Annotated in this window: 103 protein-coding genes (2 of these 103 only partly in view); 47 read left to right on the top strand and 56 right to left on the bottom strand. The window is 68.7% G+C overall.

The genetic code is table 11. The features are described from left to right. Positions 1–331, top strand: the 3' portion of a protein-coding gene (locus ACN5KJ_RS01275) for an SIMPL domain-containing protein (RefSeq protein ID WP_418591736.1). Its footprint begins 365 nt before the window's first position; only the last 331 of its 696 coding nucleotides appear in the window; its start codon lies off the left edge, out of view; it ends in the stop codon at positions 329–331. Between the two features lie 105 nt (positions 332–436). Here the strand turns inward: ACN5KJ_RS01275 and ACN5KJ_RS01280 are convergent, their stop codons facing one another. After that, a complete protein-coding gene (locus ACN5KJ_RS01280) occupies positions 437–1,720 on the bottom strand; it encodes an O-acetylhomoserine aminocarboxypropyltransferase/cysteine synthase family protein (protein ID WP_418591737.1) in 1,284 nt (427 codons plus the stop codon). Between the two features lie 191 nt (positions 1,721–1,911). On the opposite strand from ACN5KJ_RS01280, the gene ACN5KJ_RS01285 reads away from it, so the two are divergent. After that, a complete protein-coding gene (locus ACN5KJ_RS01285) occupies positions 1,912–3,315 on the top strand; it encodes a pyridoxal phosphate-dependent decarboxylase family protein (protein ID WP_418591738.1) in 1,404 nt (467 codons plus the stop codon). Positions 3,316–3,384: 69 nt separating this feature from the next. Here the strand turns inward: ACN5KJ_RS01285 and ACN5KJ_RS01290 are convergent, their stop codons facing one another. Then, positions 3,385–3,702 carry a DUF6476 family protein gene (locus ACN5KJ_RS01290; RefSeq protein WP_418591739.1) on the bottom strand — a complete coding sequence of 106 codons (318 nt, stop codon included), beginning with the start codon at positions 3,700–3,702 and terminating at the stop codon, positions 3,385–3,387. 1 nt (position 3,703) lies between these two features. Between ACN5KJ_RS01290 and ACN5KJ_RS01295 the strand changes: the two genes are divergently transcribed. Continuing rightward, positions 3,704–4,732 (top strand): RluA family pseudouridine synthase, encoded by a 1,029-nt coding sequence (locus tag ACN5KJ_RS01295; protein WP_418591740.1) that lies wholly within the window; start codon positions 3,704–3,706, stop codon positions 4,730–4,732. Here ACN5KJ_RS01295 and ACN5KJ_RS01300 read toward each other — a convergent pair. Continuing rightward, positions 4,716–5,369, bottom strand: a complete 654-nt coding sequence (locus ACN5KJ_RS01300; protein ID WP_418591741.1) for a DUF4386 domain-containing protein — start codon at positions 5,367–5,369, stop codon at positions 4,716–4,718. The two genes, ACN5KJ_RS01295 and ACN5KJ_RS01300, sit on opposite strands and share 17 nt — an antisense overlap. Before the next feature lie 264 nt (positions 5,370–5,633). Here ACN5KJ_RS01300 and rpoH point away from each other — a divergent pair, with 264 nt between their 5' ends. Beyond that, positions 5,634–6,530: an RNA polymerase sigma factor RpoH gene (gene rpoH, locus ACN5KJ_RS01305; RefSeq protein ID WP_418591742.1), complete on the top strand. Its 897-nt coding sequence runs from the start codon at positions 5,634–5,636 to the stop codon at positions 6,528–6,530. Between the two features lie 83 nt (positions 6,531–6,613). Here the strand turns inward: rpoH and phhA are convergent, their stop codons facing one another. Further along, a complete protein-coding gene (gene phhA, locus ACN5KJ_RS01310; RefSeq protein ID WP_418591743.1) occupies positions 6,614–7,402 on the bottom strand; it encodes a phenylalanine 4-monooxygenase in 789 nt (262 codons plus the stop codon). 118 nt (positions 7,403–7,520) lie between these two features. Between phhA and ACN5KJ_RS01315 the strand changes: the two genes are divergently transcribed. Both ACN5KJ_RS01315 and ACN5KJ_RS01320 read left to right on the top strand, forming a co-directional pair. After that, positions 7,521–8,000 (top strand): Lrp/AsnC family transcriptional regulator, encoded by a 480-nt coding sequence (locus ACN5KJ_RS01315; protein ID WP_347167242.1) that lies wholly within the window; start codon positions 7,521–7,523, stop codon positions 7,998–8,000. A gap of 64 nt (positions 8,001–8,064) precedes the next feature. Beyond that, complete coding sequence (locus ACN5KJ_RS01320) at positions 8,065–9,033, top strand: Gfo/Idh/MocA family protein (protein ID WP_418591744.1); 969 nt, start codon at positions 8,065–8,067, stop codon at positions 9,031–9,033. An 86-nt stretch (positions 9,034–9,119) separates the two neighbouring features. Here the strand turns inward: ACN5KJ_RS01320 and ACN5KJ_RS01325 are convergent, their stop codons facing one another. Then, a complete protein-coding gene (locus ACN5KJ_RS01325; protein ID WP_418591745.1) occupies positions 9,120–10,088 on the bottom strand; it encodes an NADPH:quinone oxidoreductase family protein in 969 nt (322 codons plus the stop codon). A gap of 287 nt (positions 10,089–10,375) precedes the next feature. Here ACN5KJ_RS01325 and ACN5KJ_RS01330 point away from each other — a divergent pair, with 287 nt between their 5' ends. The 4 genes from ACN5KJ_RS01330 to ACN5KJ_RS01345 all read left to right on the top strand — a co-directional run bounded on the left by ACN5KJ_RS01330 (position 10,376) and on the right by ACN5KJ_RS01345 (position 13,506). Then, on the top strand, positions 10,376–10,747 hold the full coding sequence (locus ACN5KJ_RS01330) for a helix-turn-helix transcriptional regulator (RefSeq protein ID WP_347167245.1): 372 nt from the start codon (positions 10,376–10,378) through the stop codon (positions 10,745–10,747). Between the two features lie 49 nt (positions 10,748–10,796). After that, positions 10,797–11,603, top strand: a complete 807-nt coding sequence (gene hisN / locus ACN5KJ_RS01335) for a histidinol-phosphatase (protein WP_418591746.1) — start codon at positions 10,797–10,799, stop codon at positions 11,601–11,603. Positions 11,604–11,691: 88 nt separating this feature from the next. Further along, a complete protein-coding gene (locus tag ACN5KJ_RS01340; protein ID WP_418591747.1) occupies positions 11,692–13,041 on the top strand; it encodes an 8-oxoguanine deaminase in 1,350 nt (449 codons plus the stop codon). A 48-nt stretch (positions 13,042–13,089) separates the two neighbouring features. Continuing rightward, positions 13,090–13,506: a CAP domain-containing protein gene (locus ACN5KJ_RS01345; protein WP_418591748.1), complete on the top strand. Its 417-nt coding sequence runs from the start codon at positions 13,090–13,092 to the stop codon at positions 13,504–13,506. Positions 13,507–13,673: 167 nt separating this feature from the next. Here the strand turns inward: ACN5KJ_RS01345 and guaD are convergent, their stop codons facing one another. After that, on the bottom strand, positions 13,674–14,975 hold the full coding sequence (gene guaD / locus ACN5KJ_RS01350) for a guanine deaminase (RefSeq protein ID WP_418591749.1): 1,302 nt from the start codon (positions 14,973–14,975) through the stop codon (positions 13,674–13,676). A gap of 127 nt (positions 14,976–15,102) precedes the next feature. On the opposite strand from guaD, the gene mgtE reads away from it, so the two are divergent. Together mgtE and ACN5KJ_RS01360 are read left to right on the top strand one after the other, a co-directional pair. Then, positions 15,103–16,494 carry a magnesium transporter gene (gene mgtE / locus ACN5KJ_RS01355; RefSeq protein WP_418591750.1) on the top strand — a complete coding sequence of 464 codons (1,392 nt, stop codon included), beginning with the start codon at positions 15,103–15,105 and terminating at the stop codon, positions 16,492–16,494. After that, the gene (locus ACN5KJ_RS01360) at positions 16,491–17,054 is read left to right on the top strand and encodes a 5-formyltetrahydrofolate cyclo-ligase (RefSeq protein ID WP_418591751.1); all 564 of its coding nucleotides are present in this window, start codon (positions 16,491–16,493) and stop codon (positions 17,052–17,054) included. The genes mgtE and ACN5KJ_RS01360 overlap by 4 nt, the downstream gene beginning before the upstream one ends. A gap of 294 nt (positions 17,055–17,348) precedes the next feature. On the opposite strand, the gene purD is transcribed toward ACN5KJ_RS01360, so the two are convergent. After that, positions 17,349–18,611, bottom strand: a complete 1,263-nt coding sequence (gene purD, locus ACN5KJ_RS01365; protein ID WP_418591752.1) for a phosphoribosylamine--glycine ligase — start codon at positions 18,609–18,611, stop codon at positions 17,349–17,351. 147 nt (positions 18,612–18,758) lie between these two features. Between purD and xseA the strand changes: the two genes are divergently transcribed. After that, positions 18,759–20,303, top strand: coding sequence for an exodeoxyribonuclease VII large subunit (gene xseA / locus ACN5KJ_RS01370; RefSeq protein ID WP_418591753.1), 1,545 nt, complete (start codon positions 18,759–18,761; stop codon positions 20,301–20,303). Between the two features lie 126 nt (positions 20,304–20,429). After that, on the top strand, positions 20,430–20,966 hold the full coding sequence (gene phaR / locus ACN5KJ_RS01375) for a polyhydroxyalkanoate synthesis repressor PhaR (RefSeq protein ID WP_347167252.1): 537 nt from the start codon (positions 20,430–20,432) through the stop codon (positions 20,964–20,966). A 310-nt stretch (positions 20,967–21,276) separates the two neighbouring features. On the opposite strand, the gene ACN5KJ_RS01380 is transcribed toward phaR, so the two are convergent. The 15 genes from ACN5KJ_RS01380 to ACN5KJ_RS01450 all read right to left on the bottom strand — a co-directional run bounded on the left by ACN5KJ_RS01380 (position 21,277) and on the right by ACN5KJ_RS01450 (position 39,286). Then, the gene (locus ACN5KJ_RS01380) at positions 21,277–22,476 is read right to left on the bottom strand and encodes a DegT/DnrJ/EryC1/StrS family aminotransferase (RefSeq protein ID WP_418591754.1); all 1,200 of its coding nucleotides are present in this window, start codon (positions 22,474–22,476) and stop codon (positions 21,277–21,279) included. Positions 22,477–22,578: 102 nt separating this feature from the next. Continuing rightward, positions 22,579–23,883 (bottom strand): NAD(P)/FAD-dependent oxidoreductase, encoded by a 1,305-nt coding sequence (locus tag ACN5KJ_RS01385; RefSeq protein WP_418591755.1) that lies wholly within the window; start codon positions 23,881–23,883, stop codon positions 22,579–22,581. 147 nt (positions 23,884–24,030) lie between these two features. After that, a complete protein-coding gene (locus ACN5KJ_RS01390) occupies positions 24,031–25,389 on the bottom strand; it encodes a glutamine synthetase family protein (protein ID WP_418591756.1) in 1,359 nt (452 codons plus the stop codon). A gap of 65 nt (positions 25,390–25,454) precedes the next feature. Further along, complete coding sequence (locus ACN5KJ_RS01395; protein WP_418591757.1) at positions 25,455–26,138, bottom strand: type 1 glutamine amidotransferase; 684 nt, start codon at positions 26,136–26,138, stop codon at positions 25,455–25,457. Between the two features lie 73 nt (positions 26,139–26,211). Then, positions 26,212–27,558: a glutamine synthetase family protein gene (locus ACN5KJ_RS01400; protein ID WP_418591758.1), complete on the bottom strand. Its 1,347-nt coding sequence runs from the start codon at positions 27,556–27,558 to the stop codon at positions 26,212–26,214. 106 nt (positions 27,559–27,664) lie between these two features. Next, positions 27,665–28,471: an ABC transporter permease gene (locus ACN5KJ_RS01405; RefSeq protein WP_418591759.1), complete on the bottom strand. Its 807-nt coding sequence runs from the start codon at positions 28,469–28,471 to the stop codon at positions 27,665–27,667. Between the two features lie 91 nt (positions 28,472–28,562). After that, on the bottom strand, positions 28,563–29,444 hold the full coding sequence (locus ACN5KJ_RS01410) for an ABC transporter permease (RefSeq protein ID WP_347167258.1): 882 nt from the start codon (positions 29,442–29,444) through the stop codon (positions 28,563–28,565). A 427-nt stretch (positions 29,445–29,871) separates the two neighbouring features. After that, complete coding sequence (locus ACN5KJ_RS01415) at positions 29,872–30,600, bottom strand: transporter substrate-binding domain-containing protein (RefSeq protein ID WP_418591760.1); 729 nt, start codon at positions 30,598–30,600, stop codon at positions 29,872–29,874. A gap of 62 nt (positions 30,601–30,662) precedes the next feature. Further along, the gene (locus tag ACN5KJ_RS01420) at positions 30,663–31,439 is read right to left on the bottom strand and encodes an ABC transporter ATP-binding protein (protein WP_418591761.1); all 777 of its coding nucleotides are present in this window, start codon (positions 31,437–31,439) and stop codon (positions 30,663–30,665) included. A gap of 377 nt (positions 31,440–31,816) precedes the next feature. Further along, positions 31,817–32,257 (bottom strand): TerB family tellurite resistance protein, encoded by a 441-nt coding sequence (locus ACN5KJ_RS01425; RefSeq protein ID WP_418591762.1) that lies wholly within the window; start codon positions 32,255–32,257, stop codon positions 31,817–31,819. Positions 32,258–32,417: 160 nt separating this feature from the next. Next, the gene (locus tag ACN5KJ_RS01430; RefSeq protein ID WP_418591763.1) at positions 32,418–32,861 is read right to left on the bottom strand and encodes a TerB family tellurite resistance protein; all 444 of its coding nucleotides are present in this window, start codon (positions 32,859–32,861) and stop codon (positions 32,418–32,420) included. Positions 32,862–32,948: 87 nt separating this feature from the next. After that, the gene (locus ACN5KJ_RS01435) at positions 32,949–33,725 is read right to left on the bottom strand and encodes a 23S rRNA (adenine(2030)-N(6))-methyltransferase RlmJ (RefSeq protein WP_418591764.1); all 777 of its coding nucleotides are present in this window, start codon (positions 33,723–33,725) and stop codon (positions 32,949–32,951) included. 544 nt (positions 33,726–34,269) lie between these two features. Beyond that, the gene (locus ACN5KJ_RS01440; RefSeq protein WP_418591765.1) at positions 34,270–35,913 is read right to left on the bottom strand and encodes a CTP synthase; all 1,644 of its coding nucleotides are present in this window, start codon (positions 35,911–35,913) and stop codon (positions 34,270–34,272) included. Positions 35,914–36,105: 192 nt separating this feature from the next. Then, a complete protein-coding gene (secG, locus tag ACN5KJ_RS01445) occupies positions 36,106–36,477 on the bottom strand; it encodes a preprotein translocase subunit SecG (RefSeq protein ID WP_206566601.1) in 372 nt (123 codons plus the stop codon). Positions 36,478–36,712: 235 nt separating this feature from the next. Continuing rightward, complete coding sequence (locus ACN5KJ_RS01450) at positions 36,713–39,286, bottom strand: hypothetical protein (RefSeq protein WP_418591766.1); 2,574 nt, start codon at positions 39,284–39,286, stop codon at positions 36,713–36,715. Between the two features lie 138 nt (positions 39,287–39,424). On the opposite strand from ACN5KJ_RS01450, the gene ACN5KJ_RS01455 reads away from it, so the two are divergent. Then, positions 39,425–40,093: a thiamine diphosphokinase gene (locus ACN5KJ_RS01455; protein ID WP_418591767.1), complete on the top strand. Its 669-nt coding sequence runs from the start codon at positions 39,425–39,427 to the stop codon at positions 40,091–40,093. Between the two features lie 87 nt (positions 40,094–40,180). Here ACN5KJ_RS01455 and ACN5KJ_RS01460 read toward each other — a convergent pair whose 3' ends face one another. The 4 genes from ACN5KJ_RS01460 to ACN5KJ_RS01475 form a co-directional block, all read right to left on the bottom strand. After that, entirely contained in the window at positions 40,181–41,110 is a 930-nt protein-coding gene (locus ACN5KJ_RS01460; protein ID WP_418591768.1) for a DMT family transporter, read from the bottom strand. A gap of 440 nt (positions 41,111–41,550) precedes the next feature. Continuing rightward, positions 41,551–42,486 carry an AEC family transporter gene (locus ACN5KJ_RS01465; RefSeq protein WP_418591769.1) on the bottom strand — a complete coding sequence of 312 codons (936 nt, stop codon included), beginning with the start codon at positions 42,484–42,486 and terminating at the stop codon, positions 41,551–41,553. Positions 42,487–42,750: 264 nt separating this feature from the next. Beyond that, positions 42,751–43,551 (bottom strand): MBL fold metallo-hydrolase, encoded by an 801-nt coding sequence (locus ACN5KJ_RS01470; RefSeq protein WP_206566596.1) that lies wholly within the window; start codon positions 43,549–43,551, stop codon positions 42,751–42,753. A gap of 58 nt (positions 43,552–43,609) precedes the next feature. Further along, the gene (locus tag ACN5KJ_RS01475; RefSeq protein ID WP_418591770.1) at positions 43,610–44,413 is read right to left on the bottom strand and encodes a TatD family hydrolase; all 804 of its coding nucleotides are present in this window, start codon (positions 44,411–44,413) and stop codon (positions 43,610–43,612) included. Positions 44,414–45,322: 909 nt separating this feature from the next. Between ACN5KJ_RS01475 and ACN5KJ_RS01480 the strand changes: the two genes are divergently transcribed. The 7 genes from ACN5KJ_RS01480 to mraY all read left to right on the top strand — a co-directional run bounded on the left by ACN5KJ_RS01480 (position 45,323) and on the right by mraY (position 53,187). Further along, positions 45,323–45,766 (top strand): cell division/cell wall cluster transcriptional repressor MraZ, encoded by a 444-nt coding sequence (locus ACN5KJ_RS01480; RefSeq protein WP_347167270.1) that lies wholly within the window; start codon positions 45,323–45,325, stop codon positions 45,764–45,766. Between the two features lie 2 nt (positions 45,767–45,768). Further along, positions 45,769–46,752 (top strand): 16S rRNA (cytosine(1402)-N(4))-methyltransferase RsmH, encoded by a 984-nt coding sequence (gene rsmH / locus ACN5KJ_RS01485; protein ID WP_418591771.1) that lies wholly within the window; start codon positions 45,769–45,771, stop codon positions 46,750–46,752. 1 nt (position 46,753) lies between these two features. Further along, positions 46,754–47,101, top strand: a complete 348-nt coding sequence (gene ftsL / locus ACN5KJ_RS01490) for a cell division protein FtsL (RefSeq protein WP_347167271.1) — start codon at positions 46,754–46,756, stop codon at positions 47,099–47,101. Beyond that, entirely contained in the window at positions 47,098–48,894 is a 1,797-nt protein-coding gene (locus ACN5KJ_RS01495; RefSeq protein ID WP_418591772.1) for a peptidoglycan D,D-transpeptidase FtsI family protein, read from the top strand. Before ftsL ends, ACN5KJ_RS01495 begins: the two co-directional genes overlap by 4 nt. Before the next feature lie 265 nt (positions 48,895–49,159). After that, a complete protein-coding gene (locus ACN5KJ_RS01500; RefSeq protein ID WP_418591773.1) occupies positions 49,160–50,653 on the top strand; it encodes a UDP-N-acetylmuramoyl-L-alanyl-D-glutamate--2,6-diaminopimelate ligase in 1,494 nt (497 codons plus the stop codon). Then, on the top strand, positions 50,650–52,095 hold the full coding sequence (locus ACN5KJ_RS01505; protein WP_418591774.1) for a UDP-N-acetylmuramoyl-tripeptide--D-alanyl-D-alanine ligase: 1,446 nt from the start codon (positions 50,650–50,652) through the stop codon (positions 52,093–52,095). The genes ACN5KJ_RS01500 and ACN5KJ_RS01505 overlap by 4 nt, the downstream gene beginning before the upstream one ends. Before the next feature lie 9 nt (positions 52,096–52,104). After that, the gene (gene mraY / locus ACN5KJ_RS01510; RefSeq protein ID WP_347167273.1) at positions 52,105–53,187 is read left to right on the top strand and encodes a phospho-N-acetylmuramoyl-pentapeptide-transferase; all 1,083 of its coding nucleotides are present in this window, start codon (positions 52,105–52,107) and stop codon (positions 53,185–53,187) included. 183 nt (positions 53,188–53,370) lie between these two features. Here mraY and ACN5KJ_RS01515 read toward each other — a convergent pair whose 3' ends face one another. Beyond that, positions 53,371–54,351: a YihY/virulence factor BrkB family protein gene (locus ACN5KJ_RS01515; protein WP_418591775.1), complete on the bottom strand. Its 981-nt coding sequence runs from the start codon at positions 54,349–54,351 to the stop codon at positions 53,371–53,373. A 193-nt stretch (positions 54,352–54,544) separates the two neighbouring features. Here ACN5KJ_RS01515 and murD point away from each other — a divergent pair, with 193 nt between their 5' ends. The 4 genes from murD (at position 54,545) to ACN5KJ_RS01535 (ending at position 62,424) form a co-directional block, all read left to right on the top strand. Continuing rightward, a complete protein-coding gene (gene murD, locus ACN5KJ_RS01520; protein WP_418591776.1) occupies positions 54,545–55,945 on the top strand; it encodes a UDP-N-acetylmuramoyl-L-alanine--D-glutamate ligase in 1,401 nt (466 codons plus the stop codon). Positions 55,946–56,299: 354 nt separating this feature from the next. After that, positions 56,300–57,982, top strand: a complete 1,683-nt coding sequence (locus ACN5KJ_RS01525; RefSeq protein WP_418591777.1) for an ABC transporter ATP-binding protein/permease — start codon at positions 56,300–56,302, stop codon at positions 57,980–57,982. A 73-nt stretch (positions 57,983–58,055) separates the two neighbouring features. Next, positions 58,056–59,819, top strand: a complete 1,764-nt coding sequence (locus tag ACN5KJ_RS01530; protein ID WP_418591778.1) for an amino acid ABC transporter ATP-binding/permease protein — start codon at positions 58,056–58,058, stop codon at positions 59,817–59,819. Positions 59,820–60,129: 310 nt separating this feature from the next. After that, the gene (locus ACN5KJ_RS01535) at positions 60,130–62,424 is read left to right on the top strand and encodes an Orn/Lys/Arg decarboxylase N-terminal domain-containing protein (RefSeq protein ID WP_418591779.1); all 2,295 of its coding nucleotides are present in this window, start codon (positions 60,130–60,132) and stop codon (positions 62,422–62,424) included. A gap of 298 nt (positions 62,425–62,722) precedes the next feature. On the opposite strand, the gene ACN5KJ_RS01540 is transcribed toward ACN5KJ_RS01535, so the two are convergent. The 10 genes from ACN5KJ_RS01540 to ACN5KJ_RS01585 all read right to left on the bottom strand — a co-directional run bounded on the left by ACN5KJ_RS01540 (position 62,723) and on the right by ACN5KJ_RS01585 (position 70,026). Beyond that, positions 62,723–63,880: a TonB family protein gene (locus ACN5KJ_RS01540; protein ID WP_418591780.1), complete on the bottom strand. Its 1,158-nt coding sequence runs from the start codon at positions 63,878–63,880 to the stop codon at positions 62,723–62,725. Next, on the bottom strand, positions 63,880–64,263 hold the full coding sequence (locus tag ACN5KJ_RS01545) for a biopolymer transporter ExbD (protein ID WP_206563348.1): 384 nt from the start codon (positions 64,261–64,263) through the stop codon (positions 63,880–63,882). Before ACN5KJ_RS01545 ends, ACN5KJ_RS01540 begins: the two co-directional genes overlap by 1 nt. Beyond that, complete coding sequence (locus ACN5KJ_RS01550; protein ID WP_418591781.1) at positions 64,260–64,646, bottom strand: ExbD/TolR family protein; 387 nt, start codon at positions 64,644–64,646, stop codon at positions 64,260–64,262. The genes ACN5KJ_RS01545 and ACN5KJ_RS01550 overlap by 4 nt, the downstream gene beginning before the upstream one ends. Beyond that, entirely contained in the window at positions 64,639–65,286 is a 648-nt protein-coding gene (locus ACN5KJ_RS01555; RefSeq protein ID WP_418591782.1) for a MotA/TolQ/ExbB proton channel family protein, read from the bottom strand. The genes ACN5KJ_RS01550 and ACN5KJ_RS01555 overlap by 8 nt, the downstream gene beginning before the upstream one ends. Beyond that, positions 65,283–65,726, bottom strand: coding sequence for a hypothetical protein (locus tag ACN5KJ_RS01560; protein ID WP_418591783.1), 444 nt, complete (start codon positions 65,724–65,726; stop codon positions 65,283–65,285). Before ACN5KJ_RS01560 ends, ACN5KJ_RS01555 begins: the two co-directional genes overlap by 4 nt. A 150-nt stretch (positions 65,727–65,876) precedes the next feature. Then, positions 65,877–66,203: an antibiotic biosynthesis monooxygenase gene (locus ACN5KJ_RS01565; protein WP_347167278.1), complete on the bottom strand. Its 327-nt coding sequence runs from the start codon at positions 66,201–66,203 to the stop codon at positions 65,877–65,879. 30 nt (positions 66,204–66,233) lie between these two features. Beyond that, complete coding sequence (locus tag ACN5KJ_RS01570) at positions 66,234–67,019, bottom strand: heme ABC transporter ATP-binding protein (RefSeq protein ID WP_418591784.1); 786 nt, start codon at positions 67,017–67,019, stop codon at positions 66,234–66,236. Further along, positions 67,016–68,086: a FecCD family ABC transporter permease gene (locus ACN5KJ_RS01575; RefSeq protein ID WP_418591785.1), complete on the bottom strand. Its 1,071-nt coding sequence runs from the start codon at positions 68,084–68,086 to the stop codon at positions 67,016–67,018. The genes ACN5KJ_RS01570 and ACN5KJ_RS01575 overlap by 4 nt, the downstream gene beginning before the upstream one ends. A 3-nt stretch (positions 68,087–68,089) precedes the next feature. Beyond that, the gene (locus tag ACN5KJ_RS01580) at positions 68,090–68,974 is read right to left on the bottom strand and encodes a heme/hemin ABC transporter substrate-binding protein (protein ID WP_418591786.1); all 885 of its coding nucleotides are present in this window, start codon (positions 68,972–68,974) and stop codon (positions 68,090–68,092) included. Beyond that, positions 68,971–70,026 carry a hemin-degrading factor gene (locus ACN5KJ_RS01585; RefSeq protein WP_418591787.1) on the bottom strand — a complete coding sequence of 352 codons (1,056 nt, stop codon included), beginning with the start codon at positions 70,024–70,026 and terminating at the stop codon, positions 68,971–68,973. The genes ACN5KJ_RS01580 and ACN5KJ_RS01585 overlap by 4 nt, the downstream gene beginning before the upstream one ends. Before the next feature lie 373 nt (positions 70,027–70,399). Between ACN5KJ_RS01585 and ACN5KJ_RS01590 the strand changes: the two genes are divergently transcribed. From ACN5KJ_RS01590 to msrB, 3 genes are all read left to right on the top strand, one after another. Further along, the gene (locus ACN5KJ_RS01590; protein WP_347167282.1) at positions 70,400–70,960 is read left to right on the top strand and encodes an XRE family transcriptional regulator; all 561 of its coding nucleotides are present in this window, start codon (positions 70,400–70,402) and stop codon (positions 70,958–70,960) included. 153 nt (positions 70,961–71,113) lie between these two features. Continuing rightward, positions 71,114–71,671 carry a fasciclin domain-containing protein gene (locus ACN5KJ_RS01595; RefSeq protein WP_347167283.1) on the top strand — a complete coding sequence of 186 codons (558 nt, stop codon included), beginning with the start codon at positions 71,114–71,116 and terminating at the stop codon, positions 71,669–71,671. A 228-nt stretch (positions 71,672–71,899) separates the two neighbouring features. Next, positions 71,900–72,355, top strand: coding sequence for a peptide-methionine (R)-S-oxide reductase MsrB (gene msrB, locus ACN5KJ_RS01600; RefSeq protein ID WP_347167284.1), 456 nt, complete (start codon positions 71,900–71,902; stop codon positions 72,353–72,355). Between the two features lie 468 nt (positions 72,356–72,823). Here msrB and ACN5KJ_RS01605 read toward each other — a convergent pair whose 3' ends face one another. Beyond that, positions 72,824–73,450: a J domain-containing protein gene (locus ACN5KJ_RS01605; RefSeq protein ID WP_418591788.1), complete on the bottom strand. Its 627-nt coding sequence runs from the start codon at positions 73,448–73,450 to the stop codon at positions 72,824–72,826. A gap of 73 nt (positions 73,451–73,523) precedes the next feature. Between ACN5KJ_RS01605 and ACN5KJ_RS01610 the strand changes: the two genes are divergently transcribed. After that, positions 73,524–73,778 (top strand): BolA family protein, encoded by a 255-nt coding sequence (locus tag ACN5KJ_RS01610; protein ID WP_418591789.1) that lies wholly within the window; start codon positions 73,524–73,526, stop codon positions 73,776–73,778. 466 nt (positions 73,779–74,244) lie between these two features. On the opposite strand, the gene ACN5KJ_RS01615 is transcribed toward ACN5KJ_RS01610, so the two are convergent. The 4 genes from ACN5KJ_RS01615 to ACN5KJ_RS01630 form a co-directional block, all read right to left on the bottom strand. Next, positions 74,245–74,379 carry a hypothetical protein gene (locus tag ACN5KJ_RS01615; protein ID WP_023851894.1) on the bottom strand — a complete coding sequence of 45 codons (135 nt, stop codon included), beginning with the start codon at positions 74,377–74,379 and terminating at the stop codon, positions 74,245–74,247. Continuing rightward, positions 74,376–74,609, bottom strand: a complete 234-nt coding sequence (locus tag ACN5KJ_RS01620; RefSeq protein ID WP_347167285.1) for a hypothetical protein — start codon at positions 74,607–74,609, stop codon at positions 74,376–74,378. The genes ACN5KJ_RS01615 and ACN5KJ_RS01620 overlap by 4 nt, the downstream gene beginning before the upstream one ends. Positions 74,610–74,657: 48 nt before the next feature. Then, positions 74,658–76,175 (bottom strand): Asp-tRNA(Asn)/Glu-tRNA(Gln) amidotransferase subunit GatB, encoded by a 1,518-nt coding sequence (gatB, locus tag ACN5KJ_RS01625; protein ID WP_418591790.1) that lies wholly within the window; start codon positions 76,173–76,175, stop codon positions 74,658–74,660. A 157-nt stretch (positions 76,176–76,332) separates the two neighbouring features. After that, positions 76,333–77,457, bottom strand: coding sequence for a hypothetical protein (locus ACN5KJ_RS01630; protein ID WP_418591791.1), 1,125 nt, complete (start codon positions 77,455–77,457; stop codon positions 76,333–76,335). A gap of 470 nt (positions 77,458–77,927) precedes the next feature. On the opposite strand from ACN5KJ_RS01630, the gene ACN5KJ_RS01635 reads away from it, so the two are divergent. Continuing rightward, positions 77,928–78,608 carry a lytic transglycosylase domain-containing protein gene (locus ACN5KJ_RS01635; protein WP_347167289.1) on the top strand — a complete coding sequence of 227 codons (681 nt, stop codon included), beginning with the start codon at positions 77,928–77,930 and terminating at the stop codon, positions 78,606–78,608. Between the two features lie 171 nt (positions 78,609–78,779). Here ACN5KJ_RS01635 and ACN5KJ_RS01640 read toward each other — a convergent pair whose 3' ends face one another. The 4 genes from ACN5KJ_RS01640 to pepN all read right to left on the bottom strand — a co-directional run bounded on the left by ACN5KJ_RS01640 (position 78,780) and on the right by pepN (position 83,514). Then, on the bottom strand, positions 78,780–79,643 hold the full coding sequence (locus ACN5KJ_RS01640; protein WP_206563365.1) for a lysophospholipid acyltransferase family protein: 864 nt from the start codon (positions 79,641–79,643) through the stop codon (positions 78,780–78,782). Between the two features lie 126 nt (positions 79,644–79,769). Next, a complete protein-coding gene (locus ACN5KJ_RS01645) occupies positions 79,770–80,225 on the bottom strand; it encodes a hypothetical protein (protein ID WP_418591792.1) in 456 nt (151 codons plus the stop codon). Continuing rightward, a complete protein-coding gene (locus ACN5KJ_RS01650; protein ID WP_418591793.1) occupies positions 80,222–80,965 on the bottom strand; it encodes an SDR family oxidoreductase in 744 nt (247 codons plus the stop codon). The genes ACN5KJ_RS01645 and ACN5KJ_RS01650 overlap by 4 nt, the downstream gene beginning before the upstream one ends. Then, positions 80,962–83,514, bottom strand: coding sequence for an aminopeptidase N (pepN, locus tag ACN5KJ_RS01655; protein ID WP_418591794.1), 2,553 nt, complete (start codon positions 83,512–83,514; stop codon positions 80,962–80,964). The genes ACN5KJ_RS01650 and pepN overlap by 4 nt, the downstream gene beginning before the upstream one ends. 100 nt (positions 83,515–83,614) lie before the next feature. On the opposite strand from pepN, the gene ACN5KJ_RS01660 reads away from it, so the two are divergent. Together ACN5KJ_RS01660 and ACN5KJ_RS01665 are read left to right on the top strand one after the other, a co-directional pair. Further along, complete coding sequence (locus ACN5KJ_RS01660) at positions 83,615–83,851, top strand: hypothetical protein (RefSeq protein ID WP_418591795.1); 237 nt, start codon at positions 83,615–83,617, stop codon at positions 83,849–83,851. A gap of 58 nt (positions 83,852–83,909) precedes the next feature. Further along, entirely contained in the window at positions 83,910–84,086 is a 177-nt protein-coding gene (locus tag ACN5KJ_RS01665; protein ID WP_347167294.1) for a DUF2256 domain-containing protein, read from the top strand. 293 nt (positions 84,087–84,379) lie between these two features. Here ACN5KJ_RS01665 and ACN5KJ_RS01670 read toward each other — a convergent pair whose 3' ends face one another. Next, a complete protein-coding gene (locus ACN5KJ_RS01670; RefSeq protein ID WP_418591796.1) occupies positions 84,380–88,252 on the bottom strand; it encodes an efflux RND transporter permease subunit in 3,873 nt (1,290 codons plus the stop codon). Beyond that, positions 88,249–90,279 (bottom strand): efflux RND transporter periplasmic adaptor subunit, encoded by a 2,031-nt coding sequence (locus ACN5KJ_RS01675; RefSeq protein WP_418591797.1) that lies wholly within the window; start codon positions 90,277–90,279, stop codon positions 88,249–88,251. Before ACN5KJ_RS01675 ends, ACN5KJ_RS01670 begins: the two co-directional genes overlap by 4 nt. 324 nt (positions 90,280–90,603) lie before the next feature. On the opposite strand from ACN5KJ_RS01675, the gene ACN5KJ_RS01680 reads away from it, so the two are divergent. The 3 genes from ACN5KJ_RS01680 to der all read left to right on the top strand — a co-directional run bounded on the left by ACN5KJ_RS01680 (position 90,604) and on the right by der (position 94,245). Continuing rightward, positions 90,604–91,260 carry a tetratricopeptide repeat protein gene (locus ACN5KJ_RS01680; RefSeq protein WP_418591798.1) on the top strand — a complete coding sequence of 219 codons (657 nt, stop codon included), beginning with the start codon at positions 90,604–90,606 and terminating at the stop codon, positions 91,258–91,260. A 42-nt stretch (positions 91,261–91,302) separates the two neighbouring features. After that, entirely contained in the window at positions 91,303–92,637 is a 1,335-nt protein-coding gene (locus tag ACN5KJ_RS01685) for a PQQ-binding-like beta-propeller repeat protein (protein WP_418591799.1), read from the top strand. Positions 92,638–92,775: 138 nt separating this feature from the next. Further along, positions 92,776–94,245 (top strand): ribosome biogenesis GTPase Der, encoded by a 1,470-nt coding sequence (der, locus tag ACN5KJ_RS01690; protein WP_418591800.1) that lies wholly within the window; start codon positions 92,776–92,778, stop codon positions 94,243–94,245. Positions 94,246–94,804: 559 nt separating this feature from the next. Here der and ACN5KJ_RS01695 read toward each other — a convergent pair. Both ACN5KJ_RS01695 and serS read right to left on the bottom strand, forming a co-directional pair. Beyond that, a complete protein-coding gene (locus ACN5KJ_RS01695; protein ID WP_347167299.1) occupies positions 94,805–95,518 on the bottom strand; it encodes a hypothetical protein in 714 nt (237 codons plus the stop codon). Further along, positions 95,515–96,804 (bottom strand): serine--tRNA ligase, encoded by a 1,290-nt coding sequence (gene serS, locus ACN5KJ_RS01700; RefSeq protein WP_418591801.1) that lies wholly within the window; start codon positions 96,802–96,804, stop codon positions 95,515–95,517. The genes ACN5KJ_RS01695 and serS overlap by 4 nt, the downstream gene beginning before the upstream one ends. 518 nt (positions 96,805–97,322) lie before the next feature. Here serS and yajC point away from each other — a divergent pair. The 10 genes from yajC (at position 97,323) to ACN5KJ_RS01750 (ending at position 104,351) form a co-directional block, all read left to right on the top strand. Beyond that, positions 97,323–97,610, top strand: coding sequence for a preprotein translocase subunit YajC (yajC, locus tag ACN5KJ_RS01705; RefSeq protein ID WP_206563378.1), 288 nt, complete (start codon positions 97,323–97,325; stop codon positions 97,608–97,610). 58 nt (positions 97,611–97,668) lie between these two features. Next, entirely contained in the window at positions 97,669–99,330 is a 1,662-nt protein-coding gene (gene secD, locus ACN5KJ_RS01710; RefSeq protein WP_418591802.1) for a protein translocase subunit SecD, read from the top strand. 1 nt (position 99,331) lies between these two features. After that, complete coding sequence (gene secF, locus ACN5KJ_RS01715; RefSeq protein WP_418591803.1) at positions 99,332–100,300, top strand: protein translocase subunit SecF; 969 nt, start codon at positions 99,332–99,334, stop codon at positions 100,298–100,300. Next, positions 100,293–101,045 (top strand): TSUP family transporter, encoded by a 753-nt coding sequence (locus tag ACN5KJ_RS01720; protein WP_418591804.1) that lies wholly within the window; start codon positions 100,293–100,295, stop codon positions 101,043–101,045. Before secF ends, ACN5KJ_RS01720 begins: the two co-directional genes overlap by 8 nt. Before the next feature lie 9 nt (positions 101,046–101,054). Beyond that, complete coding sequence (locus ACN5KJ_RS01725; RefSeq protein WP_418591805.1) at positions 101,055–101,408, top strand: Mth938-like domain-containing protein; 354 nt, start codon at positions 101,055–101,057, stop codon at positions 101,406–101,408. A gap of 132 nt (positions 101,409–101,540) precedes the next feature. Beyond that, entirely contained in the window at positions 101,541–102,155 is a 615-nt protein-coding gene (gene ccmA, locus ACN5KJ_RS01730; RefSeq protein ID WP_418591806.1) for a heme ABC exporter ATP-binding protein CcmA, read from the top strand. Continuing rightward, complete coding sequence (gene ccmB, locus ACN5KJ_RS01735; protein ID WP_418591807.1) at positions 102,152–102,808, top strand: heme exporter protein CcmB; 657 nt, start codon at positions 102,152–102,154, stop codon at positions 102,806–102,808. Before ccmA ends, ccmB begins: the two co-directional genes overlap by 4 nt. A 106-nt stretch (positions 102,809–102,914) precedes the next feature. Then, a complete protein-coding gene (gene ccmC / locus ACN5KJ_RS01740; RefSeq protein WP_206563385.1) occupies positions 102,915–103,661 on the top strand; it encodes a heme ABC transporter permease CcmC in 747 nt (248 codons plus the stop codon). Beyond that, positions 103,658–103,813 (top strand): heme exporter protein CcmD, encoded by a 156-nt coding sequence (gene ccmD, locus ACN5KJ_RS01745; RefSeq protein ID WP_418591808.1) that lies wholly within the window; start codon positions 103,658–103,660, stop codon positions 103,811–103,813. Before ccmC ends, ccmD begins: the two co-directional genes overlap by 4 nt. A 13-nt stretch (positions 103,814–103,826) precedes the next feature. Further along, entirely contained in the window at positions 103,827–104,351 is a 525-nt protein-coding gene (locus tag ACN5KJ_RS01750; protein WP_418592222.1) for a DsbE family thiol:disulfide interchange protein, read from the top strand. An 84-nt stretch (positions 104,352–104,435) separates the two neighbouring features. Here ACN5KJ_RS01750 and ACN5KJ_RS01755 read toward each other — a convergent pair whose 3' ends face one another. The 4 genes from ACN5KJ_RS01755 to acnA form a co-directional block, all read right to left on the bottom strand. Then, the gene (locus ACN5KJ_RS01755) at positions 104,436–104,570 is read right to left on the bottom strand and encodes a hypothetical protein (RefSeq protein WP_347167304.1); all 135 of its coding nucleotides are present in this window, start codon (positions 104,568–104,570) and stop codon (positions 104,436–104,438) included. Between the two features lie 374 nt (positions 104,571–104,944). Next, positions 104,945–105,280: a TM2 domain-containing protein gene (locus ACN5KJ_RS01760; protein ID WP_418591809.1), complete on the bottom strand. Its 336-nt coding sequence runs from the start codon at positions 105,278–105,280 to the stop codon at positions 104,945–104,947. 123 nt (positions 105,281–105,403) lie between these two features. After that, positions 105,404–106,792 (bottom strand): vanadium-dependent haloperoxidase, encoded by a 1,389-nt coding sequence (locus tag ACN5KJ_RS01765; protein WP_418591810.1) that lies wholly within the window; start codon positions 106,790–106,792, stop codon positions 105,404–105,406. A 365-nt stretch (positions 106,793–107,157) separates the two neighbouring features. Further along, on the bottom strand, positions 107,158–109,947 hold the full coding sequence (gene acnA / locus ACN5KJ_RS01770) for an aconitate hydratase AcnA (RefSeq protein ID WP_418591811.1): 2,790 nt from the start codon (positions 109,945–109,947) through the stop codon (positions 107,158–107,160). 266 nt (positions 109,948–110,213) lie between these two features. On the opposite strand from acnA, the gene ACN5KJ_RS01775 reads away from it, so the two are divergent. Beyond that, complete coding sequence (locus ACN5KJ_RS01775; RefSeq protein WP_418591812.1) at positions 110,214–110,921, top strand: DUF1223 domain-containing protein; 708 nt, start codon at positions 110,214–110,216, stop codon at positions 110,919–110,921. A 316-nt stretch (positions 110,922–111,237) separates the two neighbouring features. Here the strand turns inward: ACN5KJ_RS01775 and ACN5KJ_RS01780 are convergent, their stop codons facing one another. Together ACN5KJ_RS01780 and ACN5KJ_RS01785 are read right to left on the bottom strand one after the other, a co-directional pair. After that, positions 111,238–112,197, bottom strand: coding sequence for a lysophospholipid acyltransferase family protein (locus tag ACN5KJ_RS01780; protein WP_418591813.1), 960 nt, complete (start codon positions 112,195–112,197; stop codon positions 111,238–111,240). A gap of 97 nt (positions 112,198–112,294) precedes the next feature. Continuing rightward, positions 112,295–112,855 carry the 3' portion of a flagellar motor switch protein FliG gene (locus ACN5KJ_RS01785; RefSeq protein ID WP_418591814.1) on the bottom strand. The gene runs 477 nt beyond the window's last position, so 561 of the gene's 1,038 nt are visible here — the last part of the coding sequence; its start codon lies beyond the right edge, outside the window; the stop codon is at positions 112,295–112,297.

Genomic DNA, 112,855 nt, shown 5'->3' on the forward strand with positions numbered 1-112,855 from the left:
CGATGCGGCGGGCGAGGTGCTTCAGGCGCTGCTTGAAGCGGGCGCGAATGACTTCTCGGGCCTCAGCTTCGGCCTGCAGGACCCGCGGCCCGTCGAGGACGAGGCACGCCGGGCCGCCGTCGCCGATGCCCGCGCCAAGGCGGAACTTTATGCCGAGGCGGCGGGTGTGTCGCTTGGTCCGATCCGCTCGATCACCGAGGGCGGCATGAGCCGCCCGATGCCTATGAGCGCCCCGATGATGTTCGAGGCGCGCGGCAAGATGCCGGTCGCGGCCGGGGAAACGATGGTTCAGTCCAACGTGCAGGTGATCTGGACCCTGGAGTCCGAGTGATCGCGCCGGGGCGGGGGTGATCCCGCCCGGCACGCAGGGGCGCGGGCGGGGTCTCCGCGCGGTAGAAACAGGGGCGGGGGTGATCCCCCGCCCCGATTTTCAGGTTCAGGCCTTCAGGGCCTGGTCCAGATCGGCGATCAGGTCCTCGGCATCCTCGATCCCGATGGAGATGCGCACCACGTTGGGCGCCGCGCCCGCCGCGATCTGCTGTTCCTCTGTCAGCTGCCGGTGCGTGGTCGAGGCAGAGTGGATCACCAGGCTGCGGGTATCGCCGAGGTTGGCGACATGGCTGAAGATCTCCAGCGAATCCACGAACTTGACGCAGGCGTCGTAGCCGCCCTTCAGGGCGATGGTGAAGATACCCCCGGCGCCTTTCGGGCAGATCCGCGCCACCCGGTCGTTGTAGGGCGACGAGGGCAGGCCCGCGTAGGTCACGGCCTCGACCGCGGGGTGGTTTTCCAGCCAGCTGGCCACGCGCATCGCGTTCTCGACATGGCGCGCCATGCGCAGCGACAGCGTCTCGATGCCCATCAGCGTGTAATGCGCCGCCTGCGGGTTCAGCGTCATGCCGAGGTCGCGCAGGCCGATGGCGATGCCGTGAAAGGTGAAGGCCAGCGGGCCGAAGGTCTCGGCGAATTTCAACCCGTGGTAGGCCGGTTCGGGGTCCGACAGCGAGGGGAACTTGCCCGAGGCGGCCCAGTCGAAGGTGCCGGAATCGACCACCACACCGCCGGTGACGGTGCCGTTGCCGGTCAGGTACTTGGTCATCGAATGCACGACCAGCGTGGCGCCATGCTCGATCGGGCGGCAGAGGTAGGGCGTGGCCGAGGTGTTGTCGACGATCAGTGGCAGGCCGGCCTTGTCGGCGATGGCGGCGATGGCGTCGAGGTCGGTGATATAGCCGCCCGGGTTGGCGATGGATTCGCAGAACACCGCGCGGGTGTCGTCGTCAATCGCCGCCGCCACGGCGTCGAGATCGTCGAAATCCACGAATTTCGCCGACCAGCCGAAGCGCGTGATGGTCTGGCTGAACTGGGTGATCGAACCGCCGTAAAGCCGGGTCGAGACGACCACGTTGCAGCCCGGACGCATCAGCGGGAACAGCGCCATGATCTGCGCCGCGTGGCCGGACGAGCAGCAGACCGCGCCGGCGCCGCCCTCCAGCGTCGCGACGCGTTCCTGCAGCGCGGAAACGGTGGGGTTGGTCAGGCGCGAGTAGATATAGCCGACCTCTTGCAGGTTGAAGAGCGCGGCGGCGTGTTCGGCATCGCGGAAGACATAGGCGGTGGTCTGGTAGATCGGCACCTGCCGCGCGCCGGTGGCCGGATCGGGCCGGGCGCCCGCGTGGATCTGAAGCGTGTCGAAGCCGTAGCTGGGGCCGTCGGTCATGATGTCCTCCCTGACCAGTGAATTTCCGCATAGGGGTAAGTCATCACGCAGGGCAGGACAACGGCGTTATGGCCCGGTTGCGCGCGGTGCCCGCCGGTTGCAGGATGACCGCAGGGGCCGGTGTTAACCGGCTGGGAACCTGCAGTCGCATAGGCTGCGCAACAGGGACGGACGAGGGCGGAGCGCAGGCGATGGACTGGGACGAATTCGCGGACTGGGGCCGCAGGCTGGCGGATTACGGCGCCGGATATCACCGCGAGCTGCGCGACCGTCCGGTCCGCCCGGACGTGAAACCCGGCGCGGTGCTGGGGCAATTGCCCAAGGCCCCGCCCGAGGAGGGGTGCAGCATGACCGCGATCCTCGAGGATTTCGACCGCATCGTGATGCCCGGGATCACGCATTGGCAGCACCCCCGCTTCTTCGCCTATTTCCCGGCCAACGCGGCGCCGCCCTCGATGCTGGCAGAGATGCTGGTGGCGCAGATCGCGCAGCAGTGCATGCTGTGGCAGACCTCTCCGGCGGCGACAGAGCTGGAGACGCGGATGATCGACTGGCTGCGGCAGGCGGTCGGGCTGCCGCTCGGTTTTCACGGCGTGATCCAGGACAGCGCCTCTTCGGCGACCCTGACCGCGATGCTGGTCATGCGCGAGAAGGTGCTGGGCTGGAAGGGCAATGCCGAGGGCCTGTCCGAGCAGCGGCGCGTGCGGGTCTATTGTTCGGACCAGGTGCATACGTCGGTGGATCGCGCCGCCTGGGTCTCGGGGATCGGGCAGGACAACCTCGTGAAGATCCCGACGGTCGCGGGCGATCCGCTGAGGCCGATGGATGTCGCGGCGCTGAGGGCGCAGATCCGGTCCGACCGCGCGGATGGTTACCTGCCCGCGGGCATCGTCGGCGCCACGGGCGGCACCAGCATGGGCGCCTGCGACCGCATCTGGGAACTGGCCGAGGTCGCCGAGAACCAGGGGCTCTACCTGCATGTCGATGCCGCATGGGCGGGCGCGGCGATGATCTGCCGGTCCTTCCGCGAGCTGTGGCGCGGCGTCGAGAAGGCGGATTCGGTGGTCTTCAACCCGCACAAGTGGCTGGGCGCGCAGTTCGACTGCTCGGCCCATTTCGTGCGCGACCCCGACGCCCTGCGCCAGACCCTGGCGATCCGGCCCGAGTACCTGCGCAGCCATGCCCATGCCGAGGTGACGGATTATTCCGAGTGGACGATCCCGCTGGGCCGCCGCTTCCGGGCGCTGAAGCTGTGGTTCCTGCTGCGCTACTACGGGCTGGAACACCTGCGCCAGATGGTGCGCAACCACGTCACATGGTCGCGCGCGCTGGCCCGGCGGCTGGAGAGCGAGCCCGACTTCGAGATCGTGACAGAGCCGGTCCTGTCGCTCTTTACCTTTCGCCACAGGGGCGACGACGCGCATAACCTGAAGCTGCTGGAACAGATCAACGCGGATGGGCGCATCTACCTGACGCAGACCCGGGTGGACGGCAGGCTGGCGATCCGCTTCCAGGCGGGGGCCTTCGCCATGACCGGCGAGGATGCGGAAAACGCCTTCTACACGATCACCGGCATGGCCCGCATCATGCGCTGACCTCCGCGAGGGGCCAAATTTCTTCGAAGAAATTTGCAAGAGCCTTGCAAGGCTCTTGGGCGCCCGGCCTCAGGGTTGCGCGATGCCGATGGTCTGGCGCAGGCGGCCCGTGGCGCGGTCGAAGATCAGGATCGCCTCGCCCTCGGGGCCCTGCGTCACCACCGCGTACCAGTCGGTGCCCTGCGTGTAGGCGGTGGCCGTGGCGCCGCCCGGCAGGGAGATCACCTCTGGCAGCGGCGCCTGTGCATTGTTATAGCGCACCCAGATCAGGCCGAGGATTCCGAGGATCCCGGCAATCATCACCGCCGTCAGGACCGTGACCAGCAGCCGCAGGAAACGCAGGCCCGGCGGTTCCGGCAGGGCTTCGGGATCAGGATCAGGGGACACGATGACCATCCTTCGCGTGACAATTGCGGCCGATCCGCCGCCGCGCCTAGATAAGGCGCTTGCGCGCGATGTGCCAGAGCAGGCCGCCCTGTCGCGCACCCGCCTCGCGCGGCTGATCGCCGAGGGCGCCGTGACGGTGAACGGCGCGATGGCCGCGAACCCCAAGGCCCCTGTGGCGGAAGGGGACACCGTGACCATCGCGGTGCCCGAGGCCCGGGACTACGACGTGGTGGCGCAGGACATTCCGCTGGTCATCCTCTTCGAGGACGAGGACCTGCTGGTGATCGACAAGCCCGCCGGGATGGTGGTGCACCCGGCCCCCGGAACGCCGGACGGCACGCTGGTCAATGCGCTGCTGCACCACTTCGGGGGCGACCTCTCTGGCATCGGCGGAGAGAAGCGGCCCGGCATCGTCCACCGCATCGACAAGGACACCAGCGGCCTTCTGGTGGTGGCAAAGTCCGACCGGGCGCACCACGGGCTTGCCCGGCAATTCGAGAAACACACGGCGCGGCGGGCCTATCGTGCCGTCGTGCATGGCGTGCCGGACCTTGCCGACCCGCGCCTGATGGGCATGCGGGGGGTGTCGTCCTCGGGCGCCGGGGTGCTGACGATCACCAGCGGGCTGGCGCGGCACAAGACCGACCGGCAGCGGCAGGCGGTCTATTTCGACGGGCAGGGGCGGCACGCGATCACCCATGCCCGAACGCTGGAACGCTTTGGCACGCCCGCAAGCATGGCGCTGGTGGAGTGCCGGCTGGAGACCGGGCGCACCCACCAGATCCGCGTGCACATGGCCCATGCGGGCCATGCGCTTGTCGGCGACCAGACCTACGGCGGGCGCCGCAGGGTCCCGGAAAAGGCGCTGAGCCCCGCCGGCCATGCGGCGGCCAGCCGGTTTCCCCGGCAGGCCCTGCATGCGGCGGAACTGGGGTTCGAGCATCCCGCCACCGGCGAGGCCCTGCTGTTCGAGGCGCCCCTGCCGGAGGACATGAGCCAGCTGATCGCGGCGCTCAGATCCGCCCCCTGACCAGCAGCCAGAGGCAGAGCGCGCTTTCCGCCAGCATCGGCAGGGCATAGGCGTATTGGAGCACCTCCAGCGCGGCGGGGGCGGCAAGGCGGGCGAGGCCGCCGGTCATGTAGACAAGGCCCGACAGCGCGATGCCGCCGAGGATGACCTTTGGCACCCCGCCAGACATGCACAGCAGCCGCGCCATGATCAGGCTGTTGGCGCCGAACAGGATCAGGCCGACATCGTAGCCGGTCGCATGCAGCTCTGCGAGCAGGGCGGCCAGCGCAATCTCTCCCTGCGCAAGGGCGAAGGGCAGGGCCGACAGCAGCACCAGCGCCGCGCCGATCAGTGTCGCCTGCATCAGCCGCAGCACCATGGCCGCGAGCGCCGCGCCTTCCGAGACGCCGCGCAGAAGGCGCCAGAACTGCAGCGCCAGCGTGATATCGGCGCCCAGCATGACCAGATCCGCCAACAGTGCCATGCGGAAGCGCGGCAGGGCGGCAGAGACGGACGCGGCGATCTGCTCGGGCCCGCCGGCCAGCAGCGGCCCGCGCAGTAGCAGTTCCGCCGAGAGGCCGGTGACGATGATGGCAAGGTACAGCAATCCGGCAAGACGGACGGCACGGGTGGGGGCGGGCAGGGGCTGTGCGGGCATCGGAGGCTTTCATGACGGGCGGTCTGGCTTGACATTAACCGATGCGGATGTGTAGAAAAGTGCCCCGATTTTGAATGAGGGCCGTGCGGATCCGCATGCGGGGCAGATCTTTTGCACAGCCGCGTGAGGGCGCTGTCACAATGGTTACAGCGACGGAAAGCAACCTTAACTGCGTATCAACGTTTGAAAGCGAACACATCTTGTAACCGCGGCCATGGCACACCATGTTGATGTTAAGCCGCGTAACATGAAAGGGACAGGAACGTGAGCAACTATGCCAATCTTCCGGCTCCGTCGCCCGAAGCGGGCCTGAGCCGCTACCTTCAGGAAATCCGCAAGTTCCCTCTTCTGGAACCGGAACAGGAATACATGCTGGCGAAACGCTGGGTCGAGGATGAGGACACCGGCGCGGCGCACCAGCTGGTGACCTCTCACCTGCGGCTCGCCGCCAAGATCGCCATGGGCTATCGCGGCTACGGACTGCCGCAGGCCGAGGTGATTTCCGAGGCCAATGTCGGCCTCATGCAGGCGGTCAAGCGCTTCGACCCGGAAAAGGGCTTTCGCCTTGCGACCTACGCGATGTGGTGGATCCGCGCCTCGATCCAGGAATACATCCTGCGGTCGTGGAGCCTTGTGAAGCTGGGCACGACCTCGGCGCAAAAGAAGCTGTTCTTCAACCTGCGCAAGGCGAAAAGCCGCATCGGCGCGCTGGAGGACGGCGACCTGCGGCCCGAGCACGTGCAGAAGATCGCCCATGACCTCGGCGTGACCGAGACCGAGGTGATCAGCATGAACCGGCGGCTGTCGGGTGGCGATGCCTCGCTGAACGCGACCATCGGCTCCGAGGGCGAAGGCTCGATGCAGTGGCAGGACTGGCTGGAGGACGAAGACGCCGATCAGGCCGGTGACTACGCCGAGCGTGACGAGCTGGAATCGCGGCGCGCGCTTCTGGCAGAGGCCATGGACGTGCTGAACGACCGCGAGCGCGATATCCTCACCCAGCGCCGCCTGAGCGACCAGCCGGTGACGCTGGAGGACCTGTCGGGCGTCTACGATGTCTCTCGGGAACGGATCCGGCAGATCGAGGTGCGGGCCTTCGAGAAGCTGCAGACCCGGATGCGCGAACTGGCCAGGGAACAGGGGATGCTGCCCGCCAGCTGAGGCCGCCCCATCGAACCGACGCCCCCGCCCGGCTGACCCGGACGGGGGCTTTTTCATGTCTCATTCATGTCTCGGCACAAGGGTCAGGCGGCTTTCGGCGGATAGGCGGGCGCATGCAGGCCCAGCCGCTGCGCCTGTGCCACATCCTTCAGCAGGTCCCGCTCTGCGGCGGCAAACAGCGTATCGAGATCCTCGAGGACGAAGTAGATCGGCTGCGGGATGTCGATGCGGTAGGGCGTGCGCAGGATGTCGATGATGTCGAAGGGCCGGTATTGCGGCTGGCCCGAGACGCTCCACTCCAGCTCTTCCGGGGAAGAGGCCAGGCCGGAGCCAAGCGCCTTCACCCCCGTGCCTTCCCGCATCAGGCCGAATTCGATGGTGAACCAGTAGAGGCGGATCAGCCAGGCGTAGTCCTTGGGGTCGGCGTCGCGCCCGGCGGCGCCGATGGCCTGGCTGAAGGCGGCAAAGCGCGGATCGGTCAGAAGCGGCGTATGGCCAAAGAGCTCGTGGAAGATGTCGGGCTCTTCGATGTAGTCGAAATCCTCGCGCGAGCGCATGAAGGAGGCGGCCGGAAAGGTTCTGTCGGCCAGCATGCCGAAGAAGCGCCCGAAGGGAATCAGCGCGGGCACCGGCTCGACCCGCCAGCCGGTCATCTCGCCCAGCCGCTCGGAAATCTCGGGGCATTGCGGCACCCGGTCCTGCGGCAGCGCGATGCGGGCAAGGCCGTCCAGATAGGGCTGCGCGCTGTGCCGGGCGACCTGCGGGGCCTGCATCGCGTAGAGATCGCGCCAGACCGCGTCCTCTTCGGCGGTATAGTCGATGAAGCCATGGGCATCGGGCAATTTGGCGAGATACTTGGTCGATTTGGGCATTGGGTCCTCCGTTTCTGCAAGCATGGACGGGGAGGCGGGGCAAATCTTGTCGAATGCCATGGATAACGCCGGGGCCTGCGCTAGCTCGTTCCCCTGAACCGGCAGAGGAAGGAAGACCGTGCCTCTCAAACTCGATTCCGTGGACAGAAAGCTCCTGGCGCACTTGCAAAAGGACGGCAAGGCAAGCGTACAGGACCTTGCCGAGGCCGCCGGCCTCTCGCCCTCGCCCTGCTGGCGGCGGGTCAAGCGGCTGGAAGAAGCGGGCGCCATCAAGGGCTATGTCGCCCGGCTGGATCCGAAGAAGCTGGGGCTGGACGCGCTGGCCTATGTCTTCGTCAGCCTCGTCGACCATCAGGAGCGGACGATCAACCAGTTCGCGGGGCTGGTGGAGCGCGAGGAACGCATTGTCGAATGCGCCTCTGTCACCGGGGGCAGCGATTTCATCCTGAAGGTCGCGGCGCGCGATCCCGAGGATCTGGAGACCTTCCTGATGCGCGGGATCCTCGGCAGCGGTCTGGTGCGGGCGAGCCAGACGCATTTCGTGCTGCGCCGGACCAAGACGCGAAGCCCCTGGCCGCTTCTGCCATCGGACGAGTGACCCGCCCGCATTGACCCCCTCCGGCGGCACCGTCATGGTGGCGCAAACATCATGGGGGGAAGGCATGGAGACGGTGAACTGGGGCATTCTGGGCGCGGCGAATTTCGCACGGCGGCACATGGGGCCGGCGATCCACGCAGCCGGGCGCGGGCGGCTGGCGGCGCTGGCCACCTCCAGCGCCGGGAAGGCCGCGCCGTTTCAGGCCTTTGCGCCGGACCTGCGGGTGCATGACAGCTACGAGGCGCTGCTGGACGATCCCGGCATCGATGCGGTCTATGTGCCGCTGCCCAACCACCTGCATGTGGACTGGGCGCTGAAGGCGCTGGAGGCGGGCAAGCACGTGCTGGTCGAAAAGCCCCTTGCGATGAAGGCAAGCGACTTCGACGCGGTGATCGCGGCGCGCGACCGCAGCGGGCTTTGTGCCGCCGAGGCCTATATGATCGTGCATCATCCGCAGTGGCAGAAGGCGAAGGCGCTGTTCGAGGCCGGGGCCATCGGCAGGCTGGTGCGGGTCTCGGGGGCGTTTTCCTTCGACAACCGCGATGCGGGCAATATCCGCAACCGCCCCGAGACCGGCGGCGGCGCGGTGCCCGACATCGGCGTCTACATCTACGGCGCGGCCCGCTTCGTCACCGGCGAGGAGCCGTCAGAGATCCTGTCGGCGAAGGTGGAGCGCGAGAACGGGGTCGATGTCTGGACCCATATCACCGCGCAATTCCCGTCCTTCCACTACAGCGGCGTGGTGTCGATGCGCATGGCGCCCTGGCAAGAGATGGTGTTCCACGGCGAGAGCGGCGTGATGCGCCTGACCGCGCCCTTCAACGCCAATGTCTACGGCGAGGCGCGGGTGGTCGTGCAATCCGCCGATCTTGTCGAGACGGTCCACCGCTTCCCGGCGGACAACCATTACGTCCATCAGGTCGAAGCGTTCAACGCCAGCGTTCTGGACGGCGCCGCCTATGCCTGCCCGCTGGAGTTCAGCCGGGGCACGCAGGCGATGATCGACATGGTCTGGGCGAAAGAGGCGGGGTAGCGGCCGCCGCCTTCCGGGCGTCCCGGCCGTGCCTCTGCCGAGGCGCAGCGGGGCGCCACATGGGCCAGGGCCCGGCGGTGTCGTGCTCAGAGATCCTGGATCGTGACCACGACCTTGCCGGTGGACTTCCGGTCGCGCAGCAGGGCCATGCCCTCTTCGGCGCGGTCCAGCGGCAGGACATTGCTGACATGCGGGGTCAGGCGGCCTTCGCCATGCCAGGCGATCAACTGCTGCAGAGAGCGGGTCAGAACCTCGGGGCGGAAGTTCAGGTAGCCGCCCCAGTAGAGGCCCAGCACCGAGAGGTTCTTGACCAGCAGGTGGTTCGCCTTGATCTGCGGGACCTCGCCGCTGGCGAAGCCGATGGTCAGGATCCGCGCCTCGGGACGGCAGGCGCGGAAGGCGGCGGCGAACTGCTCGCCTCCGACAGGATCGTAGACCACATCGGCGCCGCCGAGCGCTTTCATTTCGGCGCGGATATCCTGCGTGGTGGCATCGATCAGCACATCGGCACCGGCGGCCCTGGCGGCCTCCAGCTTGTCGGCGCCGCGGGCGCAGGCGACGACCCGCGCGCCCATCAGGTGGCCGATCTCGACAGCCGTCAGGCCGACCCCGCCCGCCGCGCCCAGCACCAGCAGCGTTTCGCCCGGTTGCAACCGCGCGCGGTGGTCCAGCGCCAGGTGGCTGGTGCCGTAGGCGATCTGGAAGGCCGCGGCTTCGGTCCAGCCCATGCTGTCGGGCAGCTTCACCGCGCGCTCTGCCGGGAAGCAGCCGAGTTCCGCCAGCCCGCCCTGACCGCCGTAGACCGCAACCCGGTCGCCGGGGGCGAAAGCCGTCACCCCGGCACCGACCGCCTCGACGCGGCCCGCGACCTCCATGCCCATGACGAAGGGCAGGGCGGGGGTGTCCTGATAGGTGCCCTTCATCATCAGCAGATCCGCGAAATTCAGACCGCAGGCTGCAATGCGGACCAGGATTTCCCCCTCTGCGGGGGTGGGCTCTGCGACCTCGACAAGAGAGGGGGGAGATTCGTGGGAAGAGAGCAAAAGCGCGCGCATGGGGACTCCGTTCTGTTTAAACTTTGTTAAACGCGTTCCCGAGGCGGGGATAGGGGACGAAGTGACGGGGAAAAAATCAGAAACAGTGACAAAAACGGCAATATTTCAACTTTGTGGTGTTTCTGGAGCCTGTTTGCTATCATCGGGCGCGTGATTTGCTTGATTTTTGATCCTGAAATGATGTAGCACCTTACGCCATACACGTGCAGGATGAGGCATGTTTTGGAGCCGGGATTCGATGGCTTTGCCAAGTCTGAAACGCAACCCGTAGTAATAGGAAGATTTTGATGGCACACCCCGTTGATGTACATGTCGGCAAGCGCATTCGCCACCGCCGCTGGCTTGTGGGCATGACCCAGCAGCAACTGGCCGAACGGGTCGGCATCAAGTTCCAGCAGATTCAGAAGTACGAAACCGGCGCGAACCGGGTCAGCGCCTCTCGGCTGTGGGACATCGCCGACGCTCTGGAAGTGCCGGTCAGCTTCTTCTTCGAGGGTATCGAAAACGAAGGCGCCGAGGTCGATGCCACCGACAGTGTCCCGGCGGACATCCTTGGCGACAAGGAAGCCCTGGATCTCGTGCGTTCCTATTACGCGATGCCCGAGAACCAGCGCCGCCGCCTGTTCGAACTGGCCCGGGTGATGTCCGACGTGGCTTGAGCCCGGCCCGCGCCTGCGCTAGCCCTTCGCCGGCGAAGGGAGAACGCACATGGCGGGACGAAACCGTGATATCGAGAACGAGCTGATTGCCACCGCCCATGCGGTGGCGGATGCCGCGCGAGCGGCCATCCTGCCGTGGTTCCGGCGTGCCGACCTGTCGGCGGCCAACAAGGCGGCAGAAGGCTTCGATCCGGTGACGCAGGCCGACCGCGCCGCCGAAGAGGCGATGCGCACTGTGTTGGCGCGGCGCCGGCCACAGGATGCCATTCTTGGCGAGGAGTTCGGGCGCTCCGACGGGTCCAGCGGGTTGACCTGGGTGCTCGATCCCATCGACGGAACACGCGGCTTCCTGTCCGGAACCCCGACCTGGGGCGTGCTGATCGCGGTCAGCGACGAAAGCGGCCCGTTTCTGGGGGTCATCGACCAGCCCTATACGCAGGAACGCTTTGTCGGCGGCCCCGGGCTGGCCGAATGGACCGGACCGCATGGCGGCGCACCGCTGACGACGCGGACGACGGCGGGGCTGTCCGATGCGGTTCTCTTCACGACATTTCCCGAGGTCGGGACCCCCGAGGAGGGCGCGGCCTTCCGGCGCGTCGCAGAGCAGGTCAAGCTGGTGCGCTACGGGATGGATTGCTACGCCTATGCGCTGCTGGCGGCGGGACAGATCGACCTTGTGATCGAAGCGGGGCTTCAGGCCTATGATATCCAGGCGCCGATCGCGGTGATCGAGGCGGCGGGCGGCGTCGTCACCGACTGGCAGGGTGGCCCGGCGCATGGCGGCGGTCGCGCGCTGGCGGCGGCGAACCCGTCGGTGCATGCGGCGGCGCTGGACCTCCTGCGGTCCACGGTCTAGGCTTGCCGCGCGGCCCCGCGCACTTTCCCTTTTCCGGCGGGCGTCGTTTTCGTCTCTCACCGAAAAGGGCAGATCGTGAGGGGCTGACATGACACAGACCGACATTCTCATTCGCAATGCGCGCACCGTCCTGACCATGGACGATGCCGGGGCAGAGCTTGCAAACACCGACATCCGCATCCGCGACGGGGTGATCGCCGGGATCGGGTCGGGGCTGGATCCGGCGGGGGCCGAGGTGATCGATGCCGCGCGCCATGTCGTGACACCGGGATTGGTGAACACGCACCACCACCTGTACCAGACCCTGACCCGCGCGGTGCCGGGCGGGCAGGACGCGCTGCTGTTCGGCTGGCTCAAGACGCTCTATCCGATCTGGTCCCGGTTCGGCCCCGAAGAGATCTTCGTCTCGGCCCAGATCGGGCTGGCGGAACTGGCGCTGTCGGGCTGCACGCTGTCCTCGGATCACCTGTACCTCTACCCCAACGGCGCCCGGCTGGAGGACACCATCCATGCCGCCGCCGAGGTCGGGCTGCGCTTTCATCCGACGCGCGGCGCCATGAGCATTGGCGAAAGCGCGGGCGGGCTGCCGCCGGATGCGCTGGTGGAGCGCGAGGCGGCGATCCTCGAGGATTGCATCCGGGTGATCGACGCCTTCCACGACCCGCGTGAGGGGGCCATGGTGCGCGTCGGCGTGGCGCCCTGTTCGCCTTTCAGCGTCAGCCGCGAGCTGATGCGCGACGCCGCCCTGCTGGCGCGAGACAAGGGCGTGATGCTGCACACGCATCTGGCCGAGAACGACGAGGACATCGCCTATTCCGAGGCGCAGTTCGGCTGCCGCCCCGGTCAATATGCCGAAGATCTGGGCTGGACCGGCGAGGATGTCTGGCACGCCCATTGCGTGAAGCTGGACGGGGCCGAGATCGACCTCTTTGCCCGGTCGCGCACCGGGGTGGCGCATTGCCCCTGTTCCAATTGCCGGCTGGGGTCGGGGATCGCCCCGGTCCGCGCCATGCGCGACGCCGGGGTAAGGGTCGGTCTTGGGGTCGACGGATCGGCCTCGAACGACGCGGGGTCTCTGGTGGGCGAGGCGCGGCAGGCGATGCTGCTGCAACGGGTGGCGCGCGGCGCCGACGCCATGAGCGCGCGCGAGGCGCTGTGGATCGCGACACGCGGCGGGGCCGAGGTGCTGGGCCGCGCCGATTGCGGTCAGGTCGCGGTGGGCAAGCGCGCCGATCTGGCGCTTTGGGATGTCTCGGGCATCGAGAGCGCCGGAAGCTGGGATCCGGCGGCACTTTTGCTGGCCGGGCCGACCCGCGTGTGCCATCTTTTGGTCGAGGGGCGCGCGGTGGTGCGGGACGGACGGATCGTCAGCTTTGACCTTGAACAGGCGATCCGCAATCAGACCCGTCTGGCCAGGGCCTTGGCCGAGCGCGCCTGAGACCGGTTTCGGAGGGGTGTCATGACGGCTTCGCGGTGGATAGTCCCTTTGCTGATTGGGCTGGCCGCCTGCGGGGCCGGGGTGGACCCGGCAGGCGCCCAACAGGCGCGGCAGATGCTGAACGGGTTTCGGGCCGAGCAGGGGCTTGGGCCGGTCACTGCCTCCGAGGCGCTGGAGGCGGCGGCCATGGCCCATGCGCTGGACATGATGCGGGGCGGGTTCTTCGATCATCGCGGTTCTGACGGCAGCGATGTCATGGCGCGGGTCCGCCGGGCAGGCTACGGCGCCTGCGCGGTGGCCGAGAACATCGCAAGGGGGCAGGGCCGTCTGGCGGAGGTCATGGGCGACTGGGTCGCATCGCCGGGCCATCGCGCCAACCTTGCGATGCCGCAGGTCACGGACTACGGGCTGGTGCGCGCGCAGGGCGACATCTGGGTGCTGGTGCTGGGCCGCGACGGCTGCTGAGGCGCGGCTCCGGTGGGGGCGGCGGTCGGGGTGCGGCGGTCTGGGGGCGGCGGTCGGAACCCGGCCCGGGGAATGACCGCGCGGAGGGGCGCGCAAAGAGGGGGCTCTGCCCCCGCTCCTGCGGAGCCCCCCGGGATATTTTCGGACAGAAGAAGCGCGGGGCGCGTTCAGGATGCGGCGGGGGACGTCCTTTGGCCTGCGACCCATGTCCCCGCGATGGCGCGGTCGTCGCCCATCATGATCGTCGCGAAGAGGGCTTCCCAGATGTCCTCGGCCCGTGCCGCGCGCTGCGCGATGGCCGGTGTCGAGGCGAGGTCCAGCGCGATGAAATCCGCCTCCATCCCCGGGGCGAGATTGCCGATGCGGTCGTCGAGGCGCAGCGCGCGGGCCGAGCCCTGGGTGGCGAGCCAGATCAGTTGGCTGGCATGCAGCGGCGTGCCGCGCAGCTGGCCGATCTCGTAGGCCGCCGCCATGGTGCGCAGCATCGAGAAGGACGAGCCGCCGCCGGTGTCGGTGGCCAGCCCCACGCGCAGGCCGCGCGCGGTCAGTCCGGCCATGTCGAAGAGGCCGGAGCCGATGAAGCTGTTCGAGGTCGGGCAGTGGACGAGGGCGGCGCCGACCTCGGACAGGCGGTCGATCTCGCGGGGGTCCAGGTGGATGGCGTGGCCGTAGAGGCCGTTCGGGCCCAGAAGCCCGTGTGCCTCGTAGGTGTCGAGGTAGTCGCGCGCCTGCGGAAACAGCGACCGGACCCAGGCGATTTCGTCCAGCTGTTCGCTGAGGTGGGTCTGCATCAGGCAGTCCGGGTGTTCGGCCCAGAGCGCGCCGAGCGCCGAGAGTTGTTCGGGGGTCGAGGTGGGCGAGAAGCGCGGCGTGATCACATAGGAGGCGCGCCCGCACCCGTGCCAGCGGTCCAGCAGCGCCTTGCTGTCGTCATAGGCGGATTGCGCCGTGTCGCGCAGGCCCTCGGGCGCGTTGCGGTCCATGCAGGTCTTGCCCGCCAGCACCCGCATGCCGCGCGCCTCTGCCGCCTCGAAAATCGCATCGACCGAGTCGGGGTGGATGGTGGCATAGCTGCAGACCGTCGTCGTGCCCTGTGCCAGCACGAGGTCGAGGTAATCTTCCGCCACGGCGCGCGCATAGGCGGGGTCGGCAAGGCGCATTTCCTCGGGGAAGGTGTAGCTGTTCAGCCAGTCGATCAGCCGCTTGCCCCAGCTGGCGATGATTCGGGTCTGCGGGTAATGCACATGGGCATCGACGAAGCCCGCGGTCAGCAGCGCCTGTCCGTGGTCCACCACCCGGGCCCGCGGATGGGCGGCGCGCAGGCTGGCGGCACTGCCGAGCGCGCGGATCCTGCCGTCCGCGACCAGAATCGCGCCGGCGCTGTCGTGGCGCGCGGCTGACGGGCCGGCGGCGAAGGGATCGGCCTCGAAATGCAGGGTCTGGCCCAGGTGCAGGGTTTCTTCGGCCATGCGCGCTCTCCAATTGGTCGAAAATCAGCCTATGCTGCGCGTGCAGAAAGGTAAATCGTTCGTGCCCCCTGTTGCCGCGCGCGACCTTGCCCTAGGTTTCGGCCAGCAGGAATCCGGAGGGCAGAACATGGCAGAAGACGCAGAGGCCCTGGCGGCGGAGGCGGAGCGCGAGGACGCCTATACGCTGGACCGCAAGGCGGTGGCGCAGATCCTCTACGCGGTCGATGTCGAGGACCGCGCGCAGCTGGTCGCCCTGATGGAGCCGCTGCACGCCGCCGACATCGCCGACCTTCTGGAGCAGATCAACGCCTTCGACCGGATGCGGCTGATCAAGCTCTACGGCAAGGAGTTCGACGGCGAGATCCTGTCGGAACTGGACGAGGCGATCCGCGAGGAAGTCATCGGCATCCTGCACCCGCAGGTGCTGGCCGACGCCGTGCGCGAGCTGGACAGCGACGACGTGGTCGACCTGCTGGAAGACCTCGACGCGCCGCAGCAAGAGGCCATCCTTGGCGCGCTGGAGGCGGGCGACCGCGCCGCCGTGCAACAGTCGCTGACCTACCCCGAGTATTCCGCCGGGCGCCTGATGCAGCGCGAGGTGGTGATGGCGCCGGAATACTGGAACGTCGGCGAGATGATCGACTTCCTGCGCAACTCGGACCACCTGCCCGAACAGTTCTACCACATCGTTCTGGTGGACCCCAAGCTGCGCCCCGTGGGCAATGTCACGCTGGGCAAGCTGATGGCCTCGCGCCGCGAGGTGCTGCTGAAGTCCATCGTCGAGGACACCTTTCACACCATCCCCGTCACCCAGTACGAGGGCGACGTGGCCTATGCCTTCAACCAGTACCACCTGATCTCGGCCCCGGTGGTGGACGAAAACGACCGGCTGGTGGGCCAGATCACCATCGACGACGCCATGGCGGTGCTGGACGAGGAAAACGCCGAGGACATCCTGCGTCTGGCCGGTGTGGACGAGGAATCGAGCCTGTCGGACTCGGTGGTCGAGACCACCAAGCGGCGCTTTCCCTGGCTGGCGGTGAACCTGGTGACGGCGGTGCTGGCCAGCCTTGTGATCGCGCAGTTCGAGGATGCTATCGCGACCGTCGTGGCACTGGCGGTGCTGATGCCCATCGTCGCCTCGATGGGGGGCAATGCGGGCACGCAGTCGCTGACGGTTGCGGTGCGGGCCTTGGCGACCAAAGACCTGACCACCGCGAACATCTGGCGCGTCATCCGGCGCGAGGCAGCGGTGGGTCTGATCAACGGTTGCGCCTTCGCGGTGATCATGGGGATCGTGGGGATCGTCTGGTTCGGCTCTCCGGCACTGGGGGGCGTGATCGCCTCTGCCATGATCATCAACCTCGTGATCGCGGGTCTGGCCGGGATCATGATCCCGGTCCTGCTGGAGAAGGCGGGCGTCGACCCGGCGCTGGCCTCGGGCGCCTTCGTGACGACGGTCACGGATGTGGTCGGGTTCTTCGCCTTCCTCGGCCTTGCCGTTCTGGTGCTGCTGTGACGCCGCTGGAAGAGGCCAAGGCCGCGGCCCGCAAGGCGGCCTTTGCAGCCCGGAAACTTGCGTTTCAGGCCGGGATCCCCGGCGCGGCAGGCCGGTTGAGCGAGGTCCTGGCAGGTTACCGGGGGGTGCCGGTCTCGGGCTTCCTGCCGATCAGGACAGAGATCGACCCGCTGCCCGCCATGGCCGAGGCCGCGGCCCATGGGCCGGTCGGCGTGCCGGTGATCGAGGGCGCCGGGCTGCCGCTGCGCTTCGCGCTGTGGGAACCGGACATGCCGCTGATCGACGGCCCCTTCGGCGCGGCGGTGCCAGAGACGCCCGAGTGGATGGAGCCGGAGCTGCTGATCGTGCCGCTGGTGGCCTTCGACCGCGCCGGTGGGCGGCTGGGCTATGGCGGTGGCTTTTACGACCGCACGTTGGAGAGGCTGCGCGCGAAGCGGTCCACGCTGGCCGTGGGCTTTGCCTTTGCCGCGCAGGAGATGGAGGGCCTGCCGCTGGAGCCGACCGACCAGCCGCTTGACCTGATCGTGACCGAGCGCGAGGTGATCACGCCGGTCGGGTGACGCAGGCCGGGTGACACGGGCCAGGTGACGCGGGCCGGGTGACACGGGCCGGGCTGGCGCTCCATTGCAAAGCCGTTCGGGCGGCCTGCTGCCCAAGGGGGCGGCAGGCCGGAGAAGATCTGCCGGCCTACGGGGCGGGGTGCGCTTGCGGGTTCGTGGCTGCCCCCGCGCCATGTCGTCCGCGCCATGCCGTCACGGCGGCGCGGTTCGCCCCGTGGCAATCGCGTATCGGATTGCAATGGAGCGCCGCCGGATGCGCCGCCCCGCGCGTGACGGGCGGGGCGGGGCGCGGTGTCAGAGCGCGCGCCAGCCGATGTCGCGGCGGCAGAAACCCTCTGGCCAGTCGATGGCATCGACCAGCGCATAGGCGCGGGCCTGTGCCTCTGCCAGCGTGGCGCCGCGCGCGGTTGCGTTCAGGACGCGCCCGCCAGAGGCGGTCACCGCCCCGTCCTTCGTCGTGGTGCCGGCGTGGAAGGTCATGTGAAAGCTGTCCTCGGGCAGGGCATCCAGCCCCTTGATCACGCTGCCCTTTTCATAGGCGCCGGGATAGCCCCGCGCCGCCAGCACGACGGTCATGGCGTGGTCGTCGGCCCATGTCACCTGTGCCTCGGCCAGGCGGCCCTCGGCGGCGGCCTGCATCAGGTCCAGCGCCTGCGCGCCAAGCCGCATCATCAGCACCTGGCACTCGGGGTCGCCGAAGCGGACGTTGTATTCCACCAGCCGGGGCGCGCCCTCCTCGATCATCAGGCCGACGTAGAGCACCCCCTGATAGGGCGTCCCGCGCCGCGCCATTTCCGCCATGGTGGGGCGGACGATCTCGTCCAGCGCGCGCTGCGTGACCTCGGGGGTCATCACCGGCGCCGGAGAATAGGCGCCCATGCCGCCGGTATTGGGGCCGGTGTCGCCCTCGCCGACGCGCTTGTGGTCCTGCGCGGTGCCCACCGGCAGGCAGGTCTCGCCGTCGACCAGCACGAAGAAAGAGGCCTCTTCGCCGGTCATGAATTCCTCGATCACCACCTCGGCGCCCGCCGCGCCGAAGGAGCCGCCGAACATGTCGTCGATGGCGGCGCAGGCCTCGTCCACGCTCTCGGCGATGATCACGCCCTTGCCCGCCGCAAGCCCGTCGGCCTTGACCACGATGGGCGCGCCCTCTGCGCGCACATGGGCCTTGGCGGCCTCGGCATCGGTGAAATGGCCGTAGGCGGCGGTGGGGGCCTGTGCCGCGTCGCAGATTTCCTTGGTGAAGCTTTTCGAGGCCTCCAGCCGGGCCGCCGCGGCAGAGGGGCCGAAGACCGCGAAGCCCGCGTCGCGCAGGCGATCCGCCACCCCGGCGGCCAGCGGCGCCTCTGGCCCGACGATCACAAGGTCGATGGCGTTCTCGCCCGCGAATTCGGCCACCGCGTTGCCGTCCTCGATATCCAGCCGCGCGCATTCGGCGATCAGCGCGATGCCCGCGTTGCCCGGGGCCACGATCAGCTTGTCGCATTTGGGGTTCTGCAGGGTCGCCCAGGCCAGCGCATGTTCACGCCCGCCGCTGCCGAGGATGAGGATGTTCACGGGTCGGTCTCCTTTGCAGCGTGGGACGGGGCTCTGCCCCGCTCGCTGCGCTCGCCCCCCGGGATATTTCAGGACAGAAGAAGGGCAGGTTTCGCTTTGTTGCGCGCCGGTTTAAGGTCGGGCGGCGCGAAGGGCAAGAGAGGCACCATGGACCTGCTGGACGACGAGCCGGGCAATACGCCGGAATTCACCGTTTCGGAACTTTCGGGGGCGGTGAAGCGCACCATCGAGGGCGAGTTCGGCTTTGTCCGGGTGCGCGGCGAGCTGGGACGGGTGATGGTCCCGCGCTCGGGTCATGTCTATCTCGACCTGAAGGACGACCGGTCGGTGATTTCGGGGATTGTCTGGAAGGGCGTGGCCGCGCGGCTTCAGATGCGCCCCGAGGAGGGCATGGAGGTTATCGTCACCGGGCGCATGACCACCTTCCCCGGGCAGTCGAAGTACCAGATCGTTATCGAGGACATGGCGCCCGCCGGTGCCGGGGCGCTGATGGCCATGCTGGAGAAGCGCAAGGCGCAGTTGCAGGCCGAGGGGCTGTTCGATGCCGCCCGCAAGAGGCCCTTGCCCTATCTGCCGGAGGTCATCGGGGTGGTGACCTCGCCCTCTGGCGCGGTGATCCGCGACATCCTGCACCGGCTGCGCGACCGGTTTCCGCGCAAGGTGCTGATCTGGCCGGTCGCGGTTCAGGGCGCGAAATGCGCCGCCGAGGTGGCGCGGGGCATCGAGGGGTTCAACCGCCTGACCCCGGGCGGCGCGCTGCCGCGGCCCGACCTGCTGATCGTGGCGCGGGGCGGCGGGTCGGTCGAGGATCTCTGGGGCTTCAACGAAGAGATCGTGGTGCGCGCCGCGGCGGCCAGTGCGATCCCGCTGATTTCCGCCGTGGGGCACGAGACCGATACGACGCTGATCGACTACGCTTCGGACCGCCGCGCGCCGACCCCATCCGCCGCCGCCGAAATGGCGGTGCCGGTGCGGCTGGAGCTTCTGGCGGCGACGCGGGATTTCGGCGCCCGCATGACGCGGGCCATGGGCCACCGGGTCGAGCAGCGCGGCCAGCGGCTGCGCGATCTGGCCCGCGCGCTGCCCCGGCCGATGGAGCTGCTGGACGGCCCGCGCCAGAGGCTGGATCACCTCGACGAACGGCTGCCGGGCGCGCTGCGCCGTGCCGTCGACCGCAAGCGCCTGATTCTGACCGAGCAGTCGGGCAGCCTGCGCCCGGCCACGCTGCACCGGGCCATCGTGGCAGAGCGCAACCGCGCCGCCGACCGCGCCGCGCGGCTGGGGCCGGCGTTGACGCGGCTGGTGATCGCCCGGCGCGAGGCGCTGGCGCGGCGCGCCGACCGGCTGGACCTGCGGCCGCTGAAGCGCGACATCGCCACCGGTCGCGAGCGGCTGGCCGAGCTGACCCGCCGTCTCGATGGCGCGCAGGGCGCGCGGGTGGCCGATCTGACGGCGCGGGTCGAGGCGCTTGATCGCCTGCGCGAGACGCTGGGCTACCGCGCCACGCTGGCGCGCGGCTATGCGGTGGTGCGCGGCGAGGGCCAGGTCCTGACCAGCAAGGCGCAGGCCGAGGCGGCCACCGCGCTGGAGATCGAGTTCGCGGATGGCAGGCTGAAGCTTGGCGGCGGCCCGGCCCGCCGCGCTGCACCTGCGGCAAAATCCAGGCCGCCGGAGCAGGGAAGCCTTTTCTAGGCCCTCTTCGGCCCGCGAAACCCGCAAAAATCATCACCGAAACAAACGCTTCCTTTTTGTTCTGCGCTCGCATAGGCTTTTCTGCAACGCTGCATGACAGCGGCGAGACACGAGGAAGGGGAGCCCTTGGCCATGACTGAAAAGCCGCTTCTGATCAAGCGATACGCCAGTCGCCGTCTCTACAACACGGAGACCTCGGATTACGTCACGCTCGAGGATATCGCGGGCTTCATCCGAGAGGGCCGCGACGTCCAGATCGTCGACCTGAAATCCGGCGACGACCTGACCCGGCAGTATCTTCTGCAGATTGTTGCAGAGCATGAGAGCAAGGGGGAATCGGTCCTTCCGATCAATGTCCTGACCGATCTGGTGCGATCCTACACCACGCAGGCCACCAGCGCGGTGCCGGCCTTTCTGGCGCATACCTTCGAGATGTTCCGCGACAGCCAGTCCAAGTGGGTCGAGAACATGGGTTCGGTGAACCCCATGGCCGTGAAGGGCTTCGAGGCGATGCAGGCCCAGCAAGAGGCCTTCGTGAAGGCCATGACCGGCGGCATGGCGGCAGGCTCTGGTCCCGCGCGCGAAGAGGGCGCAGAGGATCTGGACGCGATCAAGAAGGAACTCGCCGAGCTTCAGAAGAAGCTGGCCAAACTCGGCAAGTGATCACCGCCGCCCGCGCGGCCTGACGCTGTGGGCCGGGGCGCCGGGTCTTTCGGCGTGCCCATGACCCCTGCTGTCCCCGTCGCAGGGGCCACCTGCGCGGTCACTGGAGTTCTGGCGTATCGCCTGCTTCGACGCTTCATGGGGGAACCGCCCGCCGGGCCATTGCCGCCGTTGACGCCCGCTGATCTCTACGCAAGGGGTCGGATTTGACCGAATTGCCGACCGCGCCGGGTCGCCCCGCCGGGCAGGCAAAGCGGGCACGGATGTCATGCACCGCGCCCGCTTGATTGTCCCGGGTCCCTGCCTGGGGTCAGGTGCCGTATCGCTTGACCTCGCCCATGGCAGCCTCGGCGGCGGCCAGAAGCACGCCCGCCACCGCATCGCAATCGGCCTCTGTCAGCCGGGCGGGCAGGCGGGTGTCGCAGGCGCGCGCCAGCATGGCGCGGGTGCGCGGTAGCTCGGGCATCTCGGGCAGGAACTGCCAGTTCCAGAAGGCCCGGGCATTGTCCTGGCTCTGACCGAAGACCTGCACCTTGACGCCCTCCGCGCCCGCCGCCTCGACAAAGCGGGCGACCTGCGCGTCATCCATGCCGCAGAGGTTGAATTGCAGCGAATCCGGCGCGCGTTCCTCGGGCGGCAGCTTGGCCGGGACCGAGATCCAGGCGCTGCGGTCGATCTGCGCGGCCACGCGGTCGTGGTTGCGCCGCCCGTCGGTGACACGCCGCGCGATATGCGGCATCTGCGGCCGGATCACCGCCGCCGAAAGGTTCGACATGCGCAGATTGTACAGCGGCAGCTGGTTCTGCCAGCGGTCGAAGGCCTCGGCCAGCGCCGGGTCGCTGTCGTCCAGATGCTTCTTCCACATATGCTCGTAGGCGCCCGACAGGATCACCGCCCGCGCCACGAGGTCGGCGTCGTCGGTGACGAGGATGCCGCCTTCGCCCGCGTTCAGCAGCTTGTAGCTCTGGAAGCTGAAGCAGCCGATGCGGCCCAGCGTGCCGATATTGCGGCCATGCCAGGTGGTGCCCAGCGAATGCGCCGCGTCCTCGACGACCGGGATGTCGCGCTGCGCGCAGAGCGCCATGATGGCGTCCATGTCCGAGGTATGCCCGCGCATGTGGCTGACGATGACCGCCTGCACGCCGTCCAGCTTCGCCTCGAAGTCGCGGATGTCGATGCGGTAATCCTCGCCCACCTCGCAGAGCACCGGCAGGCAGTCCGCATGGATGATCGAGGACGGCACGGCGGCAAAGGTAAAGCCCGGGATCAGCACGCGGGCGCCGCGCGGCAGGTCCAGCGCCTTCAGCGACAGGAACAGCGCGGCGGAACAGCTGGAGACGGCCAGCGCGTAACGCGCACCGAGATGGGCGGCGAACTCGCGTTCCAGCAGCGTGACGGGGGCATCCTCGGCGGCGGTGTAGCGGAAGAGGTCGCCGCTTTGCAGAAGGCGGTCGATCTCGGCGCGGGCCTCGGCCGGGATCGGCTCTGCGTCATGCATGTTTGGAAGCATATCTTTCGATTTCCTGAATTCTGTCTTTCAAAATGCTTATATCACGGCGAAGACAGTCTTGTCCCGCCGGAAATGCTCCGTTTGGTTACATCTGTGTGAAATCTACAGCCCCAGCCGGTCGCGCATCGCGAACCAGCTCATCGCCAGCACCAGAAGCGGGGTGCGCAGCGCGGCGCCGCCGGGAAAGGCCGGGGCGGGCAGGGCGGCGAAGCTGTCGAAACCGGCCGATTGCCCGCGTACCGCCTCGGCCATCAGCTTGCCCGCCTGCACGGCATTGCCGACACCATGGCCGGAATAACCCGAGGCGGTCAGCACATTGGGCGCCAGGCGGGCAAGGAAGGGCAGCCGCTTCATGGTGATCGCCAGGGTGCCGCCCCAGGCATGGTCGATCCTGACGTCCTTCAGGGCCGGATAGATCTCCAGCATGGGCTTGCGCACCTTGGCGGCGATGTCGGCGGGAAAGCGGTAGCCATAGCTCTCGCCGCCGCCGAACAAGAGCCGCCCGTCATGCGACAGCCGGAAATAGTTGACGACGAACTTGTCGTCGGCGACCGCGACGTCGCGGGTCAGAACCTCGGCGCTGCGCGCGCCCAGCGGCTCGGTCGCGACGATGAAATTGTTGATCGGCATGACGCGGGCGGCAACCTGACCGTCCAGCCCGCCAAGATAGCCGTTGCAGGCCAGGATCAGATGATCCGCCTCGACGCTGCCACGCTCGGTCCGCACCGTCACCCGCCGTGCCCCGCGCGCGATCCCGGTGACCCAGGATCCCTCGTGGATCCGCGCGCCGGCGCCCTCCGCCGCCCGCGCCAGCCCCAATGCCAGTGCCAGCGGATGCAGATGCGCGGCGCCCATATCAAGGAGACCGCCGCGATAGGCCGGAGAGGGGCAGAGCGCATGGAAGGCCTCGCGCTCCAGTACCTCGATCCCGTAGCCATGGCGCCGCTGCATGTGTTCGGCATAGCCGGCGAAATCGCGGAAATGCCGCTCCGAGGACGCGGCCCAGGCCACCCCGTCCTTCAGGTGGCAGTCGATGCCGTGCCGCGCCACCAGGTCCCGCACCAGGGCCTTGGCGTCCTCGCCCAGATCCCACAGCCGCCGCGCGGCCTCCATGCCGACCATGCTCTCCAGCACCTGCTGGTCCTGCCTCTGGCCCGATCCCAGCTGTCCGCCGTTCCGCCCCGAGGCGCCAAAGCCCGCCCGATGCGCCTCCAGCAGCACCACGTCCAGCCCGGCCTCCGCCAGATGCAGCGCCGCCGACAGCCCGGTATAGCCGCCGCCGACCACGCAGACATCGGCCCGCACCGCGCCTTCCAGCGCGGGCCGCGCCTCGGGCAGATCGACAGAGGCGGCGTACCAGCTTCCGGGGTACTCGCCCCGCCGATCATTGGCAAACAACAGGTCCACGGAGCGTCTCCCGGCTTCTTCTGTCCAAAACTATCCCGGGGTCCGGGGCAGCGCCCCGGCGGGGGTTTGGGGGCAAGGCCCCCAAGAGTGAATGCGCGCCGCAAGGCGCCCATCCGGTGAAAGGGCGGGCCAGGAACCCGCAGCGGATCAGACGTTCAGCAGCAGGTGCTCGCGCTCCCAGGGCGAGATCACCTGCAGGAACTCCTCGTATTCCGCCCGCTTCACCGTGGCATAGACCCGGCAGAACTCCGGCCCCAGCACCTCGTGCAGCGCGCTGGCCTCGTCGAAGACGTCCAGCGCCTGTCCCAGCACCTGCGGGAAGTCGCCGTCGCCCTCGTAGGCATCGCCCCGGAACTGCTTGGTCGGGCGGCGCTCTTCCATCAGCCCCAGATAGCCGCAGGCCAGCGAGGCCGCGATGCCCAGGTAGGGGTTGCAATCCATCCCCGCCAGCCGGTTCTCGACCCTGCGGCCCTGCGGCTCGGACAGCGGGATGCGGATGCCGGTGGTCCGGTTGTCGCGGCCCCATTCCAGGTTGATCGGCGCCGCGTGGTCCTTCACGTAGCGCCGGTAGCTGTTCACATAGGGCGCCATGACCGCGATGGCCGCGGGCAGATGGGTCTGCAACCCGCCGATGAAGTGGTAGAACATGTCCGTCTCGCCGCCCTGCGGGCCGGAGAAAAGGTTCTGTCCCGTCTCGATATCGAGGATCGAGTGGTGGATGTGCATGGCGCTGCCCGGCTCGTCGGCGATGGGCTTGGCCATGAAGGTCGCGAAACAGTCGTGCCGCAGCGCCGCCTCGCGGATCAGCCGCTTGAAGTAGAAGACCTCGTCGGCCAGCTTGACCGGGTGGCCGTGGCGCAGGTTGATTTCCAGCTGCCCGGCCCCGCCTTCCTGGGTGATGCCGTCGATCTCGAAGCCCTGGCTCTCGGCGAAATCGTAGATGTCGTCGATCACCGGCCCGAACTCGTCCACGGCGGTCATGCTATAGGCTTGCCGCGCCGCGGCGGGGCGGCCCGAGCGCCCGGTCATCGGCGCGATATCCTTGGCCGGGTCGAGGTTGCGGGCGATCAGGAAGAACTCCATCTCGGGCGCCACCACCGGCGTCCAGCCCTGCGCCTCGTAGAGCGCCACCACCCGTTTCAGCACGTTGCGCGGCGCGTAGGGGATCGGCGCGCCATGGCGGTCGTAGGCGTCGTGGATCACCTGCAGCGTCCAGTCCCCGGTCCAGGGCGCCGCCGTGGCGGTGCTCATGTCGGGCTTCAGGATCATGTCCTTCTCGATGAAGCCGTCCTCGTCCGCGGCCTCGGACCAGTCGCCGGTGATGGTCTGGAAGAAGATCGAGTCGGGCAGGTGGAAATGCTTCTGCTTGGCGAACTTACTGGCAGGCACCGCCTTGCCGCGCGCGATGCCCGGCAGGTCCGAGATCACGCATTCCACCTCGTCCAGCCGCCGGCCCTCCAGGTAGGCGGTGGCGGACTCGGGCAGGGTGTCGGTCCAGTCGGTCATGGGGGTCTCCTTTGCGGGGCGCGGGGCCCCGGTCTCCGCCGGGGCGGGCGGGGTGTGGCGGGCGGTCACGAGAGCGTCCTGTCGCGGAAGAACCGCGCGAACTGTTGTGCGATATCGGCGCTGTCCAGCGTCCTGTCCACGGTCCGCCGGGCCTCGTCCAGCACGGCATCCGGCACCACGCCCCGGCCCCTCTTCTCGATCAGGCCACGGGTGAAACCGGCGCCAAATTCCGGGTGCGGCTGAACCGTGTAGGCCTTGCCCGGGTAGAGCAGCGCGGCGTGCTGGCAGAAATCGTTCGAGGCCACGGTCACCGCGCCTTCGGGCGCCTGGGTCACCTGGTCCTGGTGCCAGGCCTGGATCACCTTGGGCCCGTCCGGGAATTGGTAGACCCGGGGCCCGACGGCCCAGCCCCCGGGGTATTTCTCGACCCGGCCCCCCAGCGCCTGCGCGATGATCTGGTGGCCGAAACAGACCCCGATCAGCGGCTTGTCGGCGGCGACGATGGCGCGGATCAGCGCCTCCAGCGGCGGAATCCAGGGATGATCCTCGTAAACGCCGTGTTTCGAGCCGGTGATAAGCCAGCCCTCCGCCGCCTCGGGGCCGGGGGGAAAGTCGCCCTCGACCACCGACCAGCTTTCGAAGTCAAAGCCCTCGCGGGCCAGGAGGCGCGCGAACATGTCGGGGTACTGGCCGTATTCGGCTGCCAGTTCGGGCACCACGAGGCCCGTTTGCAGAATGCCGATCTTCATGAGTCACCTGTTGGAGATCGCGGTGACCGTATGCGCGCGGGCGCCGCGCCGCAAGCGGCCCGCGCGCGTCTTCTCAGACCGTGTCGAGGTAGATTTCGACCTGCTCGGTCTCGCTGAGTTCGGCCATGTAGTGCCGCTCCTGCTTCTTGGTCAGCAGGAAGTTGCGGATCAGTTCCGCCGGGAAGATGCGCGGGATCAGCTCCGAAGTTTCGAAAGCCGCGATGGCCGAGCCCCAGTCCGTGGGGATCACCGGCAGGTCCAGCGCATAGGCATTGCCGGTGATCGGCTCGGGCGGCATGACGCCGTCCTCGATGCCGGTCAGCGCCGCGCCCAGGATGGCGGCCAGCGCAAGGTAGGGGTTCACGTCGCCGCCCGAGACCCGGTGTTCGATCCGCCGCGCCACCGGCGCACCCGAGGGCACGCGGATCGCCGCCGTGCGGTTCTCGTAGGCCCAGGCGATGCCGATGGGCGCGTGGGCGTCGGGCACCAGCCGGTCGTAGCTGTTCAGGTGTGGCGCAAAGACCAGCGTGCTGTCCGACATGGCGTTCAGGCAGCCGGCGATGGCATGGCGCAGCACATCCGTGCCGCGCGGGGTGCCGTCGTCGAAGATGTTGCGCCCCTCCTCGTCCAGCACCGAGAAATGCGCATGCATGCCCGAACCCGCGTAGTCCTCGTAGGGCTTGGCCATGAAAGAGGCCGCGAAACCGTGCCGCCGCGCCAGCCCCTTCACCAGCATCTTGAACAGCCAGGCATCGTCCGCCGCCTTCAGCGCGTCGTCGGTATGCACGAGGTTGATCTCGAACTGCCCCAGACCCGCCTCGGAAATGGCGGTGTCGGCGGGGATATCCATGGCCTCGCAGGCCTCGTAAAGGTCGGTGAAGAAGCTGTCGAAGGCATCCAGCGCGCGGATCGACAGGATCTCTGCCGCCTTGCGCCGCTTGTTGGACCGAGGCGAGATCGGCACCTGAAGGTTGCGCCCCGAATCGTCGATCAGGAAGAACTCCAGCTCGACCGCGACCACCGGCGTCAGCCCGCGCGCCTTGAAGCGTTCCATGACGAAGCGCAGGGCGTGGCGCGGGTCGCCGTCATAGGCGCGCCCGTCCTCGCGGTACATCCAGATCGGCACCAGCGCGGTCGGCGCCTCCAGCCATGGCATCGGCACGAAACCGCGCTCGGTCGGAAACAGGGTGCCGTCGCGGTCGCCGGTATCGAAGACCAGCGGGCTGTCGTCGATGTCCTCGCCCCAGATGTCGAGGCTCAGCGCGGACAGCGGAAAGCGCGTGCCCTCCGTCAGCAGCTTGCGCGCCGAGGGGATCGGCATGCGCTTGCCGCGGGCGACGCCGTTCAGGTCGCAGGCGGCGGCGCGGATGGTTCTGACTTGCGGGCGATCGGTGAGCCAGTCGGCACTGGGGGCGGGCATGGGGGCCTCTTGGGGTTGGAATTTGATCAAATTGATAGACCGGGACCGGAGGGCTGGCAAGGGGGGGGCGCCCTGCGCGAAACCGGGCGCCGCGCTGCGGGACTTCTCAGCGGATCAGGTTGGGCCGGATCTTCAGCCGCCGCCCCGTGGCCTGCGGCAGGTGACGGTTCAGCCGCCGGTTCGCCAGGCCGAAGAGGCCGATCACCACCAGCGTCAGGGCGATGAAATAGCCCGCGAGAATGGGGTAGGGCACGAAGGGGTTGAAGGTCTTGTCGGCGAAATAGCTGGCGTAATACAGCGCGTCGCCGCGCTGCTGCCAGGCCGGAAAGCCCGAGAAGAAGACCAGCGTCGTCGCGTGAAAGAGAAAGATCGCCTCGTTTGTATAGGCGGGCCAGGCCAGCCGCAGCATGGTGGGCCAGGTGATCTTGCGGAACTTGGCCCAGCCGGTGAAGCCATAGGCATCCGCCGCCTCCAGATCGCCCTTGGGGATCGACAGAAGCGCGCCGTAGAAGATCTCGCCGGAATAGGCGGCGGTGTTCAGAAACAGCACGATCAGCGCCCCGGCCCAGGCCGCCGTCAGCGGATCGAAGATGGGCGAGACGCTTTTCAGGCTGAGAAAGGCGAAATAGGCAAAGAAGAACTGGATGAACAGCGGCGAGCCCCGGAAGACGAAGATGAACCACTCCGCAGGCTTGCGCAGCCAGGGGTTTGCGGCGGCCTTCCCCAGCGCCACGGCGGTGGCAAGGAAGAAGCCCGAACACAGCGCCAGCACGCCGAAGTAGATGTTCCAGATCATCCCCGAGCCGATCAGCACCATCTGCTGGCACAGGGTGAAATTGTCACGCGGTAACAGCCGCTCGCCGATCCCCAGGGACCGCAGCCCGTAATCGGCAAGGGTCTCCCAGCAACTCATGCGCGCCCCCGGCGTTTCTTCTGTCCCGAAATATCCCGGGGGAGCGCGGCACGCGCGGGGGCAGAGCCCCCTCCGACCTCGGCAAGCAGGCTCATGCGGCCTTCCTCTGCGCTTCGCCCGCCAGCGTCGCCTGCCCGCGGGTCAGCCGCGTCATCAGCCGGTCCAGCACCACCTCGGAGACCCGCGTGAAGGCAAGGTAGAAGACCAGCAGCGCAAGAAAATACCACATCCGCCAGTCGCCATGCGGGTAATCGGTGAAGCGCGGCGTCTTGGCCCCGCCCAGCTCGCGCGCCCAGAAGACGATGTCCTCGACCCCCAGCAGGAACAGCAGCGGCGTCGCCTTGATCAGCACCATCCAGAGGTTCGACAGCCCGGGCAGCGCATAGACCCACATCTGCGGCACCAGGATGCGCCAGAAACACTGGCGCTGGCTCATGCCATAGGCCTCGGCGGTTTCCAGCTGCGCGCGCGGCACCGCGCGCATGGCGCCGAACAGCACGTTGGCGGCAAAGGCGCCGAAGACGATGGCGAAGGTCAGCACCGCCAGCGAGAAGCCGTAGATCTCGTGTACCATCTGCGGCGCGTTGCCCAGCGGCAGCTTGGCCGCCGCGCAGACGACAAAATCGTTGCCCTGCCGGATCGGTTGCTCCCAGTCGGGGCATTTCACCTCGTGCCGGACCCATTCGAAGAACTGGTCCAGCGCAATCACGAAGAACAGGAAGAAGGCGATGTCCGGCACGCCGCGCACCACGGCGATATAGCCCTTGCCCAGCCAGGACAGCGGCGCAAACTGCGACCGTGCCGACATGGCGCCCAGGAAGCCGAAGCCAAGGGCAACCGGCGCGGTGATCGCCAGCAACAGCAGCACCGTTCCGAAAGAGCTGTAGAAGGCCATGTGCTTACCCGTTGTCAGGTAGCACAGGTACCACGACAGGCCTTCGAGGGCGGAGGGATCGGCGCAGTAGGAAAACACGAGGGCGGGCTTTGTCAGTCCTGTCTGGTTTTGCCCAGCCTGCGCGGAAATCCGCGACTCGCGCAAGACTTTCCTTGGTGTTTCGCTGCGTCAGACCGCGCCCTGCGGCCCCGATGCCGCCGATGCCGCGATTGGCAGCAAGCGCCGGGGCGGGCAGGGGCGGACCGGCGGGGCGGCTCCGGCGCGCGCCTGTCTGCAAGGCAGCGGCCCCGGGCAGGAGGTGGCGGCCCCCGCCCAATCGGTGCAGCCCCGGATGCCCTGGCGGCGGACTGCGGGCCGGGATCCCTCCGGGGCGACCGCTTGGGAAGAGGGCAAGGGCCTGTCGCGCCAGGGGCGTCAGGGCTGCCGTTGAGGGGGCAGGGGTGCCGAAACGCGAAAGGCCCCCGGGGGTCCGGGGGCCTTTGCAGGATCTGTCTTTGGCGTTGGATCAGAAGGTCGGGCTGTTGGCGCCCAGATGCTCGAGGATCATCTCGTTCAGCGTGCCGTCGTCCTTCATCGACTGGACCGCGGCGTCGAACTTGTCGCGCAGCTCGGGGTCGGACTGGCGGAAGGCCATGCCGATGCCGCCGCCCAGCGGGATGTCGTCGCCGACGAAGACCAGCGCACCGCCGGATTCCTCGACCGCGGGGATCAGGAAGTCCTTGTCGGCCAGCGTCAGGTCGGCCTCGCCGCCCATGACCGCCGCCACCGTCTCGTCCGGGCTGGGGAATTCGACCAGCGTCGCGCCTTCCATGGTCGAGACATGTGCTGCCTGGATGGTGCCGGTCTGCGCCGCGATCACCGCCGTTGTCGGATCGATGCCATCCGAGGTGCCCACGTAGGACGAGGGCGAGGGCGGGGTGTAGTTCTGGGTGAAGGCCACGACTTCCTCGCGTTCGGGCGTGATCGACATGCCCGCGATGATGGCGTCGTAGTTGCCCGACACCAGGTTCGGGATGATCGAATCCCAGTCGTTGGTCACCCATTCGCAGGTCAGCTCGGCGCGCTTGCACAGCTCGTCGCCAAGGAAGCGCTCGAACCCGGCGACCTCGCCGTTGTCGTCGAGGAAGTTATACGGAGGGTAGGCGCCCTCGGTGCCAAGGCGCACCACGTCCTGCGCCAGCGCGGCGCCCGCGGTCATCGCAAGGACGGCTGTCCCGATCAGAAGGTTTTTCATGGTTTTACTCCCTGTTGTCATGCGGCGGCTGTCCCGCCTGTCATATGCCTTGGGCCGTGGCCTCAGGCGTGAACGGTCGAGCGCAGGAAGCCCTGCAACCGTTCCGATTTCGGCGCCCCGAAGAGCGTATCGGGGGGGCCTTCTTCCTCGATCAGGCCCTGATGCAGGAACACGACGTGATCGCTGACATCGCTGGCCATCTTCATGTCGTGGGTGACGATCATCATGGTGCGCCCTTCGCGGGCGAGGTCCTTGATGACCTTGACGACCTCCTGTTCCAGCTCGGGGTCGAGCGCGCTGGTGGGTTCGTCGAACAGAAGCGCCTCGGGTTCCATGCACAGCCCGCGCGCGATGGCGGCGCGCTGCTGCTGGCCGCCCGAAAGCTGCGCCGGATAGGCATCGCATTTGTCGCCGATGCCGACCTTGTCGAGATAGCCGCGGGCAGAGGCCTCGACCTCGGCCCGGTCGCGGCCCAGCACGGTCAAGGGCGCCTCCATCACGTTTTGCAGGATGGTCATATGGGCCCACAGGTTGAACTGCTGGAAGACCATCGACAGGTTCGTGCGGATGCGCAGCACCTGTTTCGGATCGGCGGGGCGGCGGTTGTGGCCCTCGCCCTTCCAGCGCACCGGCTCGCCCTTGAAGAGGATCTCGCCCTGCTGGCTGTCCTCCAGCAGGTTGCAGCAGCGCAGAAGCGTGGATTTGCCAGAGCCCGAAGAACCGATCAGAGAGACCACATGCCCCTTGGGGGCCGAGATGGACACGCCCTTGATGACTTCGAGCTGCCCGTAGGCCTTGTGCAGATCGCGGATCTCGATAACGGGGTCCTGGCTGGTCACGTCCCACCTTGCTGTCGCTATGCGGGCAGCATGACGCAGGACCTTCGCGGGATGCAATCACGAAAACGCCTGCCCCGGGCGGTTAATGCCCGGGATGACGGAAGGTCACAAGCGCCCAGCCTGGTCAGCGGGCGGGTCGGGCAGGGCGCGACAGGGGCCTTGGGCAGCGGGGGCGACGCCTTTGGCGCGCAGCCCTGTCTCTTGGAGCACAGGGCCGTTCTGGCCCGGCACGAGGTCCGGCGCCTTCCGCACGCCCCGGTGAATGCGGTCGCGGTCCGGGCCTTTGGGGCCGCCAGCCAGCCGGTCGCGGACCCTTTGCCAAAGCGTATCGCTGGCTGCGGTGGTCCCGGGCCGCCCTGTCATCGGCAGGTCGGGGATCAGTTGGCGCTGTCGACCCTTTGCCGGGCCAGCGCCGAGTCGCGATCCGAGACGCCCAGCAGGTTGGACACCAGCCGCAAGAGCGCGTCCTCTTCGGCCTCGCGCTGGCCGTCGGCCAGAACCACCTGCCACAGGGCCTCGATCACGCCGATGCGGTCCTCGTAGGGCACGGCATCCTTGATGGCGCGGGTGAAGCGGACGGTGTCGGGGGCTTCGGCCTCCAGCGCCTCGGCCTTGCCGCGCAGCTTCGAGGCCTCGAAAGGGGACAGTCCGAAGCGGTTGGCGGCGATCCTGTCGATGCGCGCCTGTTCAGAGGCGTCGTAATGCGCATCGGCACGGGCGACGCGCACCAGCAGCGCGGTCAGGGCCAGCCGCGCGTCGGCATCGGCAAGCGGGTCGGGCTGCGGCGCGGTCAGGCGCTTGAGGAAATCGGCAAACATGCGTCTGGATATATGCCGCAGGCCGCAAGGGGGCAATGGCGGAGGTATGCGCGGGGGCTTTGGCCTGTACGGCGGTCCGTGGCGCCGGGACGGCCCTACCGCTGCGCCCCGACGCCGGTCGGAGGGCGGGGACAGCCCGCGCCGGCGCGGTCGGCCCGTGTCAGGGAATGACGGCCTGCATCCGCGCGGCCTCGGAATCCTGCGGCTCTATCCCCAGCGTCGATTCGATCAGTTCGACCAGGGCAGCTTCGCGTTCGTCGGCGATGCCGTCCGCGCGGGCGACGGCCCAGAGCGATTGCACCGTTTCTTGGCGGTGGGTGTAATCGACGCTTTCGCGGATCAGCTCGGCCATGTGCATGTCGTCGTGGATCTCATGCGCCAGCCGCTCGCAGGTGGCGCGCATCTTGGCCGCCTCGACCGGGTTCAGCCCGTTGTCATGGGCGAGGATGCGGTCGATCTGTTCGATCTCCTCGAAGAGATAGGCCTGGTCCGCCCAAGCGGTGCGGACCAGCAGCACACCAAGCGCCAGCTTGGCGTCCGGTTCCGGCAGCGGTTTCGGCGCCGGAGCCTTGCGGTCGAAGAAGGATTTCAGGTGCTCGAACATGGGCTTGCCCCCTTTTTCGGTTGTCCGAATCCTAGCACCGCGCGCCGCCGCGGTCACGGGGAAACACAGGGGCTGTCCCCAGGGGCCTCACAGCGTGGCGAAGCGGTCCGACAGGCGCGCCAGCGCCTCGGCCAGCCCCCAGGGCGGGTTCACCGCGAAGAGGCCAGAGCCGGTCATCCGGTGGCCCTTGCGCGCGGGCGGGAAGGCGACCTCGTGGATCAGCCCCTCGGGGAAGGCCCCGGCCAGCGCGCGGGTCATCGGGCGATGCGTGGCGTCCGAGAGGATCGGATACCACAGGATCAGCACGCCGACGTTCCACTTCGCATGGATCTGCTGAAGGAACTTCGGCACCGAGGCGTAATCCTCCTTCACCTCCCAGCTGGGGTCCACCAGCATCAGGCCCCGGCGCGGCGTCGGCGGGCAAAGGCTTTGCGCCAGGGCAAAGCCGTCCTGGTGGTGCACATGCACGTTCGGCGCCCGCAGCGCGCTGCGCAGGGCGGCGTGTTCCTGCGGATGCAGTTCCGCAAGGTGCAGGCTGTCGGTGGCGCGCAGCAGCGTGCGGGCGATCAGCGGCGAGCCGGGGTAGGCGTCGGGGCCGTGGGTCTCGGCGATCCGGGCGCGGGCGCGGCTATAGGGATGGTCTTCGGGGAACCACGGGGCGGCGCGCAGGATGCCCTGTTCGGCCTCGCCGGTCCGGCTGGCCTCGGGGCTGCGCAGGTCGTAGAGACCCCGGCCCGCGTGGGTCTCTATGTAGCTGAGCGGCTTGTCCTTGCGGGTCAGGTAGTTGCAGACAAGGGCCAGCGCCGCGTGCTTGTGCACGTCAGCGAGGTTTCCGGCGTGATAGGCGTGTTGATAGGACAGCATGGCAGGGGTCTACGCGGTTTCGGCGGGGGGATGAAGGGGCGGCTGCCCGGTCCCGCCTGCGGGGCGGCGCTTTGGTCGGGTCCGGCTGTGGCGGCGAGGTTCTACGGGGTTTTCTGGCGGCCAGCGCCGGACGCGCTCCCCCGCCGGTCGGCGCTGTCCCGGTTCAGAGCGGCGATTCCCTGTGCATTCGAGACTGCGCAATCAGATCGTGATCTGACCCCCTCAGAAATGTGGAATGTTCGGAATGAGCAGCATCGAGACGAGGAGGCACTACAGGTGTGATACTTGTGAGAATTCCACTTTGCGCCCGGCCCTTGGCCTGGTCGAAAGACGTGGGGGCTGTGCATGTGCCACGTTTGCGACACCGGTGGACACACCGAGGGCCTCTCGTTGGATCAGGAAAGCCGCCTGAGAGCTTTCTTCGAGGCGAAAGCCATCCCTTTGCCTTTCAAAGAAAGAAACGCAAAGGGGTCTTACTGCTTCCAAGGGAAATCGTGCGTTTCGGTGTATGGTACGGTCGGGTTTGCGTGACGCGGCGTGCCGCTCACACCAACCGCGACACCTCTTTCGCCGCCCGGACAAAGTCGCGGAAGAGCGGGTGCGGGTCGAAGGGTTTCGATTTCAGCTCGGGGTGGAACTGCACGCCGATGAACCACGGGTGGTCGGGCCATTCCACGATCTCGGGCAGGCGGCCGTCCGGGGACATGCCGGAGAAGCGCAGGCCCGCCTCTTCCAGCTTGGCCTTGTAGGTCACATCGACCTCGTAACGGTGGCGGTGGCGCTCGTCGATGGTGGTGGTGCCGTAGGCCTTCGCCACCTTCGACCCCTCGGCCAGCACCGCGTCGTAGGCGCCAAGGCGCATGGTGCCGCCCTTGGCATCGTCGGGGCGTCGGTTGACCTTCTGGTTGCCCTGCACCCATTCCTTCAGGTGGTAAACCACCGGCTCGAAACGCTTTTCCCCGGCCTCATGGTCGAACTCTTCCGAACCCGCCTTGGCCACGCCCGCGACGTTGCGGGCCGCCTCGATGACCGCCATCTGCATGCCGAGGCAGATGCCCAGATAGGGGATCTTGTGCTCGCGCGCGTATTGCGCGGCCTTGATCTTGCCCTCGGTGCCGCGCTCGCCAAAGCCGCCGGGCACGAGGATCGCGTCGTAGTTTTCCAGATGCGGGGCCGGGTCCTCGCGGTCGAAAAGCTCGGCGTCGACCCACTCGATGTTGACTTTGACGCGGTTGGCCATGCCGCCGTGGGTCAGCGCCTCGGCGATGGATTTGTAGGCGTCTTCCAGCTGCGTGTACTTGCCGACGATGGCAACCGTCACTTCGCCCTCGGGGTTGAAGACGCGGTCGGCCACATCCTCCCACTTGTCGAGGTTGGGCTTGGGCGCGGGGGCGATGCCGAAGGCATCCAGCACCGCCTGGTCCAGCCCCTCGCGGTGGTAGGCGATGGGGGCCTCGTAGATCGATTTCAGATCCTGCGCGGCGATCACGCTTTCGGGGCGGACGTTGCAGAACAGCGCCAGCTTCTCGCGCTCTTTCGCCGGGATCGGCCCTTCAGAGCGGCAGACGAGGATGTCGGGCGCCAGACCGATGGAGCGCAGCTCCTTGACCGAGTGCTGCGTCGGCTTGGTCTTCAGCTCGCCGCTGGCCTTGACAAAGGGCAGCAGCGTCAGATGCATGAAGACGCATTGGCCGCGCGGCTTGTCCTGAGAAAACTGGCGGATCGCTTCGAAGAAGGGCAGGCCCTCGATGTCGCCGACGGTGCCGCCGATCTCGCAGAGCATGAAGTCGACCTCGTCCTCGCCGATCGAGATGAAGTCCTTGATCTCGTTGGTGACGTGCGGGATCACCTGGATCGTCTTGCCAAGATAGTCGCCGCGGCGCTCTTTCTCGAGCACGTTGGTGTAGATGCGCCCCGAGGAAATCGAGTCGGTCTTGCGCGCGGCGACGCCGGTGAAACGCTCGTAATGGCCGAGGTCGAGGTCGGTCTCGGCGCCGTCGTCGGTCACGAAGACCTCGCCGTGCTCGAAGGGCGACATGGTGCCGGGGTCGACGTTCAGGTAGGGGTCGAGCTTGCGCAGCCGGACCGAATAGCCACGCGCCTGCAACAGCGCCCCGAGCGCGGCAGAGGCGAGACCCTTGCCGAGCGAAGAAACCACACCGCCGGTGATGAAGATAAAGCGTGCCATGTGGGCGACCCCGTGAATTCTGACTGTGTTCTGACCCGGTTCCTGTCGGACCATGGGCCAATGTCTTGCCATCCCGCCGGCCCTGAGGACGGCAGCATCACGGGATTTGACGCTTATCGGATTCGGAACGGTTTGTCCAGCCGACCGCAAGATGCTGTTGCGGTCGGATATGTTCAGGCCATGTCTAGTGGATCAGTCGGCGCGCGGTGTCAGGGGCGCGTCGGCATCGCCCTCCTCCGCGGAGGGCGGGGGAAGCTCGAAGTCGAGCGCCGGGGCGTCCGCGTCCTCGGATTGCTCGGCGGCGGGGCCAGAGCCGAGCCGGTCGAGGATCGAAGAACCGGAGGCGTTGCGCGCCGCGAAGATCGTCAGGGTGATCGACGTCACGATGAAGGCGATGGCGAGGATCCAGGTGACCTTGCCGAGCGCCGTGGCCTGGCTGCGGGCGCTCATGGCGCCGCCGCCGCCACCCATGCCAAGGCCGCCGCCCTCGGATCGTTGCAGCAGCACGACCCCGATCAGGCCGAGGGCAAGGAGAAGGTGGATGATCAGGATGACGTTTTCCATGGGGCCCAGTGCATCGGTCGAAGGTATCGGGGGTGATGTATGGGATCGGGCCGCGGGGTGCAAGCGGGCATTGCCCCGGTGGCGGGATGGGCGGCGCGGCGCCGGGCGCTGTGCCGCCGGGCTGGGGTGGCTCTGTTCCGGCTGCGCCGAAAAGCGCCCGCCCGCCGACCCGGTTCACGGGCGGCGGGCGGGGCATGGTGTCACGGGCCGGCCCGGCGGGGCGCGGCGGCGGCGGTCACACCGCTTCGCGGTCGGGGCGAAAGCTGATCCGGTCCGAGGCGGTGAAGCGGCCGGAGGTGGTCTTGCGGATCTTGCCCTCGCGCAGAAGCTGGCCGAAGCTGCGCAGCCTGTCCTCGCGGCTCGATTCCGTGGCCTCGGCCTGGCGGACGGTGGTCATCAGCTGCGGGCGCGAGAACTGGTCGCGTCCCTCGACATAGGACATGTAGGCGGCGGCGGCTTCCAGCAGCTCGGGCAGGGCGTCCGCGCCGACGCTTTCGGCGTATGCGGCGAAGCCGGTCTCTGCCTCTTCGGACCGGGCAAGGTCGCGCGGGGACGGTGCGTCGGCCACCCGGCGCACGCGGCGCGGGCGGATCGGCACGGTCTGCGGCGTGGCGGCGGGCGCGGCCTCTTTCCCGACCCGCTGTTCGGCCACCAGCTTCAGCGGTGCTGCGGGCTGGGCGGGACGCTCGGTCCGTTCGGCGGGCGCCTGCGGGCGGCGCGGGCGCACGACGCTGGCCAGGTCTTCGCGATAGGCCTCTTCCTCGTCCTCGGCCTGCGCCTTACGGCCCAGCAGCCGGTCGGCCTTGGTCGCGGCGACGGCGGCGCGCAGATGCGCGATGGCAGAGCGCCGGCGGTTGCCCTCGGGTTCGTCCATCTCGGAGTTGGTCTGGTCGATCAGCCGCGAGGTGTCCTGATCCGCGACCTCGCGCTCTGTCAGCATGGCGCGGGCGGGGCTGGCCATCTTCACCGCCTTGCGGGCGCTGTCGCGGACCGCTTCGTCGATGGCAGGACGGGGGGTGTCCTCCGCGTCCTCGTCGTCCTCGTCCTGCGCCTGGTCCTGGCCGAAGGCGGCAGAGGCCCGGGCGTCGAGCGCGTCGATATCGGTGCCCCAGTCGCGGTCGGGCCGCGCAATGGGGTTGTCGAGGCGCAGCGGTTCGGTGCCGGTCAGGCGGGCGTCGAAGTCGTCTTCGTCCGCCTCGTCGTCCAGGTCGTCCGCGTCCCAGTCACCGGCAGCGGCATGCGCATCGGCGTCCTTGGCGCTGGCGGTCTCTGTGTCTTCGTCCTCGTCGTCCCAGTCTTCGAAACCGGCGGAAAGCTCCGCCTTCACGGCGGCGAGTTCGCGGGCGAGTTCCTCTTCTTCCTCGGCAGAGAGGCTGCTGCCCGTGGCGGGCGCGGGCCTGTCGTCCTCGATCTCTTCCAGCGTGCCCGAGGCGACGGCCTTTTCGAAGTCTGCGCGCTTGACCTTCACCACGCGGGCGCGGATCGGGTTTGCGGTGCGCTGCGGGGCATCGGGTCGGGGCGCGAGGGCTTCGTCGTCGAAGCCGTCATCCGCGTCATCCCCGTCGTTCTCGGCGTCGACCGTCGCGGCGGGCGCCACCGCGTCCGAGATTTCTGCATCGTCGAAGGATTCGAAAGGCTGGCGGTCATCCTCGCCGTCCCGATCCCATGCGGCCACCGCGGCGGGGGCGTCCGGGCCGTCACCGGCCAGAGTGCCGGTGCCCTCTGCCATGGCCCGTTCTTCGGTCATCAGCCCGGCGAGGCTGTCCGCGAAGCGGCTGTCGTCGTCGTCTTCCGCCGTCTCTTCCGTGGCTTTCAGGGCGGTCTCTTCGACCTCGGTGCCCATGTCCTCGGCTTCCAGCTCGGTCAGCAGGGCCGAGAGCGCGGCATCGTCGACCTCGTCGCCGGGGCCGGAGGCCTCGCCCGCTTCGCGGCTGTCGGTGTCGGATGCCTCCTGGGCCGGGGTCTCGGGCATGAAGGACTGGGCCCCCATCGGGCCCGCGGCGGCGGCCACCGCCGCGACGGGGGCACCGGCGTTCCCGGCCACGACGGCGCGAATCCGGTCGAGCTTGGCGGCGATGCCCCCATGGTCGGAGGGACGCGGAGCAGGCGCGTCCCCCTCCAAGGCCGGTGCCTCGGGGACCATGGTCGGGGTGGCAGCCCCGACCGGGGTTGCGGGGGTTTCCACCATGTCGGCGGGGGGGGCAATGGCATCCGTTGCGCCACTGTCGTCCGCACGCAGCTGCTGTGATGTTTTTGCAAGATCGGCGCTGTCGAAGGCCGGGGTCAGCCCGTCGTCCGGGGCGGTGTCGGTCACCGGGGCCGGGGCTTCGGGATCGGCGCGCAGCCCCTCTGCCGGGGTCGCGTCGAGGCCGGGATCGGGCCGGGGCGCGGCGGTCGGGGCGGTATCCTGCGCCAGCGGTGCGGTCAGGCCGCCGTCGGTCAGCGGCCGTTCCGTCAGGACGGCGGTCGCCTCGATCGTGTCGTCGTCGGGCAGGGCGGGGGCCTCGGCCCGGGCGCGGGCGGGACCGGCCGAGAGCGCGGCGCTCATCGCGCCGGAAGAGGCGGCGCCGGGCCGGCCCAGCGACACGGTGCCCGCGCCATGGGTCGTGCCCAGCTGCTCGCGCATCAGTTCCGTCGCCAGCTCGGGGTCGAATTGCGGGGGCTCGGCGCCAAAGAAGCGATCTTCACCGACGACGCCGCGAAAGAACTGCGTGGTATCCTTGACCACGGCGAGCGGGTCGTCGAACCCTTCGGCGGTGCACGAGAAGGTGCCGTAGGACACCGTCAGGATCTTGCTCGAACTCACCATGTGCTGCTCACTTTCATTCGTTTTGCAACAAAGTGTTTACACCGGTCACCGGGACGAAAGCCGACCGAATCTGTGCCCCGAAGGGTATCATTTCGTGACCTGATTGTGGTCGGTTTCCCAAAGCGCCATTAATTCGCCATGAATGATAAGATTGTAGAAAGTCCGGAGACGGTTGTCCTGGTCGGGGGTGGCGCCTGCCATCTGCCCGCCTTGAAAGCCGCGATGACCGGGCGCGTGGTCGTGGCCGCCGATGGCGGGACAGAGGCGGTTCTGGCGGCGGGCCGGACGCCGGACGCGGTGATCGGGGACATGGATTCGCTGCGCCCGGAGATACGGGCGCGGATTCCGGCGCATGTCCTGTACGAGATATCCGAACAGGACAGCACCGATTTCGACAAGGGGCTGCGTTCCATCGCGGCACCCTTGGTTCTGGGCCACGGCTTTCTCGGCAAGCGGCTGGACCATCAGCTTGCGGCAATGATCGTGCTTGTCCGGCGCGCAGCGCAGCGCTGCGTGTTGGTGGGGGCCGAGGATGTGGTCTGCCTGTGCCCGCCCCGGCTGGCGCTGGATCTTCCGGCGGGAGAGCGGGTCTCGCTCTTTCCCATGGGGCCGGTGCGGGGGCGCTCCGAGGGGCTGCGCTGGCCGATTGACGGCCTCGACTTCGCGCCCGGCGTGCAGGGCGGAACCTCGAACGAGGCGCTTGGACCGGTGACGCTGACGCTGGAGGCGCCGCTGATGCTGCTGATTCTGCCGGTCGATTGCCTCGACGCCCTGCTGGCCGGGCTGGAGGGGGCGCCGGGCTGGTGACCACGGGCCCGGGTCGGCGCTGAGAGCGCGATTCCCTATGGGGGGCGCGTGCGGGACCGGTGCTGGCGGCGCCGCTGGGGCGGCGGCTCAGGCCGGCGGGGTGCCGCTGTGGATCGGCTTGGGCACCGGGCGGGCGCGGGCGTCGCGGTGCTCTCGCAGGATCACGTAGAGGCCCGAGCCCATGGTGACGGCGATGCCCAGCGTGGCGAGCGGCCCGGGCAGATCGTCGAAGAGCAGCAGGCCGATGGCGGTGGCGAAGGGGATCTCGAGGTATTGCATGGGCGCGAGCGTTGCCGTTGGGGCGTAGCGCAGCGACCATGTCATCAGCAGGTGGGCGAAGGTGCCGGCGCAGCCCATGGCGGCAATCAGGCCCCAGCCGCGGGCCGAGGGCGGGGCCCAGCCGAGGCCCGGTGCATCGCTGAACAGAAGCAGCGCGGGGCCGGTCAGCGCCAGCGCCAAGAGCGCCGAGACCGCCTGCATGGCAATCGCATCGGTGCTGGGGGCGATGGCGCGGGTGGTCAGCATGAAGAGCGCAAAGACCAGGGCCACGCCCAGCGGCAGCAGCGCGGGCCAGCCGACCTCGGCGAAGGCGGGCTGCACGACCATCAGCGTGCCCGCGAAACCCACGGCACAGGCGATCAGGCGGCGGGGCCCGACCGTTTCGCCGAAGATCCAGTGCCCCAGCAGAAGCGCGATGAAGGGCATGACATAGGCGATGGCGATGGCATCGGCGAGCGGCAGGTAGAGCAGGGCGGTGAAGACCAGCCCGATGCCGAGGATGTGCAGGATCGTGCGCAGCGCCACGAGGGCGGCGACGCGGCGGGTCATGCGCAGGGGGCGCCGGGTCAGCAGGGCCAGGGGCAGCAGCAGCCCGGCCTGAAAGGCGAAGCGCAGGAAGACCAGTTGCCCCACGGCCATCTCGGGCCCCAGCAGTTTCGCCAGCGCGTCGCCCAGCGGGGCCAGCATGCAGAAGCCCAGCATGAGGGCGATACCGAGAAGGGGACGATCCGTAGCCATGGCGCGGAGCCTAGGGAGGGATCGGAGCGGCGTCCAGCGCGGACGGGGGCGGGCGCTGGTCTCGCTGCGCGCGACCTCGCCCCGCCCACCGTCCCGTGGGGGATGCGGGCGGGGGCTTGTCCCCGGACCCGGCTGTGGGGCGAGGTGAACGGACCCGGGTTCCTTCGTTTGAGGAGAGACCGGTCCGCGGTGTGAGAACACCAGTGGGTCGGTCTGGCCAGCCGACAGCCTGTCAGGTTGTCTCGATGCCAGGGCGGCGGTTCTTCGGGGCGTCCGGGCGGGAAAAGCTGTGTCGGACAGGCGCATTTTCGCGCCGCTTCGCGGATCCGGCGGGGGCGGCGATCGTTTCAGAGCGCCGCGAGACGGGAGGTGCGCTGGCTGTCAGGCTGCGTCGCGGGGCTGTCCCGACCGCTTCGGTGCGCCATGGCGGGGCCGTCCCGCTACGGCAGCAGCGTCAGCCAGAGCCAGGCGGTGGCGACCGACAGTCCGGTGGCCACCAGCACGCTTGTCGCCGCGACACGCTTGGCGGTGCCGTACATGTTGGCGAAGACATAGGCGTTCACGCCCGGTGCCATGGAGGCGGTCAGCACCGCCGAGCGGAAGGCCTCTGTCGAGATGCCGGTCAGCGATCCCATCCCCCATGTGATCGCCGGGTGCATCAGCAGCGATATCACGCAGACCATGGCGATCACCCGCGTGTCGCCCTCGGGCTTGTAGCGGCACAGCACCCCGCCGATGGCGAAAAGCGCCACCGGTAGCGCCGTGCGCACCACCATGTCCAGCGCCTCTGCGACCGGGCCGGGCAGGGACAGGCCCGAGAGATTCGCCAGCGCCCCGAGCAGGATGCCGATCACCAGCGCATTGCGGAAGATCGCGCGGCCGACCTTGGCGGGCAGGTGGCGCAGCGAGGCGCCCGAGGCCTTCGCGCGCACCAGTTCCATCGCCGTGATGCCGATGGCGTAGCACAGCGGGGCGTGGATCGAGACGATCAGGTAATTGGCCTGCAGCGCGTCCGGGCCATAGGCGCGTTCGGTGATGGCCAGCCCCATGAGCAGAGAGTTGGCGAAGAGGCAGCAGAAGCCGATGGCCACCGAATCCTCCCAGGAACGCGTGAAGGCATAGCGCGCCCCCAGCAGCCCGGCGGCGAAGGCGGCGACGGAGCCGCTGTAGAAGCTGATCAGGATCCAGGGATCGAAGGCCTCTTCGAGGTGCAGGTTGGAAATGGCCCGGAACAGCAGGCAGGGAACCGCGAAGCCGGTGGCATAGGCCATGATGCCGTCCACCGCCGCGTCCGAGACGATGCGGCGCCAGACCGCGAAATAGCCCGCCCCGATCACCAGGAAGACCGGGAGGATGACGTCGATCAGCCCCTGCATGGGGGGAGGGCCCTTGGCTGTATGTCCGGGCAGGCCGTGCGCGGTTGGACATCGGGCAAAGAGGTATTTGGGCCAAGAAGAAACATGGGCTGTGCCTTTGCGGGGCCGTCTGCGCCGTACCGGAGGGGGCGGCGGGCGGGGGGCAGGCTTCGGCTGCCTGTGTTTCGGGGGCGGGGCCTTGCGATCTCTGTCCCTTGGCGCGCTGGGAGCGTCCGGTCGGGCCGGGGGGCGCGGCGCCTTGGCGCGCCGGGGGCTGTCAGCAGGTCAGTCCGCATAGCTCAGCACCATGCCGTCATAGGCGGGGGTGACATTGGCGGGGGTCTCGGCCTCCACGGTCGCGTAATCGAGGTCGATGTGCATATTGGTCAGCACGGCACGGCGCGGCGCGGCGCGGGCGATCCACTCCAGCGCGAGGTCGAGGTGCGCGTGGGTGGGGTGCGGCTTGCGGCGCAGGGCGTCGAGGATCCAGCAGTCGAGGTTTTCCAGATGCGGCCAGGCCGCGTCGGACATCTTTGCCACGTCCGGCAGGTAGGCCAGATCGGCGATGCGGAACCCCAGCGCGTCGATGCTGCCGTGGTTCACCTCGAACGGAGTCAGGGTCACCGGCCCGCCCGCGCCCTCGACGGTGAAGGGGCCGTCGATGGTGTGCAGGTTCAGGATCGGCGGATAGGGCGAGCCTTCGGGCTGCACGAAGGCATAGCCGAAGCGCGACAGCAGGCTGGTCTGGGTATCGCCATCCGCCCAGACGTTCAGGCGCTCGCTTGTGTTGAAGACGATCTGGCGCAGATCGTCGAGGCCGTGGACATGGTCGGCATGGGCATGGGTCCAGGCCACCGCATCGAGATGCCCGACCCCGGCGTCCAACAGCTGTGCCCGCATGTCCGGGCCGGTGTCGATCAGCACGCGGGTCGTGCCCGCGCCGGTTTCCCGTTCGACCAGCAGCGCGCAGCGGCGGCGGCGGTTCTTCGGGTTCTCCGGGTCGCAATCGCCCCAATGGCCGCCGAGGCGGGGCACGCCGCCCGAGGATCCGCAGCCGAGGATGGTGAAGCGCAGCGTGGCGGTCATCGGCGGAGCCTTCGGTCTTGGGCGGGGGCGGCGCAATCGGCCAGGCCGGTGCGGCGGATCATGCCGGGACGCTCCATGCGGCGGCCTTGGAGAAGAGGCGTTCGAAGTTCTCCTCGCTCTGTCGGGCGAAGGCCGGGAAGTCGAGCCCCAGCGTCTCTGCCGCCACCCGCGCCGTATGCACCACATAGGCCGGTTCGTTGCGTTTGCCGCGATGGGGCGGGGGCGCGAGATAGGGGCTGTCGGTCTCGACGAGGATGCGGTCGCGCGGCGCCTCGGCAAAGATCGCGCGCAGCTCTTTCGAGCGGGGAAAGGCCCCGATCCCCGACATCGACAGGTAGAACCCCAGGTCGAGCGCCGCGCGCGCCAGCGCCGCGGAGGAGGAAAAGCAGTGCATCACGCAGGTATAGGGCTGCGCGCGGTAGGCTTCCGTCAGGATCGCCGCCATGTCCTCGTCGGCGTCGCGGGCGTGGATGATCAGCGGCAGCCCAGTTTCCTGCGCCGCCGCGATATGCATCTTCAGCGAGACCTTCTGCGCCTCGGCGCTGTCCGAGGTGTAGTGGTAGTCGAGGCCGGTCTCTCCGATGCCGACGAACTTGGGGTGCTGCGACAGGGCAACAAGCTGGTCGACCGTGGCCATGGGCTCTTCGGCGACGCTCATCGGGTGGGTGCCCGCCGCGTAGAAGACCGGCGCATGCGCCTCTGCGATGGCCCGCACCTGCGGTTCCGCGCGCAGGCGCGTGCAGATCGTGACCATGCGGTGGACGCCCGCCGCAAGCGCGCGGTCGATCACCTCGGCGCGTTCTGCGTCGAAGTCCGGGAAGTCGAGGTGGCAGTGGCTGTCGGTGACGGGGCTTTCGGTCATGTCCGCTCCTTCATTGGTCCGGGTATCGGGGATACCCGAAGGAAGTGCAAGCCGGGGCGGTTTGCCCATGTGGCGGATCGCGCGGGGGCGGCGTCCGGTCCGGGCCCCGGCCCGTCACCGGCGCCGGAGGGGCGGGGCGGGACGGGTTGCGCGCGGGACGGCATGGGACGGACAGCCGCGGCGCTGCGGGATTTCATGGGAATGCCCGTCCGGCGAGGCATGGGAATTTATGGTCCGGGGCTGCAGCCGCCCGGTTTTCGGGCCGGCAGATCGGCGCCGATCCGATTCGTTCTCGTCGGATTTGCGTGAATTCCTGTGGATAAGCCGGTAAGCTCCGCTGAAATTTCGCCGTGATCGAGGGGCGCGAGGCCTGATTTCGGACTTGTTTGGGAAATCATGGAACTTTTTTTCGACGAGAGAAGGTATCAACATCTAGGCATCACACGCCCGTTACCGCACATCTTATAGCGCTCCTGTGGATAAATTGGCCGCAAGATGTTGATGTTTGCACCACAGTGAAACAACGGATAGTGGCTTGATGGTAAAGAAAACTGTTGTCACCCATGAATTCCCATGGCATCCCTAGTTCATCGGAAGAGGGACGGACACGGGGACAAGAAAACAAGCCCCGCACCGAACACCAGAATAAAAAAGAGCAGGTTTCATACAGGCATCCGCCTCTCTTTCGATGACAACAAAGGATCCGGCGCGCGGGCGAGCAGACATCCCCCCAGGTGGCGCGCGCAGTCGGAGACACCCGCTTAGCGGGTCACGCGGCGGGTTGATCAATGGCAGCTGATCAACCCGCCGCTTTTACGTTTCAAGGGGGCAACGGAGGCCGGAGGGACAGTGGGCCGCAGGCTGAGGTTCAGGGGCGAAAGTCGGCACAAGGTCGACAGCAAGGGCAGGGTGTCTATCCCGTCCTCGTTTCGCGATGTCCTGCGCGCCGGTGACCCGGAATGCACCGCCGAAAAGGCCCTGCCCAACTTCGTCATGGTCTACGGCATCCCCGATGCCCCGTATATCGAGTGCTTCACGATCGATGAGATCGAAAGCATCGAAGAGCAGATCGAGGCAATGGATTACGGCGACGAGCGCGATCTGCTTGAGGAGATCTATTCGTCGAACGCCTCCGAGGCCAATGTCGACAACACCGGTCGCATCGTGATCCCGGCCAAGCTGCGCGAGCAGTTCGGCATCGGGTCCGAGGCGATGATGGTTGCCTCGCTGAACCGGTTCCGCATCTGGGATGCCGAGGCCTATGATGCCGAAAAGGCCCGCCGCACAGCCCAGATGAAGACGGATGTGCCGCGCAATCCTTTGCAATTGCTTAATAAATCCCGGGAAGAATAGATATGGCGGGCGCTGACGATACCGCACGCGCAGACCACGTCCCCGTCCTGCTGGAGCCGCTGCTTGAAGCCGTGGCGCCGGTGGCGGGCACATGGATCGACGGCACGCTGGGGGCGGGCGGCTACACGCGCGGCCTGCTGCAGGCCGGTGCGGATCGGGTGATCGGCATCGACCGCGACCCGCTGGCACATGAGATGGCCGCCGACTGGGCCCCGGCCTGGGGCGACCGGCTGACGCTTGTGCAGGACAACTTTGCCAATATGGATGCCCATGGGCAGGGCGTCGACGGCGTGGTGCTGGATCTCGGCGTCTCGTCGATGCAACTGGACCGGGCAGAGCGGGGCTTTTCCTTCATGAAGGAGGGGCCGCTCGACATGCGCATGGGGCAGGAGGGGCCGACGGCGGCGGATGTGGTCAACAATGCCGAGGAAGGCGAGCTGGCCGATATCCTCTATATTTTCGGGGAAGAGCGGCAATCCCGGCGGATCGCGCGGCGCATCGTCGAACACCGGCCCTTCACCACCACGCTGGCCCTGGCCGAGGTGATCGAGCGTGCCATCGGGCGCACCAAGCCGGGGCAGGCCCATGCCGCCACACGCTCGTTCCAGGCGCTGCGGATCGCGGTGAACGGCGAGTACGAGGCGCTGTGGCAGGGGCTCATGGCCGCCGAGCGCGCGCTGAAGCCCGGCGGGCGGCTGGCCGTCGTGACCTTCCATTCCATCGAGGACCGGATGGTGAAGCGCTTCTTCCAGGCCCACGGAGAGCGCAAGACCCGCGTCAACCGCTACGCCGACAGCGCCCCGGAAGAGACCGCGCCCTTCCGCATCCTGACCCGCAAGGCCGTCGGCCCGCGCGCGGACGAGCTGGCGCGCAACCCGCGCGCGCGCTCGGCCAAGCTGCGGGTGGCGGAGCGCACCGGCCTGCCGGCCGAAGAGATCGCCTCTGCCGAGATCGACATGCCCAGCCTCGGATTGAAAAGGAGATAACATGCGCAGCGTCCTGTTCATTCTGGCGGCCCTTGCGGTGATCGGGTCGGGCTACTGGGCCTACCACGAGAACTACAGCACGCAGGCAGAGCTGGACCGCGTGGACAGCCTGCGCCGCGAGATCGGCGCGGCGCGCGAACGCGTGGCGATCCTGAAGGCGGAATGGGCCTACCTGAACCGCCCCGACCGGCTGAGCGATCTCGCAGAGCTGAACTTCGACCGTCTGGGCCTGCTGCCGCTGCTTCCCGACCAGTTCGACCTGATCGCCAATGTGCCGGAACCGATCCCGGACGTGATCGACCTGACAGAGCCGATCGACGTCACCAGCGCAGGAGCACAGCAGCCATGACCCGCACACCGCTGCGCCCGCTGGCGCGCATCCTCGAAGCCCGCCAGAGGGGCGAGAACCCCGACGCCATCGAACGCGAGAACCGGCGCATCCGTCACGAGCAGATGCGCGACCGGGCGCGGATGCGGGCAGAGGGGCGCCTGCTGGTGCTGGCGGTGATGTTCTTCGGGGCCTTCGGCGTGGTCGGCGCCCGCATGGGCATGCTCTCGGCCTCCGAACCGTCAGAGCCGCGCGCCGCGACCTCGGGCAACTCGATCATCGCCAGCCGCGCCGACATCGTCGACCGGCAGGGGCGGCTTCTGGCCACCAACATGTCGACGCATTCGCTTTATGCGCATCCGGGCCAGATCTACCAGAAGGCCCGCGCGGTCGAGGAGCTGGTAAAGATCTTCCCCGATCTCGACGGCCCGCGCCTGCTGAAGCGTTTCGAGGATCCGAAGCGCAAGTTCCTGTGGATCCGCAAGAAGATCAGCCCCGAGCAGATGCAGGCGGTGCATGACATCGGCGAGCCGGGGCTGCTGTTCGGCCCGCGCGAGATGCGGCTTTATCCCAACGGCGCCCTGGCCTCGCACATCCTTGGCGGCGCCTCCTTCGGTGAAGAGGGCGTGCATTCCGCCGAGGTGATCGGCACCGCGGGCATCGAGAAATACTTCGACGAGGCGCTGCGCGACCCGGCGCGCGAGGGCCAGCCTCTGGCGCTGTCCATCGACATGACGGTGCAGGCGGCCTCCGAGGAAATCCTCGACGCGGGCATGAACCTGATGAATGCCAAGGGCGCGGCCAGCGTGCTGATGGACGTCGAGACTGGCGAGATCCTCTCGATGGTCTCTCTGCCCGATTTCGACCCGAACGACCGGCCCAACCCGCTGGTTCAGGGCAGCCCCTCGGATAGCCCGCTGTTCAACCGCGCGGTGCAGGGGGTCTACGAGCTGGGCTCGACCTACAAGATCTTCGCCGCCGCACAGGCGATGGAGCTGGGTCTGGTCGGCCCCGATACGCTGATCGACACCAGCCCGCCCCTGAAGGTCGGGGGTCACCGCATCGGCGAGTTCGGCAACAAGAACTACAAGACCCTCACGGTCGAGAAGATCATGGTGAAATCCTCGAACCGGGGGACCGGCAAGCTGGCCCTGGCCATCGGGGCGGCCCGGCAGCAGGAGTTCCTGAAGTCGCTGGGGCTGTTCGCGGCACCGCCGATCGAGATGGTCGAGGCGGCGGGCGGCGCGCCCCTGCTGCCCAAGCGCTGGACCGATCTGTCGACGGTCACGGTGTCCTACGGCCACGGCATGTCGACGACGCCGGTGCATCTGGCGGCGGGCTACGCGGCCATCGCAAACGGGGGGCGCTACGTGAAGCCGACGCTGCTGAAGCAATCCGCCCCGCAGGCGGGCAGCCGCGTCATGCGCGAGGATGTGGCGAACCATGCCCGGCGGATGCTGCGGCTGGTGGTCAGCCACCCCGAGGGCACCGCCAGCTTCGCCCGGGTGCCGGGCTATCACGTCGGCGGCAAGACCGGCACGGCGGACAAGCCCAAGGAGGGCGGCAGCGGCTATTACAAGGACAAGACGATCACCACCTTCGCCTCGCTGTTTCCGGCCCATGACCCGAAATACGTGCTGGTGGTGATGCTGGACGAGCCGGTGGAGACCTCGGGACCCAAGCCGCGCCGCACCGCAGGCTGGACGGCGGTGCCGGTGGCGGCAGAGATGATCAGGCGTGTCGCGCCTCTGCTGGGTGTGCACCCGGACTACAGGGAAACGCCGCTGCTGACCAGCACCTCGGCCTCTGACTGAGCGGGCGCGGCACGGCGGCTTGCGCGGGCCCGCCTTGTGACGATGGGGACGCGGACCGGCGGGGCAATCCCCGATTGAACGGGCGCGCGCGGTGCGCGCCGCGCCGCCGGTCCGGGTTGGCTGATGGCCGGGCGTCGCCGGAACGGACTTGCGCCCGGGGGCCTTAACGGGGCATTGGGGCGCAGTGAATCCGCGCGACCGGGGCGCCTTTGGCCTGTGTCGTGTGAGGTATTTGGACCAAGAAGAAGCCAGGGAGCCTTTCCAGATGGCGCCGGACCGCAAGACCATGACCAAGAGCCTGTCCGAACTGGGCCTGCGCGCGCGTGGCGGGCGAGAGGCGCGGGTGACCGGGCTGACGGTGGACAGCCGCGAGGTGACGGAGGGCGCCCTGTTCGCGGCGCTGCCGGGGGTCAAGGTGCATGGCGCCGCCTTCATCGCCACGGCGCTGGAGGCGGGGGCGGCGGCGGTGCTGACCGATGCGGCGGGCGCGAAGATGGCGGCGGAGGCGCTGGCCGGGTCCGAGGCGGCGCTGGTCATCGCCGAGGACCCGCGGCAGGCCCTGGCCTATACCGCGGCCCTGTGGTTCGGCACCCAGCCCGACACGGTGGTGGCGGTGACCGGCACCAACGGCAAGACCTCGGTCTCGACCTTCGTGCGGCAGATCTGGCAGGAACTGGGCCTGCGCGCGGTGAACCTTGGCACCACCGGGGTCGAGGGCGACTGGCAGGCGCCGCTGCGCCATACCACGCCCGAGCCGATCACCCTGCACCGGATGCTGGCCGGGGCGGCGGAGGCCTCTGTGACCCATGCGGCGATGGAGGCCTCTTCGCACGGGCTGGCGCAGCGGCGGCTGGACGGGGTGACGCTGACGGCGGCGGGCTTCACCAATTTCACGCAGGACCACCTAGATTACCACACCAGCTTCGACGACTACTTCGCCGCCAAGGCGGGGCTGTTCGCGCGGGTGCTGTCCGAGGACGGCACGGCGGTGATCAACATCGACGATGCGCGCGGGGTAGACATGCTGGCCATCGCCAAGGCGCGCGGGCAGGCGGTGCTGACCGTGGGCCGCGAGGCGGCGGACCTCTGCCTTGAGGCGCAGCGCTTCGATGCCACCGGGCAGGAGATCCGGCTGAGCTTCGAGGGCATCGTCCGGCAGGAGCGGCTGGGGCTGATCGGCGGCTTTCAGGCGGAAAACGTGCTGCTGGCGGCGGGTCTGGTGATCGCCTGCGGCGGCGACCCCGAGGATGTCTTCGACGTGCTGCCGCTGCTGGGCACCGTGCGCGGGCGGATGCAGCTGGCCGCAACGCGCGACAACGGCGCGGCGGTCTTCGTCGATTACGCCCATACGCCCGATGCGGTGGCGACCGCCATTCAGGCGCTGCGCCCGCATGTGATGGGGCGGCTGGTGGCCATCGTCGGCGCCGGCGGCGACCGCGATACCGGCAAGCGGCCCCTGATGGGGCAGGCGGCGGCGGATCACGCCGATACGGTGATCGTGACCGACGACAACCCGCGCTCGGAAGACCCGGCCGCCATCCGCGCCGCCGTCATGGCGGGCGCGCCCGAGGCCATAGAGGTGGCGGACCGCGCCGAGGCGATCCTGCGCGGCGTCGATGCGCTGGGGCCGGGCGACGCCCTGCTGATCTGCGGCAAGGGCCACGAGAGCGGGCAGATCGTCGGCGATACGGTCTATCCCTTCGACGATGCGGAACAGGCAAGCGTCGCGGTGGCGGCGCTGGACGGGAAGGGCTCGTGATGCTCTGGACGGCGCAGGAGGCGGCTGCGGCCACCGGTGGCAGGGTTGCCGGCGACTGGCAGGCGCGGGGCGTGTCGATAGACACGCGCACCATCGCAAAGGGCGATCTCTTCGTCGCCCTGAAGGCGGCGCGCGACGGGCATGACTTCGTCGCGCAGGCGCTGGAAAACGGCGCGGCGGCGGCGCTGGTGTCCCGGGTTCCCGAGGGCGTCGACCCCGGAAAATGCCTTGTGGTCAGGGATGTGCAGGCCGGTCTTGAGGCTTTGGGTCAGGCGGCGCGGGCGCGGTTTAAGGGCCGCGTGGTCGCCGTCACCGGCTCGGTCGGCAAGACCTCGACCAAGGAGATGCTGCGCAGGGTTCTGGGCGAACAGGGCCGCGTGCATGCCGCCGAGAAGAGCTATAACAATCACTGGGGTGTGCCGCTGACGCTGGCGCGGATGCCCGCGGACGCGGATTTCGCCGTCATCGAGATCGGCATGAACCACCCCGGAGAGATCGCGCCGCTGGCCCGCATGGCGCGGCCGCATGTGGCCCTGGTGACCATCGTCGCCCCCGCGCATCTGGCGGCCTTCGACAACCTCGAGGGGATCGCGCGCGAGAAGGCGGCGATCTTCGAAGGGCTCGAGCCGGGCGGGACGGCGATCTACAACGCCGATCTCGCCGTCAGCCCGATCCTGCGCGCCGGGGCCAAGGCCCATGCCAAGCGCGGGCTGTCCTTCGGCGAGAAGCCCGGCGCGCATCACCGCGCGCTCGAGGTCTCGGTTCTGGACAGTTGCACGGTGGTGCAGGCGCGGGCCTGGCGCTCGCCGATCCTCTACAAGGTCATGGTGCCGGGGCGGCATTTCGCGGTGAACGGGCTGGGCGTGCTGGCGGTGGCCCATGCGCTGGGGCTGGACCGGGCGCGCGCGGTGGCGGCGCTGGCGCAGTGGCACCCGGGTGCCGGGCGGGGCCTGCGCGAGCGCATCCTGCTGGATCCGGTGGACGTGCGGCAGAGCGTGGAGCTGATCGACGACGCCTATAACGCCAACCCCGCCTCGCTGGGTGCCTCGCTGGAGGTGCTGGCAGCGGCAGAGCCGAAGGACGGGGTGGGGCGCTTTTCCAGGGGGCGGCGGATCGCCTACCTTGGCGACATGAAGGAACTGGGCAGCGACGAGGTCGCCCTGCATCAGGCGGTGGCGGGGCTGCCCGCCATGGGGCACATCGACATCGTGCATTGTGTCGGGCCGCTGATGCGGGCGCTCTGGCTGGCCCTGCCCGAGGGCAAGCGCGGCCACTGGACGGAAACCGCAGAGACGATGGCGGGCCGGGTGGCGCGCGATCTGGATGCGGGGGACGTGGTGCTGGCCAAGGGTTCGCTGTCGATGGGCATCGGGCGCGTGGTCGATGCCATCCGGCGGCTGAGCAAGGCCCCGGCGAGCCCCGAGATCGAACTGGACGTTTAGGAGCGTGGAATGCTGTACTGGTTGGCCGAACTGAGCGACGGCGGCGATGCCTTCAACCTGTTTCGCTACATCACCTTTCGCGCGGGCGGCGCCTTTCTGACGGCGCTGGTCTTCGGCTTCCTCTTCGGGCTGCCGCTGATCAACGTGCTGCGCAAGCGGCAGGGCAAGGGGCAGCCGATCCGCAGCGACGGGCCCGAGGGGCATTTCGTCAAGGCCGGCACGCCGACCATGGGCGGGCTGCTGATCATCGGCGCGCTGGTGACCTCGACGCTGCTCTGGGCGCGGCTGGACAATGCCTTTGTCTGGATGGTGCTCTTCGTGACCATTGCCTATGCGGCCATCGGCTTTGCCGACGATTACGCCAAGGTGTCCAAGCAGAACACCGCCGGGGTCTCCGGCAAGACACGGCTGCTGCTGGGCTTCATCATTGCCGGGATCGCGGGCTTCTGGGCGGCGCAGTACCACCCGGACGAGCTGACCTACCAGCTGGCCTTGCCGATCTTCAAGAACACGCTCATCAACCTGTCGTTCCTGTTCATCCCCTTCGCGATGATCGTGATCGTCGGCGCCGCCAACGCGGTGAACCTGACCGACGGGCTGGACGGGCTGGCGATCATGCCGGTGATGATCGCGACGTCGACGCTGGGGATCATCGCCTATGCGGTGGGCCGCGTCGACTTTACCGAATACCTCGACGTGCACTACGTGCCGGGGACGGGCGAGATCCTGGTCTTCGCGGCGGGCGTGGTCGGCGGCGGGCTGGGGTTCCTGTGGTACAATGCACCACCCGCTGCGGTCTTCATGGGCGATACCGGATCGCTGGCCCTGGGCGGCGCGCTGGGGGCCATTGCGGTGGCGACCAAGCACGAGATCGTGCTGGGCATCGTCGGCGGGCTCTTCGTGGTCGAGGCCCTGTCGGTGATTATCCAGGTGCTCTACTTCAAGCGCACCGGCAAGCGGGTCTTCCTGATGGCGCCGATCCATCATCACTACGAAAAGAAGGGCTGGGCCGAACCGACCATCGTGATCCGCTTCTGGATCATCTCGCTGATCCTGGCGATCATCGGTCTGGCGACGCTGAAGGTCCGCTGAAGAAGCGCCGACGGGGTGGGGGCTTTGCCCCCGCTCGCTGCGCTCGCTCCCCCAGGATATTTCCAGACAGAAGAAGCGGTGTAAGGCCCCTCCTTCTTTGGTCCGAAAATACCTCGGAGAGCGCGAGAGGCAGAGCCTCTCGCAGGCCCGCGCAGCGGGTCTTGTCCTGTCTGACCGACGGGGTCAGCTGTCCGTCGGGATCGCCTCGGGGGATTTCTCGCGCTGTTCAGGCGCATCCGGCGGCAGGTCGGCCTCGCGGTTGACCGCATCCAGCGCGGCGTTGAGTTCCGCGCCGACCAAGAGCACCGTCGCGGAAAGCCAGAGCCAGAGCAGCAGCACCACGACGCCCGTCAGCGTGCCGAAGGTCTGCTGGTAGTTGCCGAAGTTCTCGACGTAGAGCGAGAAGCCCACGCAGCCGATCACCCAGAGGACGGTCGCCAGAACCGCCCCCGGCACCAGCCAGCGCCAGCGGGCGCGGTCGCGGTCCGGGGCGTAGCGGTAGAGGATCATCACGCCGACCACCGACAGGCCCAGCATGGCCCCCCAGCGCAGGGCGTCGATGATGCGCTGTTCGGTGTCGCCCAGGGGGACGAACTTCATCGCCGTGGGGATCACGATGGTCGCGGCGAATCCCATGGCCACGCCCAGCACAAGGACCACCGTCAGCAAGAGCTGCGCAAAGGTCTGGCGGATGAAGCCGCGGCTCTCGCGCTTGTCGAAGGCGACGTTGATGCCCTGCATCAGGCTGCCCACCCCGCGCGAGGCCGACCAGATCGCCAGAGCAAACCCGAGAATCGCGGCAAGGCCCAGCCCCTTTTCGTGGCTGCCCGCCACGCCGCGCGCCTGATCCATCACGATGGTGGCCGCGTTCTCGGGCATCAGCTGGGCGACGCTTTGCAGTTCTTCCGTCACCGCGTTGGGATCGAACAGCAGCCCCGCCACCGCCATCATCGCGGTGATCGCCGGGAACAGCGAGAGCAGCCCGTAGAAGGCCACCCCGGCGGCGATCAGGGTGATGCGATCCTCCGCGACCCGCCCCGGCAGCCGCCAGAAGGCGCGGAGCCAGGCCTTCAGCGGCAGGTTCCGGGGGCCATAGGCGCGGGTCCCGGTCATGTCCCGTGGCGAACGCGTGCGGCGCAGGAAGGGGCGGGTGGATGTGGTCATCGGCTCGGGGGGATCTCCCGTTTCGCGGTCGGCAGGGTTTTGCCGGTCCATATGATGCAAGACGCCGCGGGGTAAAGGCCCCGGGCGAGCAAGGGGCGCGTGCCGGGGCATTTCGGCATCGCCGTCCGCCGGGGCTTTTCAGCATCGCCGTCCCGGGGTAGCTCTGATCGCGAAAGACAGGCGGAGGCATGGCATGATCCCGGTCAGAGGGTTCGACGGCGCGGTGGTGGCGGTCCTAGGGCTGGGGCGGTCCGGCCTGTCGGCGGCGCGGGCATTGCGCGCCGGCGGCGCAAGTGTCCTTGTGTGGGACGACAATCCCGCCGCGCGCGAGGCGGCGGAGGCCGAGGGTTTCGAGGCGCGCAACCTGACCCGCCCCGGCGCCTTCGACGAGGTGGCCTGCCTCGTGACCTCTCCGGGCATTCCGCACCTCTACCCGGCACCGAATCCGGTCATCGCCGCCGCGCTGGAGGCCGGGGTGCCGGTGGACAATGACATCGGCCTGTTCTTCCGGTCGCTGGGCGCGGGCTGGGAGGGCTTCGACCGCCCGCCGCGCGTCGTCGCGATCACCGGGTCGAACGGCAAGTCCACCACCTCGGCGCTGATCCACCACATCCTGACCGCCTCGGGCCGCGAGAGCCAGCTTGCGGGCAATATCGGGCGCGGCGTGCTGGACATCGATCCGCCGGGCGACGGGGGTGTGGTGGTGCTGGAGCTCTCCTCCTACCAGACCGAACTGGCCCGCGCCCTGACGCCGGACGTGGCGGTCTTCACCAACCTCTCGCCGGATCACCTCGACCGGCACGGCGGGCCGGGGGGCTACTTCGCCGCCAAGCGGCGGCTCTTTGCGGAGGGCGGGCCGGACCGCGCGGTGATCGGCGTGGACGAGGTCGAGGGGCGCTTTCTGGCCGGGCAACTCTCGGAGGGGCAGGCCGATGACCGGGTGATCCGGGTGGCCACCGCCAAGCTGTCGGGCCCCGGCTGGATGGTCTTTGCGCGCAAGGGGTTCCTGTCGGAATGGCGCAAGGGGCGGCAGGTGGGCAGCATCGACCTGCGTGCGGTCGCGGGCCTGCCGGGCACGCACAACCACCAGAACGCCTGCGCCGCCTATGCCGCATGCCGCGCGCTGGCGCTGGGGCCGCGCGAGATCGAGACGGCGCTGCACAGCTTCGCCGGTCTGCCGCACCGCAGCCAGCGCATCGCCGAGGTGGGCGGGGTGTCCTACGTGAACGACTCGAAAGCCACCAATGTCGACGCCGCGCTGAAGGCGCTGCTGGCCTTCCCGAAGGTGCGCTGGGTCTGCGGCGGGCTGATGAAGGAGGGCGGGCTGGACGCGCTGGCCCCGGGGCTGGCGCATGTGTCCAAGGCCTATGTGATCGGTCGCGAGGCCGAGGGCTTCGCGCTGGGTCTGCCGGGGATCGAGGCCGAGGTCTGCCGCACCATGGAGGTGGCCGTCGCCCGCGCGGCGGCAGAGGCGCAGCCGGGCGAGGTTGTCCTGCTGGCGCCCGCCGCCGCCAGTTTCGACCAATACGACAACTTCGAGAAACGCGGCGAGGATTTCATCGCGCAGGTGGCGAAGGTGACCGGCGCGGCCTGATGCGGCTGCGCTGCGGGCGCCTCTCGGGCTGCGATGAGCGTGGCGGGGCTCTTGCGCAGCCGGAGAAGGCTACGGAACCGCCAGAGCGCGGCGCGGCGCCCAAGGCGCCGCAAGCGGGGGCGCGAGCCGTCCGGGCGCCGGTTGCCCCCGCGGAAGGACCGCGCCTGCGTTGCCCCGCGCGCCCCGGCCGCCGCAAAGGCCGCGCGCGCGGCCTTCGTGCCCCCTGTGCGCTTTTCACGCGGGCCGGGCGCTCGCGCCCGTGGCCTCGGATGCCTAGGTTCAGACCGGCGGGCGCGGCCTTGTACCCGCCGCGATGTCCGGGCGGTCGACGCCCCGCAGACCCGCCGGAGGATCATGGCAGACCCCAGCCCCCAGACCGCCCCTGCCGACAGCCGCCGCATGGCTGACCGGATCCTGCGCCCGGTGGCGCGCATGCTGCGCGGCGCGGGCTGGCTGTCGGTGCTGGCCGGGGCGCTCTGGCCGGTGCAGGCGGCGGTCCTCGCCTGGGCGGTTTCGGGCTGGGTCCAGGGGCAGGACCCGCTCTCACGGGCCTTGCCCGCCGCGGCGGTCTTCCTTGCCGTGGCTGTCATCCGTGCCGGGCTCGAACACCGCTCTGGCGCGCTGCTGTTCAAGGCCGCCGACCGCACCATGGCCCGCGAACGCGCCGCGCTGATCCGGCGCGAGGCGCGCGAGCCCTCGGGCATCGGCTCCGCCGCCCTGGCCTCTCTGGCGGTGCAGAAGCTGCCGCTGCTGCATCCGTGGATCACGCGCTACCACGTGGCGATGCTGCGGGCGCGGATCCTTCCGGCGCTGCTGCTGGCGCTGGCCTTCTGGCACACGTGGCTCGTCGGGTTGACGCTGCTGGTGGCGGGGCCGCTGATCCCGGTCTTCATGGCGCTGGTCGGCATGGCGGCGGAAGAGGCCTCGCGCCGCCAGATGGCAGAGGTCGGGGACATGAACACCATGCTGATGGAACGGCTTTCGGCGCTGACCGATATCCGGCTGCTGGGCGCCACGGGGCGCGCCACGCAGGATTTCGCGGCGCGGGCCGAGTCGCTCAGGCAGCGCACCATGGCGGTGCTGCGGGTCGCCTTCCTGTCCTCCACGGTGCTCGAGTTCTTCTCGGCGCTGGGGGTGGCGCTGGTGGCGGTCTTCGTGGGCTTCACCCTGCTGGGCGAGATCACCATCGGCACATGGGGCGCCCCCCTGACGGTGGGACAGGGGCTGTTCCTGCTGCTGATCGCGCCGGAGTTCTTCCAGCCACTGCGGGACCTCGCCACGGCATGGCACGACCGCGCGGCGGGTCAGGCGGTGGTGGCGGAGCTGGAGGCGCTGGACGCCGCGCCGCGCGCCGCGATGCTGGGGCAGGGCGAGGCGGCAGAGCCCTTGCCCGGCACGCTGTCGCTGCGCACGGCGGGCGCGGTGGTGGCGCTTGGCGGGGGGCGCGTGGCGCTGCCCGACCTCGCGGTCGAGGCCGGGCAGAGCCTTGCGCTGGTCGGGCCTAGCGGCAGCGGCAAGTCGACGACGCTGGCGGCGCTGGCGGGACTGGTGCCGCTGGCCGGGGGCGCGGTGACGGTCTGCGGCAGGCGGCTGGACGCCGGTGCGGCGGATGGCTGGCGGGCGCGGCTGGCGCTGGTGCCACAGCGCCCGCATATGCCGGATATGCCGCTGGCGGAGTGGCTGGATCCGCGCGGCACCGGTGCCGACCCGCGCGCGGCGCTGCGGCTGGCCGAGGCCGATGCCATCGTCGCGCGCCTGCCAGAGGGCCTTGCGACCCGGCTGGGCGAAAGCGGCGGCGGCGTCTCGGGGGGCGAAATGCGGCGCCTGATGCTGGCGCGCGCGGTCATGGCCGGGGGCGATCTGGTGCTGGCGGACGAGCCGACGGCGGATCTGGACCCCGACACCGCGCGCCGCGTGATTGCGGCGCTGGAACGCATGCGCGCCGGGGGCCGCGCCGTCGTGGTCGCCACGCATGACCCGGCGCTGGCGGCGGCGATGCAGACCCGCGTGACGCTGGGCGGGGAGACCGGGGCATGAGGCGCGCGTTTCATCCGGCCCGCGCGGCCCGCCACCCGGCCCCCGGTCCCGCGCCGCTGTGGGGGGCGGCGTCATGAGGATGCTTCTGGGCATGATCCCGCTGCTGTTGCGGGCGGCGCCCGGCGCCATGGCGCGCGGCGCCGCGCTGGCGGTTGTCGTGCTGGTCATGGGGGCGGCACTGCTGGGCCTCTCGGGATGGTTCATCACCGCCACCGGCATCGCCGGGCTGGCGGGGCTGGGCATTGCCTTCGACGTCTTCCGGCCCTCGGCGGGCGTGCGTTTCCTTGCGCTGGGGCGCACGGCGGCCCGCTACGGAGAACGGCTGCTGACCCATGATGCGGTACTGCGGGCACTGGCGGCGCTGCGGGTCACGGTGCTGCGCCAGCAGGGCAGACTGGGCGGGCATGCCCTTGCGCGGTTGCGCGGCGAGGCGGTGCTGACGCGGGTGGTGTCGGACGTGGACGCGCTGGACGGGCTGCTGCTGCGGGTCGTGTTGCCGGTGGCGGCGGGGATTGTCACGCAGGCACTGGTCTTTGCGGCGCTCTGGTGGCTGGTCGGCCCGCTGGTGGCCCTTGCGGTGCTTGCGGCGCTGCTGCCGGCCTCGGCTCTGGTGCTCTGGCTGCTGGCGCGGGCGACGCTGGCCCCCTCCGAGGCGGCCGAGGCGGGGTCTCAGGCGCTGCGGCGCGGGGTGATCGATGCGATCCGCGACCGCGAGGCGCTGATCCTCTCGGGGCAGCTGCCTGCGCGTGATGCGGCGCTGCTGGATCAGGACGCCCGCGCGCGCGCGGCGACGGCGGCGCTGGACCGGGCAGAGCGCCGGGCGGGGGCGCATTTGTCGGTCATCGCGGCGGGGACGGTGGCGGCGGCGCTGGTCGCGGGTGCGCTGCTGCTGGGGCGCGGGGCCGTGGATGCGCCGCGCGCCGCGATCGGCCTTTTCGTGGCCCTCGCCCTGGCAGAGACGGTGCTGCCCCTGCGCCGCGGCCTTGCAGAGATCGGGCGCATGGCGGGCGCGGCGCGGCGGCTGGGGATACCTGACCGGCAGAGGGGGCATCGGGGGGGCGGCGCCGACAGCGGTGGCGCCGGGGATGCCATCGACCCGGGAGCCCGCCATGGTGCATCGGCCCACAAGGGTCTGAGGGGGCCAGCGGTCGACGGCGCGGCCTCGGGTGACAGGGACCAGAGCGACGACAGACCGACGCGGGTCGGCATCGGCGCGCCGGACATGAACCTGACCGAGGCGCCGCTGCTTCGGGTTGATCGGGCGGAGCTTTCCCTCACGGTGCAGGCCGGAGAGGCGGTGGCGCTGACCGGGCCTTCGGGGCGCGGCAAGAGCACGCTTCTGCTGGGCATCGCCGGTCTGCTGCCGCTGGAAGGGATCCTGCTGAAGGGGCGCGCGCCCTGTGACCGCGACGAGGCGGAGCTGCGCCGGACGGTGGCCATGCTGCCGCAGCGCTCGGCGCTGATGGCGGGCACGCTGCGCGAGGCGCTGTGCCTTGCGGCGGACTTCGACGACGAGGCCCTCTGGGCGGTGCTGCGGGCGGTTGCCCTCGACGAGCTTGTCGCGGCGCGCGGCGGGCTGGAGATGCGGCTGGGCGAGCGCGGCGAGGGGTTGTCGGGCGGGCAGGCGCGGCGGCTGGCGCTGGCGCGCTGCCTGTTGCAGGCGCCCGAGCTGCTCTTGCTGGACGAGCCGACAGAGGGGCTGGACGACGCGACCGCCGCGCATGTGCTCTGGGGTGTCCGCCGCCACCTGCCCGAGGCCGCGCTTCTGGTGGTGATGCACCGGGGCAGCGGTCACGCGATGTTCGACGCGGTCCAGGCGGTGGGGGCGCCGGGCTGAGCAGCCGCAGGCGCGCCGGGGATCACGGCCCGGACGGTTGCGCGGGGCACCTGCGACATGGAGGATACAGAGCTCCGGACGGGCGCTGTCCCGGGGGATCGCGCCCCCCGCCGACGGGCGAAGAGCCCGCCTGCGCGACCGGCGCGGGGGCCGGGGCTGCGGTGCGGGTCGGCCGGGCCGGGCCTTGCCGCCGGGGCAGGGCGACGGGGAGCGATGGCAGGCCGCCACCGGGGCGCGTGGCGGCCCTTGACCTTGTGCGTCGCTGACGAAACAACGGGGCAAACTGCCGTGCCCGTCCGAGGAGAGGCTTATGAAGTTCCGATTCCCCATCGTCATCATCGACGAGGATTTCCGTTCCGAAAACACCTCTGGGCTGGGCATCCGCGCACTCGCCCAGGCCCTTGAAACAGAAGGCTTCGAGGTCCTTGGCGTGACCTCTTACGGCGATCTCAGCCAGTTCGCCCAGCAGCAGAGCCGCGCCAGCGCCTTTGTGCTGTCCATCGACGACGAAGAGTTCGGCCCCGGCCCGGATATCGACCCGGCGGTGATCAAGCTGCGCGCCTTCATCGAAGAGGTGCGCTGGAAGAACGCCGACGTGCCGATCTATGTCTACGGCGAGACCAAGACCAGCCGCCACCTGCCCAACGACATCCTGCGCGAGCTGCACGGCTTCATCCACATGTTCGAGGATACGCCGGAATTCGTCGCCCGCCACATCATCCGCGAGGCGAAAGGCTATCTGGAGGGCATCCAGCCGCCCTTCTTCAAGGCGCTGCTGGATTACGCCGAGGACGGGTCCTATTCCTGGCACTGCCCGGGGCATTCCGGCGGGGTGGCCTTCCTGAAGTCGCCCATCGGCCAGATGTACCACCAGTTCTACGGCGAGAACATGCTGCGCGCCGATGTCTGCAACGCGGTCGAGGAACTGGGGCAGCTGCTGGACCACAATGGGGCCATCGGGGCCAGCGAACGCAATGCCGCGCGGATCTTCAACGCCGACCATTGCTATTTCGTGACCAACGGCACCTCGACCTCGAACAAGATGGTCTGGCACCATACCGTGGCGCCCGGCGACGTGGTGGTGGTCGACCGCAACTGCCACAAGTCGATCCTGCATGCGATCATCATGTGCGGCGCGATCCCGGTCTTCCTGCGGCCCACCCGCAACCATTGGGGCATCATCGGGCCGATCCCGCGATCCGAGTTCGAGCCCGAGGCGATCAAGGCCAAGATCGCCGCCAACCCGCTGCTGGAGGGCTATGACCCCGAGGCGGTGCAGCCGCGCATCCTGACGCTGACGCAATCGACCTATGACGGGGTTCTCTACAACACCGAAGAGATCAAGGGCCTGCTGGACGGCTATGTCGAGAACCTGCATTTCGACGAGGCATGGCTGCCGCACGCGGCCTTCCATTCGTTCTACGGGCAGTATCACGCGATGGGCCGCAAGCGCGGGCGCACGAAGAAATCGGTGACCTACGCCACGCAGTCGGTGCACAAGCTGCTGGCGGGCATCAGCCAGGCCAGCCACGTGCTGGTGCAGGACAGCGAGGAGGTGGCACTGGACCGGCATCTCTTCAACGAGAGCTACCTGATGCACACCTCGACCAGCCCGCAGTATTCGATCATCGCGTCGTGCGATGTGGCGGCGGCGATGATGGAGCCGCCGGGCGGCACCGCGCTGGTCGAGGAAAGCGTCGTCGAGGCGCTGGATTTCCGCCGCGCCATGCTGAAGGTCGATGCCGAGTTCGGCGAGGATGACTGGTGGTTCAAGGTCTGGGGGCCGGACGATTTCCGCTCTGACGGGGACGGCATGGGCCGCACCCGCGACTGGGTGCTGCGCAAGACCGATGCCGAGGGCGTGCAGAGTTCCGGCGAAGATGCCTGGCACGGGTTCGGCGACATGGCGCCCGGGTTCAACATGCTGGACCCGATCAAGGCGACCATCGTGACGCCGGGCCTCGATATCGAGGGCAACTTCGGCGAGACCGGCATCCCGGCCTCGATCGTGTCGAAATACCTGTCCGAACACGGCGTGGTGGTCGAGAAGACCGGGCTGTATTCCTTCTTCATCATGTTCACCATCGGCATCACCAAGGGCCGCTGGAACACGCTTCTGGCGGCGCTGCAGCAGTTCAAGGACGATTACGACCGCAACCAGCCGCTGTGGCGGGTCATGCCCGAATTCAGCGCGCAGCAGCCCCGCTACGAGAAGATGGGCCTGAAGGACCTGTGCCAGCACGTGCACAGCCTTTATGCGCATTACGACGTGGCGCGGCTGTCGACAGAAATCTATCTCAGCGACCACCACCCGGCGATGACGCCTTCGGAGGCGTTCTCCTGCATCGCCCGGCGCAGGACCGAGCGGGTGGCCATCGACGACCTGGAAGGGCGGGTGACGACCTCGCTGGTGACGCCCTATCCGCCGGGCATCCCGCTGCTGATCCCGGGCGAGGTCTTCAACGTGAAGATCGTCGACTACCTGCGTTTCAACCGGGCCTTCGCGCGTGAATGCCCGGGCTTCGAGACCGATATCCACGGGCTGGTGGTCGAAGAGGGCGAGAGTGGCGAAAAGGCCTATTTCGCGGACTGCGTGGCGGAATAGGGCGCGGGTTTCGCCCGGGCCTTGCCCGGGCGACCGGCCGGGGGCTTTGCCCCCGGACCCCCAAGGTATTTGCAGGACCAGAGAAGAGGGCCCGCCCCGGGCAATAGCGGGTTCGCGGCCTGGCCGGTGTGGGGGAGCGGGGATGAGGCCGGTCACGCGGGCTGCCTGTTCGCGGTGCCTGGCGCAGGGGCTTCGGCGCTGGATCGGGCGCGCCCCCGGGCCTGTGGGGCCGGGGGCGCCGCCGTTTTGTTGCACATGACCTGCAGGGTGCGCCCCGCGCCTTTGGGCCGGGGCGCTGCTAGCGGCCCTGGATATTGATCGAGAAGCTGCGTTGCGCGCCGGCGGGCGGGCGGGGGAAGGGCGCCGCCCGGCGTACGATCTGCACCGCCGCGCGGTCCAGCGCCGACGAGCCGGAGCTGCGGGCGAGGCCGACGCGGGCGATGCCGCCGCCGCTGCTGACCGTGAAGGAGACCACCGCCGTGCCGCGTGCATTGACCCGGGGGCGGCCCGCGCGCGACAGCTTGGCCATGACCTGACCCGGGTAGTTGCTGGCTGCCGCATTGCCGGCGTCGCGGCTGGTGCCGCCGCTGCCGCTGCGCCGGGCGGTGGCGCTTTCGATGCCGGTGGCGGCCCCGGCGCGGGCGTTCTGGTTGCCGTTGCCGGCGGGCTTCTTCGCGGGCGCAGCCTGCCGGACCGGTGTCTTCGGGGCGGGCTTCGGCCTGTGCTGTTCCTCGAAGTCGGCGGAGCGGCGGATCGGACGCAGGGAGCGCGTCACGGCGGCGCTGTCGGGGGCGGCGCCGGACAGCGCCTCTGTCCGTGGCTCCGGGGGGGCTGCGGTCTCGACGGGGCGGGCCGCCTGCAGCGGTTGGAGGGGCTCGGCGGTCAGCCGCTCGGGCTTTGTCGCGGGGGCGGGCCGGGCGCCGAGGGCTTCGGGGGTGCGCTCTGCCTGGACCGGCTCTGTCGGGGTGGCGACGATCACCTTTGCGGGGGCGAGGGCGGGCGCGGGCTGTGCCGTTTCGGGATCTGCGGTTTCCGCCGTTTCTGTCGGCGGCGGCGTGGCGCGATCCGCGGTTTCCGCCGGGGTCTCTTGCGGGCGCGGGGCCGGTTCGGCGGGCCTGGGCCGCGGCTGTTCCGGGCGTTCCGTCTCGGCCCGGTCGGTGACCTCGGGCGGGGCCTGTTCGCTTGCCTCGGGGCGGCTCTGCTCGGCGGTCTCGGGGTCTGCCTCGTCGATGGGCTCTGCCGCTTCGGCGGGGGTCACCTCGGCCTCGGTCGTGTCGGGGCTGAGCGTTCCGGCGGCCATGTCGGCGAAGGCATTGCCCAGCCGCACCTCTCCGGCGCCGGCGGCGCCTTCCATCAGGGTCTCTTCGGGCGTGTTGGTGGCCACCGCCAGCACGCCATGCGCCGCGAGGGCGGTGGCCAGCGCGGCCACCTTCGCGGTTCTGGAGGACAGCTTCATCACAGGCCCCTTTCGGTCACGATGACGACACGTTCGGCCCCCGCCGCCTGCATCGCGCGGCCGATCCCCACCAGCGTTTCGGCGGGCAGGTCGCGGTCGGGGATGATGCGCATCCGGGCGCGGGCCGCGTCGGGTTGTTCGGCGACGAAGGCCTCGGGTGAGGCGACGGCGGTGCCGCGCCATGTCAGGCGCCCGTCCGCGTGCACGACCAGCGCATCCGCCGGGGCCGTGGTTTCGATCTCGGCGGTCGAGACCAGCGTCAGCTCCTTGTCCAGCGGCGCGGCGAGGGTGCCGGCCACAAGAAAGAAGATCAGCATCAGGAAGACGATGTTGATCAGCGGAATGGTGTTCTCTGCCGAGGCACGGCGCGGTTTGCGGTTCATGTCGTCCCCAGGACTGTGACGGCGAGGCCGGGCTGGCCGCGCAGGATGGCAAGCACATCGGTCAGGCGCTGCGCGGTCACACCCTCGCCGAGGGCCACGATGACCGGCAGCGGCGTATCGGTCTCGCCCTTCTCGGCGGCCAGCACCGCGGCCAGCGTCTCGAGCGGGTGGTCCGTGCCGTTCAGGCGCAGGCTGTCGGGGGCCAGCGACAGGAACATGGGCCGCGCGTCGGTGCTGGGCGTCGCCCCGGACCCGGCGGCGGCAAGGTCGACCTCGGCGAATTTGCTGAAGGTCGAGGACAGCATGAAGAACAGCAGCAGAAGGAAGATGACGTCGATCAGCGACGTCATCGACAGTCTGCGGCGGCGGGTCCGCTTACGCATGGACGGCCCCGGGCAGGGGCGCCTCGGCGGTGTGGCCGGTGGGCGACAGCACGGTATGCAGGGCGCGCTGCGCCAGCACGCGCTCGGCGTCCATCCGGGCCTCGAACCAGGCCAGCACCACGGCGGTCGGCATGGCGACCGCAAGGCCTACGGCGGTGGTCATCAGCGCCACCCAGATGCCGCCCGCGAGGATCGAGGGGTCGACCTGGCTTCCGGCCTCTTGCAGGGCCTGGAAAGCGGCGATCATGCCGAGCACGGTGCCGAAGAGGCCCAGAAGCGGCGCCAGCTGCGCGATGGAATCGAGCACGCGAAAGCCGCGTTCCAGCTTGGCGAAGCGGGTCTCGGCCTCGGCGTCCAGCCGTGCGGCATCGGCCTGGCCGTCCAGCGCCATGGCCAGCACCGGGCGCAGGTAGCTGCGCGAGCGGTCGAGCGCCTGGCGGGCCTCGGCGCGCTGGCCCGCATCCCAGTGGTCCACCGCCTCTTGCAGGGCCTTGTGGCGCCCGACGCCCGCCGCCGAGAACTGCCAGAGCTTGTAGAGAACCACCGTCAGCACGACGACCGAGAGGCCGCAGAGCAGCAGGACGACGGGGCCGCCGAGATCGTAAAGGCGCAGCAGCGCGTCACGCAGGGTCTCGATCATCCCATCACCTCGACGCCTTCGGCGCGGCTGCGCAGGGTCAGATCCCTGACGCAGGCATCCGGGGCCACGCCGTCGCCCGCGCAGGTGTCGGCGCCGTTGATCAGCAGCCGCCCCAGCGCCGTGCAGGCCATGCCGGGCACCACGAACTGCCGCACCCGGGGACGGGCGGCGGGCAGGGCGCCGAAATCGAACAGGGTCATGCGGTCGACCCGGCCCTCGGTGTCGAAGAGCACCGCCTCGTAGACCGCCTGCGCGATGTCGGTGTCATGGCCGTTCTGGATCAGGAAGCTGATGCGGCAGGCCTCGTCCACCTGCTCGACGGCGTTGAGTTCGAGCGTGACGTTCTGACCCTGGGCGTCCTGCGCCGTGGCGAGGGCGGGGGCCAGAAGGGTTGCGGCAAGCAGCGCGCGCGCGCTCTTGCCCGGGGGTCGCATGATCATGGGTCCAGCCTTTTGTCGTGCAATCTTCAAAGCGTTGCGCGTCTGGCTGGGGTCCGGTCGGGCCCTTGGCTGAACGAGTATGTCGATACCCGATAAGTTTTATCAACTTATCGGGCGATGTCCAGATGGCGCCCGGGGGGCGTGCGCCGGTCAGGCGTCCTGCGTTGCCGCGATTTCCTGGATCGCGCGGAAGCCTTCGAAGCGCGGGGTGCCTTCGTGCAGCTTGCGGTTTTGCCCGGCGCGGGCATGGGAGGCGCGGAAGGCGTCGCTGCGGGTCCATGCGCGAAAATGCTCTTCTGTCTGCCAGACGGTGTGCGAGGCATAGAGGATCCGGCCCTCTTCCTCGGGCCCCTTGAGCATGTGGAAAGAGACGAAGCCGTCGAGCTCGTGCAGGCGGCTTTCGCGCGACAGCCAGAGCTCCTCGAACTCGGCGGCGTTTTCAAGCGGGACGGTGAAGCGGTTCATGGCAAGGTACATGGGGGTCTTCCTTTGGTTGGCACGGGGCCTTCAGGCCGAGGCGGCATGGGGCAGGATGAAGGGTACGCCCGGAGCGGGCAGGGTGGAAACCCGGAGCGCGCAGCCATAGGCCCGCGACAGGGTGGTATCGGTGAGCACCTCGGCGGGCGTGCCGGTGGCCAGCAGCCGGCCCCCGGACAGCACCGCGACGCGGTCGGCGTAAAGCGCGGTCAGGTTGAGATCGTGCATGACCGCCAGCACGCCGCCCCCGGCGCGGGCGAATTCGCGGGCGATCTGCATCACCTGCAACTGGTGCGCGATGTCGAGACTGGCAACCGGTTCGTCCAGCAGCATCCAGCGCGGCTGGCCGTGGTCCACGGGTCGCCAGACCTGCGCCAGCACGCGGGCCAGCGTCACGCGCTGCGCCTCGCCGCCCGAGAGCTCCTGATAGGCGCGGTGGGCGTGCTGGGTCATGCCGACGCGGGCCAGGGCCTGCATCGGCACCTCTGACCGCTCGCCCGAGGTGCCCGCTTGCAGCCCCATGCGCACGACCTCGAGCGCGGTGAACGGGAAGGCGAGGCGGGTCGCCTGCGGCATCACGGCACGCTGCGCCGCAAGCTGCCAGGGCTTCTGCGTCGCGGTCTCGGCGCCGTTCAGATGGACGGTGCCGTCATGGGGCAGGGTGCCGGTGATGGCGCCCAGAAGCGTCGACTTGCCGGAACCGTTTGGCCCGACGATGGCGGTCACATCGCCCGCGCGGGCGGTCAGCGTGACCGCCTCCAGCGCCAGCGTGTCGCCGTAGCGGACAGAGATATCGCGGGCCTCCAGCGTGGTCATGACAGAGCCAGCCCTCGGCGGCGCAGCAGGATCCACAGGAAGACCGGGGCGCCCAGAACCGCGGTGACGATGCCGATGGGCAGCTCGGCCGGGGCGATGATCACGCGGGCGATGACATCGGCAAGGATCAGAAGGCTGGCCCCCAGCAGCGCGGCATTCGGCAGAAGCGTGCGGTGATCCGGCCCAGAGGCCAGTCGCAGCAGGTGCGGCACGACGATCCCGACAAAGCCGATCCCGCCCGAGACCGCCACGGCGGCACCGGTGGCGCCCGCGACCGACAGGATCGCCACGGCCTTCACGCGCTGCACGTCTATGCCGATATGGGCGGCGGTGGCCTCTCCCATCGCCAGCCCGTTCAACCCGCGCCCCAGCGCCATGGCGGCGATGCCCGACAGCAGGATCAGCGGCGCGGCGGCCAGGGCCTTGGCCCAGCTGGCCCCCGCCAGCGACCCGAGGCCCCAGAAGGTCAGGTCGCGCAGCTGCTGGTCGTCGGCCATGTAGACAAGGATGCCCGAGAGCGCGCCCGCCAGGGCCCCCAGCGCGATGCCCGCCAGCAGCATGGTCGCGACAGAGGTCCGCCCGTGGCGCGTGGCGACCCGGTACAGCAGCAGCGTCGTGGCCCAGCCGCCAAGGAAGGCGGCCAGCGGCACCAGCGCATTGCCGGTCAGCGCCAGAAGCGCGGGCGGCAGCAGCGCGCCCAGCACGATGGCAAGGATCGCGCCAAGGCCCGCGCCCGCGCCGACACCGACGATGCCGGGGTCGGCCAGCGGGTTGCGGAAGAGGCCCTGCATCACCGCGCCCGAGACCGCCAGCGCGGCGCCCACCAGCGCGCCCATGGCAAGGCGCGGCAGGCGGATGTCGAAGAAGACGACGCGTTCGATCTGGGTCAGCGGCTCGCCTGCGGCCAGCTTGGCGGCCAGTGTCGTCACCGTCACGTCGGTCGCCCCGACCTGAAGGCTGAGCAGCGCCGAGGCCACCAGCAGCAGCGCCAGCGGCCCGTGCAGGCGGCGGGCGCGGCGCAGCCGGTCCCCGGCAAGCGCGGCAGAGCTGTCGTCGAGAACCGCCAAGGCCTAGCCGTCCTGCCCGTAAAGCGCGTGGTTCAGCGCCGTGACCGCCTCGGCGGTGCGCGGGCCGAAGCCCAGTAGCAGCAGGCCGTCCATCTTGACCAGCGCGCTTGCCTCTGCCGCCGGGGTCAGGCGCATCGCGGGCATGGCAAAGAGCGCCTCGGCGGAGATGTCGTGGGTGCCGCCGCGCTGCATCATCAGGATCACGTCCGGCGCGGCAAGGCCCACGGCCTCGTCGCCGATCTGCTTGTAGCCTTCGACGCCCTGAAGCGCATTGATGCCCCCGGCCATGCGGATGATGGCATCGGCGCCGGTGCCCTGACCGGCGGCATTGATCTTGCCGCCCTGCGTGCTCAGCACGAAGAGCACGCGCTTGCGTTCTGCCTCGGGGCGGTCGGCGTCCTGCATCGCCTCGTCCAGCGCGGCGTCGACCTCTGCCGCCAGCGCCTCGGCCCGGTCGGGCACGCCAAGCGCGGTTCCGATCACCTCGATCTTGTGCAGGATCGCCTCGGGGGTCAGCCCCTCGGGCACCGCGACAAGATCCACCTCGGCGGCGCGGATCACCTCCAGCGTTTCGGCCGGGCCGGCGCCCTCTTCGGCAAGGATCAGCGAGGCGCCCACCGACAAAACGCCCTCGGGCGACAGGGCGCGCATGTAGCCCACGTCCGGCAGGCCGGTGACCTCGGGCGGATAGGTCGAGGTGCTGTCGCGGGCGCGCAGCCGGTGGCCCTGATCCAGCGCCACGACGACTTCCGTGACCGCGCCGCCGATCGACAGCACGTCGGCCTCGTCCCCGGGCAGGCCCTGCGCGGCCACGGCCCAGGCGGCAAGGCCGCCAAGCGCGGCGGTCATGACCCCGGCAAAGCCCGTGACGGCAGAGGGCCGGGTCATTCCGCGGGCTCCCGCAGGCTTTCCAGCCCGGCGACCAGATCCTGCCAGTCGGGGCGCCAGTCGCGATCCTCTGTCCGGCGTCCGAAGATCTGGAAGATCAGCCCGCCCTCGGCGTCGAAGGCCTCGACAGAGACGGCGGGGCCGCGCTGTGTCGGCTTGTCGGCGACCCAGACCTCGGCCACCTTGTCCAGCCGCAGGTGCAGGTTGAAGCCCGGGTCCATGACGTTCTGCCACGGCCCCATGGGCTTCAGGCTGCGGATCGGGCCAGAGTGGATCTGGATGCAGCCGCGGTTGCCGACGAAAACCATAACCTCGACACCGCGCGCCTGGATCTGTTCCAGCATGGTGTTGACCGCCTCGGGCGCCAGCGGGCGGGCGAAGGGTTCTCCGGCGGTGCGATAGGCGCCCAGCCGGTTCATCTTCAGCTTGGAACACAGGCGCAGGAACTGGTGCGTGTCGGTAAGGCGGGACCATTCCGCGCGCAGGATATCCAGCTTGTCCGGGTTGGTCCTGGCCGCCTCGACGGGCTTGCGCGGCTCGACCGTCTGCCCCTCGGACTGATCGGGAAGGGCCAGCGCGGCGACCACGTCCTCCCAGGCCTCATGGGCAGAGGTGGCGCGCATGTGGATCTTGTGGACCGCATCGCCGGCGGCGTCGAAAACCTGAAGCGACCGGCGCGGCGGCCCGTCCTCCCTGGCGGTTTCGACCGCATAGGCGTGCACCCACTGCGAGGGGAAGATCCGCAGGTCGATCTCTTCGGTCAGCACCATCGCGGCGTGCGGGCCGGGGTGATAGTTGGCATAGCGCCCGACCTTTTCGTGCACGCAGCCCTCCACGCGGGTCAGGGCCATGACCTCGCCCAGCAGCTCGGCGGCGGGCATCAGCCGGTCGGGATGGGCGGCGATCCGGGTGGCGCCCTGACCGATGCGGGCAGCGACCAGCTGCGCCTCCGATATGCCCAGCCGGTCGGCCAGATCGCGGGCGCGCAGCTTGGGAGAGTCTTCCTCCGCCTTGCGGATGGCAGCAGGAGAGAGGGGGGATGCGGTAGTCATGACGAGCCCTTGCGACAGAAGGTGATGGCTGCCCCCGCACGACGGCGGCCGGGTCTGGCTTGTCACTATATCCGACCAATTTAATCGGATTGCGGCGGGACCGCAAGCGATTGCAGGGGTTCGATGCACGCCAGCCCGCAGGAAGGCGGCGGGGCCGGGCTTTGGGCGGGTGGCGCGGCCCTGTCGAAACAGGGCCGCGCGACGTGCCGCGTTTCGGGATCGAAACGGATCCGGGCAAGCGCGGGACGGTGGCCCCCTTCGTTTTTCCATAGTGAAATATGGGGCAAGGCGGCGGTGAAAGCGCGTCTTTGTTGCTTTGAACGGAAATCCCGGTCTACTCTCGGGATCGGGAAATGATCCCTGGGGGAAAGACATGAAGAGCGACCTGACGGTCCGCCTGGCCGGGCGTCTGTCGGAGCTGCGCGCTGCCCGTGGCTGGACGCTGGACCAACTTTCGAACGCAAGCGGCGTGAGCCGTGCGGCCCTGTCGCGGCTGGAAAACGCCGAGGTCAGCCCCTCCGCCGATGTGCTGTCCCGGCTGGCGGCGGCCCATGACATGACCCTGTCGCGGCTCTTTTCGCTGATCGAGGACGGCTATGCCGCCCATATCCGCCGCGACGATCAGGCGGTCTGGCGGGACGGGGAAACCGGGCTGGCCAAGCGCATCGTCTCTCCGGCGACGGCGGCGCTGGCGGGCGAGGTTCTGGAATGCCGGATGACCCCGAACACGGAAATGATCCAGGATGCGCCCGACGTGATCGGGCAAGAGCATCACCTGATCATGGTGACCGGCTACATGCGGGTGGAACTGGAAGGCGAGGCCTACCAGCTGGGGCCGGGGGATGCCCTGCGCTACCGCGAGCATGGCGAAGTGAAGTTCCTGACCGCCAAGGGTCAGGGCGCCAAGTTCTACCTGTGCTCGGTGACCGCCTGAGCGCGGCGCGCATGCCCAGAGCGGCGGGCCATTGTGCTGGCTTGCTCACGATCTCGTTACCAAAATGCTGAAACAGGGGCCGTCCGGCTGCCGTGTGTACCTGCATCCGATCCCGAGGGACGGGGCAACAACAGACACATGGGAGACCAGACAATGACCAAGACGATGACCCTGAGCGCCGCCGCCTTTGCCATGACCGCCCTTGCCGGGGCCGCTGTGGCGCAGGACAACCCGATGGTGGGCGGCGCCGCGATGTTCGCCAACAAGACCATTGTCGAGAACGCGGTGAACTCGGCCGATCACGAAACGCTGGTCGCCGCCGTTCAGGCCGCCGACCTCGTGGATACCCTGAACTCCGAAGGGCCGTTTACCGTCTTTGCCCCGACCGACGCGGCCTTCGACAAGATCGCCGACGAAAGCCTTCAGGCGCTGATGGCGCCGGAAGCGAAAGACCAGCTGACCAAGATCCTGACCTGCCACGTCGTCGCGGCCAATGCCATGTCCGACGCCATTGCCGGAATGATCGCCGATGACGGCGGCATGCACCCGGTGCCCACCGTGGGCGGCTGCACGCTTCAGGCCAAGATGATGGGCGACAAGATCGTGCTGACGGACGAGAACGGTCGCGACGCGACGGTGACCATCGCCGACGTGCGCCAGTCGAACGGGGTGATCCACGTGATCGACCGCGTGCTGCTGCCGAAGCAGTAAGGCCCGGCAATGCGGGGCGGGGTCCGGTTGTGTGCAAAACGGGTGGTTTTCCCGTCCCGCCGTGCACGAAGCGTTGGGCGACCCCAATACGCCTGACGGGATCGTGCGCGCCCCGGGCTTGCCCCCGCAGGCCGGGGGCGCTCTATTCTGAAGCAGGCCGGTGTGCCCGGCCCGCGCCGAAAACCAAGACGACGCCGAAACCGACACGCCAAAGCCAAGGAGGAGCCGATGAAACGCCGCATCTTTCTGACGGGCGCCCTGGCGCTGCCCGCCCTCAGCCAACCCGCCCTTGCCGCCTTCGAGGTCAGCCGCAGCCGCGAGGAATGGCGCGCCATGCTGACCGAGGCCGAGTTCCACGTCATGCGCGAGGAAGGGACTGAACGCGCCTACACCTCGCCGCTGAATGACGAGACGCGCGCGGGCAGCTTCCTGTGCAAGGGCTGCGATCTGCCTCTGTATTCGTCCCGGCACAAGTTCGACAGCGGCACCGGCTGGCCCTCGTTCTGGCAGGCCCTGCCGAATGCGGTCGAGACGAAGCCGGACCGCAAGCTGTTCGTGACCCGCACCGAATGCCACTGCCGCCGCTGCGGCAGCCACATGGGTCATATCTTCGATGACGGCCCGGCGCCGACCGGCAAGCGGCACTGCATCAACGGTATCGCCATGACCTTCCGCCCGGCCTGACTGGCCGGGTCGGAAGGCGGGCGGACAAACGAAAAGGGCACCCGGATGGCTGCGGGTGCCCCTGTTCGTGAGTGGAGGAGCTCTGGGCCCGTGATGGAGAATTGCACGCTAGAACGATAGCTGTCTAGAAATTAATCAACCTTAGGTAGATTAATTTTGCGTCCATTCTGGCGATAAGGGCTTTTTATGCCGGAAAGGGCCGTGCCGAGGCCGGTGCCAGCCCCGGCAGGGGGTGCGCGGTCAGGCGCTTGGGGGGCGGACCGGCCGTTGCACGCCGCGCGCGCGGCGCTGCCGGTCGGGCTCGCAGGCGTGCGGGCTGCTTCGGGCTGGGCACCCGAGGGCCGTCACGAAACGGAAAAGGGCGGCCCCGTGGCGCCGCCCGTCTGTCATCCAAGCCCGGCAGGGCAGGGGCCGTGGCCCCGATTGGCCGGCCCTGATCCCGTGGCACGCGCCAGTCCGGGCGCGGCCTTACTTGAAGCTGCGCGAGTCCTTGATCTGGTCCCAGGCCCAGACAACCTCTTGCAGCTGCTCTTCCTGGCTGCGGTCGCCGCCGTTCATGTCCGGGTGCAGCACCTTGATGAGCTTCTTGTAGGCCTTGCGGATCTCGACCTTGGTGAGCGCCTGCTCGGCATCGAGGATCTCCAGCGCGCGCTTCTCGGTCGGGGGCAGCTTGCGCCCGCCGCCGGGCTTCTGCCGCCCGGGGTTGCGCGTGGCATTGTCGCCCAGCACCTGATGCGGGTCTTCGATGCCCAGTCTTGCCCAGGCCTTGGCCTCGGGGTCGCGCCACTCCTTGGTCTTGCGCTCCCAGACCTTGTCGGCGCTTTCCTGCGCGTTCATCTCGGCCTCGGTCTTGCCCTCGAAGAACGACCACTTGGCATTGTACTCGCGCACGTGGTCCCGGCAGAACCAGTAGAAGTCATCCAGAACGTCCGGTGCCTTGGGCGCGCGGAACTTGCCTGCCTCTTCGCAGCCGGGGTGGTCGCAAACGCGGGTGGAGGTTTCGGACTCGCCGGTCATGCTCTTGCGTCCACGCGGGTTTTTTTTCTTCGCGGACTTCACGGACATGTCGAACCCGAAGGGATCTGATCTGCTCATAAGGCACCTCTTCTCGACTCGGACGCCAGAGCATAGACTATCTGCGAGGCAATGACAGGGGGCAGACCGTAAAATGTCACGAGCAGAAGAAATGCGCCGAAAGCTGGAAGAGGCCTTTGCGCCGACACGGCTGGATATCCGCAACGACAGCGAGCGTCACGCGTCCCATGCGGGCTATGACGGCACCGGCGAAAGCCATTTCCATGTCACGATCCGGGCACCGGGGTTCGCAGGGAAAAGCCGTGTGGCCCGGCACCGGGCCATGCATGCGGCGCTGGGGGATCTGACGACGCGCATCCATGCGTTGTCCTTCGACATCGACGCCTGACGCGGCGCCGTCCGCGATGGCCGCCGCCCGCAAGAACGGCGCGGGGGGACAGCCATCGTGCCCGTCGTGCTTGACGCGCGAAGCGGCGGGGGCACATCGGCCCCCGTCACGCGCGATCTGTGCAGGGGGGCTTGTCCGGAGACGGGGCGGCAGGATGCGGCGTTGGCATCGCATGGCCCGACCTGTGGTCGAGGACAGCGGGCAGGGGGGCGACAGCAATAAGGGGGCCAGGCCCTTCGGCCACGCCCCCTGATGGTGCAAAAAAGGTTCAAAAACCCCCAGTACAATCCTTGGTTGTGACGCCCCGATCAATCCTGAGGCTAAGCCCCCGTCGATTCCGAAGGCCTTGACCCAACGTTAACACAAATCAAGGACGTTTGTCAGTATGGGAATCGTGACCCAGCGTCAGCCAAACGCAAATTCTGCGTTATTCCAGCGGGCCGATAGGCGCGCCGGGGCGCGTGGGTCATTCAGCGGGGTGAGAGGGGCGCTTGCTGTCCAGCCAGCCGTCGATGCGGCGGGTTTCACGTTTCAGCAGCACGATGCCAAGGCCCACGACGGCGAAGGCAATCAGCGGGATCGCGATCTCGAAGCCAGTCATTCCGGTCTCTCCTTGCGCAGCATGCCCAGAATATAGTGCGAAAGCCCGTGCAATGCCAGTCCGGCAAGGCCCCAGCCTATGGTCAGAGAGTTTACGTGCAGTGAATTTTCGGTCAAGGGCCGCAGGATCGCAAAGCCGATCAGGCCCAGAGCAACGGCATTGGCAAAGCCCGCCAGCAGCTTGACGCGCTCGTTATGGACCATAAGCGTGTCGCGCAGGCGGGGGGCCATGTCACGGCCCCCGCCGGATCGCAGCCGCCACGCGGCGGCAGGCCGGGGTCATGCCTCGGCCAGCTTCTTCGCCACCAGCTCGTTCACCGCCTTGGGGTTGGCCTTGCCGCCCGTGGCCTTCATCACCTGACCGACGAACCAGCCCGCCAGCTTGGGGTTCTGCTTGGCCTTCTCGACCTGCGCGGGGTTGGCGGCGATGATCTCGTCCACCGCGGCCTCGATGGCGCCGGTGTCGGTGACCTGCTTCATGCCGCGCGCCTCGGCGATCTCTTCGGGGTTGCCGCCCTCGGTATAGACGATCTCGAAGAGGTCCTTGGCCATCTTGCCGGAAATGGTGTCGGCCTTGATCAGGCGGATCACCCCGGCCAGCTGGTCCGGCGAGACGGGGCTGTCCTCGATGCCCTTGTCGTCCTTCTTCAGGCGACCGAAGAGCTCGTTGATGACCCAGTTGGCGGCCAGCTTGCCGTCACCGGCGCCCGCCGCGACCTTTTCGAAGAAGTCGGCGTTCACCACCTCGGCGGTCAGCACGCCCGCGTCGTAATCCGACAGGCCGAAGTCCTTGACGAAACGCGCCTTCTTCTCGTCCGGCAGTTCCGGCAGAGAGGCGGCGATGTCATCGACCCAGGCCTGCTCGATCTCCAGCGGCAGCAAGTCGGGGCAGGGGAAGTAGCGGTAGTCATGCGCCTCTTCCTTGGACCGCATGGACCGGGTCTCGTTCTTGTCGGGATCGTACAGGCGGGTTTCCTGATCGACCGTGCCGCCGTTCTCGACGATGGCGATCTGGCGCTTGGCCTCGACGTCGATGGCCATCTGGATGAAGCGCATCGAGTTCATGTTCTTGATCTCGCAGCGCGTGCCGAGATGGCTGAAATCCTGCGTTTCCTGATACTTCTCGTACTGGCCGGGACGGCAGATCGAGACGTTGACGTCGGCGCGCAGGTTGCCGTTCTGCATATTGCCGTCGCAGGTGCCGAGGTAGCGCAGGATCTGGCGCAGCTTGGCGATATAGGCGGCGGCCTCTTCCGGGCCACGGATATCGGGACGGCTGACGATTTCCATCAGCGCGACGCCGGTGCGGTTGAGATCGACGAAGGACATGGTCGGGTCCATGTCGTGGATCGACTTGCCGGCGTCCTGCTCGACGTGGATGCGCTCGATCCGCACCTTGCGGGCGATCCCCGGCTCCATGTCGACGATGATCTCGCCCTCGCCGACCAGCGGGTGGTAGAGCTGCGAAATCTGGTAGCCCTGCGGCAGGTCCGGATAGAAGTAGTTCTTGCGGTCGAAGGCGGATTTCAGGTTGATCGCCGCCTTCAGGCCAAGGCCGGTGCGCACGGCCTGCTCGATGCAGTATTCGTTGATGACGGGCAGCATGCCGGGCATCGCCGCGTCCACGAAGGAGACGTTGGAGTTCGGCTCGGCGCCGAATTTCGTCGAGGCTCCCGAGAAGAGTTTCGCCTGAGAGGCCACCTGCGCGTGGACCTCCATCCCGATGACCAGTTCCCAGTCGTGCTTTGCGCCCGCGATTACCTTGGGTTTCGGGGTCTCGAATGTCAGGTCCAGCATGGCCGCCTCTCGTCTCGGATTTGGCAAGCGGTCTACTGCGCGGGGACGCTCTGGGCAAGGGGCAGGGCAGCGCCAGCGCGGCGGGCCCTGCGCATTTGGCGCCGATAGGGGCAGAGCGCCCATGGACCGGGGCCTCTGCGCCCGCCGGACCGCCCGGTCAGCCGTCGCGCAGCAGGCTCATGCCATCGGGGCCGAAGACAAGGCGGCGGCCATTCTCCAGCGCCGGGGCGTAGAATTCCGCAAGGCTGGACATGGCGCGGATGCGGCCCCGGCGGACCAGATCCTCTGCCTTGGTTTCGGCGGGATGCGCGCGCCCCGGCATCGGCGCAAGGGCCCAGACGCGCGGGTGCAGTGCGCGCAGGTGATCCTGCGCGATCCAGCCAAGACTGTCGGCGATGCGGCGGCGTGTGCTGCCGGTCCTGGCAGGGCCGCCCATGGTCAGGCCCGCGAAGGCGGCCAGCCGGTTGGCCATGTGCTGGCCGGGCTGGCGGGCGAGGATGTCGTGCAGCCCCTCGGCGAAAAGCTCGGCATCCAGGCGCCGCTCGGCGCCCGCGTCGACCTCCAGCGCGCCGATATAGACCCATGCGTAGCCACCCGCGCCCCAGAGATCGCGGGTGCGTTCGGCGGTGCGGCGGGCCTGCCGTTCCAGCATTTCCCAGCTGCCAAAGGCCTTGGGCCGCATGGCGCGGCCCAAGGCCGTGTAATGACCGACCGCAAGGGGGGCGAGGTCGATCAGATCCTCGAAGTCGTCGGCGGCGCGCAGGCCGGGCCGGGGGTCGGCCTCTAGCAGGGCGCAGCGCACCTCGGCCCATGCCGGCGATTCGCATTCGAAGGGGTCGTAGCGGTCCGCCAGCTCGGCGGCGCGGCGCATGTGCCAGTCATAGGCGCCTCTCCGCTGAGGCGACAGGCCGCCCGGCGGCGAGGCGCCGCGCCAGTCCCGGGCCAGGTCGACATGGGCCATGGCGGCGACAAAGGCGGTGGCCGGACAGTCCGGCTGGTCCTCCATGGCGAGGTCGAGGGCGGCAAGAACGGCGCGGGCGCGGCGCGGTTCCGTGCGCTGCACGGCGCCACGGGCCGCGGCCATCGCATCGGCCCGTGCACCGCTGGCAAGAAGTGCGGCCACCGGCAGCAGGCCGGGGGTCATGTGACGGTTGCGCTCGGCGGTGTGAAACTCTGCCGCAAGCCTGTCCCATGCATCCTGCCGGGCCAGAAAACGCCCCCGTGTCAGGTGCTTGTCGCGGGCTTCGGTTTCGGGGCAGGGGTCGCAGACCGGGATCTCCACACGTGGCCGCAGCGGCCCCAGGCCCGATGCGCCGGTGCTGCGGCGCGCGCCTGTCCTTGGTTGGCCGGGGCGGTTCACGGCCGGGCCTAGGACAGGGATTCTGGTGAAAAAGGGTCGCATGGTGGGGCGCTACTCGAACAGGAACATTGCCCCTCAAGATGCCCGGCCACTGTGACCAAAAGGCGGCGCGTTCCGGGAATTGCCCGGGCCTTCCTCCGGCCCCATAGCGCCCCTGTCCGCGCCCCCGGCACAGGTCGTTTCGACAGCCTGCACAATGGCCCGCCCCGTTGCGACAAATTGCATCACTTGCAACAAGGGGCGCTTCATAGCAGCTTGCCCGGATCATGATGCGTATAGCTGCCATACTATTCACGCTTCTCGCTGCTCCGGCCTCGGCCAACTCGGTTCAGACCCCTCTGGCCCCGCTGCCAGAACCTGAAGCGATTGTGCCGCAGGTGTCCGAGCAAGCGGTGAAGACGTCGCTTCGCCCGGTTGCCCGCCGGATGGTCATCCCCGCCGCGCGCTGGGACAAGACCTCTGGCCGGAAAAGCTGGACCCTTGCCACCCTCACGGCGCTGAAGACCCATGCCACGGTCCTGCCGGACATCGTGCCGCGCGACATCGCCGAATACTGCCCGGCCTACCCCCACGCCCCCCGCGAAGTGCGCGAGGCCTTCTGGGTCGGCCTGACGTCGGCGCTGGCCTGGCACGAGAGCACGCACCGCCCCGGTGCCGTCGGCGGTGGCGGAAAGTGGTACGGGCTGACGCAGATTCTGCCCGCCACGGCGCGTGGCTATGGCTGCAAGGCGCGCAGCGGCGAGGCGCTGAAGGACCCCGAGGACAATCTTTCCTGCGCGCTCAGGATCATGGCCAAGACGGTCAAGCGCGACCGCGTGATCAGCGCCGGGATGCGCGGCGTGGCCGCCGACTGGGGGCCGTTCCACTCTGCCAAGAAACGCGCCGACATGAAGGCATGGACCCGCAAGCAACCCTATTGCTCGGGGCTGTTTTCCTCGCTGAAGCCGGTGGCGCGCCCCGATCACATCGGGCCGGAGCCGCAGAGCCCCGCCACCCGGCCCGAGATGATCGCGAAGAAGCCCGGGCTGAACGCCGCAGAAATCATCTCGACCCAGTCGCACGCGCGGTTCTGACGCCCGTCGGACAGGTCGGACAGGACACAAGGAAAAGGCCGCGCCCCCGGAAGGAGCGCGGCCTTTTCGTCTTTGGCGGTCGGGTGCGCGGCGACAGCCCCGTGGGCCTGTTTCGGATCGGTTGGATCGAAACGCGCCGTCAGGGCGCTTCGCTTCACGTCGGGAAGAGCGTCAGACCTTCAGCCAGCTCGGGCGGCGGGTGGCATCGACCAGCGACAGCCCGGTTCCCTTCGGTCCGCCAAGGGCCAGCGTGGCGCGGCGCAGCATCTCGATCCCGTCCTCGGATTTCGCCGGCAGCGCAGAGGCGGAAATCGGTTCGCCGACCCGCACGAGGAAGGGCTGGCGCGCCTTGTTCAGCGTCTCGTGGAACAGGGTGATGTCCCGCAGGGTCGGGTGGATCAGGTCGAAGAGGTAGAACAGCACCGAATTCCGCGCGCGGATGTTGATCGGGATCACCGGCAGGTCGAACTTGCGGGCGATCATCGCGGCAGAGGCCATCCAGGGGCGTTCGTACAGCCGCAGGCCGCGCCGTTTCGCCAGCCGCCCCGAGGGGAAGATCACGCCCAGCCGGCCCTCGGCCACCGCGCGGCGGGTATAGGCCATGGTCTCGCGGGTCTTGCCGTGGCTGCGCTTGTCCTTGCGCCATTCCACCGGGGCAATCATCGCGTCAAGCTGCGGAACCGCGCGGACGATGTCGTGGTTGGCAAAGAAATAGGCGTCGGGCCGGACCTGCCGCAGGATATGATACAGGATGATGCCGTCGGCGATGCCCGTGGGATGGTTGGCCACCACAAGCGCCGGTCCGTGCGAGGGCAGGTTGCCCAGCCCCGAGACCTCGACCTCGTCGGACAGCATGTCGCCCATCACCGCCATCAGTTCCTGCGCGGGCAGATGGTCGACCGAGGAACCGATTTCCAGCGTCTTCTCGTAGCTGAGAAGGCGGTACAGTGCCGCGCGCAAGAGACGGGTGCCCGGGCGGTCCGCAAACAGCCAGGGGGCGCGTTCCTCGATCAGGGGGTCGATGCGGTCTTTCATATCACTGGCCCAAGATCACGATTCGGTATCATACGGATGACAGGCGCGCCGTCATGGCTAGTCTAGCCGACTTAACGATTTAAGCCACACACCCGCGGAAGCAATGGGCAAACATACGCGCACCGCCTAAAGAAGTGCGAAATGATGTTTCTCTACAAGGACACCCCGTGAAACCAGCGCCTCGTGCAAACGGTGGGGCGGGGGAAGCGCATCCTGTGGCAGCGGCACGCGCGTCCCGTCGCGCAGGATCAGCCGGACCCGCACCGAAAGATCAAGCCGCGTGTCCATGCGCACACGGTCGATCCGGGCCAGCGCGACCTCTCCGGTGACCGGGCCAGAGCGCCAGCACAGGGTGCGGTCGTCCAGTGTCAGCCAGGCGCGCCGGGCCCGGGCGAAATCCCAGAGCGCGGGCAGCGTGGCCAGCAGCGCCGCCGCGACGATCGCGGGATGCGCCTGCAGCCAAAGCCGAAGCGCCAGCGCCGCAAGCCAGACCGTCAGGATGACCAGCGCCGCCCGCAGGCTGCGCCCGCTGGCCGCGTGATGCAGCGGAGGCGGGGGGCTGCCCGGGGCGAAGGCGCTCACCGCCCGCCCGCGACATCCACGATGGTGCGGGTGACGTAGGAGGCGCGTTCCGACAGCAGCCAGAGCGCGGCCTCGGCGACCTCGTCGGCGGTGCCGGGGCGGCCCAGCGGCGGCGTGTGGCCGATCTTGTCCAGCCGGTCGGGGAGGCCGCCCTTGGCATGGATCGGGGTGTCGATCAGGCCCGGGCGGATGGCGTTCACGCGGATGCCCTCGGGCGCCAGCTCGTCCGCCAGCCCCAGCGTCAGCGAATCGATGGCCCCCTTCGAGGCGGCATAGTCGACATATTGGTTCGCCGCTCCCAGCCGCGCCGCGGCGCTGGAGATATTGACGATGGCGCCGCCCTTGCCCCAGTCGCGCATCACCGCGACCGTCTGCCGGATCACCTCGATGGCGCCGAAGACGTTGACGGCAAAGACCTGCGTGATCCGCTCTGGCGTCAGGTCCGCCAGCTTGCCGGTGGGCGACACGATGCCGGCATTGTTCACCAGCCCGATGCGGCCCGGCTTCATCTCTGCCACCTGCGCAAAGATCTTCGCCACGGCCTTGGGGTTCGAGACATCGGCCTGCACCACATAGGCCTGCGCGCCCATGCTTTCGACCATGGCCGCCGTCTCGTCGGCCCCGGCCTTGTCATGGGCATAATGCACGACGATGCGCTGCCAGCCGTTGAAGGCCGCCATGCGCGCCGTCGCGGCGCCGATGCCGGTGCTGGCCCCGGTGACGATCAGGAGCCCGCTCATTGCGCCAGCATCCGGGTGACCATCTCGCCGGTATCCCGCGAAAGCTTCGGCTTCGCCGCGATGCGTTCCAGCGCGGCACGCATCAGGGCGCGGCGGCCCTCGTCGTAGCGGGTCCATGTCTGGAACACGGCGGCCATGCGCGCGGTGGTCTGCGGGTTCAGGTCGTCGAGCCGGATCAGCCAGTCCGCCAGCAAGGCGTAGGACGCCCCGTCGGCGCGGTGGAAGGCGGCGTGATGCATGGCCAGACCGCCAAGGACGGCGCGGAAGCGGTTGGGGTTCTTCCAGTCGAAGGCCGCATGCCGGGTCAGCGCCTGCGCGCGCTCGACCGCCACATCGGGCGCCGCGGCGCCGATCTGCAGGCCGAACCACTTGTCCATGACAAGGCGGTCGTCCTGCCACTGCTCCTCGAAGGCGGCCAGCGCCTCTGCATCGCGGCCCGCCCGCACGAGGCTGCCAAGCGCGGTCAGTTGCAGCGTCATGTTGTCGGCGCTGTCGAATTGCGCCTGCGCCGCCTTGCCGCCGTCCAGCCGCGTCTGAAGCGCCAGCACGCCCGCGCCAAGCGCGCGCTTGCCCACCTGTTCGGCGTCCGGGGAATAGGGGGCCTCGACGGTGGCCTCTGCGGCGAGGCGCGGCAGCAGGTCGGCCCAGCGTTCGGCGCGGAACTGCGCCAGCGTCTCGGCGGCGTTCCAGATGGCCTCCGGGTCGGGGGTGTGGCCGCGCTCGTGCAGCACGCGGGCCAGTTCGGCCTGCGAGGGCGTGCCCATCATCAGCGCGCGATAGGCCGGGTCGAGGTCGGTGTCCCGCAGCACCCGCTCCAGCCCGTCGAGCCACGCGGTGTCGGGCGTCGCGCCCTCGGTGATCATGGCGATCAGGCATTCGATCCCCAGCATCTGCGAGGCGTCCCAGCGGTTGAAGGGATCGGTGTCATGGGCCAGCAGGAAGGCGCGTTCCTCGGCGCTGGCTTCACGCTCCATCACCACGGGGGCCGAGAAGTCGCGCAAGAGCGAGGGCACGGGCCGGGCAGAGAGCCCGTCGAAACGGAAGGACTGCTCGGCTTCGGTGATTTCCAGCAGGGTGGTGGGCACCACCTCGTCGCCGTTGGGGTTCAGCAGGCCCACGGCCATGGGGATCACCTGCGGCGCCTTATCGGGCTGGCCGGGGGTGGGCGGTGTGACCTGCCGGAAGGTCAGGGTGTAGGTGCCATCGGCCCAATCCTCGGTGACGCTGACGCGCGGCGTGCCCGCCTGAGAGTACCAGCGCTTGAACTGGGTCAGGTCGCGCCCTGTGGCATCCTCGAAGACCTTCAGCCAGTCCTCGATGGTCGCCGCGTCGCCGTCGTGGCGGTCGAAATAGAGGTCCAGCGCCTTGGCATAATCCTCATCCCCGACCAGCCGCTTGAGCATGCCGATCACCTCGGCGCCCTTTTCATAGACCGTCGCGGTGTAGAAGTTGTTGATCTCCTGAAAGCTTTCGGGTCGGACCGGGTGCGCCAAAGGCCCCTGATCCTCGGGGAACTGGCGCCCGCGCATCATCTGCGCATCCTCGATCCGCTTCACCGGCGCAGAGCGCATGTCGGCGGTGAACTGCGCGTCGCGGAAGACCGTCAGCCCCTCTTTCAGACAAAGCTGGAACCAGTCGCGGCAGGTGATGCGGTTGCCGGTCCAGTTGTGGAAGTATTCATGCGCGATGATCGCCTCGATCCGCTCGAAATTGGCATCGGTCGAGGTCTCGGGCGAGGCCAGCACGCAGGAGCTGTTGAAGACGTTCAGCCCCTTGTTCTCCATCGCGCCCATGTTGAAGTCGTCCACGGCGACGATATTGAAGATGTCGAGGTCGTATTCGCGGCCATAGACATCCTCGTCCCATTTCATCGACTTCTTCAGCGCCTCCATGCCGAAGGCGCATTTGCCCTCGTCGCCGGGGCGGACCCAGATGTTCAGCTCGACATCGCGGCCGTTCATGGTGGTGAAACGGTCTGGGTGGTTGACCAGATCGCCCGCCACCAGCGCAAAGAGATAGGCGGGCTTGGGCCAGGGGTCGTGCCACTCGGCAAATCCCTCGCCGGTCTTGCCGGGGTTGCCGTTCGACAGCTTGACCGGCTCCTCGCCCTCGATGCGGACGGTGAAGACCGACATCACGTCGGGGCGGTCGGGGTAGAAGGTGATCTTGCGGAAGCCCTCGGCCTCGCATTGCGTGCAATACATGCCGTTCGACATGTACAGGCCTTCGAGCGCGGTGTTTTTCGCGGGCGCGATCTCGACCTCGCATTCCCAGAGGAAGGGCCCGTCGGGCACCGTGCAGGTCAGACCCTCGGCCGATTGCACCGGGGACACGGTCCGGCCGTCGATGGCCGCATGGATCAGCGTCAGATCCTCGCCGTGCAGGAAGAACTCCTGCTTCGGCGCGTCGGGGTTTGGGGCGAAGTGGATGCGGGCCAGAACCCGCGTCGCCTCTGGCGCCAGACGGAAGGTCAGGTGCACGTCCTGCACCTGCCAGCCGAAGGGTGTGTAGTCCGAAAGGTAGACGGTTTGCGGGCTGGCGTCCTTCATGGCGGTCCTCGGCGGTTTGGAACTTCGGTTTGGGCCAAGTGTTAGGCCTGCAAGTGAGCCGCTGCAATGGCTGGCACCCCGAGATGACAGGAGAGACGACATGTCTGCCCCGCAAACGAATATCGAGAAGCAAGAGCGCCGCCACCGTCCCGCCCTTGGCGGCATGACCATCGCCGCAGGCTTTGCCGCGCTGCTGTTCGTGGGCTGGATCCTCTGGGTTTTCGCCGCCGGAAATACTCCGGGTGAAAGCGAGGCAGAGCGCGTCGTGCCGGACGCCGAGGCCGTCGAGACGCTGGACGGCCCGGTGGCGGGCGAAGGCGCAGCCGTCACGGAGTGATGGGGGTAGCGGTCCGGGTGTCGGGCGGGGGCTTCGGGTCCCCGCCGTTTGGCGTGGCATGGCCGTGAAGAAGGGTGACCTGCCACAAAAGACCTGCGCCATCTGCGGGCGCCCGTTCACGTGGCGCAAGAAGTGGGCGAAGGTCTGGGACGAAGTGCGCTATTGCTCGGACCGGTGCAGGCGGGAGCGCAGGTCGTCCGGTCAGGCAGAACGACCGTCCTCAACGCAATCTTAACGGTTCCATTAACCATCCCATCATACACTCCGATGCGTATCCTATGAGGATGCGGAAAGGAGTTTGTATGAGTGAAGATATGTATCGTTGGCTGACTGTCGCGCTGATGATCCTGACGATCCTCGTCATGATCATCCTGGCCTGACAAAAAGTCACCCCCGGGGTGTTGCACCACCCCGGGGGCTCTTTAAAAAGAAGTTCGACGAGCGTCGATCTGTATCGTTCCCAACACTTACCCCAAACCACTCCGAAAATCAAGATCTGCACCGCGCGATGGTTGACGGCCCGATCTGTCATTCCGCCGCCCGCAGCGCCAGTTCCGGCTGGCGCGGATCGCTCGGGGTCTCGTCCTCCCAGATGATCTCGGGCGCAGAGACGCGCCGTGCCGCGCGGTTCAGCGCCCAGTCGCGGGCCGCCGTGCTGCTGCGGCCCAGCGACAGCCGCGCCAGCAGGCGCGCCAGCCACAGCACGTAGGTCGTGGCCCAGACCCGCACCGCCAGCAGCGAGGGCGTCACCACCAGCGTCAGTACCGTCGCGACCCCAAGGCCGAAGACCACCGCCGTCGCGAGGTTCTTCCACCACAGCGCCGTCGGGCTGTCGATGGAATAGCCGCCCGCGAAGAAGTCGAGCGACAGCCCGAACATCATCGGCGCAAGGCCTGCCATGGTGGTGATCGTGGTCAGCAGAACCGGGCGGATGCGCGCCTCTGCGGTGCGCACGATGGCCTCGATCCGGGGCATGTAGCGGCTGTATTCCTGATAGGTGTCGATCAGCACGATATTGTTGTTCACCACGATCCCCGCCAGCGCGACGATGCCGGTGCCGGTCATGATGACGCTGAAGTACTGGCCCATGACCAGCATACCGATCAGCACGCCGGTGGTGGAGAGCACCACGGCAATCAGCACCAGCACCGCGTTGTAAAGGCTGTTGAACTGCGCCAGCAGGATGATGAACATCAGACCCAGCGCCGCACCGAAGGCAGAGGAAAGGAAGGCTTGGCTTTCCTCCTGGTCTTCCTGGTCGCCGGTCCATTCCCACTCGATGCCCGCGGGCAGGGGGGCGGTCTCCAGCCACTCGGTCAGCTGCGCGATGCGGTCGTTGGCGGTCATGGGCACCAGAGAGACGCTCGCCCCCCGGTCCACCAGGCGCTGAAGCTCTGCCGCCTCGCTGTCGGAAATCCCGCGTTCCACCTGGAAGTACCGCGTTTCGACCCCGCCGCCGGAGCCACCGAACAAAGAGCCCGGTCGCGGGAAGTCCAGCGACAGATCGTAACCGCCTCCGTCCCGGGCCTGCTCTGCCGGGATCTCGCTGCCGAAGCCAAGCTCGTGCGAGACCGTCGCGGGCGCCTCTGCGCCCTCGGCCCGCTGCGGTTCCTCGTAAAAGCTGGCCTCGCGCGCGACCTCGGCGGGCATCGTGATCCGAACCGTCTTGCGGTCGGTGTTCACCCCGGCCTTGACGTCGAAATAGCGCTTCTGGTCGATGCGGTTGATCTCTGCCAGCTTTTCCACCGGCTGGCGCGTGACGAAGTTCGCCAGCGGCACAAGGCCGTCCGCCGTGCGCACCTTGAGGCTGTCCAGCGTCGACAGCACGCGGTCTTCCTCGGGCAGGCGCACGCGGATCTCGATCTCTTCGTCGGACCCGGCTGGCGTGTAGCTGTCCAGCAGGATGCCGCGCGTCACAAGCTGCACCATGGCGCCCACCACGGCCACGTCGGCGCCGAAGCGCCCGGCCTTTTCGACATCGACGTCGATCTCCCAGTCGATGCCGGGCAGGGGGCGCGTGTCCTCGATCAGGGTCAGCGCGGGCAGGGTGTCGAACCTTTCGCGCGCCAGGGCGGTGGCGGTCAGCAGGTCTTCCCAGTCGTTGCCCTTCAGACGCAGGTGAACGGGCTTGGCCGAGGCCGGGCCGCGCGCCTGTGCGAGGATCTCGATCTCGATGCCGGGGATACGCTCCAGCTTGGCGGTCAGGGCGTCGATGATGTAATCGCCGTCCAGCTGCTCCAGCGTGACCTCGTCGGGGTGTTCGCGGGCATAGGCGGCGCGGTCCTCCCATGGGATGGTCTCCAGCTGGACCTGCCCGATGGTGTCCTTGGGGGCCTGCGCCCCGCCGGTGTTGTTGTCGAGCCCGCCCTCTCCGGCAAAGGCGAAGGCGTTCAGGATGCCGGGCTGCGCCAGCACGATCTGCTCGGCGCGGTGGACGATGGCGTCCTTTTCCTGAAGCGAAAGGTTGCCCCGCGCGCGGACGTAGACGATGGCCTGCTCGGGCTCGCTGTCGACGAAGAACTCGACGCCGTTGTTGTTCTCGCCGAAGTAGCTGAAGACGCTGGCGACGAAGAAGCCGACGGCGCCCAGCGTCACCAGCGGCATGACCGGATTGCCCGCGATGGCCTTGATCACGTAGCCGAAGGGCGTGCGGCGGTGGCTGCCCTCGATGCGCTTGCGGCGGCGTTGCAGGGCTGCCGCGTCCATGACCACCGAAGAGAGCACAGCGAACAGCAGGAAGGTCACGATGCCGGGCAGGCGGGCCGCCAGCCCCTCGCCCTCGACGGGGAACAGGTAGGCCGGGTTCAGCACCATCATGGCGCCCACGAACATGCCGAAGATCATCACGGGCACCAGCGCCGCGCGCACCAGCCATGGCGTGGCACCGCGCAGCCAGTTGCCCGCGCGGTGGATGTTGCGCGAAAAGCGGCCCGTGACACCGCCCATGACCGGCAGGTAGATCAGCGCCACCACGAGGCTGGCGGCCAGCACGAAGATCAGCGTCACCGGCAACATGCCCATGAACTCGCCCGCCACACCCGGCCAGAACAGCATCGGCAGGAAGGCGCAGAGCGTCGTGGCGGTGGACGAGACCACCGGCCAGAACATGCGCTTGGCGGCCTCGACATAGGCGTGCATCGGCCCCGAGCCTTCAGAGATGCGCTTGTCGGCGTATTCGACCACCACGATGGCGCTGTCGACCAACATGCCAACGGCCAGGATCAGGCCGAACATGACGATGTTGGAAATCGTCACACCCATGATCGCCAGCAGCACGAAGCACAGCAGGAAAGAGGTCGGGATGGCGAAACCCACCAAGAGCGCGGGCCGCAGCCCCAGCGAAGCCAGCACCACGATCATCACCAGCGCGATGGCGGTCAGGACCGAGCCTTCCAGCTGGCTGACCATGCTTTCCACCTGACGGCTCTGGTCGTTGGAATCGCCCACGTCCAGCACCGCCTGCAGCTCGGGCGGCCAGCCCTCGCGGGCCTCGGCGATGACCGCGCGCACGTCGGCGGCGGTGTCGATGATATTGAAGCCCTTGCGCTTGACCACCTGCAGGGCGACAGTCTGTACACCGTTGAACCGCGCGGTGCCGGCGCGGTCCTCGAAGGTCAGGTTGATGGTCGCCAGATCGCCCAGCGTCACCACGCGGTCGCCGTTCACCTTCACCGGCAGGTCGTAGACGTCGCGCGCCTCGGAGAAATTCGAGGGCACCTTCAGTGCAAAGGTGCCGTTCTCGGTCTCGACCTCGCCAGCGGCGATCAGCTGGTTGTTGTTCTGCACGACGGTGATCAGCTCGCCCGCGGTGACGTTGTAGCTTTCCAGCCGCAGCGGGTCGATCACCACTTCGAGCATCTCGTCGCGGTCGCCCGCGATCCCGGCCTCGAGCACGGAATCCAGCCCCTCGACCCGGTCCTGCAGGTCCTTGGCGACACGGTTCAGCGTGCGTTCCGGCAGCGGCCCCGACAGGTTGACGATCAGGATCGGGAATTCAGAGAAGTTGATCTCGTTGATGGAGTACTGTTCCACGCCCTCGGGGAAATCGGCCTGCGCGTTGGACATGCCGTCGCGCACGTCGGCCATGATCTTGGTCTTGTCCCAGCCGAATTCGAACTCCAGCGCCAGACCGGCATAGCTCTCGGCGGCGGTGGCGGTCATGCTCTTCAGCCCGTCGAGGTCCGACAGTTCCGATTCCATCGGCTTGACCAGCAGCGTCTCGGCGTCGCTGGCGGAGATGCCGGGGAAGGGCACCGAGACAAACAGGGCGGGGATCTCGATGTCCGGTTCGCCCTCTTTCGGCAGGCTGATGTAGGCATAGGCGCCGACCACGAGGCCCAGAACGATGAAGGCCAGCACCATGCGGGCGCGCTGCGCCGCCCAGTCGACGATCCCGGTCACTGGATGATCTCCTCGAAGCTGGGCGCGACGGGCACCCCGTCGGTGACGTATTCCTGTCCCAGCGTGATGACGTCCACGGTGTCCGGCAGGCCGGTCACCCAGACCCCTTCGCGGGTGTCGCGCAGCAGCGTGACGGGCAGGAAGGCCACGGTTTCCTCGGCCGACACACTGCGCACGCCAAGGCGGCCGTCGTCGTCCAGCGTCAGGCTGGATTGCGCCAGCAGGTGCGCGGGGGCGCCCTCGGCGGCGATGGCGATCTCGGCGGTCTGGCCGTCCCGGATCGAGAGGTCTTCGTTGTCGACAAGGATCTCGACGCGGAAGGTGCGGGTCAGCGGATCGGCAGAGCGCGAGACGAAGGTGACCTTGCCCGCCACCTCGCGGCCCGAGACCAGCCGCGCGCCCGCCTGCGCGCCATGGTCGACGCGGGCCACATCGCTTTCGGCCACGTAGCCCACGATCTTGACCGGGTTCAGCTGGATCACCGTGGCGCAGGCGCTGCCCGGCTGCATCAGGGCACCCAGCTCGGCGGTGTCGGTTTCCAGAAGCCCGGCAAAGGGGGCGTGGATCGACAGGCGCTCGATCTCCTTCTCGGCAGAGGCGATGGCGGCCTCGGCGGCCTGGATGGCGCTGAGCGCGCTTTCCTCGCCGGTCTTGGCGGATTGCACGGCGGCGGCGGCGCCTTCCAGCTGCGACTTGGCCGAGATCACGGCGGCCTTGGCGCCCTCGACGCCCGACAGGGCGCTTTCGACGGCGGCAGAGGCGCCCTCGACATCCGAGGTGGCGCTTTGCACCCCGGCCTTGGCGTTCTGGATCTGGCTTTGCGCGGCCTGCACCCCGGCCTTGGCGTTCTGGATCTGGGCCTTGGCGGCGATCACGCCCGCCTTGGCGTTGCGGATGCCGCTTTGCGCCGACTGCACGGCGGCCTTGGCGGTCTCGACCTGGCTTTTGGCGGTCTCGACCCCCGCCAGCGCGCCCTGCACCTGGCTTTTCGCGGCCTCGATGCCCGAGGCGGCGCTCTTCAGCCCCAGTTGCGCGGCCTGCACCCCGGCCCTGGCGGCCTCGAAGGCGGCCTCGGAAGCGGCCAGCCGGGTCTGCGCGGCAAAGCCGTCGCGGGCCAGCGACTGCGCGGCCTTGAGGTTGATATCGGCCTCTTTCACCCGCGCTTCGGCTTCCAGCACGCGGGCCTCGGCCTCTGGCACCCGGGCCTCGGCCTCGGCAAGCGCGGCGCGGGCGGCGGGCACGGCGGCCTGGGCCTCTTTCAGGCGCGACTGCGCGGCGGGCACGGCGGCCTGCGCCTCGGCCAGCCGGGCCTCGGCCTCGGGGACGCGGCTTTCGGCCTCTTCCAGCCGGGCCTCGACCTCGGGGACGCGGGCCTTGGCCTCGGCCAGATAGGCCTCGGATTCCGGGACGCGGGCCTTGGCCTCGGTCAGGCGGGCGGCGGCGGCGGGCACCCCGGCGCGGGCCTGGGACAGTTGCGCCTGCGTGGCAGGCACGGCGGCCTCGGCCTCGAGGATGCGGGCGCGGGCGGCGGGCAGGGCGGCCTCGGCCTCGGCGAGGCGCGCCTTGGATTCCGGCAACCGGGCCCTGGCCTCCGCCAGCCGCGCCGTGGCCTCGCGCAGCGAGACCTGCCGCGTGCCCGGGTCGATCTCGCACAGCAGCTGCCCGGCCTCGACCAGCGCCCCCCGGCGCAGCGGTTCAGAGACCACCTTGCCCGAGGTCTCGGCCCGCACCACGACCTCGCGCAGCGCCTCTGTCTCGCCGCGCAGGACCACGGCGCTGTCGACCACCTGCGCCACCGAGCGGTGGGCCATGACGCGCACGGTGCCTTCGGGCAGCGTGTCCGCGGGTGTCTCGGCGACCGCCGCCGCGGGCTCTGCCGCCGGGTCCTCGGGCTCTGGCGTGTCGGCCCCGGCCAATGCGGCGGGCGTATTGTCCCGCGCAAAACCCAGGAGACGGTCCCGTTCCATAACGAGGCCATAAAGGACGGCGGCCACAATCAGGGCCGTGATCAGGGAAACGATACGCATTCGGGTCTCATCTGTATTTCAAAAGGTCTTACGCCGGGGCGCCAATGGTGGATCATCGGGCGCGGCCCCCACCGCGTTCCCCCTCTGAACCGAATGGTTCAGTTTTTAGGGGGCTTTGCATCACCGCGCAAGCGTGCCGGTTGTCGCAACGGCACGAAACTGACAGTTTCCGACAGCAGTGCCGCGCAGATGTCGCGTCCGGGCGCTTTTTCGATGCGCTCTGCGAGCGATTCCGCCGTGGACCGGGGCGCCGGAGATGACCGCTTGGCACCCGCCGCCCGCCTGTGTAAGAGGGGGCAAACCGCGCCAGAGGGAGGCCAAAGGGTGAGCGACACCGACAGTTTCATCGACGAGGTCACCGAAGAGGTCAAACGCGACAAGCTCTTCGCGGCAATGCGCAAATACGGCTGGATCGCGGTGGCGCTGGTGCTGCTGATCGTCGGCGGAACCGCCTGGCGCGAATTCCGCATCGCCTCGGAAGAGCGCGCGGCGCAGAGCTTTGGTGACGAGATTCTCGCGGCACTGGACGAAGGCGACGAGACCGCGCGCATCGCGGCGCTGGAAGGCGTCGAGGGCGGCGCGACCGGGGCCGAGGCCATCCTGCAGATGCTGATCGCGGCCGAAGAGGGCAGCGCCGGCAATGATGCCGAGGCCGTGGCCCGCCTGCAGGCGGTGGCCGACAACACCGAGGTGCCGTCGATCTACCGCCAGATCGCCCGCTACAAGGCGCTGACCCGCGGGGCCGAGGTGGTTTCGCTGGAAGACCGCCGCAGCGGGTTCGAGGCGCTGGCCGTCGCGGGGCAGCCGCTGCGCCTGCTGGCCGAGGAACAGCTGGCCCTGATCGAGGTCGAGGCGGGCGATGCCGAGGCCGCGCAGGCGCGCCTGACACGCATCATCGAGGATGCAGAGGTGACGGCGGGCTTGCGCCGCAGGGCGTCTCAGTTGATTGTGGCGCTGGGTGGCACGGTTCCCGAAAGCTGATCGCAGCGCAACCGGGAACGAGAGGCAAGAGGGCAGAACACGATGGCTTTGCACAAGGCGATGATCCTGACGACGCTTGGCGCATTGGCGCTGGCGGGCTGCACCGAACGCGACACGGTTCTGGGCGGCGAGCGCCTGAACGTGCGCGACGTGCTTCAGACCCGTGGTGGCGGCGATATCGACACCCCCGGGCCGAATGTCGCCCGGGCCATCGCGCTTCCGGGCCAGAACGCCAGCGCCTCCTGGGCGCAAAGCGGTGTCTCGCCGCACGCGCGGGTGACCAATGCGGCCTTCTCGGGGCGCTTCCAGCCGGTCTTTGCCACCTCGATCGGGCGCGGTGACACGCGGCGCAACCGGCTGAACGTCGACCCGGTGGTCGGCGGCGGCCGCGTCTTCACGATGGATTCCGCCCATGTCGTGCGGGCCACCTCGACCGGTGGCGGCACGCTGTGGGAACATGACCTGACGCCGCTGCGCGACAAGGCGATCCAGGCGCAGGGCGGCGGTCTGGCGGTCAGCGACCGGGCGCTTTACGTCTCTTCGGGCTTCGGCATGCTGGTGGCGCTGGACCCGGCGACGGGGCGCGAGCTCTGGAAGCAGGATCTGGGCAACACCGCCACCGGTGCGCCGTCCTACCGCGATGGCGTGGTCTATGTGACATCGGGCGATCAGACCGGCTGGGCGCTGGAGGCCGATTCCGGGCGCGTGCGCTGGCAGATCGACGGGGCCGAGAACATCAACAACGTCGCGGGGGCGCCCGCCCCGGCGATCGGCGACACGCATGTGATCTTCTCCTTCGGCAGCGGAACCCTGCAGGGCGCGCTGCGGCAGGGCGGGCTGCGGGTCTGGAATGCCGACATTCTCGGGCGCCGCAACGGCTTTGCCATCTCCACCGTGAACGACATCACCGGCGACCCGCTGATCGCGGGCGAGACGGTCTTTGCGGGCAACCACGCCGGTCGCGTCGTGGCGCTGGGGCTGTACAACGGCGAACGCAAGTGGACGGCCCGCGAGGGCGCGCTGGGGCCGCTCTGGCCGGCGGGCGATTCCGTCTTCTTCGTCTCGGACCGCAACCAGTTGATCCGTCTGGACGCGGCGACCGGCGAGCAGGTCTGGGCGGTCGACCTTCCGGGCTACAAGACCAAGCGCAACCCCAACAAGCGCCGCAGCGAGGCCTATGCCAACCTCGGCCCGATCCTCGCGGGCAACCGGCTGATCGTGGCGGGCTCGGACGGCTATCTGCGGGCCTTCGCGCCCGAAAGCGGCGCCCTGGTGGGCAGTGTGCCCATCGACGGCGGCGCGACGACGCGGCCCGTGGTCGCGGGGGGCACGCTCTACGTCGTCTCCGGAAAGGGCGTCCTGCACGCATATCGGTGAGGTAAAGCGCCTTCGAAGGCGCTTTCTCAAAGGCCCTGCGGAGGGCCTTTTGCCGCCCCGGGGCGACAGGTGCGCGCGGGTGGTTCCCTCGTGCGTGGAAATGCGCTAAGCGGCGGGTCTGATCCGCCGGAGCGCCGCATGTCCTTCTCTCTCGCCATCGTCGGCCGCCCCAATGTGGGCAAGTCGACGCTCTTCAACCGCCTCGTGGGCAAGCGCCTTGCGCTGGTCGACGACCAGCCCGGAGTCACCCGCGACCTGCGCGAGGGCGAGGCCCGGCTGGCCGACCTGCGCTTCACCGTCATCGACACCGCCGGTCTGGAGAACGAGACCGACGACTCGCTGCCCGCCCGGATGCGCCGCCTGACCGAGCGTGCCGTGGAAGAGGCGGATATCTGCCTGTTCCTGATCGACGCCCGCGCGGGCATCCTGCCCGACGACGAGGTCTTTGCCGAGATCCTGCGCCGCCGCGCCGGGCACGTCATCCTTGCCGCCAACAAGGCCGAGGGGTCGGCCGCGGACGGCGGCGTGATCGAGGCCTATTCGCTGGGCCTGGGAGAGCCGATCCGGCTGTCGGCGGAACACGGGCAGGGGCTGGACGAGCTGTACCAGGTGCTGCTGCCGCTGTCGGACGGCTTCGAGGCGCGGGCCGCGGAAGAGGCGCCCGAGACGAACGTGGCCGTGCCCGACGAGATCGACGAGGATGACGATTCGGTCCCGATGCCGACGCCGACAAAGCCCCTGCAGGTGGCGGTCGTCGGCCGCCCGAATGCCGGGAAGTCGACGCTGGTGAACAAGATCCTCGGCGAAGAGCGTCTGCTGACCGGGCCGGAGGCCGGGATCACGCGGGACGCGATCTCGGTGCGGATGGACTGGGGCGGGGTGCCGATGCGCATCTTCGACACCGCCGGCATGCGCCGCCGCGCCAAGGTGCAGGAAAAGCTGGAGAAGCTGTCGGTCTCGGACGGCATCCGCGCGGTGAAATTCGCCGAGGTGGTGGTGGTTCTGCTGGACGCGGCCATTCCCTTCGAGGTGCAGGACCTGAAGATTGCCGACCTGGCCGAACGCGAAGGCCGCGCCGTGGTCGTGGCGGTGAACAAATGGGACGCCGAGGACCACAAGCAGGACAAGCTGCGCGAGCTGCGCGAGGCCTTCGAGCGGCTCTTGCCGCAGCTGCGCGGGGCGCCGCTGGTGACGGTCTCGGCGCGCACGGGCAAGGGGCTCGACCGGCTTCAGGCGGCGGTGATGCAGGCCTACACGGTCTGGAACCGGCGGGTGTCCACCGGGCAGCTGAACCGCTGGCTGGAGAGCATGGTGCAGAGGCATCCGCCCCCCGCACCGCAGGGCCGCCGCATCAAGCTGCGCTACATGACCCAGGCCAAGACGCGGCCGCCGGGATTCGTGGTGATGTGTTCGCATCCCGACAAGCTGCCGGAGAGCTACTCGCGCTTCCTGGTGAACGGGCTGCGCGAGGACTTCGACATGCCGGGCACGCCGATCCGCCTGACCATGCGCGGGCAGGGCGACCGCAACCCCTACAAGGGGCGGCGCGAGAAGAATGCGGGCGCGCTGAAGAAGCATCTGGGCAAGCTGCCGAAGAAAAAGGACTGAGCGGAGCGCGTCAGTGGCAGCGCAGAGCGAAACCTGCGGGGCGCCTGCGGCGCGCTCTCACTCTTGGGGGCTTTGGCCCCCAAACCCCCGCTTCGGGGCTCCGCCCCGCGCGCCATGCGCGCCCCCCGAGGGTATTTGGGGACCAGAGAAGCAGGGGAGGCTTTCGGGGCATGGGGCCCTGTGTCGGCGCGGCCCGGTCGAGGGCTTAGCTGTCGCCCCCTGTGGTGTGCAGCGGGCCGTCGGCCATGATCCTGAAGAAAAACCCGTGTCGTTCCACTGCAGGGTCAGCGTGTGGCCGTGGCAGAGCCCGGCGCGGCGGAAGCGCTCGGCGCGGATGGTCCGGGCGTGGTTGCGGTCGGGGGCGCCCTTGGTGCGGGGCAGGTTGCCGTTGGAGGACGAGGCTTCGGGGGGCGTCCTTTGCCGGTTTCGGAGCCGACGGGGCCCGGCGTCTGGGCGAGACCGGGCATGGGCACCGGAAGGGCGGGGGCGAGACAGGGGCCGTGCGCCCCATCCCCTGGCGGGCAATCGCGGCCAGGGTCGTCGGGCTTTGTGCCCGCGCCTATTCCGTGTCGGTGGCGCGCAGGCTGAGGATTGCCAGGATGCCGAGCAGCGAGAGCCCGGCCACGGCGGCATTGAAGGGCTGCATGTTCTCGACGATCACGCCGACCAGCGCCCAGATCACGGTGATGCCGTATTCCGGCGCCCGGTGCAGGCGGTATTGCACTGTGACGGCGATCACCACCGCCACCAGCAGCGACAGAAGCGCCGCCGGGGTCGGCGGCAGCCAGCCGTAGCCGCCCAGCACCACGCCGAGCGCCACGCAGGCGGCCGCCGTCAGCCAGCCCGCCAGCACCGCGACCGGGGCCTGTTGCAGCCAGCGGTCGGTGTCGCCCACGCGGAACAGCGCCGTGAGCGCACCGGCCAGCATCAGCCAGATCAGCAGGGTCGCTCCCAGCGGGGTCAGCACCGCCACCGGCAGCCATGTGGCCCCCAGCGCCAGCGTTGCGAAAAGCGCCGGTCGCATCGGCGTCCAGTCGATGTCGTCGCTTCGGCGCAGCAGGCCGAAGAGGGTGCTGGCGATCAGCCAGGCGTAGATCAGGCCCCAGATGGCGAAGGCGTAGCCCGCGGGCTGGACCGGCGGTTCCTCGATCTGCACCGGGAACTGGCCCGGCTCGAAGCCGCCGAAGCCGGGAACAAGCAGCGGCGCGGCCGCGAAGGCCAGCGCCGCGAGCAGGCAGCCGAGCGCCCAGAGGCGCGCGCGCGTTCCGCTCATGCCAGCGTCCCCTCGGCGGTGAGCCGGGTCCTGCCGCCAAGGTAGGGGTGCAGCACCGCGGGCAGCTCGACCGAGCCATCCGCCTGCTGGCCGTTTTCCAGCACCGCGATCAGGCAGCGGCCCACGGCGAGGCCCGAGCCGTTCAGGGTGTGGACGAAGTCGGGCTTGCCGCCGGCCTCCTTGAAGCGGGCGTTCATGCGCCGCGCCTGGAAGTCGCCGCAGACCGAGACCGAAGAGATCTCGCGGTAGCTGTCCTGGCCGGGCAGCCAGACCTCGATGTCATGGGTGCGGCGCGCGCCGAAGCCCATGTCGCCGGTGCAGAGGACAACGGTGCGGTAGGGCAGGCCGAGCGCCTCGAGGATGCCCTCGGCGCAGGCGGTCATGCGGTCGTGTTCCGCGCGGCTGTCCTCGGGCCGGGTGATCGAGACCATCTCGACCTTCTCGAACTGGTGCTGGCGCAGCATGCCCGCCGTGTCGCGGCCCGCGCTGCCCGCCTCGGAGCGGAAGCACTGCGTATGGGCGACGTAGCGGCGCGGCAGGCTGTCGGCCTCGACCGTCTCGCCGTTGACGATATTGGTCAGCGTCACCTCTGCGGTGGGCACCAGCCACCAGCCATTGGTGGTCTCGTAGCTGTCCTCGCCGAACTTGGGCAGCTGGCCGGTGCCATACATCATCTCGGGGCGCACCAGCACGGGCGTCCATGTCTCGGTCAGGCCGTTGGTGTCGACATGGGTGTCCAGCATGAACTGCGCCAGCGCGCGGTGGATGCGGGCGACGCCGTGCTGCAGCACCATGAAGCGCGCGCCGGACAGTTTCGCGGCGGTCTCGAAATCCATGCCGGGCATCACGCCCGCGATCTCGTAGTGTTCCTTCGGGGTGAAGTCGAAGGCGCGCGGTTCGCCCCAGCGCTTGACCTCGACGTTGTCGGCCTCGTCGGCGCCGTCGGGCACGTCGTCGAAGGGCAGGTTCGGCAGGCCCATCAGCAGCTCTGTCAGCTGGGTGTCCAGCGCCTTGGCGCGGTCCTGCATGGCGCCGACCTCGGCCTTTTTCTCGCCCACCAGCGCGCGCAGGCGTTCGAATTCGGCCTCGTCGCCCTTGGCCTTGGCGGCGCCCACGTCCTTGGCGGCGCGCTTCTGGTCGGCCTGTGCCGTTTCGGCGGCGTGGATCGCCGTCCGGCGCGCCTCGTCCAGCGCCAGCACCTCGGAGGACATCGGCGCGGCGCCCCGGCGCGAGAGGGCGGCATCAAAGGCAGCGGGATTGTCGCGGATTGCGCGGATGTCGTGCATCGTATCCTCCGAAAGTCTGGCGCGAGTCGCGGGACTTATGCCCTATCCGATCAACGGAGGGTAGGGCCTCGGGTCATGCCGGCCACCGGACAGGGCAGGCTTTTTGTCCCGCGCCGCTCGGGCAGAGGCGGCGATGATCGCGGCGGTTGTGGTCCGGCATGCGGGGGCGGCGGATCCGCATCCCCGAAAAGCGCAAGGCCCGGCTGGCCGGGGCAAGGGCCGCCACCCGGCCACCCGCGCGGCGCCGCCGCCGCGCGGGTGGCGGTGGACCGCAGGGGGGGCCGGTCTGTACAGGAGACACATCCGCGGGTTGCGCCGGCCGCGGCCCGCAGAGGTCGTGACGCAGCGTTCCGCCCGGACGGACAAGGCGGGGGCGCCCGCCCGGGCAATGGCGCCCTGCCTCAAAACGCCCCGCGCGCCTTGCATCCGGCCTGCGGCGCGCATAGGTTCCGCGCGACTTCGCTCCGGGGATCTTCCGCGCGGCGACAGACGTTCAAGACCCACAAAGGAGCACCCCTATGGATCCCGCCGCACTCGGCCAGTTCGTCCCGCTTATCCTGATTTTCGTCATCATGTGGTTCCTGCTGATCCGTCCCCAGCAGAAGAAGATCAAGGACCACCAAAAAATGGTCGAGGCGCTGCGCCGGGGCGATCAGGTGGTGACCCAGGGCGGCATCATCGGCAAGGTGTCGAAGGTCAAGGACAACAACGAGATCGAGGTCGAGGTCGCCGAGGGCGTGCGCCTTCGCGTGGTCAAGTCGACCGTCGCGCAGGTCCTGTCCAAGACCGAGCCCGCCGAGGGCTGAGGCCCTCTCGCGGACCTGACCAAGCCTAGCCCGAGACCTGCCCGAAAAGGGGCCTTCGATGCTGCAAATCGACACCTGGAAGCGCGTGCTGATCTGGTCGACCCTTGTGGTCGGGATCGCCTTTGCCGCGCCCAACCTGTTCTATGGCCGCGTCGAGGGCCACAATGACGCCGTGAAGGCCATCGAGGCCGGCGCCGACACCTCTGAAAACCGCGAGGCGGCGTCGGCCTGGCCCTCGTGGATGCCGTCGGGGCTGGTCAACCTCGGGCTCGACCTGAGGGGGGGCGCGCATCTTCTGGCCGAGGTGCGGGTCTCGGACGTCTATGCCGCCCGGATGGAGTCGCTTTGGCCCGAGGTGCGCGACGTCCTGCGGGACGAGCGCGCCACGGTCGGCACCATCCGCCTTCAGGACGGGCCGCCCGACGAGCTGCGCGTGCGCATCTCGGAGCCAGAGGGCATGGAGCGCGCTATCGAACTGGTGCGCGGGCTGTCCACGCCGGTGGTTTCGCTGACCGGGCAGGGGACACGGGACATCGAGGTTTCCGGCGACGGGTCGGACCTTGTCGTCACCCTCTCCGAGGCAGAGCGCCAGGCCATCGACGAACGCACCCTGCAACAGACGCTGGAGATCGTCCGCCGCCGCATCGACGAGGTCGGCACGCGCGAACCGACGATCCAGCGGCAGGGCGGCGACCGCGTGCTGATCCAGGTGCCCGGGCTGGGTTCTGCCCAGGAACTGAAGGACCTGATCGGCACCACCGCGCAGCTGACCTTCCAGCCGGTCGTCAGCCGCACCGGCAGCGCAAACGACAATCCCGGCGTTGGCAACGAAGTTGTGCCCTCGCTGGATGAAGAGGGCGTCTATTATATCCTCGAACAGGCCCCCGTCGTCACCGGCGAGGAACTGGTCGACGCGCGGCCCGACTTCGACCAGAACGGGCGCCCGGCGGTCTCTTTCCGCTTCAACCCCTCGGGCGGGCGCAAGTTCGGCGACTACACGGCGGCCAATATCGGCAGTCCCTTCGCCATCGTGCTCGACAACGAGGTGATCTCTGCCCCCGTGATCCAGAGCCATATCTCGGGCGGGTCGGGTATCATCACCGGCAATTTCACCGTCGAGGAATCGACGAACCTTGCGGTCTTGCTGCGCGCGGGCGCGCTGCCCGCCGGGCTCGACTTCCTCGAAGAGCGCACCATCGGCCCGGAACTGGGGCAGGACAGCATCGACGCGGGCAAGATCGCCACCATGGTGGCCTTCGCGGCGGTGCTGGTCTTCATGGTGCTGAGCTACGGGCTGTTCGGGCTGTTTGCCAATATCGCGCTGATCCTGAACATCGGCCTGCTCTTCGGCTTCCTGTCCAGCTTCGGCGCCACGCTGACCCTGCCGGGGATCGCGGGCATCGTGCTGACGGTTGGCATGGCGGTGGACGCCAACGTGCTGGTCTTCGAGCGGATCCGCGAGGAACTGAAGACCGCGCGCGGCCCGGCCCGCGCCATCGAACTGGGCTATGAAAAGGCGCTCTCGGCCATTGTCGACGCCAATATCACCACCTTCATCACCGCCGTGATCCTTTACGTCATGGGTGCCGGTCCGGTGCGCGGCTTTGCCGTGACGCTGGGCGTGGGCATCCTGACCTCGGTCTTCACGGCGATCTTCGTGACGCGGCTGCTGATCGTGATGTGGTTCGAACGCCGCCGCCCCAAGACGATCGAGGTGTGAGATGCGACTGAGACTGGTTCCCGAGACAACCAACTGGAACTTCTTCGCCCGCCCGACGCTGTGGCTGGGCATCTCGGTGGTGATGATCGTCATGGCGCTGGTCAGCTTCGGCGTGCGTGGCCTGAACTACGGCATCGACTTCCAGGGCGGCACGACGATCCGCACCGAAAGCGCGCAGCCGGTGGACGTGGGCGCCTATCGCGACGCGCTGGCCGCGCTGGAGCTTGGGGATGTCGTCATCTCCGAGGTCTACGATCCCAATTTCGGTCCCGACCAGAACGTCGCCATGGTCCGCATCCAGGCGCAGGACGGCGAGGAAGCGGTCAGTGCCGAGGTCATCGAGACGGCCCGCACGGCGCTGCAGGGCGTGGCCGAGGACATCCGCTTCGTCTCGGTCGAATCGGTGGGTCCGAAAGTGTCGGGAGAGCTGATCCAGACCGCCGCCATCGCCGTGACGCTGGCCATCGCGACGGTGCTGATCTACATCTGGCTGCGCTTCGAATGGCAGTTCGCGCTGGGGGCGGTGATCGCGCTGGTGCATGACGTGGTGCTGACCATCGGCATCTTCTCCGAGGTCGGCATCCGCTTCGACCTGTCGATCATCGCGGCGCTGCTGACCATCGTGGGCTATTCGCTGAACGACACGGTGGTGGTCTTCGACCGGGTGCGCGAGAACCTGATCAAGTACAAGTCCAAGGACCTCAAGGAGGTGCTGAACCTCTCGATCAACGAGACCCTCAGCCGGACCTTCATGACCTCCTTCACCACGCTGATCGCGCTGATCTCGCTGTTCGTGCTGGGCGGCGACGTGATCCGGGGCTTTGTCTTCGCAATGATCTGGGGCGTCGTGGTCGGCACCTATTCGTCGATCTTCGTCGCCTCGATCATCCTGCTGAAGCTGGGGGTCAAGCGCGACTGGACGACGCCTCCGGGCCAGCAGGGCAACCAGTTCGGCAACATCGATGCCTGACCTCTGGGCCAGCCTCCTCGCGACAGAGGGGCTGGCCTTGCTGGGACCGGCGGCCTTCGCCGCGGGGCTGGTGCGCGGCTTTTCCGGCTTTGGCACGGGGCTGGTCTTCCTGCCGGTGGCGGCGCAGATCCTGTCGCCCTTCGGGGCGATCCTCGCGCTGATCTTCATGGAGCTGCTGGCGCCGCTGCCGAACCTGAGACGGGCCTGGGCCTCGGTCGAGCGGCCCGACCTGCTGCGGCTGACGCTGTCGGCCTTCCTGCTTCTGCCGGTGGGGATCTGGGTGCTGACCCGGGTGCCGCCAGAGCTTTTTCGCCTGATCGTCTGCGGCCTTGCGCTGGCCATGCTGGCGGTGCTGCTGGCCGGGCTGCGCTGGCGCCGCCCGGTGCCGCCGCGCGCGGTGCTGGGGATCGGCGGCCTTTCGGGCTTTCTGGGCGGGGTGGCGGGGCTGCCCGGGCCGCCGGTGATCCTGTTCTACATGGCCCGCCCGCTGGAGCCCGCGCGCATACGCGCGACGATCCTGCTGTATCTCTTTGTCTTCGACCTTCTGCTGACCGGCTGGATGGCGGGCTTCGGCCACCTGGTGCCGGAATATGCGCTGCTGGGGCTGCTGCTGGGGCTGCCGGGCATGCTGGGCAACTGGCTGGGCGGGCGGCTGTTCGATCCGGCCCGCGAAGGGCTGTATCGCGGCGCGGCCTATGGGTTGATCGCGCTGGCGGCCTTGTCGGGCCTGCCGGTCTGGGGCTAGGGTGCCGCCATGCGCCTGAACGAGATCACCTACGAGGATGCGGCCCCGGTCGAGGGCTATGGACCCGGCTTCTTCCGGGTCTCTGGGCAGGTCCACGAAGGCCCGATGCTGCTGTGGGCGCGCGGCAAGGCGTCCTGGGGCGGGCTGTCGGATGCGGCCAGCCTGCTGACGCTGGCGGGCCATGTGGATGTCCTGTTCGTCGGGGTCGGGGCCGAGATGGCCTATCTGCCGGGCGCGCTGCGCGCCGCGCTGGACGAGGTCGGGCTTGGGGTGGAGGTGATGACCTCGCCATCGGCCTGCCGGACCTACAACGTGCTGCTGTCCGAAGGGCGGCGGGTGGCGCTGGCGGTGCTTCCGGTCTGACGCGCCGGCGCGAGGCCCTGTCGCAGGGTAATTTTACCAAGAAGAAGCAGGGGGTTGCGTCCCTGTCCTGATGTGGGTCTCTGCGTGGCGAAGGGGCTGGTCTGGCCGCCGGGCTTGGGCTAACCCTTGGGCATGGATTTGATCGCGACGGATCTGGGTGTGGCGCGCGGCGGCGTGCCGGTGCTGGAGGGGGTGGGCTTTGTGCTGCGCCCGGGCCGGGCGCTGGTGCTGCGCGGGCCGAACGGCGCCGGGAAGACGACGCTGTTGCGCACCGTGGCGGGCTTGCAGCCGCCGCTGTCGGGGCGGATCGCGGGCGCCGGGGAGCGGGTGGCCTATGCGGCGCATTCCGACGGGCTGAAGGCCATGCTGACGGTCGCGGAGAACCTGCGCTTCTGGGCGCGGGTTTTCGGGACCAAGGGCATCGGGGCGGCGTTGGAAGGGTTCGACCTGACCGGCCTGGGCGACCGGTTGGCGGGCACCCTGTCGGCCGGGCAGAAGCGGCGGCTGGGGCTGGCGCGGATGGCGGTCACGGGGCGGCCCGTCTGGGTTCTGGACGAGCCGACCGTATCGCTGGACGCGGGCTCGGTCGCGCTGTTTGCCGAGGCGGTGCGGCGGCATCTGGCGGCGGGCGGATCGGCGCTGATGGCCACGCATATCGACCTTGGGCTGGCCGAGGCCGCGGTGCTGGACGTGGCGCCCTTCCGCGCCCGGCCCGGGGTTGCCGCGGAAGACGAGGCCTTCCTGTGATCGCGTTGCTGTCGCGGGATCTGGCACTGGCGGTGCGGGCGGGCGGCGGGTTCGGCCTTGGGCTGGCCTTCTTCCTGATCGTCACGGTCCTGGTGCCCTTCGGGGTCGGGCCCGAGACCACGCTTCTGGCGCGGATCGCGCCCGGGGTCCTGTGGATCGGGGCGCTGCTGGCCTGCCTGCTGTCGCTGGACCGCATCCTTGCGCTGGACTGGGAGGATGGCTCGCTCGACCTTCTGGCGACGGCGCCCTTGCCGATGGAGGGCATCGTCACCGTCAAGGCGCTGGCGCACTGGATCACCACCGGCCTGCCGCTGGTGCTGGCGGCGCCGGTGCTGGGGGTGCTGCTGAGCCTGCCGGTCGAGGGATACCTCTGGGTCTTCCTGTCGCTGGCGCTGGGAACCCCAGCGCTGTCGGTGATCGGCACCTTCGGCGCGGCGCTGACCGTCGGGCTGAAGCGCGGCGGTCTCTTGATGTCGCTTCTGGTGCTGCCGCTTTACGTGCCGACGCTGATCTTCGGCGCAGAGGTGGCACGGCGCGGGGCCGAGGGGTTGGCGGTCTCTGCCCCGCTGGCGATGCTGGCGGGGATCAGCTGCGGGGTCATCGCGGTGCTGCCCTTTGCCAGCGCCGCCGTGCTGCGGATCAACCTGCGCTAGCGGCCGGGACGGGCGCGGCCTCTGCGACCTTGGGGGCGGGCCGGGGATGTTGCCTCTCACCGAGAATTGAGGTGTATGGGGAGGCGCGACCGCAGTAGGAAAAGTCATGTCGATCTGGGACTACGCCAATCCTGTGAAGTTCATCCGCACCGCGGACCACATCCTGCCCTGGGTGTCCGGCGCGGCGCTGCTGTGCCTTGTCACGGGGCTTGTCTGGGGCTTCTTCTTCACGCCGGACGATTTCCGGCAGGGGTCCACCGTCAAGATCATTTACCTGCATGTGCCCGCCGCGCTGATGGCGATCAACGCCTGGCTGATGATGCTGGTGGCCTCGCTGATCTGGATCGTGCGGCGCCATCACGTCAGCGCGCTGGCGGCGCGGGCCGCCGCCCCGATCGGTGCCGTCATGACCGTCATCGCCCTGGCGACCGGGGCGATCTGGGGGCAGCCCATGTGGGGCACCTGGTGGGCCTGGGACCCGCGGCTGACCTCCTTCCTGATCCTCTTCCTGTTCTACCTCGGCTATATCGCCCTGTGGGAAGCCATTGAGAGCGACGACACGGCGGCGGACCTGACCGCGATCCTCTGTCTTGTCGGCTCTGTCTTCGCGGTGCTCAGCCGTTACGCGGTGAATTTCTGGAACCAGGGGCTGCACCAGGGCGCCAGCGTGATGCGGGCGGGCGCCATCGCGGGGGACACCGAAGAGCGCGTGTCGAACGTCTTTGCGGTGCCGCTGTTCGTCTGCATCGCGGGCTTCGTGCTGCTGTTCGTGGCGCTGGTCCTGCTGCGGACACAGACCGAGATCCGCGCCCGCCGGACGCGGGCGCTGCTGGCGCGGGAGCGGGTGGCATGATGCCGGAACTGGGGAAATACGCGGTTGCGGTGCTGTCCAGCTATGCCGTCTCGCTGGGGCTGATCCTTGCGCTGGTGGCGCTGACGCTGCGGCGTGCGCGGCGCGTGCGGGCGGATCTGGAGAAGGTCGAGGAAAGGGCGAAGCGTGGCTAGGATTCCGGTCTTGATGATAGTGCCGCCGCTGGTCTTCGGCGCCTTCGGCTTCATGGCCTGGATGGGGCTGGGGCGCGAAGGCGCGAACGAGCTGGAAAGCGTCTTCGAGGGCCGTCCGGCCCCGGCGATGACCGATGTGGCGCTGCCGGGCTATCCCGCGATCACGCCCGCCGATCTGGCGGCGGGGGAGGTCACGCTGGTGAACTTCTGGGCCTCGTGGTGCCCGCCCTGCCGCGCCGAACACCCCGAGCTGAAGCGGCTGGCGGAAAGCGGCGTGCGGCTGGTGGGCGTGAACTTCAAGGATCAGGAGAAGACCGCGAAGACCTACCTGGAAAACGATGGAAACCCCTTCCTTGCGGTGGCCTTCGATCCGGCGGGTCGGACGGCGATCGACTGGGGGGTGACGGCGCCGCCAGAGACCTTCATCCTCGATGGCTCGGGCACGGTGGTGTTCAAGTTCGTCGGGCCGCTGATCGGCACCGACTATGAACAACGCTTTGTCCCGGCGCTTGAAAAGGCTCTGGCGGCAGAGAAATAGCCGCGGGCGGTCAGACGGCGGGGCAGGGCGCAGGGCCACGCCCCGGCGACTGCGGGACCGCCTGGGACGGACCCGCAAGCAGGGTCAGAGGTCGCAGCGCTCTGACACCTCCATGGTTGTGGCGCAGCTGGGTTGTTCCGGCTGGTGGGCGCTTGCGTAGGCCCCGAACATGGCCAGCAGCAAGAGGGCGCCGGCCTGAACGACTGTGATGAGTTTCATGAATACGCCTCGTGTTTTCTTATTCTTTGTAGCTGTGGATTTGGATTTCGAAATGGAAGGGCGGCAAGGGGATTTGTCGAAGGACAGGCGGGCCATGATGAAATCCTGCGCAGGTGTATGCCGGTTGCCGCCGAATTCGGCGCGAAATCGCCGGACCGTTTCGGAAAACCCGGTCGGCTTGAAAGAATCTTAGGCAAAACCTGAAGCCCGCGCAGGTCCGGAAAACCCGGCCTGCGTGTCAGGGGCCGCGCGGCAGGGTTGCGCGGGAAGGGACCGGCCTGCAGGCGCGCAGCCGGGGGGCTGCGGGCCGGGCCGAAGACCGCCCGCCGGGGCGATGCGGGTGGACCACCCGGCGCGGGTGATCCATGCTCTGGTCAGGAGAGCATCGCGTTTGCGCCGATCTCGTTGGCGATCTTGCTGCGTTTCTCGCGCATGTCCGCCTCGACCCAGCCGGGGATCAGGAAGGCATCGACGATCCACCAGATGGCGAAGATCGCCAGCAGGAGCAGGCCCACCATGAAGACGGCGGTGAAGATGCCGATCCAGCACAGAAGCAGCATGACCACGGCGCTGCCGGTCTTGCCCATGTAAAAGCGGTGTGCCGCGAAGCCCGACAGGAAGAACCACAGCAGATAGGCGATCAGGGGGGATTTCTTCTCGTTGTTCAGTCGTTGTTCGACCAGCATTTGTTGTTGTGTATCCAAAGCCATATCAGCTGCCTTTCTGGTTAAAATCACTGTTTTCCGAGCATTGTCGTATCCGGGAAGGAAGGCAATCGTGTGATGCCATGGCGGCGCTTGGAGGGCGCGCCTGTCGGGGTGCCCGAGCCTGACCTACCCCAGATGCGGCAGGGCGGTGTCGAAGACCGTGTCGGCGATCAGGCGGCCGATGCGCAGGCCCTCGGTGTTGTCCGCCTCCCAGTGGATGCCGCCGTATTCGCGGCTGGCGCCCGCCTCTTCGGCGGCCTGGCTGAGGCTGGTGAAAGAGCGCCGCACGCCCTTCAGTTGCATCGGCCAGTTCACGAGGTCGGGTGCGTAGCCGGTGAAGGAAACCATGTCCCTGTCCAGCAGATGCGCCAGCATCCGGGCCGAGGCGCCGGAGAAGGTCGAATGCCCCGAGGTATAGGCCGGGAAGGGCGGCGTGGGGATCAGGGTCCGCCAGTCCGGGTCGTGGAAGCGGGCGAACCTGTCCTGCGGCAGGACCGTGGTGCGGATCGCGGTTTCCGGGCGCAGCACGTCCAGGTCGAACTTGCAGTCCCATGTCACGATGGCCGCATCGGCCTGCGACAGGCTGATCAGCGCCATGAAGCGCGCCTGATCCACAAGGTCCAGCCCCTGCCGCTGCAGCAGGTCCATGGCGATGATCTGCCAATGTCCCGGGGGCGTGGCGCCGCGCGGGCCGTCCTCCCAGAAGAAGGCGATCTCGGCCTGATCCTCTGTGCGGTAGGTGCTGGTGGCGCCGCCCCACATGAAGACTTTCTCCAGTTGGCGCAGGAACTCGCGGCTGTCCTGTCGCGGGAAGGGGCGGGGGCGGAAGTCGCGGGCGTTGCCGACGACAAAGGGCTGGATCCTGCCCCAGCCGGGCAGCAGCGGCGGGCCGTATTGCTTGAAGGTCGGGCCGTTCTCGGCGGCGAAGAAGGGGCCGGTGGGTTGCCATGCCATCGGGCCGTCGAGCTTGCCGTAAAGCAGCCCGCGCGAGGCATCGGTGCCGTCGCCGGCGCGGTCGGCCAGCACGGCCCAGGCCACGGCGGTGCCCCATGCCACGCCGTTGGTCTTGGCCTCGCCGTCCGGCAGCCCCGCGAGAAAAGCTTCCAGCGCGCAATTGTCCTGTTGGAACAGCGCCTTCAGCACGGTCGAGACGGCGGCACCATAGGCGACCTGCGGGTCCACGGGCGCGGGCGGGTCCGGCAGGTTGACGGGGCTGGCGTAGCGCGGCGACAGCCCGTTGACCGCGGCAAAACCGGCAAGGTGGCCGATGGCAAAGGCGCGGGTGGCGGGCGGCGGCGGGGTTGCAGTGTCGCGCACCGCCTGCACCAGCGCATCGGACCAGGCCATGACCGGCGTCATGTTGCCCGGCGAGACGACGCCCTCGATGTAAGAGACACGGGCCGCGCAGGCCGTGTCTGCCGTGGCCCGGGGGCTGGCGGCGACAAGCGCCGCGGCGGACAGACCCGCAAGCGCGGCGCGGCGGGTCAGAGGGGCGGATGGCGTGTAAATGGACATGGTGCAAATCTCCGGCTCAAATTTCCGTTACTTCGGATTTTTCACAGGAGAATGCAGGCTGGCAAGGGGTTTGCGGGCATGTCCCCGCAGATCTCGTGGCCCGCGCATCGTTCCCGGAATTGTTTCTCGATAGCGGATGGAATGTGACTGTTCCGGGCGGAAGGCAAGGGTCGGTGCGCGGTGAGTCGGGAAAGCCGGTGCACCCCACTGGGGGCAATTTTGCGCGGGCCACGCCGTGCCGGTCCTGCCGGGTCTCAGCCCGGCCTGCGCGCCACCTGAAGCCCGGGTCAACGCGGCGCCGGACAAAGAAAAACCGCCGGGCGCCTGGGGCGCCCGGCGGTCGGATTGTGTCGGAAGCGGTCGCCTTACTCGGCGGCGACCGGCGCGTCCTGCGCGAGGTTGCGCAGCACGTAGTGCAGAACGCCGCCGTGCTCGATGTATTCCACCTCGATGGCCGTATCGATCCGGCACTTGATCTGGATCTCCTTGGTGGAGCCATCCGCCATGGTGATCGTGCAGGGCACGGTTTCCAGCGGCTTGATCGTGTCCAGACCCGAGATCGAGACGGTTTCTTCCCCGGTCAGGCCCAGCGATTTGCGGGTGTCGCCGCCGGTGAACTCGAAGGGAATGACGCCCATGCCGACGAGGTTCGACCGGTGGATCCGCTCGAAGCTCTCGGCGATGACCGCCTTGACGCCCAGCAGCGCGGTGCCCTTGGCGGCCCAGTCACGCGAGGAGCCCGCGCCGTACTGTTCGCCGCCGAAGATCACCAGAGGCGTGTCCTGATCCTGATAGGCCATGGCCGCGTCGTAGATCGAGGTCTGCGCGCCGTCGGGACCCTTGGTATAGCCGCCCTCGACGCCGTCCAGCATCTCGTTCTTGATGCGGATGTTGGCGAAGGTGCCGCGCATCATGACCTCGTGGTTGCCACGACGCGAGCCGTAAGAGTTGAACTCGCGCACCGGAACCTGACGTTCCACCAGATACTGACCGGCGGGGGTGGTTTCCTTGAAGGAGCCTGCCGGAGAGATGTGGTCGGTGGTGATCATGTCGCCGAGGATCGCCAGAACGCGCGCGCCCTCGATGTTCGAGATCGAGCCCTTCTCCTTGCCCATGCCCTGGAAGTAGGGCGGGTTCTGGATATAGGTCGAGGTCGCGGGCCAGTCGTAGGTTTCCTGCTGCGGAACCTCGACACCCTGCCACTTCTCGTCCCCCTTGAAGACGTCGGCATACTTCGACTGGAAGGCCTCGCGGGTGACGGTCTTCTCGACCAGATCCGCGATTTCCTTCTGCGTCGGCCAGATGTCCTTCAGGTAGACGTCATTGCCGTCCTTGTCCTGACCCAGCGGCTCGCGGGTGATGTCGACGTTCATGTCGCCCACCAGCGCATAGGCCACCACCAGCGGCGGCGAGGCGAGGTAGTTGGCGCGCACGTCCGGGCTGATCCGGCCCTCGAAGTTGCGGTTGCCCGACAGGACCGAGGTGCCGATCAGGTCGTAGGTGTTGATCGCCTTCGAGATCGGTGCCTCGAGCGGACCGGAGTTGCCGATGCATGTGGTGCAGCCGTAACCCACGAGGTTGAAGCCCACCGCATCGAGGTCCTTTTGCAGGTCCGCGGCTTCCAGGTAGGCAGAAACCACCTGCGACCCCGGCGCCAGCGACGTCTTGACCCAGGGCTTGCGGTTCAGGCCAAGGGCCGCCGCCTTGCGCGCCACGAGGCCCGCGCCGATCATCACGTAGGGGTTCGAGGTGTTGGTGCAGGAGGTGATCGAGGCGATCACGATGGAACCGTCGTGCAGCTGGTAATGGCCGTCCTCGGTTTCCACGTAGCCGCGGGCGTGATGGCCCTCGTCGCCGGGGATCTCGCGCGGCTCGGGGGCGCCGCCCTCACCTTCCCAGCGGACTTCGTCCTTGGCCGAGGCGTCCTTGCCGGCGCGCACGCCCTTGACGTAGTCGGCGAAGGTCTTGGCGGCCTTGTCGAGCGCGATGTAGTCCTGCGGGCGCTTGGGGCCCGAGATGGCGGGGACGATGGTGCCCATGTCCAGCGACAGGGTGTCGGTGTAGACCGGGGCATAATCCGCGCCGCGCCAGAAACCGTTTTCCTTTGCGTAGGCCTCGACCAGCGCGATGCGGTCTTCGTCGCGGCCGGTGTTGCGCAGGTAGCGCAGGGTCTCGTCGTCGATCGGGAAGAAGCCGCAGGTGGCGCCGTATTCCGGGGCCATGTTGGCAATGGTCGCGCGGTCGGCCAGCGGCAGGTTGTCGAGGCCCTCACCGTAGAATTCCACGAACTTCGACACCACGCCCTTGGCGCGCAGCATCTCGACGACCTTCAGCACGAGGTCGGTGCCGGTGGTGCCTTCCATCATGGCGCCGGTCAGCTCGAAGCCCACGACCTCGGGGATCAGCATCGAGATCGGCTGGCCCAGCATCGCGGCCTCGGCCTCGATCCCGCCCACGCCCCAGCCCAGCACCGCTGCGCCGTTGACCATGGTGGTGTGGCTGTCGGTGCCGACGAGGGTGTCGGGGTAGGCCACGGTCTCGCCGTTCTGGTCCACGTCGGTCCAGACCGTCTGGGCGAGGTATTCCAGGTTCACCTGGTGGCAGATGCCGGTGCCCGGCGGCACCACGCGGAAGTTGTCGAACGCGGTCTGACCCCACTTGAGGAAGGTGTAGCGCTCCATGTTGCGCTCGTACTCGCGGTCCACGTTCATCTGGAAGGCGCGCGGGTTGCCGAATTCGTCGATCATCACCGAGTGGTCGATCACGAGGTCGACCGGGTTCAGCGGGTTGATCTTCTGCGCGTCGCCGCCCAGGGCCTTGATGCCGTCGCGCATGGCCGCAAGGTCGACCACGGCGGGCACGCCGGTGAAGTCCTGCATCAGCACGCGGGCCGGGCGGTAGGCCAGTTCACGGTCGCCCTTGCCGCCGTTCTTGGCCCAGTCGGAGAAGGCCTTGATGTCGTCCAGCGTGACGGTCTTGCCGTCCTCGAAGCGGAGCATGTTTTCCAGCACCACCTTCAGGGCGGCGGGGAGCCGCGAGAAGTCGCCGAGACCGGCGGCCTCTGCGGCGGGAATGGAATAATAGGCAAGGGTCTTGCCGCCGGCGGTCAGGGTCTTGCGGACCTTGGCGCTGTCGTGGCCTACGGTGATGGGCATCTGGATACCTCCGATGGGGTAACGGAATTCAAGGTGTCTGTGCGCCGGGATGGTGCGCCATGCTGCAGGCGCATTCAAGGGCATTCAGCGAACCACGGTATACCGTGGTATGCGATCACCTAGTCGCCTGATTGCGCGGCGTCAAGGCCCGGGGGCGCGGCATTTGCGACAGGCCCTGGCTGTCACACTCTCTCTCGAATGATTGATTGGCAAAGACAAGGGTGCTCTTTTACCTCGGGATGGCAACACTCGACGACAGGACTCCCATGTTTTCAAAGACCGCTTGGCTGGTGATCCCCTGGCTTGCTGTGGCCGGGGCCGTGGCGGCACAGGACGGCGCCGACCGCGCGCCGGTGGTGGTGGAGCTTTTCACCTCGCAGGGCTGTTCCAGCTGTCCGGCGGCGGATGCGCTGCTGGCCGAGATGGCGGGGCGCGAGGACATCATTCCGCTGGCGCTGCACGTGGACTACTGGGATTACATCGGCTGGGCCGACGGCTTTGCCCAGCCCAGGTTCACCATGCGCCAGAAGGGCTATGCCCGCGCCGCCGGAGAGCGGCGGATCTACACGCCGCAGATGGTGGTGAACGGGCGCGAGGACGTGGTGGGCTCGCGGCCGCTGAAGGTGGCGGCGCTGATCGAGAAACACGCGGATACGCCGCCCAAGGTGGCGCTGACCCTGAAGCGCGAGGGCGACCGCCTGCATATCCATGCCCGCGCGCTGGAAGCCACGCGCCCCTGCGTGGTCTACGCGGTGCAGTACGAACCGGCGCGCGACGTCATGATCGAACGCGGCGAAAACGCCGGGCGCAGCATCCGCTACACCCATATCGTGCGCGACTGGACCGAAGTCGGAACCCTGCCGGAAGACGCCCCCTTCGAAGCGATGATGACCGTCGACGCGGCCCTGCCGGTGGTGGTGCTGGTGCAGGAAGATCGCTTCGGCCCCATCGTCGCGGCGGCGCGGCTGGAGTGACCGGCCCCGGATTGCCGAACCGTCCCGCCGGGGTCTGCCGGCGCCGGAGCTGAAGACGATCCGCCGCGTCGCAACCGGGCGGGAAGGGCCTTGTCGCCGCTGTTCTCGGCGGGGCTGCCTTGGCGGAAGGCCCTTCCGGCGGGCCGCTGCCATGGTTCACGAAGGCGACGGGGGCGGGAAGGGCCTTTGGGGCGCTCCCTGCACATGGACAGCGGGCAGAGAAGGCCCTTCCGGCGCGGCCTGAACCGTATCGCGACACCCGGAAGGTAGGGGGACAGGCGCCCCGGGGCGCTTTAGTCACACCCCGCGGCCGGCCTCAGCGCCTGGCCTGCGCCTCGGCCTTGCGGCGGCGTTTTTCCTGGCGGCGGGGCTTCCAGCGGCGGTGCGTCCAGAGCCATTGCCCGGGGTCGGCCTCGATCCGCGCCTCCAGCCGCCGCGTCGCCTCTTGCATCATGCCCCGTGGGTCGCCGTGCGGGATCGGCTCTTCGATCACCGTGTCGAAGCCGTAGCGGTCGGCGCGGCGGATGCCGAAGTAGGGCAGCAGCAGCGCGCCGGTCTTGACGGCGATCTCGGCGGGCGCCAGCGAAGTCGGCGCGGGCTGTCCGAGGAAATCGAGCGGGGGGCCCGCGCTTTCGAAGACGTCGAAGGCCATGGCGAGAATGCCGCCGCCCCGCACGTGTTTCAGCAGGGCCTTGAGGCCCGCAGGCCCCTGTTCGAAGACCGGCTCGCAGACGTCCCGGTAATTCTGGATGTAGCGGGCATTGGCGTAGGGGTTGGCCATGGGCCGCAGCAGGCCCGCGACCCTGTGCCCCCGCGCCACCAGGGCCGAGCGCGCGCAGATCGGGCTGCCGTAGTGGCCGGTCAGCAGGATCACCGGGCGGCCTTCGGCGCGCGCGGCCTCGAAGGGGGCGAGGCCGGGGCCGGTGACCGGGTAGGCGGCGCCGCGCTTCAGCATCTCGGCGGGGTCGTAGTTTTCCACCAGCGCACGGGCGAGGTTGTCGATGGCGGCCTCGGCGATGGCGGTCTTGCGCGCCGGCGGGGTGCCGGGCCAGACGTGGTCGAGATTGGCCTCCACCCGGGCATGGTAGCCAAGCGCGGGCGCCAGCAGGCGGCGCACCAGCCAGCTGGTCAGCGCCAGCCGCGACCGCACCGGCAAGAGGCGCAACAGGGCAATGGCTGTCGAGAGCGCGGCATTGGACAACCGGTCCTGCCAGCCGCCGCGCGGGGCGGCGGTGGATCGTGCCTTCTTGGCCGGGGCCTGTGGTTTCGCTGTCATGACGGCGTTCTAGGCGCCTGCGGGAGGGGCGGCAAGAGGCCGGGCGGTCCGGCCGGTTCCGGGGGGCGCCTCCGCTGCCCGGTTGCGGCACAGGCGTTTAGTCCTCGCCGTCCGGGTCGATCAGCTCGATCTCGCCGACGCCCACCAGGTCGCGAATGGCGGCGACCACGGCGCCCATGGCCTTTTCGCCGATCTTGGGTTTGACCGTGCCCTTGACCCCGGCCTCTTCGCGGATCGACTCTGCCATGCGCCTGGACATGTTCGACAGCAGGAAATCGGCGGCGCGCCGGTCCTCCTCCGCCGTGGCGGCGGCGATGGCGGTGGCCAGCGTATCGGGTTGCACGTCCCGGGTGATCTTGGGCACGTCGATGGCATTGAGCCGGTCGGGGATATTGGCGAAGGTGAAGATCGACCGGCGCACGGCCTCTGCGAATGCGGCATCCTCCTGTTCGAGGTTCTGAAGCAGTTCCTCGCGCACCGTGGCCTTGGAGTAGTTGAGGATCGCCCCCAGCCGTTCGTCGGGCCGCGCGGCGAAGGCCTTTTCCGGTTCGGCATCCAGTTGCGCCGCGAGGCTGAGACCGATGCGGTCGACGGCATCGGGGGTGACGCCGGTGGTCATCGAGACCGCGTAGGAAATCCGCCGCGCCCTGTCGCCCGG

Source organism: Ponticoccus sp. (in: a-proteobacteria) (assembly GCF_048381735.1).

Coding starts and splice junctions, on each gene's coding strand:
- ACN5KJ_RS01280 (WP_418591737.1), bottom strand. CDS start 1,720: ATGACCGACGGCCCCAGCTACGGCTTCGACACGCTTCAGATCCACGCG.
- ACN5KJ_RS01285 (WP_418591738.1), top strand. CDS start 1,912: ATGGACTGGGACGAATTCGCGGACTGGGGCCGCAGGCTGGCGGATTAC.
- ACN5KJ_RS01295 (WP_418591740.1), top strand. CDS start 3,704: ATGACCATCCTTCGCGTGACAATTGCGGCCGATCCGCCGCCGCGCCTA.
- ACN5KJ_RS01300 (WP_418591741.1), bottom strand. CDS start 5,369: ATGCCCGCACAGCCCCTGCCCGCCCCCACCCGTGCCGTCCGTCTTGCC.
- phhA (WP_418591743.1), bottom strand. CDS start 7,402: ATGCCCAAATCGACCAAGTATCTCGCCAAATTGCCCGATGCCCATGGC.
- ACN5KJ_RS01320 (WP_418591744.1), top strand. CDS start 8,065: ATGGAGACGGTGAACTGGGGCATTCTGGGCGCGGCGAATTTCGCACGG.
- ACN5KJ_RS01325 (WP_418591745.1), bottom strand. CDS start 10,088: ATGCGCGCGCTTTTGCTCTCTTCCCACGAATCTCCCCCCTCTCTTGTC.
- ACN5KJ_RS01330 (WP_347167245.1), top strand. CDS start 10,376: ATGGCACACCCCGTTGATGTACATGTCGGCAAGCGCATTCGCCACCGC.
- hisN (WP_418591746.1), top strand. CDS start 10,797: ATGGCGGGACGAAACCGTGATATCGAGAACGAGCTGATTGCCACCGCC.
- ACN5KJ_RS01340 (WP_418591747.1), top strand. CDS start 11,692: ATGACACAGACCGACATTCTCATTCGCAATGCGCGCACCGTCCTGACC.
- guaD (WP_418591749.1), bottom strand. CDS start 14,975: ATGGCCGAAGAAACCCTGCACCTGGGCCAGACCCTGCATTTCGAGGCC.
- mgtE (WP_418591750.1), top strand. CDS start 15,103: ATGGCAGAAGACGCAGAGGCCCTGGCGGCGGAGGCGGAGCGCGAGGAC.
- xseA (WP_418591753.1), top strand. CDS start 18,759: ATGGACCTGCTGGACGACGAGCCGGGCAATACGCCGGAATTCACCGTT.
- ACN5KJ_RS01380 (WP_418591754.1), bottom strand. CDS start 22,476: ATGCTTCCAAACATGCATGACGCAGAGCCGATCCCGGCCGAGGCCCGC.
- ACN5KJ_RS01390 (WP_418591756.1), bottom strand. CDS start 25,389: ATGACCGACTGGACCGACACCCTGCCCGAGTCCGCCACCGCCTACCTG.
- ACN5KJ_RS01395 (WP_418591757.1), bottom strand. CDS start 26,138: ATGAAGATCGGCATTCTGCAAACGGGCCTCGTGGTGCCCGAACTGGCA.
- ACN5KJ_RS01400 (WP_418591758.1), bottom strand. CDS start 27,558: ATGCCCGCCCCCAGTGCCGACTGGCTCACCGATCGCCCGCAAGTCAGA.
- ACN5KJ_RS01405 (WP_418591759.1), bottom strand. CDS start 28,471: ATGAGTTGCTGGGAGACCCTTGCCGATTACGGGCTGCGGTCCCTGGGG.
- ACN5KJ_RS01415 (WP_418591760.1), bottom strand. CDS start 30,600: ATGAAAAACCTTCTGATCGGGACAGCCGTCCTTGCGATGACCGCGGGC.
- ACN5KJ_RS01425 (WP_418591762.1), bottom strand. CDS start 32,257: ATGTTTGCCGATTTCCTCAAGCGCCTGACCGCGCCGCAGCCCGACCCG.
- ACN5KJ_RS01430 (WP_418591763.1), bottom strand. CDS start 32,861: ATGTTCGAGCACCTGAAATCCTTCTTCGACCGCAAGGCTCCGGCGCCG.
- ACN5KJ_RS01435 (WP_418591764.1), bottom strand. CDS start 33,725: ATGCTGTCCTATCAACACGCCTATCACGCCGGAAACCTCGCTGACGTG.
- ACN5KJ_RS01440 (WP_418591765.1), bottom strand. CDS start 35,913: ATGGCACGCTTTATCTTCATCACCGGCGGTGTGGTTTCTTCGCTCGGC.
- secG (WP_206566601.1), bottom strand. CDS start 36,477: ATGGAAAACGTCATCCTGATCATCCACCTTCTCCTTGCCCTCGGCCTG.
- ACN5KJ_RS01450 (WP_418591766.1), bottom strand. CDS start 39,286: ATGGTGAGTTCGAGCAAGATCCTGACGGTGTCCTACGGCACCTTCTCG.
- ACN5KJ_RS01455 (WP_418591767.1), top strand. CDS start 39,425: ATGAATGATAAGATTGTAGAAAGTCCGGAGACGGTTGTCCTGGTCGGG.
- ACN5KJ_RS01460 (WP_418591768.1), bottom strand. CDS start 41,110: ATGGCTACGGATCGTCCCCTTCTCGGTATCGCCCTCATGCTGGGCTTC.
- ACN5KJ_RS01465 (WP_418591769.1), bottom strand. CDS start 42,486: ATGCAGGGGCTGATCGACGTCATCCTCCCGGTCTTCCTGGTGATCGGG.
- ACN5KJ_RS01470 (WP_206566596.1), bottom strand. CDS start 43,551: ATGACCGCCACGCTGCGCTTCACCATCCTCGGCTGCGGATCCTCGGGC.
- ACN5KJ_RS01475 (WP_418591770.1), bottom strand. CDS start 44,413: ATGACCGAAAGCCCCGTCACCGACAGCCACTGCCACCTCGACTTCCCG.
- rsmH (WP_418591771.1), top strand. CDS start 45,769: ATGGCGGGCGCTGACGATACCGCACGCGCAGACCACGTCCCCGTCCTG.
- ftsL (WP_347167271.1), top strand. CDS start 46,754: ATGCGCAGCGTCCTGTTCATTCTGGCGGCCCTTGCGGTGATCGGGTCG.
- ACN5KJ_RS01495 (WP_418591772.1), top strand. CDS start 47,098: ATGACCCGCACACCGCTGCGCCCGCTGGCGCGCATCCTCGAAGCCCGC.
- ACN5KJ_RS01500 (WP_418591773.1), top strand. CDS start 49,160: ATGGCGCCGGACCGCAAGACCATGACCAAGAGCCTGTCCGAACTGGGC.
- mraY (WP_347167273.1), top strand. CDS start 52,105: ATGCTGTACTGGTTGGCCGAACTGAGCGACGGCGGCGATGCCTTCAAC.
- ACN5KJ_RS01515 (WP_418591775.1), bottom strand. CDS start 54,351: ATGACCACATCCACCCGCCCCTTCCTGCGCCGCACGCGTTCGCCACGG.
- murD (WP_418591776.1), top strand. CDS start 54,545: ATGATCCCGGTCAGAGGGTTCGACGGCGCGGTGGTGGCGGTCCTAGGG.
- ACN5KJ_RS01525 (WP_418591777.1), top strand. CDS start 56,300: ATGGCAGACCCCAGCCCCCAGACCGCCCCTGCCGACAGCCGCCGCATG.
- ACN5KJ_RS01530 (WP_418591778.1), top strand. CDS start 58,056: ATGAGGATGCTTCTGGGCATGATCCCGCTGCTGTTGCGGGCGGCGCCC.
- ACN5KJ_RS01535 (WP_418591779.1), top strand. CDS start 60,130: ATGAAGTTCCGATTCCCCATCGTCATCATCGACGAGGATTTCCGTTCC.
- ACN5KJ_RS01540 (WP_418591780.1), bottom strand. CDS start 63,880: ATGAAGCTGTCCTCCAGAACCGCGAAGGTGGCCGCGCTGGCCACCGCC.
- ACN5KJ_RS01545 (WP_206563348.1), bottom strand. CDS start 64,263: ATGAACCGCAAACCGCGCCGTGCCTCGGCAGAGAACACCATTCCGCTG.
- ACN5KJ_RS01550 (WP_418591781.1), bottom strand. CDS start 64,646: ATGCGTAAGCGGACCCGCCGCCGCAGACTGTCGATGACGTCGCTGATC.
- ACN5KJ_RS01555 (WP_418591782.1), bottom strand. CDS start 65,286: ATGATCGAGACCCTGCGTGACGCGCTGCTGCGCCTTTACGATCTCGGC.
- ACN5KJ_RS01560 (WP_418591783.1), bottom strand. CDS start 65,726: ATGATCATGCGACCCCCGGGCAAGAGCGCGCGCGCGCTGCTTGCCGCA.
- ACN5KJ_RS01565 (WP_347167278.1), bottom strand. CDS start 66,203: ATGTACCTTGCCATGAACCGCTTCACCGTCCCGCTTGAAAACGCCGCC.
- ACN5KJ_RS01570 (WP_418591784.1), bottom strand. CDS start 67,019: ATGACCACGCTGGAGGCCCGCGATATCTCTGTCCGCTACGGCGACACG.
- ACN5KJ_RS01580 (WP_418591786.1), bottom strand. CDS start 68,974: ATGACCCGGCCCTCTGCCGTCACGGGCTTTGCCGGGGTCATGACCGCC.
- ACN5KJ_RS01585 (WP_418591787.1), bottom strand. CDS start 70,026: ATGACTACCGCATCCCCCCTCTCTCCTGCTGCCATCCGCAAGGCGGAG.
- ACN5KJ_RS01590 (WP_347167282.1), top strand. CDS start 70,400: ATGAAGAGCGACCTGACGGTCCGCCTGGCCGGGCGTCTGTCGGAGCTG.
- ACN5KJ_RS01595 (WP_347167283.1), top strand. CDS start 71,114: ATGACCAAGACGATGACCCTGAGCGCCGCCGCCTTTGCCATGACCGCC.
- msrB (WP_347167284.1), top strand. CDS start 71,900: ATGAAACGCCGCATCTTTCTGACGGGCGCCCTGGCGCTGCCCGCCCTC.
- ACN5KJ_RS01605 (WP_418591788.1), bottom strand. CDS start 73,450: ATGAGCAGATCAGATCCCTTCGGGTTCGACATGTCCGTGAAGTCCGCG.
- ACN5KJ_RS01610 (WP_418591789.1), top strand. CDS start 73,524: ATGTCACGAGCAGAAGAAATGCGCCGAAAGCTGGAAGAGGCCTTTGCG.
- ACN5KJ_RS01615 (WP_023851894.1), bottom strand. CDS start 74,379: ATGACTGGCTTCGAGATCGCGATCCCGCTGATTGCCTTCGCCGTCGTG.
- ACN5KJ_RS01620 (WP_347167285.1), bottom strand. CDS start 74,609: ATGGCCCCCCGCCTGCGCGACACGCTTATGGTCCATAACGAGCGCGTC.
- gatB (WP_418591790.1), bottom strand. CDS start 76,175: ATGCTGGACCTGACATTCGAGACCCCGAAACCCAAGGTAATCGCGGGC.
- ACN5KJ_RS01640 (WP_206563365.1), bottom strand. CDS start 79,643: ATGAAAGACCGCATCGACCCCCTGATCGAGGAACGCGCCCCCTGGCTG.
- ACN5KJ_RS01650 (WP_418591793.1), bottom strand. CDS start 80,965: ATGAGCGGGCTCCTGATCGTCACCGGGGCCAGCACCGGCATCGGCGCC.
- pepN (WP_418591794.1), bottom strand. CDS start 83,514: ATGAAGGACGCCAGCCCGCAAACCGTCTACCTTTCGGACTACACACCC.
- ACN5KJ_RS01660 (WP_418591795.1), top strand. CDS start 83,615: ATGTCTGCCCCGCAAACGAATATCGAGAAGCAAGAGCGCCGCCACCGT.
- ACN5KJ_RS01665 (WP_347167294.1), top strand. CDS start 83,910: ATGGCCGTGAAGAAGGGTGACCTGCCACAAAAGACCTGCGCCATCTGC.
- ACN5KJ_RS01675 (WP_418591797.1), bottom strand. CDS start 90,279: ATGCGTATCGTTTCCCTGATCACGGCCCTGATTGTGGCCGCCGTCCTT.
- ACN5KJ_RS01685 (WP_418591799.1), top strand. CDS start 91,303: ATGGCTTTGCACAAGGCGATGATCCTGACGACGCTTGGCGCATTGGCG.
- der (WP_418591800.1), top strand. CDS start 92,776: ATGTCCTTCTCTCTCGCCATCGTCGGCCGCCCCAATGTGGGCAAGTCG.
- ACN5KJ_RS01695 (WP_347167299.1), bottom strand. CDS start 95,518: ATGAGCGGAACGCGCGCGCGCCTCTGGGCGCTCGGCTGCCTGCTCGCG.
- serS (WP_418591801.1), bottom strand. CDS start 96,804: ATGCACGACATCCGCGCAATCCGCGACAATCCCGCTGCCTTTGATGCC.
- yajC (WP_206563378.1), top strand. CDS start 97,323: ATGGATCCCGCCGCACTCGGCCAGTTCGTCCCGCTTATCCTGATTTTC.
- secD (WP_418591802.1), top strand. CDS start 97,669: ATGCTGCAAATCGACACCTGGAAGCGCGTGCTGATCTGGTCGACCCTT.
- secF (WP_418591803.1), top strand. CDS start 99,332: ATGCGACTGAGACTGGTTCCCGAGACAACCAACTGGAACTTCTTCGCC.
- ACN5KJ_RS01720 (WP_418591804.1), top strand. CDS start 100,293: ATGCCTGACCTCTGGGCCAGCCTCCTCGCGACAGAGGGGCTGGCCTTG.
- ACN5KJ_RS01725 (WP_418591805.1), top strand. CDS start 101,055: ATGCGCCTGAACGAGATCACCTACGAGGATGCGGCCCCGGTCGAGGGC.
- ccmA (WP_418591806.1), top strand. CDS start 101,541: ATGGATTTGATCGCGACGGATCTGGGTGTGGCGCGCGGCGGCGTGCCG.
- ccmC (WP_206563385.1), top strand. CDS start 102,915: ATGTCGATCTGGGACTACGCCAATCCTGTGAAGTTCATCCGCACCGCG.
- ccmD (WP_418591808.1), top strand. CDS start 103,658: ATGATGCCGGAACTGGGGAAATACGCGGTTGCGGTGCTGTCCAGCTAT.
- ACN5KJ_RS01750 (WP_418592222.1), top strand. CDS start 103,827: ATGATAGTGCCGCCGCTGGTCTTCGGCGCCTTCGGCTTCATGGCCTGG.
- ACN5KJ_RS01755 (WP_347167304.1), bottom strand. CDS start 104,570: ATGAAACTCATCACAGTCGTTCAGGCCGGCGCCCTCTTGCTGCTGGCC.
- ACN5KJ_RS01760 (WP_418591809.1), bottom strand. CDS start 105,280: ATGGCTTTGGATACACAACAACAAATGCTGGTCGAACAACGACTGAAC.
- ACN5KJ_RS01765 (WP_418591810.1), bottom strand. CDS start 106,792: ATGTCCATTTACACGCCATCCGCCCCTCTGACCCGCCGCGCCGCGCTT.
- acnA (WP_418591811.1), bottom strand. CDS start 109,947: ATGCCCATCACCGTAGGCCACGACAGCGCCAAGGTCCGCAAGACCCTG.
- ACN5KJ_RS01775 (WP_418591812.1), top strand. CDS start 110,214: ATGTTTTCAAAGACCGCTTGGCTGGTGATCCCCTGGCTTGCTGTGGCC.
- ACN5KJ_RS01780 (WP_418591813.1), bottom strand. CDS start 112,197: ATGACAGCGAAACCACAGGCCCCGGCCAAGAAGGCACGATCCACCGCC.